The following is a 115343-nucleotide window of genomic DNA, read 5'->3' as shown; positions in this document are numbered from 1 at the left end:
TTTCTTGGTCAAAGATAGATAAGAGTTTTATATTTTTGCAGTAATTTGAAACGTAGCATGGAGATTCCTAAAATAAGTATCATTGTAAGTACATATAATGCCGAAGAGTGGTTGAAGAAGGTACTTTGGGGCTTTGAGCAACAAATTTTCAAAGACTTTGAAGTGGTTATTGCCGATGACGGCTCAAAGGAACCTACTAAAATTCTTCTTGAAGAAATGGCAAAAAAGGTTCATTACCCCATAGTTCATGTTTGGCAAGAAGATGACGGATTTCAAAAATCTAGGATACTTAATAAGGCGGTTACGGCTTGTTCTGCAGATTATATTATTATGACCGATGGTGATTGTATACCGCGAGAAGATTTTGTTCAAGTTCACTATATAAATAAAGAACCTGGTTATTTTATTTCTGGTGGATATTACATGCTACCAATGAATATCTCTAAATTAATTACTTTAGATGATATTGAAAAGCAGCGTTGTTTTAATATTCAGTGGTTAAAAGAAAAAGGAATTCCGCAGACATTCAAGAATAATAAGTTGACGGCTCGGGGGATCATTTCAAAAATCCTTAACTGGGTAACACCTACCAACGCTAGTTGGAACGGTCATAACTCTTCTGGTTGGAAGAAAGATATTGAAAATGTGAACGGTTTTGATGAGCGTATGCAATATGGTGGACAAGACAGGGAATTGGGTGAAAGGTTATTTAATTTTGGTATAAAGTCAAAACAATTACGTTACAGTGCTGTTTGTGTTCATTTGGATCACAAAAGAGGTTACAAAACACCAGAGTCTATCGCAAAAAATGTTGGAATTAGAAATGCCACCAAAAAGGAAAAAAGTGTGTGGACACACTATGGCATTACCAAATAATACGCAAGCTCATTTTTCTGTTCTAACCTTTTAAGCTCTCTATAGCGTTCAAGTACGCCCAAAGCATTTAAATAACAGATAGTAAAACCTTTTTTGCCGTCAAGTATACCAAGTCTTAAAATATAGTGGTTAAAAAATTTCCAGCTAGTTTTTAAGACCATCATTACATAACTGAATTTTTTTTCCTTGTAAAAAGATTCAATAGCTTTTAAACGACCATATTTGAGCATTTTACCTTTGTAGTCTTTGTGACTCTTATAACAGTAATGTGTTAGTTTTTCTTTTAAAATACCAGAATCACCATCCACGTCCAATGTTTCATGGACAATTTTGCAATCGGAAAATACAGCTTTACTTTTTCTAAAAAGGCGGTAGTTTTTATCTGTTTGCCATCCACTGAAATTTAATTTTTCATTTTTGAACATGAACTGTCGATAAAACCAAAAAGCAGCAACTTCGGTACCACTTGATATTGTTTCTTCTATTTCATTTTGCAAAGCATCTGAAACAATCTCATCAGCATCTAAAAATAAAACCCAGTCGTTTTTAGCCTGTTTTAAAGCAAAAGATTTTTGAGCGGTAAAATTTTCGAACGGATTTTGAATGACTTTTACTTTAGGGTGTTCCTTTAAATATTCATAGGTTCCGTCAGTACTAAAAGAGTCAACTACAATAATTTCGTCAGCAAAAGAAACAGATTCTATACATTTTTCAATGAAACCAATTTCATTATACGTAATTACTAATGCGGTAAGTTGTTCTTTTTTTGTAATCATACAATCCAATTTGATAGGTTTGCTCTAATCGGAGCGAACAAAGTTATAACAAAAAAAGAATTAAAAAATTGTGTCAAGAAGTAAAATTCTTACAGGTTTAAAATCCAGTATTATAACTTGGTTCAATTTATAAGAGGGTATATTTTAGAATGGTTGCGTTCAATTATCAAAAAGTTTTTTAGTTTTTGCTAACGCAGCTCCAATAACCTGGTGCATATCATAGTATTTATATTCAGCTAGCCTACCTCCAAAAATGACTAAGTCTTTGGAAGCCTTATTTTTATATTTTAAATACCTACTGTTATTCTTATCGTCGTTAATGGGGTAGTAGGGTTCTAATTCAGTTGATGCCTCTAATGGAAATTCTTTTGTTATGACCGTTTTCTTTTGTTGCCCAAATTCAAAATGTTTGTGTTCTAAAATTCTAGTATATGGTATTTCTACTGCTGTATAATTAATAACTGCATTGCCTTGAAAGTTTTCGATATCTAAAACTTCATGGGCAAAACGTAAACCTCGGTATTCTAGTTTGCCAAATTCATAACCGTAGTACTCATCAATTTTACCTGTAAAGACCGTTTTGTGTGCCATCCCATCTAGGGCAATTTTATCTTTAAAGTAATTGACGCCAAGCTGTACATCTATACCTTCAAGTAACCCTCCAGTAAGTTCGTTATATCCACCTATTGGAATGCCTTGGTAGCTATCATTAAAATAATTGTTGTCGAATGTAAATCTTACCGGTAGACGTTTTATTATAAATGCAGGTAATTCTGTGGCTTTTCTTCCCCATTGCTTTTCTGTATACCCTTTGATCAGTTTGTAATAAATATCTTCACCAACCAATGAGAGCGCTTGCTCTTCTAAGTTTTGAGGTTTTTTTGTTTGGTGTTTTTTGCTTTGCTCTTCTATTATGTTTTTAGCTTCTGAAGGAGTTTTTACTCCCCAAAGCTGATGGAAAGTATTCATGTTAAAAGGCAAATTGAACAATGAACCTTTATAATTGGCAACTGGTGAATTTGTATATCTATTAAAAGGCACAAAGTCGTTTACATAGTCCCAAATTTTTTTGTTGTTGGTATGGAAAATGTGTGCTCCGTAGGCATGCACATTGATATCTTCTATTTTTTTACAAAATGTATTACCTCCTATATGTTCCCTTTTATCTACTACTAAACATGTTTTACCTCTTTTTTTTGCTTCATGGGCAAAAACTGCCCCGTACAGACCTGCGCCTACAATAAGGAAATCATACTTTTTTGTGGATGCCATTTTTTAAAATTTAATGCTCAAAGATACAGTTTGAAATCTAAATTTATTAACATGAAAATATTTACAATTGTTTAAGCTTTAACTTAAAAACTTTATTTTAAAATGGTATAATTGCATGGCAAAAAATGGCTTAATTAATACCTTCATGAATTCAAATAATCTCTTTTTTATTTCTAGGAATTATAAATTTTCAAAGAATGCGGCTTCTAAACCAAAAATGGACTGCGAGATAGTTCTTGAAAAAAACGGATTTAAAAATTTAGGTTTTAAACAAAGTAATTACCCCAGTTCGGCGATAGGCGCGGTTATTAGTTTTTTTGGAATTACAAAAGGGTTAATTCGCTTGCCAAGAAAGTCGGTTTTTTGCATGCAATATCCGTTGAGTAAGTTTTTTGGGTATATCACCAACGTCGTTGCTTTAAAAAAATGTACACTAATTATTATCATTCATGATGTAAAATTTTTAATGGGGAAGTCAAAAGATTTAAATGGTGAAATGGCGAAGTTTAATAAAGCTGATTTTATCATCGTTCATAACGAATCTATGAAAAAGTGGTTTCAGGATAATGGCTGTACTGCACAGTTGGTCAGCTTAGAATTGTTCGATTATATTCATTCCAGTAATAAGCATGCCACGCTCAATACTCCTTACGATGTAGTCTTCGCAGGTGGGTTAGGAAAGGAAAAAAGCGAGTTTCTATATAGTATGGACAACCTTAGCCCTTTAAATTATAAATTGAAATTATATGGTAATGGTTTCAATGCTGCTGATGCTGAGCAAACTAATTCTATTCTGGATTATCAAGGTGTTTTTTCACCGGAACAGGTAATCGATGAAATAAACGGTTCGTTCGGGTTAATTTGGAACGGTAATGCTTTGACCGAATGTTCAGGGGATTTTGGTAAATACTTGTTATATAATAATCCGCACAAGACATCTTTATATCTCTTGTGCGGATTACCTGTAATTGTCTGGAAAAAAGCAGCTATCGCTAAATTCATTGAAAAAGAACAAATAGGTATTACCTTAAATTCTTTAGACGAACTTGATACTGTTTTAGCTAACCTTGATTCTAAAGACTATGCTACTATGGTTTCTAACGTAGAAAAGGTGAAGGTGAAGGTGTCTTCCGGTTATTACCTTTCTCAAGCTATCAACAAATTAGTGGCATTGGTTTAAAATTTAAACCGCTACATCATACTCTCTTAGTGCATCGTTCAATGATGTCTTTTTATTGGTGCTTTCCTTACGCTTACCAATTATTAATGCACATGGTACTTGGAATTCACCAGCCGGGAATTTTTTGGTGTAACTGCCAGGTATAACTACTGAACGAGCAGGGACAACACCTTTGGTCTCTACCGGAGTTTCGCCTGTAACATCAATTATTTTAGTACTCATGGTCAAAACAACATTTGCACCTAAAACGGCTTCTTTTTCAACTCTAACACCTTCTACAACAATACAACGGGAGCCAATAAAGGCACCGTCTTCTATGATGACCGGCGAAGCTTGTAAAGGTTCTAAAACACCACCAATACCAACACCGCCACTTAGGTGTACATTTTTACCTATTTGAGCACAGCTACCTACTGTTGCCCAGGTATCTACCATGGTTCCTTCATCAACATAAGCACCAATATTTACATAGCTAGGCATTAAAATGGTACCTGCTGAAATATATGCTCCATGTCTTGCAACGGCATTTGGTACTACACGAATTCCTTTTTCCTTGTATCCTTTTTTTAATGGCATTTTATCATGGTACTCAAAAATACCAGCTTCTAAAGTTTCCATTTTTTGAATAGGGAAATACATAACTACCGCTTTCTTGACCCATTCATTGATCTGCCATCCATCTTCAGTAGGCTCGGCGCATCTCAATTTTCCTAAATCTAAAAGATTTACAACCTCTCTAATTCTATCTTGGGTAGCAGACTCCTTCAAAAGGTCTCTATTTTCCCATGCTTTTTCTATTTGAGCTCTTAATTCTGTCATTTTCATAAAATTTTCTCAAATATAAGTTGAAGTACAGTAATTACCCATGGTCAAGGGCACATATAACAAATTATCCTTTATTTTTGCCAAAAATTTAGTTTGGGAAAGATCCTTGCAATTGATTACGGAGAAAAACGTATTGGGCTGGCAGTTACCGATGATATGAAAATGATAGCTTTTGGTTTAACTACTATTGCTACACCTGAAATATTTGAATATTTAGCTGACTATATACCTAATGAAAACGTAGATACCATAGTTGTGGGCGAACCTAAACAAATGGATAATACCGCTTCTGAATCTGAAGTACATATTGCTCCTTTTTTAGTGAAGTTGGCAGGGAAATTTCCTAAGGTGGCCATTAAAAGACATGATGAGCGCTTTACCTCTAAAATGGCTTTTCAGACCATGTTGGATAGCGGATTAAAGAAAAAACAAAGAAAGAACAAAGCATTGATAGATGAGATCAGTGCAACCATTATATTACAAGACTTTTTAAAAACAGTTTAAATGATATTACCCATTATTGCCTACGGTGATCCCGTATTAAGAAAAGTTGCGGATGATATAGATAAAGATTATCCAAAACTGAATGAATTGATTGCCAACATGTGGGACACCATGTACAATGCTAGTGGCGTAGGTCTTGCAGCTCCTCAAATTGGGCTTCCAATACGTATATTCTTGGTAGATTCAACACCATTTAGTGGTGATGAGGATTTAACACCGGAAGAACAAAAGCAATTGGACGGATTCAAACGCGTATTCATAAACGCGACTATTGAAGAAGAAACTGGTGAAGAATGGGCTTTTAACGAAGGTTGTTTAAGTATACCGGATGTTCGTGAAGATGTTCGCAGAAAGGAAACTATTAAGATCAGTTATTTAGACGAAAATTTTAAAGAACATGTAGAAACGTATAGTGGTCTTTTGGCACGTGTAATTCAACATGAGTATGATCATATTGAAGGAGTACTGTTTACCGATAAATTGTCTTCTTTAAAGAAAAGAATGATTAAGGGCAGATTGGCCAATATTTCAAAAGGAAAAATCAGTGTTGAATATAGAATGAAATTTCCGTCTTTAAAAAAAGGACGTTAAAATCATATCATAATTAATAGAAAAGTTTAATATTTGTCGACTAAAATTTTAAAAGAGTATATGGGGTTAGAGAAGATTTTATCCGTTGCAGGAAAACCAGGTTTATATAAATTAATTACCCAAACTAGAACAGGGTTTGTGGCGGAATCCTTGTTAGATGGAAAAAGAATTACGGTAAGCTTACGTAGCAGCGTTAGTGTTTTGTCTGAAATTGCCATTTACACACTTGAAGAGGAAGTGCCTTTAAGAGATGTATTCAAAAAAATACAAGAAAAAGAAGATGGTGGTAAAACATCTATTGGGCATAAAGAAGAGAAAATCAAATTAGAAGAATACTTCTTTGAAGTATTACCTAACTACGATGAGGATCGCGTTTATGTTAGTGACATTAAAAAGGTAATCCAATGGTACAATATATTGGTAGATAATAAAATCACCGATTTTTCTAGCGAAGAGGTTGCCAGGGAAGAAGCTTCTGAGGAGGAATAACCTTTATTGTTATAATAAATAAAAAAGCCTTGGTCTCAACGATCAAGGCTTTTTTAATGGACTATTAATCTTTAGTCTTTTTCTATGGTTTCATAGGTATATTCACTCTTTTTCCAGTCAATTAGAGCAGAAGGATAGTACTTAACGTCCATACGATCTAAAAATGGAGCTTGGTCTGCCAGTCTTACTTTATAATTTTCCCAGTTTCTGTTTTCCTTTATACTCCAACTAAGTTCAGAATAGCCAATAATTCTAGGAAATGCTAAATACTCTAGCTCATCAATATTACTAATGGTTTCTGACCAAAGCGGCGCTTCTACACCTAAAATATTTTCTAACGGAATACCATATTCTTCTGGTGTCCAAATGTATGCGGTATCTACCGGTATATATGCTGCCCAGTGCAACCCAAATTTAGAAAGGGTATCATACTCCATATCCAAGTATGCTTTCTTTGCAGGGGACACTATAATTTGCATGCCTTTGTCAACTGCTTTTTTAGCATTTTCCTCACTGGCCCACCATTGTGAAATTGAGGTTGAATCTACATCTGCAATGGCAACTTCATCCCATCCGATCATTCGTTTGCCATGTTTTTGAACTATTTTTTCTACCTTATTTATAAAGTGTATGTAATCTTTCTTTTTAGTTACATGGCTTTCATCCCCACCTACATGAAAGTATGGACCAGGCGTAATGGCAGCAATTTCTTCTACTACATCATCTATAAATGCATACACGGTATCTTTTCTTGTGTCAAACGTGCTAAAACCAACACGCATACCTTCGTACAGTTTAGGTGTTTTTCCGTTTCCGTTTAAAAAAGGATATGAAACCGAAGCGGCATTGGTATGGCCCGGCATATCAATCTCTGGTATAATGGTCATATACCTTTCCGCTGCATAACGCACAATTTCCTTATAATCTTCTTGGGTATAAAATCCTCCTGCTTCGCCACCAACCTCAGTGCTTCCGCCAATTTCTGTAAGCTTGGGCCAAGATTTTATTTCTATACGCCAACCTTGGTCATCACTAAGGTGTAAGTGAAGAACGTTTATCTTGTAGTATGATAATAGGTCTATATATTTCTTTACATCATCTACACTAAAAAAATGTCTTGCAACATCTAACATAGAACCTCGGTAGGCAAAATTTGGGTTATCAAATATTTTACCCGATGGTACTGGCCATATTTTCTGTGGAGCTAAAGTGTCATTACTTTTAAGCGGCACCAATTGTCTTAACGTTTGTATACCTCTAAACGCGCCTTCTGCGGTATTGGAGTTTATGATGATAGAATCTTGGTTAATATATAATTGGTAGGCTTCTGGTGTTTCTAAATCCGTACTGTCACTTTGGTTGATGTAGATTACACGTTCTACCGTGTTAGAACCTTCACTATTTACGGGTATACTCAGGTTAATTTTGTCTTTTAATTTAGTAGCTAAGAACGTACCAACCTCTTCAAAGCCAGTTGCATTTTTAGAAGTGTATATTGCCGTAAATTGATCTAATGCAAATGCAGAATTTGTAGGTATGGTTTTTAAAGGTTTGGGTATTAGACTAACTTTAGATAAATCAGTGCTAGGCATTGCAATTCGTTCTTTCTTCTTCTCTGCACAAGCAAAGCATAATAGCATTAAACTTGTGAAAAATAGACTTCGAATACAAAAGGTTTTCATTTTGTTGAATAATTAAGGTTGGTTTACTAAATCTTTCATGGCTGCATACCAAATATCATAACCTTTTTGGTTCATATGTAAACCGTCTTCAATAAAAATATCGGTTTTTAGTTTTCGCTTGTTCAACATAGGTTTCCATACATCTACATAGAACAAATTTGGATCGTCTTGGGTAAAACGTTCCATTTTTCTATTTAACCTTTTATATTTTCCTCGAATTTTCCAACGGCTAATACTTGGTTTTGCCGATATTAATATAACTTGTGTTGAGGCGTTTTTTGCTTTTATTCGACGGATGATATCTGCGGTAGTATCAAGAACATCAGCAGGTCTTTTTTTAGCCCACAAATCATTATCACCCTCATATATAAATACCTTTTTAGGGTTGTAAGATAATATCAGTTCATCTATAAAGTATAAAAGGTCAGATGCTTGTGATCCTCCAAAACCACTATTGATGATTTGATGATCGGGAAACTCCTCTTGTAATTTTCTCCATAGGCGTACGCTTGAACTACCTGTGAATAAAATGGTCTCTTTACTGGAATCCCAAATACTGTCATACTTGGCGGTGATGTCCTTTACCTCTTTTGTGAATACATTTTCTACTTGCCCAAAACTGGTTAAGGAAACAAAAAAAATAAGAACAGTAAGTGTTCTTATTTTTTTTATGGTTTTAAGGTTGAGTTGTTGTTGAGACATACTTTTTTATTTATTAATGGTTTCTGTGAATTTTTCGGTTAGTGCCCATTGGTAAACCTGTGATATCCAATTATCCGATGCTAAATTTTGGGTTTTCATCCCAAATCCATGTCCGCCTTTAGAATACATGTGCATAGCGGTATTTTTGCCATTTGTTAACCATGCGGAATATAAATCTGCACTGGGTTTTGCCAAACCTAAAGGGTCATCAGATGCACAAATCACCAACATAGGCGGCGCATCTTGCGGTACACTATATTCCCCTAAAACTGTCATCCAAGGATAAACTGGTACTATGAAGTTTGGTCTGTTGTTTTCCGTTGCATTAAATGTAACTCCCATGGTAACGGCCCCGCCAGCGGAAAAACCCATAAAGCCAATTTTATTGGGGTCCAATTTCATATTACTTGCATTGGTTCTTACATATGTAATGGCAGAAAGCCCATCCGCAATAGATAAAGGTAAAACGGGCGTTACCCTTTCACCTATTTTAGCCGGGTTGGTTGCTCCTTCATCGGTAATCTCCTTTATACCATCAATACCGGTAGGTACTAACCTATATTTTAAAACAAAAGCAGTGATACCTTTTTTATTCAACCACTTTGCAACTTGTCTACCTTCGCTTTCGATACTTAAACCGTAAAGTCCGCCACCTGGTGCAACAATGACACTGGTGCCGTTTGGTTGGTCAGCTTCAAATACCTCTAATCGTGGTACGGCAACATTGGTGACAACTTCGTTTTCCCAAATATCAGAATAGTATTCTCTTTCTGCCGTTGACCAGGTTACATCGGCATTTTTTTCAAAGGGCAGATCTACCATCTTTTGTGCAAGTACATTCATGGAGATAAAAATACAGGTAACTAAAATAATTTTCTTCATAATATATTTTTTATTGCAATGTTTCAATAAGCATGAATAGTAATGCGGCTAGTACTCCGCCAATTATAGGACCTACAATAGGTACCCATGCATAGCTCCAATCACTTTTTCCTTTATTTTTAATGGGCAAAATGGAATGTAATAATCTTGGTCCAAAATCACGGGCAGGATTTATAGCATATCCCGTAGGGCCTCCTAATCCAAAACCTATACCCATTACTAATAAGGCTACTGGTAGGGCATCTAATGAACCTAAAGAAACCGGACTATCGCCTACAGTTCCACCGGCAATATAAAATACACCGAAAACTAAGGCGAATGCTCCTATGATTTCTGTAACCATATTCCAAAACGGACTTCTAATGGCGGGCGATGTAGAAAAGGTGGCTAAAATAGCACTTGTATCTTCCGTTGCTTCATATTGTTTTTTATAATTGAGCCATACCAAAAAATTTCCCATCATTGCCCCAAAAATTTGAGCAAGGATATAGCCAGGTGCCAATGACCATGAAAATTTACCGGCTACGGCCAAACCAATGGTAACAGCTGGGTTTAAATGGGCACCGCTGGTATCTGCGGAAACAAAAACACCAATAAAAACGGCTATACCCCAAGCTAGGGATATTCCTGTCCAGCCAGAATCGCTTCCTTTGGTACCTTTTAAAACTAAATTGGCAACAATACCATTTCCTATTAAAATGAGTAATGCGGTTCCAATAAATTCAAAAATATATGTTATCATAGTTTGGTTGGATTTTAAGTCGTTTAAGATAATTAAAATCGAGGAATTATAAATTTTAAATCCTTTTATTGAATATATGATAATATAAGATCATTGTAAATGCGTTTTTTACATGAGACCTTTAATTGCTGATCAATGTGTTTGATTTATTTAATTAGGTTATGGGCAAATAATCAAATGTAATCTCTCCTTTTAGAGTTATTACAGTTTATAGGTTTCAATAGCCGCATTCATCTAGTATCTAACACCTTTCACATTCATTTTTAGAGTGTAAATAGCACCCATTGCCGTAATGAATAGTATGTTTTGGTCCTTACCTCCAAAAGTGATATTGGCCGTCCAGTTTTCGTTTAAAGGAATATGATGTATTTGTTCGCCTTTCTTGTTAAAAACAGTAACACCATCACCTGTAAGGTATATATTGCCTTTATTGTCAATGGTCATGCCATCTGAACCCATATTGGTGAAAAGTTTTTTACCTGTTAGGGTTCCATTAGGTTGTATGGTGTAAGCATATGTTTTTTTATCCCCAATATCAGCAACGTAAAGTGTTTTACCATCTGGAGTACCTATGATACCATTGGGCTGAACAAAACCAGAAGCTATAATAGATACCTCTTTTCCATCTGGAGATATGTAATACACATTCTTTTCTGAAATTTCTGCCTTAGTTCTTGTCCAGTATTCTCTTTGGTAATAGGGGTCGGTAAAATAGATACCACCTTTTAAATCTACCCAAATATCATTAGGACCATTAAGTTTTTTATCTTCAAAAGAAGTTAATAGGGTATCAACATTTCCGTTACTGTCAATTCTCCATAGTTCATTATTTTCGTCTGCAGCAGCCAATAAATTTCCGTCATGGTCAAAATATAGACCGTTGGCCCTGCCCGAAGGTTCTTTGAATATACTTACCGAATTGTCATTTGCATGCCACTTAATTATTTTATCATTTGGTTGATCGGTAAAATAAACATTGCCATCTTTATCTGAGGCCGGACCCTCCGTAAAACTGTATGTACTATCTACTTTAACGAGCAACGCATCGTCTGCTATTATAGATGAATGTTGGGCTTTACAAGAGAATACAAGAATGCCTAAGGCAAGAGAACTGATTATGGTATACTTGGTTTTCATGTGTTAAGCTTATAGATTCTTTAAATAATTCATATTATACTGCATGCTTTCTATAGGTGTGCTACTATATTCTTCTTGTTCAATGTAAATATGTTCAACACCAGATAGTTCTTTTAACTCAAGCATTAAAGGTATGTCAAGCACTCCTTTACCAAATTCAGTACTTACTTTTTCATGCATATTCATATCCTTCAAATGCCATAACGGAAACCTGCCCGGGTATTTTTTAAAATAATGTAAGGGGTCTTTACCGGCAACAACCACCCAACCCAAATCAAGTTCCATGTGCACTAGATCCTTTTGGGTGTTATCCATAAGAACATCATAAAGAATCTCTCCTTTTTCAGATTCAAATTCATATTCATGATTATGATAGCCAAATTTTAAACCTTGCCTTTTACATGCTTCACCAGCGATATTAAACTTTTCAGCAACCCTTTTGTAATTATTTACAGTTTGTCCTTTAGAAGGTAACGACGAACAAATCAAATATTCCTGTCCAGATGCTACTGCATCTGCTATAGTCCGTTCAAATTTATCATCTAAATGTACATGGCCACTGGTAAGTGTCATTCCCAATGCTTTACAGGTTTCTCCCATTTCCACAGGTGATAAGCCATAGTAATAGCCTTTATTTGATCCTGCACTTTCAATTTCCTTAAAACCTAAGCTTGCAATTGTTTCCAAGGCTTTTTTAGGATTTTTCAACATGGCTTCTCTAAATGAATAAAGCTGTACGCCGTATATTGAATTTTTAGGAAATGCTAAATTAAGCTGAGGCGTTAAAAGGGTAGCGGCACTGAACAGACCTGCCCGTTTAAGAAAATTTCTGCGTGTTTTCATAGGTGTGATAATCTATTGTTGTTAGTTGTTGTTTTAACAATTGTAATTTCAGAGGTAATGGTTGCATGAGTAGTGCAAATCATGATAACTACTTATGATTTTAAATGTACGAAAACAAAACAGGATTTTTAGCGAGAGAATCTATGGTTGCTTACTTTTGTGAAAACCGCATTCATGAACAATAGAAAGGAACAATTACAGGCACTTGATCGATTATTGACTATCATGGACGAATTACGGGAGCAATGCCCTTGGGATAAAAAGCAGACCATGCAATCCCTTAGACATTTGACCATAGAGGAAACCTACGAGTTGGGTGATGCCATTTTAGATAATGACCTTAATGAGGTGAAAATGGAATTGGGAGATGTACTGTTGCATATTATATTCTATTCAAAAATTGGGTCTGAAACCAATGATTTTGATATAGCTGATGTAGCTAATGCCATTTGCGATAAATTGGTGAATAGACACCCACACATTTACGGAGACGTTAAGGTGTTAAATGAAGATGACGTTAAAAGAAATTGGGAGCAGATCAAGTTAAAAGAAGGTAAGAAAAGTGTATTGGAAGGGGTTCCAAGGAGTTTGCCGGCTCTAGTGAAAGCAAATAGAATACAAGACAAGGTAGCGGGAGTAGGGTTTGATTGGGAAGAACCACAACAAGTTTTTGAAAAGGTACAGGAAGAATTAGGCGAACTTCAAGAAGAGGTGCAAAAAGGTGAAATTGAAAAGATCGAAGCTGAATTTGGTGACGTACTTTTTTCAATGATCAATTACGCTAGATTTTTGGGGGTTAATCCAGAAAATGCGCTGGAAAGAACCAATAAGAAATTTATTAAGCGTTTTCAATATTTAGAAAATAGCGCAAAGGAAATAGGCAAGGATATGAAAGATATGACCTTAGAGGAAATGGATATCTATTGGAATAAAGCTAAGACCTATGAGTAATTTTTAGTTATTAAGTTCAACGTCCATGATTTTCTCTAGATCTCTATGTTTTATAGGTTTTATGAAATAATTTGAGATTTCAGGAAAGCTCTTTGCTATTTCTACATCTTCTGCGTTTATAGATGAGGTTAACATGACAATTTTAATTTTCTTATTTATTTTGGACGCTACTTGTTGAAAGTCCCTAATAAAATCGAAACCGTTTAAAATAGGCATGTGAAGGTCAAGAAAAATTACATCGGGTAAATCTTCAATGGCATTGACGTTATCCTGTATAAATTTTAAGGGCTGTAAAGAATCTGGAAAGTCAACAATTCTACTTGCGGATAATTGTTTTAAATAACGTTTCATTACATACTTAGATATATCGTCATCGTCTATAATCCAAATTAATGGGTCTTGGGACATAATTAATGGTAATTGGTGTGTTAGGTGTATATAACGAATCGCTAATGCATAATAGTATCTTTTGTGTTGGTTGAATAGCTAATTGGTCAAATTTTAACTTATTTCCCTAGTAGGGTTTTCATTCAATTTTTTAATTTAAATTAATGATTTTGAGTGTTTTATAATATTTTGTTCTAACTTTTGAATGGTTAATTTAATTTTAATTTATTGTAAAATTTATTTGTTATCTACCATCTTGTATGCTGATGAATTAGAGCAACTAGTGCTGTAAAATTCAATGATTTTAACTGGCTGAAAGCAAAAAAATATTGTTCAATTAGCGGTACCTTTGTTAAAAATTAGATTCAGTTTTGTTAAAGAACTACACGAAGGAATTTCGATATAACATTAAGCTTTCTGTTCCGGTAATTTTAGGAATGTTGGGTCACACCTTTGTACAGTTGGCAGACAATATTATGGTTGGTCAATTGGGCACAGCGGAATTGGCTGCGGTATCTTTGGGTAATAGTTTTGTTTTTATTGCCATGTCATTAGGTATTGGTTTTTCAACCGCAATTACACCTTTAGTAGCTGAAGCAGATGGAGCAGGTAATAAAGAAAATGCCAAAAGCGCCCTAAAACATGGTCTTGTTTTATGTACTGTTTTGGGGTTGTCATTGTTTGGTTTAATTCTATTGTCAAAACCAATTATGTATGCCATGAAACAACCATTGGAAGTGGTTGAGTTGGCATTGCCCTATTTAGATTTAGTAGCATTTTCTTTGGTACCCCTTATTGTTTTCCAAGCATTTAAGCAGTTTTCAGAGGGGCTTTCTCAAACTAAATACCCAATGTATGCTACTATTATTGCCAATGTCATAAATATAGTTTTGAACTACCTATTGATTTTTGGCAATTTTGGATTTCCAGAAATGGGAATTGTTGGTGCTGCCGTAGGCACTTTGGTATCAAGATTCTTTATGGTTCTCTACTTATGGTTCATCCTAAAAACAAAAGAAAAGTTCAAGTATTACGTCACTAAATTCAATTTTGCCAATTTGGAGAAGACGGTAATGCAAAAAATTGTAGAATTAGGTTTTCCATCTGCCTTACAAATGTTTTTTGAGGTAGGTATATTTACCTCTGCTATTTGGTTAAGTGGGGTTTTGGGTAAAAATGCCCAAGCGGCAAACCAAATTGCACTTAATTTAAGCAGCATGACCTTTATGTTTGGAATGGGGCTTGGGGTAACTGCAATGATTAGGGTTGGTAATCAAAAGGGTTTGGCTAATTTTAAAGAATTACGACGTATTGCCCAGTCTATTTTCTTATTGACATTTTTGCTGGAAATTGTATTTGCCGCATTGTTCTTGATAGGTAGACACTGGTTTCCATCATTATATTTAGATATTGATGATATGACCAATTTTGCTGATAATACAGAAGTGTTGATCATTGCCGCAGAGTTGTTATTGGTAGCCGCTTTCTTTCAAATTTCAGATGGGGTACAAGTGGTAGTTTTAGGAGCTTTACGTGGTTTGCAAGATGTAAAGGTCCCTACATTGATTACATTTATATCTTATTGGATTATTGGCTTTCCGGTGAGTTATTATCTATGTCTTCATACTGATTTAAGAAGTACGGGAATTTGGGTAGGATTGCTCACAGGGCTTACGGCATCAGCTATTATGTTGTATCTTCGATTTAATTATTTAACTAAAAAACTAATTGCTGCTTAAGAACGTATTTTTAATCTGTAGCAGTTTATATTCAACTTATAGACCAGATTTTTATGGAATTTCCAAAATTTTTATTGGGCGATAATACTGATTATCCAACGGCAATTTTTGTTGTGCATACCGAGTTTCCTCGATTTATAATCAATCTTGAAAATGATGAGGTGGAATGGCTTGAAGAATTCTCCAAGGAAGATGAAAAAGAGTTGGAAGACGAAGCTGAAAATTTAATTGAGGCAGCAACTGCTTTTTACGATCGCGAAGTTTCAAGGTACGAAGATTAACTATTATGCTTGAAGAGCTTTTACAGTTAGATCAAGATTTCTTTTTATACCTCAACGGACTAGGTACTAAGAATTGGGACAATTTTTTTCAGTTTGTTTCCAACAAATTCAGTGCTATACCACTATACCTTTTTTTACTCATTCTTTCCTTTCAGAAATATGGGGCCAAGAAGACGTTGGTGCTTTTGTTTACTGTGGCCCTTTTAATTACGGTTACTGATCAATTGGGTAACTTCTTTAAGTATGGGGTGGCAAGGCTAAGACCTTGCCATGATCCGGAGATAGCTCCTTATATGAGACTGGTAAAGAGTTATTGTGGTGGCAAATTCGGGTATTTTTCGGCTCATGCCTCTAACTCTTTTGCTCTAGCAGTATTTTTTGGTAGTATTCTTAAATCAAGTGTAAGGTATTTGGGTGTGTTTTTGGTGTTGTGGGCTGCTTTGGTCGCGTATAGCCGTGTATACATTGGCGTTCATTTTCCTTTGGATATTTTGACAGGGGCTTTTATAGGCTCTTTGTTCGGCTGGTTGTTTGTAAAGTTATTTATATTTGCACTTCGCAAATTCTCCCTATGATATCTAATCTAAGGTACTGGTTTTTAATTGTTTTAGTTTTTTTGGTATACGTTGCAGGTATGTTTGTAACGTTATTTGAAAATGATTCCGCCCAATTTTCTGTAATGGCCATGAGAATGGTACAGGAAAGTGATTTTTTTAGCCTCTTTAAAGGACCGGAAGAGTATTTGGATAAACCGCACATGCATTACTGGTTGGCAGCTCTTTCCTATAAGATCTTTGGTATACATGAGTGGTCTTACAGAATTCCTGGAATATTGGCCACCTTATTGGCAGCCTATAGTTGTTATGGTTTAGGGAGTTTACTATACAATAAAAATGTAGGTAAACTTTCTGCTTTGATATTTATGACTGCACAGACGATCGTACTTGGGGCAATTGACGTGCGTACCGATGCAGTTTTAACGGGCTTTAGTATTCTAGCTATATGGCAACTAGCCACATATATAGAGAGAGGTAGCGTAAGGGCTATTATTATTGGAGCGTTTGCAGCCGGTATTGCCTTCTCTACCAAAGGTCAAATAGCGTTATTGGTTATTGGTCTGCCCATCTTATGTCATTTGTTTTACACAGGAAAATGGAAGGCTTTTATAAGCTATAAGGTATTGGTGGCGCTATTGGTTTTTGCAGTGACGATAACTCCAATGTTGTATGCTTACTATCTTCAGTTCGATATGCATCCGGAAAAAGTTATTCGTGGTAAGGCTAACCGAAGTGGCATATTCTTTATTTTTTGGGAACAGAGTTTTGAACGGTTAAGCGGTGAAGGCATTGGTAAGAATAGCAGTGATTACTTTTTCTTTTTTCACACATTTTTATGGGTGTTTCTACCATGGACTATTTTGGGTATTGTTGCCTTTTATAGTAAAATAAGAACATTCATCGGTCAAAAATTTAAGTATGCAAATGGGTCGGAATTTTTAACCATAGGTGGTATAACCTTAATATTCATAATCATCAGTTTTGCCCAGTTTAAACTTCCTCATTATTTAAATATTACAATCCCGTTATTCGCCGTAATTACCGCGGCATACATTAATAAACTATATACTGTTAGTAATACAAAGACTGTAAAGTATTTAATGATCGGGCAATATTTTGTTTTAAGTATTGTCTTTATTGCTTCGGCTTTAATTTGCTTCTATGTGTTTAAGTTACGTAGTATGGTGGCTTATTTCTTTTTATTGGTTGCGGTAATTATTATTGTGTACTATGCCCTTAAAAGAGAAGGTGTTTTTATGAAACTGGTTACCATTTCAGTATGCGCTTCGTTATTGCTGAATGCCGTTTTAAACTTGCATTTTTATCCTAATTTATTAGACTATCAAGCAGGTTCATCAATGTCTAAAATTATAGCGGAAAAGGATATTCCTGTAGATCGAATTTTTAAGGTAGGTAAGGATTATACGTGGTCATTAGATTTTTACAATCGTTATCCTGTTCAAATTACGTCTCCAGAAATGTTGAAGAACAAAAAAGACATATGGGTCTACGTAAATGATGAGGAAATGGCCAACTTACAGGAACAAGGTTTTGATTGGGATTCGCAACTTTCTGTAGATCAGTTTAGAATTACTCGTTTGCAAGGTAAATTCTTAAACCCTAATACGCGTAAAAAGGTGACACGTAAAATGCACTTGTTACATATTTACTAAAACTCTTTTGTTTGTTGTTTAGGTGTTTCTATTACCTGCAATTTAATTTTTTTGAAGTGATACCATACTCCAGTTAAAGATACCAAGGCGGTAATTAAAAAGAAAAGCACACTAACACTTACAGATACATTTTGATCAAGCTCTAAGAACTTAGCTCCGTAAAAAAAGGTCACTTCTCTACTGCCAATACCACCTAAGGTTAATGGTACTACCGCTACTATAGACGAAATCAAGAAAATAATGAGATATGATATTTGATCGGTATCAATATGAAGAGCTAAAAGAATACACCAAATACTTATTAATTGTGCAAGTTGTACCAGCGCTGATAATACTGTTGATTTCCAAAATATTGGTAGTACATAATTGAAGAATTTTTTATTTAGAAGCCAAAAAATAACAACAGAAAATGGTATGGCAGTAAAGAATATCCAATGATAACCTGTTAATAGTTTGTTATCCAGAAAACCAAGCAGCAAACATGCATAGATAAATAACAGTAGTAAGCCTCCAAGACGATCTAGTACAAGTACGCTTACGATTCTTTTGGTCTTAACTTCAAATGTTTTTTTGAGGATATACCCTTTGTATGCATCACCACCTATACCACCGGGTAAAAATAGGTTATAGAACATACCCAATAGATACAGCTTAAAGTTGCTCTTATGGGTGAGCACAATTTGCAAGCGATGGAAGTAAAGATTTAATCTTACTGCGGCTACAAGCTTAGAGATGACAAAGAATAATAAGCCCAGTAATAAGTACATTAAATTACTGGTGAACAGAATACTCTTTATTTCACTTACATTGATTTTAGTGAAAATAAAATAGATTAAAACGGTACTGATCAGTACTTTTAATACGGTAGTTGCTTTCTTATTTAACTTGGCCACCTACGCTTACTTTTTTAATGCGGTACGGTCTTTTGTTCTGAGATTCATAATAGGTTCTGATCAATAATTCCATAACAATACCTATTGTAAACAATTGAATACCTGCAAAAATGAACATCATACCTACTGTCAATAAAGGTCTTGTACCGATATCTTCGCCCAAGCCGAACTTAACGATCAATAGATATATATTAATAAAAACACCAATAATAATCATTAATGAACCAGAAATACCGAATAGGTGAATTGGACGTTGAAAGTATTTGCGAATAAATAGTAACAGCATCATATCTGCAACTACTTTAAATACACGTTCCAACCCATATTTAGAAACCCCTGCATTACGTGCATGGTGTTTTACGGGTACTTGCTTTATCTGTCCTCCTTCAAGAAATGCCAATAGGGTTATAAACCTGTGCATTTCTCCATAAAGATTTAAATCTTTGGCAATATCTCTTGTAAAAACCTTCAAGGCACAACCATTGTCCTTGATATCTAGTTTGGTAACACGCCGAACCAAGAAATTGGCAATTTTAGAGGGTATCTTCTTAACTAGAGAGTCTTTTCTCTTTTGACGAATACCGGTAACAACATCATACTCGCCACTTACGGCATAGGTTAGCATTTGGGGAATATCAGAAGGGTCATTTTGCAAATCACCATCCATAGTAATGATATATTCTCCTTCGGCATAATCTATGCCTGCTGCCAACGCCAAACTTTGTCCGTAATTTTTCTTTAGTTCTATAAGATGCACCTTGTCATCTTTTAAATCTTTTACTACTTTCTTGGTTTTGTCTTTTGAAAAATCATCAACGTAAATGATTTGATAGTCATAACCTACCAAACTTTCGTGAATTTTTTGGGTTAAAAGAGTAACATTATCTTCCTCATTATATAAAGGAACAACTACCGAAAGTAGAGAAGTGGTAACAGGCTGCATTGGGTTGTTTTTGAAATCAATGCAAAGTTATGTTTTTTAAACTAAAGAAGGTCTACTGTAACACCAGTAACGCTTTAGGGAATTTAATGGGGTTTTAAAGCCTTTAAGAGCTTTTCTGCAGCTAAGAAGGGTGATGAATTTCCGTTAATGACTTCATTTTTTAATTGCGGCAGTAATTCCATAGTCTTTGGGTGACGATAAAACTCTGATAATAATTCTTGTTCCAAATACTGAATGAGCCAATTTTCATTTTGTCTCTTACGGTTGTTTAGAAAGTGACCAGAAGCTTTCATGGTATTACAATAGGTAACTATTAATTCCCAAATTTCATGTAAGCCTTTAAATTCAATGGCAGAACAGGTCAATACTTCTGGAGACCAGCCATTTTCTTTGGGTGGAAACATATGTAGCGCCCTTGTAAATTCCATTTTTGCCATTTTTGCACGTTGTATGTTGTTTCCGTCGGCTTTTGTAATTACTATGGCATCGGCCATTTCAATAATTCCTCTTTTTATACCCTGTAGTTCATCACCCGCACCAGCTATTTTTAATAATAAAAAGAAATCTACCATGTCATGAACTGCCGTTTCGCTTTGTCCTACCCCAATGGTTTCTATTAAAATACAGTCGTATCCAGCGGCTTCAAGTATTACGATACTTTCCCTGGTCTTTCTTGTGACACCGCCTAATGATGAACCAGATGCAGATGGTCTTATATACGCATTGGGATTTTTAACCAATTCTTGCATACGTGTTTTATCTCCAAGAATGCTTCCTTTGGTTCTTTTGCTTGACGGGTCTATGGTCAATACGGCAACTTTTTTACCCGTGGAGGTAATCAGATCTCCAAATTGCTCAATAAATGTGCTTTTACCGGCGCCAGGTACACCGGTAATACCAATTCTTATGGAATCTTGTTTTTTTGATATACACCCGCTAATTATCGCATTGGCAATTAAACGATGCTGAGGCTTTGTGCTTTCTACAATAGTAATAGCCTTACTAACTATGGCAACATTATTTGCATAGATACCTTCAAGAATTTCAGATGTCGTAAGGTTGGCTAAATTCATGGCAACGGCTTCTATAGTGTAATTGTAACGTAAATGTACTATTTGTAAATGGGAATCATGATTTTGGTAGTATCCCAGGCTAAGTCCAAATAATCTTGCTGCTGTATCCCTTCTTTCAAATGCTCAAAATCAATGGAGAAATTCTCTACGGGATTTTCTAATGTTTTTACCGGGACTTCAACCGTTAAATAATCAAATCGTGGGTCATGTGTGGTTTGGTTACCATCTACCCGGGTTACTCCCCAATCTGGTATTTGAGTATTGAATATAACTTTCCAACTATTCCGGTTAGGTACCGTCCATAATGAATATTTACCCGCAGGTAATATTTTATCAATTATTTTAATGTTTTGGCTAGTAGAAAAGGTGGTAGGTTCATTTGCCCCGGTTCGCCAAACTTTACCAAACGCTACTAGGTCTCCAAAAATAATTCGTCCTTTTTTAGACGGGCTGGAATATTGAACCTCTAAAGAACTGCCTTTTAATTCTAGTTGTGCGGTTTTAGCGGGGCTAAACTTTTTAGCCTCTTGGTGTATGTAAGGTATGATTACCAAATAAACAAGTGCCACGATAAGGGCTATAACAATGAAAATTCTCTTTATTAACTTCATTTATTACCGGTAATTCTATACACGAAATTTAACTTTTCTTACCTAAATCAAACTTAAAGATAGAAATGTTGTTGTATAGATCACCAGGCCTTAAGAGGCTTTTAGGAAAATCTGGTTGATTTGGTGCATCTGGGTAGTTTTGTGTCTCAAAACATATACCAGGGAAATCATCTGGAGTATAGACCACCAAAGCTGGCTGATTGGTGTATACCTTCATGGTAATGCCCGAACTTTTGGAATGTAGTTCTGCTACCTTTTCATTACCAATATCTTTCACATAAATAGTATCAAACCTTTGTAGACCTATTTTTTTAGGTAAAAGAAAATCGTACTCGGTTTTACGAACTGGAACAATATTTCCCGTTGGCAGCAAATTCTCTTGTGTTTCTAATCTATATGGACAGTTGAGCTGTAGTTCGTACTCATCTATGTACGGATTTTTATCTAATTTAAAATAGGAATGATTGGTAAGGTTTATAACCGTACTTCTATCCGTCATTCCCTCATAAATGACTTGCAAGGCGTTATTCATTAGTTTATAGGTAACACTAACGGTTAAATTACCTGGGTAGCCTTCTTCTAAATGCTTGCTGTTATAGGTAAGTTTTACAAATGGTTTATCGCTATGGTCCACTTCATCTATGTTCCAATATTTTTGATGAAACCCTTCTTTACCTCCATGTAAGTGTACACCGTCTTCTTGATACAGGTCATATCTTGCTCGGTCTATTACAAAACCACCATTGGAAATTCTACCTGCGTAACGCCCAACACTGGCACCTAACACATGATCATCTAATCTATATCTGCTTGGATGGTTGTAGCCTAAAACTACATTGGTGAATTCACCATCATCTCCTTTAACAAGTAATTTTTGAATGGTTGCGCCATAATCTAAAACCATTAGGGTCAAATAGGCATTGGAAATTGTAACTTGTTTCAAAGGAAAATTTTAATAGTGTAGTGTAAAAATAAAAATTTTTGCCACATTCTATTTTTTATATCGTCCTTAATATAACAACAACCAAAAACCAATCTAATTAACCGATGTTTCAAGGCAATGTCGTAGAGAAATGTAAAGCGAACGACCGGGCTGCCCAGTTGCAATTATATAGAAAATATTGTGACGGTATGTTTGTGGTAGCAAACCGCTTTGTTAAGAATGCGGATGATGCTGAAGATGTCTTACAGGAATCTTTTATTAAGGCATTTCAAAAAATTCATCAATACAAAGGTGAGGTAACTTTTGGCGCTTGGTTAAAAAGAATAGTGGTAAATAAAAGTATAGACTTTTTAAAATCAAAAAAAGATAAGGTCTCCATTGATGAACAGGATATGCAGGTAGTTGCAGAAGATGATAATTGGAACGTATCTGCTGTAATTAGTATTGATGAGGTAAGGTTGGCTATTGATCAATTACAGGAAAAATATAAATATGTGGTACTCATGTTCTTGGTTGAAGGGTATGATCATCAAGAAATTGCAGAAGTATTGAATATTTCATCCTCTGCTTGCAGAACAAGATTGTCAAGGGGAAAAAATCAATTAAAGGAATTATTAAAAGAAAAGAATTATGGAACAGGATCTTAGGGAAATGTTCAAAAAAGATAGGGAGAAGAAAAAACATGCCATAAAACCAGGTCATGAAGAACGGTTTTTAAAGAAATTGGAAGAATCTATTCCATCAAATAAAACAACAAAATGGGGTTGGTTGCACATTGCGGCATCTGTTGTTGTACTGGTTAGTTTGTCATTGGGCTTCTGGTTTTTAAGCGGAAATGATGAAAATACAGTAACGGTTGTGCAAAATGATAAAGAGGAAAAGCAGAAAACCGAATTCACATTTGGTGATCTATCTCCAGATTTAAAAAAAGTAGAGAATTATTATGTGGCGAACATAAATTTGGAATTGGCTAAGCTAGAGGTTTCTCCAGATACCAAAGGTCTTATTGATAGTTTTATGGAGCAGCTAAATAATTTGAACCTAGAATATAAAACCTTAAATAATGAATTAAAAGAATTGGGTCCTAATGATCAAACCATTACGGCGCTTATAGAGAATTTACAGTTACGCTTACAATTATTACAGAAATTAAAAAGAAAGTTGAACGAATTAAAATTATCAAAAAATGAACAGATCAATGACACTAGTATCTAAGCAACTCATCATTGCATTAGGTCTTTTAACCTCTGCCGGCTCTTTTTCGCAAGCAGAAAGTAAAACTTTTCAGGAAAGATTTATCGTAGCAGAAGATGCTGTGGTAAATATCAATACCAGCTATGCTGATATTGAATTTGAAACTTGGGACAAGGATGAGGTGGCCATCACGGCCACCATTACCTTGGAAGGTGCTTCTACAGAAGAAGCGAAAGACTATTTTGAAAATAGTCCTATTGAAATTTTAGGCAACAGCAAAGAGGTTAAAATTTCCTCAAAGTCCAAAAACAACGATTTTTTTGCAAGTTTTGATTCAAAGACCTTTTTTGACCATAACGATATGCACATAGAGGTGCCCGAAATTGCATCATTTGTAGTTAGTGTGCCACAAATTGCACCTTTTCCAGAAATGCCACCTTTACCACAGACCGAAGCTTTTATATTCGATTATGAAGCATATCAAGAAGATGGTGAAAAGTACATGAAAAAATGGCAAAAGAACTTTGAGAAAAGTTTTGATAAAAAACATCAAAAACGGTTGGAAGAGTGGGCTGAGCGCATGGAGGAGAAAGGTGAGGCAATGGATAAAAGAATGGAGGAATACAATCAAAGGCGTGAGGAATTGATGGAAAAGAGAGAAGAAGTTTTGCAAGAGAGACAAGAAAAAATGGAAGAGAGGCGAGAAAAAATGGAAGAGAGACGAGAAAAAATGCAAGAAGAAAGAGAAGAACGTAGAATGTTGATCAATTCAGGTGAAGGTTCTCCAAATATATTCTATTATTCATCTGAAGGAAAACAAAAGAATTTTAAGATTAAAAAGACTATTAAGATCAGTTTGCCAAAGTCTACCAGAATAAAAATGGATGTACGTCATGGTGAGGTGAAATTAGCTGAGAATACCAAAAACTTGAATGCGAACCTTTCGCATTCAAGCCTTTGGGCAGTAACAATTGATGGTGAAGACACTTCTGTTTCTGCTGCCTATACACCGGTAAATGTAAAAAAATGGAATGTTGGCCAATTGAATACATCCTATTCTGAAGAGATTTCATTGTCAGAGGTTGTACAATTGCAGTTGCAAGCAACATCATCCGAAGTAACGATAGATAAGTTGATGAACAATGCATTTATTAAAAACAATTTTGGAGCAATACATATCCTTGAACTAAGCAATGATTTGGAAGAGCTTGATATTAGTGTGAAAAACGGAGAACTTAACGTTAAGTTACCTAAAGTAGCCACTAACATTTATGTAAAAGGTAATTCGTCAACGCTAAAATTGCCTTCGCATGTAAACGTAGTAGAAACTAAAAATGGATCTACAGTAGTAAATAAGGGATATCACTTAAAAAGCAATAGTGGTCGCTCTATACTAATAACATCTGATTATAGTGAAGTAGTGTTACAGTAGTTATTTTAATAATTCCAATGTGCCAAATACATTGGCATCAATCCAACCTGCATTTTTATTCTCTCCAGGTACAAAGACAGATCCTATTAAATTTTCTCGTTTTTTGCTATTATCGTTATCGGCATAGGCAATAGCAAAACCTATTCTTTTTCCTTCGCTCAAAACAACCGGTTTTACAGTAGGCTTATCATTAAATATGCTAGGGTATACCTTTACGTGCATTTCCCAATATGTGGTATTACCTTCTGTTTGGTGCTTAGAGATTACATGATCATTATATAGCGTTGGTTTTTCATTTACACCTAAGTCTACCACATTACCATCCAAGGCAACGTGATAGGTAAATGCATTATGATTAAATCTATGTTGACCACCTGAATTGTCTTCATCAACATACACAATTACGCAATCATCATTCCACCATAATTTTAAAGGGTCTTCGGTTTGTTCTAATAAGGTATCATCCACTATCTCCAGTAAAATATAAAGTCCGTCTTCGTTCCAGGCCATTTTATATTTACCGTTATAATCATCATGGTCAAAAGGACCGCCGATCCAATTTTGGTCTATAGGTTGCCATTCTAACAAATTCCAATAATTCTCTATAGGTCTGCCGTCTAATGTAGGAGCATCTTTAATATAGGAGACGGGAGTTATTTGAGTGTTTTTTTTGCTTTTGCCATCAGAACACGAAGTAATGCATAGTAGAAGTAAAAAATAAATAGTCCATTTCATAATACTGGTTTGGAATCTATAATTTAAACACACTATTCTCTTAATTATTGTAAGATTAATAGTACTTCAATATCTGGGGCAAGATAAAATAAAATTAAACGAACCTAATTGTTTTCAATGTTAACTCTTACAGTATTAGATTTTTATTGTTTGTTACCAAATAAAAAAGCGCCCCTAATGGAGCGCTAATCTATTCGTGGTGAACATAGTTTTTAATGTGCATTCTTCTTTAGATAATCTCCAAAGTTAGCTTTAAACCTATTTAATCTAGGTATAGAAACATTTCTGATGTAAGAATTGTTAGGATTATTCTTTTCATAATCTTGGTGATACGATTCTGCTTTGTAGAAAACGGTATATGGTGTTACCTCTGTGGTAATAGGATCATTATCATATACTTTATTATCTACTAGGGCCTGAATGTAGCTTTCAATAATTTTCTTTTCGTCTTCATTTTTATAAAAGGCAATAGAGCGGTATTGTCTTCCACGATCTGGTCCCTGTCTGTTCAACTGTGTGGGATCGTGAGATCCAAAGAACACCTGTACCAATTGAGTGAACGAAATTACCTTTGGGTCATAGTATACTTCGACAGCTTCGGCATGGTCCGTTTTGCCATAGCCAACTTCTTCATACGTTGGGTTTTTCTGTTCTCCGCCGGCGTATCCAGATACAACTTCCTTTACACCTTTTACACTTTCAAAAATAGCCTCTACACACCAAAAACAACCACTGGCAAAATAGGCGGTTTCGTATTTACTTAATTGTTGCGGACTCAATTTAACCTCTTCATACATTTCTTCCTGCTGCGTCTCTTTGGCTGGTGTGTTTTCGGAAATTGTATTTTTTTTATTCTTGGACTGGCAACTAGTAGCAATTAAGCTTGCACTGGCCAATAAAACGATTTGTAATAATTTCATATTTCTTTTTCTTTTGCAATTTGTTGCATAATTTACAAAGTACTTACGAGGTAAACGGTTAAAATATGTTAACGAGATACTAAGATGGCATATTTTTGAAAAATGAACGAACTGCAAAAGGTACTTGATTCTTATTCTTTACATAGTATAGGTATATTGGATAGCACAATACCAATGAATAAATATATACCTCTGGATCTATCCAAATCTAACGAAGCGTTGCTAGATGTGGACATTACAAATCCTGTTACCTGTCAATCATATATTGATACTGTGGTAAAGAGTAAGGATGGTATAGTTGCCTATGGGGGTTATTTAGAAGAACGAAATCTTTATGCGGATAAAGATGGGTTCTCTGCAGCTCATAAACCCAAGCGCAATATACATTTGGGAATAGATTTTTGGACCAATGCAGATACTAAGGTCTTAGCTCCCATAGATGGCAAGGTGCATAGTTTTAAGAACAATAATGTAGTCGGTGATTATGGACCTACCATAATATTGGAGCATACCTTACATCACATTACTTTTTATACATTATATGGTCATTTATCTATAGAATCTTTAACCGGTTTGTTTAAAGGAAAAGTATTTAAGGCAGGTGAAACCTTGGCAAAGTTGGGAACACCTGATATTAATGTGAATTATGCACCTCACCTTCATTTTCAAATAATAAAAGATTTAGAAGGTAATGAAGGTGATTACCCTGGCGTTTGCGCAGTGGAAAACTTACAACACTATAAATTCAATTGTCCAAACCCCAATTATTTATTGAAAATAAAAGGTAGTTCTTAAAAGAACTTTTTTTACTGCTATTAATACAAGCTCACATGGTCTTATGTGTAGCATTTTTGTAGTACAAGAATAAAAATCGATTAAAAATTGTAAGAAAAAACCTATTAACTCGATGAACTGCACAAATTTGGCGATTATCAGTTTAAAATTTTGTAGGAAAAAGGACTACAAAAAATGGTGATACATCGAATAAGTGCCCTTTCATCGTAAAAACTGTACCTCTTGTCGAATGGGAAATACGTTTACTTAGTGGTAGTGGGTTATCAATAGACCAAATTTACCTACTTTATTATGCGTACTATTATTTTTTTATTCCTTGTTATCTGTTTGGGAACCCAGTCCCAAGCACAAGAGAAGTCACCAAACTCAAAAGTGCAGACTATTGTTATGCCCATGGCGGATATAACAGTAAAGTCTGATGTAAACACTCAGGGTTTTCAAACAGCTGCAAGGTTTTTTAAAGTGAAGAATGCAAGAGTTAAGCAAGCCTTACTTTTTAAACCAAGAGTAAGAACAATGTCTTTTGCCTAATTTAATTCTTCGACTGCAGCATCTTTGGTTACCTCTGATACACTTGCAGGTAGCACAATGGTTTTTAAAATTTTCCAAACATTATTTGTAACTATTCTTTGACCTTCAGCGGTAGGATGAATTCCGTCCTCTAGATTTAAGCTTGGGTCGCCGGCTACTCCTTCTAACAAAAACGGAATTAAGTAAATATTGTTAGATTCTGCTAATGCCGGATACATAGCTTTAAATTGAGAAGCATAGTCAGTTCCCATATTTGGTGGTATCTGCATGCCCGCCAACACAATCTTGGTATCAGGATTTTTATCTTTTACCATATCGATCATTTCTTGAAGATTGTTCATGGTTTCGGCAATGGGTATTCCGCGCAAACCGTCGTTAGCACCTAGTTCAAGAACAAATATGTCTACAGCCTGGTTCAATACCCAGTCTAACCTGTTTAAACCGCCAGATGTGGTTTCTCCACTTAAGCCAGAGTTAATGACCTTGTAGTCTAAACCCAATGAATCTAATTTTTGCTGTATTCTATTGGGAAATCCCTCCTTTACATCCAAACCATAAGCTGCGGTAAGGCTATTTCCATAAAACAAAATGACTTTGTCATCAGTGGAAACATCTTCCTTTTTATCCGTATTTTCTACCTCTGCTTGCGCTTCAGATGGCTTTTTTTCGGTAGTTTCTCCGCATCCAACGAACAACAGCACCACCAAAAAATAACGAAACTTTAATACTTTCAACATAGTCTTAACTTATTAGATTCCAAATCATTTGTTTATTTTGCTCTCTTGTACCAAAATGATTTATGACAAAGATATTAAACGTACGTAATCTAAAGAAAACGTATAACAGCGGATCAAGAAAATTGACGGTTATTGATGACATTTCCTTTTCAATTGATGAAGGGGATACTTTTGCAATTGTAGGTCCGTCGGGAAGTGGAAAAACAACTTTGTTAGGTTTATGTGCAGGTTTAGATGAAATAAATGAGGGTACAATAGAACTTTGCGGACAAGACCTAAGTGCGTTAAATGAAGATCAGCGAGCTTTGTTGCGCAATGAAAAAGTTGGTTTCATATTTCAAGATTTTCAACTACTGCCCACTTTAACAGCTTTGGAGAACGTGAGCGTTCCTTTAGAATTACAAGGAGAAAAAAACGCAAGTAAAGATGCTATGGATCTGTTGGCTAAAGTTGGTTTGGCAGGTAGGCATGATCATTATCCATCACAGCTTTCTGGTGGTGAGCAACAACGGGTAGCTCTTGCCAGGGCTTTTTCAAATAAACCATCTATTTTATTTGCAGATGAACCTACCGGTAATTTAGATGAAGAAACCGGCGAGAAGGTAATTAAACTATTATTTGACCTGAATAAGGAAATGGGTACCACTCTGGTCATTGTAACCCATGATCTTGAATTAGCTAATTTAAATAAACGTGTCTTACGACTTAAAGGGGGCAAAATAGTCATCAACGAAACTACATCCATATCTTGAGCGAATTTCAAAGAACATCTAAGGCAAAATTTAATTGGTTGTTGAAAATGGCTTGGCGAGATGGCAAGGCAAGCGGTAAAAGGTTGCTTTTGTTTATGGCGTCCATAATATTAGGAATTGCCGCGGTGGTTTCCATACAATCTTTTAGTAATAACCTTAAAAATAATATTGGACTACAGTCTAAGGCCCTAATGGGTGCAGATTTCTTGATTGATAGTAATCAGCCTGCAAATGAAAGGGTAATGGAGTTAATGGATTCTTTGGGCGGCTATAAGGCACGTGAGGTGAAGTTTGCGTCTATGGCAGCCTTTCCTAAAAGTCTATCTACAAAATTGGTTCAGGTAAGGGCCATTGAAGGTAATTACCCTTTTTATGGCGAATTGGAAACGGATCCCAAAACTTCGGCTTTTGATTATCAAGATAAGGGTGGTGCATTAGTTGATGCAACCGTAATGTTGCAGTTTGACCTAAAGCCTGGGGATAGTGTAAAATTGGGCACCACTACCTTTCCTATTCTAGGGGCTTTGATTACTGCGCCGGGCAGTACGGGTATAGGTGCAACTGCCGCACCGCCCATTGTGGTACCTTTTCGTTTTATGGAAGAGAGTGGGTTGCTGCAACGGGGTAGTAGGTTAGGTTATAACTACTATTTTGAGGATGACAAAGTTGATTTAGAATTACTTAATGATAAGGTGGATCCGTTATTAGATGCAGAAAATGCAGATATGGATACGCATACAGATACCAGTGAGCGTTTGGGGCGTAGGTATGAAAATGTAGGTAGGTTTTTAAACTTAGTTGCGTTTATAGCGCTTCTTTTAGGGTGCGTTGGTATAGCAAGTTCTGTTCATATTTATATCAAAGAAAAACTAAAAGCGGTGGCGGTACTAAAGTGTTTAGGTGCAACGCGAAAACAAACATTTTTAATATTTCTACTTCAAATTGCCGGAATGGGCTTGTTGGGCGGTATAATAGGCACTGCAATAGGACTATTGTTGCAACAGACTTTTCCACTCATATTACAAGAGTTTTTACCTTTTACCGTTGAAATATCAACTTCATACCCAGCCATATTCGTTGGTTTGTTATTAGGCGTTTCTATGTCGGTGCTTTTTGCTTTATCTCCTTTGGTACATACTTGGTTCGTTTCTCCGTTACAAGTGTTGCGCGTGCAAGAAGATACAGGTAAAAAATCACGCCCATATCAAATCTGGGTAGTGGTGGTTATAGTATTGTTTGTGCTTTTATTTGCCTTGTGGTTGTTGGGTAGATGGGAGTTTGCCTTGAGCTTTGTGGTTGGTATATTAGTAACGTTCTCTATTTTGGCAGGTGTCTCAATAGGTTTCATGAGACTTATTAAAAAGTACTTTCCAAAATCATGGAGCTTTGCTGCACGCCAAAGTCTTTTAAATTTGTACAGGCCAAATAACCAGACCGTAGTTTTAATTTTAGCTATAGGTATTGGCACATTCTTAATTAGCACTTTGTATTTCACAAAAGATTTTTTACTTGCCAAAACAACTTTTGAAGCAAGTGCTGAAAGTCCAAATCTTATACTTTTTGATGTACAGACAGAACAACGTAATGACGTTGAAAATACGATAACACCAAAAGGTTTACCGGTTATAGATAATATTCCTATAGTTACTATGCGCATGGAGCGTATTAAGGATAGGGATGTGAACGACATTAGGTTAGACACCACCACTAGGGTGAATAAATGGATACTGAATCATGAATTTAGAACTACATATAGAGGTTCTATGATCGGTTCGGAAAAGTTATTGGAAGGGGAGTGGTTGCCGTCTGTTCCTCCTAATACCGAAGTCATTCCTATTTCCCTAGCGGATAATGTTGCCAATGACGCCCTAGTAAAATTAGGAGATACGCTGTTGTTCAATGTACAGGGTAAAATGATGACTACCGTTGTAGGTAATATTAGGCAGGTAGACTGGGCACGTATGCAGCTTAATTTTTCAATTGTTTTCCCAACCGGGGTATTGGAAAAAGCTCCCCAGTTTCATGTGATTACGACCAATGCGCCGGACAAAGCTTCATCTGCCAATTTGCAAAGGGAATTGGTAAAGAAATTCCCGAATATATCTATCATAGATTTACGACAGGTGGTAACATTGGTTGAAAATATATTGGATAAAATTTCATGGGTAATCACCTTTATGGCTTTTTTCAGTATTCTAACTGGTATCATTGTTTTAATAGGATCGGTTCGTAATAGTAAATACCAACGAATTAGAGAAAGTGTATTGTTAAGAACCCTTGGTGCACAGAGTAAACAGATATTGAAAATTAATGCCTTGGAGTACCTGTTTTTAGGTGTTTTAGGAAGTGGTGTGGGAGTGTTACTTTCTTTACTAAGTAGTTTTTTACTGGCTTATTTTATTTTTGATACTCCATTTATTCCGTCGTGGGTACCATTTTTGGTGGTATTGCCGGGTATAACATTGTTGGTCTTAGCCATCGGTTTATTTAATAGTAGGGGAGTGTTAAATAGTCCGCCATTGCAAGTGTTGCGAAAAGAAGGGTGATGCAAAAAGATATTGCCCTTATAATAGTTTTGGCTTAATTATTTGTTGATGTGGGTTTGCCAACATAGAAATATAATAGGTAATCCGTATTCGGGTCTAGAAATCGAAACAGCTGTGTTCGTATTGTTGGTTGTTGATAGTCTTCTTCATCATACACCTCTAATAAAAGTGATGCATAATCTGAACGAGAAAAACCTCCTTTTTTAGCAGTAATTTCAGATACTCGTTGATTAAATAGTATACTTTTTGGTTGAGCTTTATTTCTAAAATGTATTAATGGTACTGTTTTCAAAGTTTTTGCGAGTTCATAATTATGGCGCTTAGCAATTACCTTTAAAGAATCTCCCAAAGCAAAATCACTCACTATTGCATAAGTACTATCCTTGCTTATTTCTTTTAAAAGGTTGGTGTAATTTTTATAGGTACCATCTGTAATTACATTTTTTACAATTAACTCTTGTTCAAAATCATCTAATATCTTTAAAAGTGCTGAGAAGTACTCAGGATACTCTTTTTCAACGGCCATGTTAATAGCTTCATCATATGTCACATTATTTGTTTGGCGGCAGATTCATTAAAAGATAAAAAGAAAACAAATAAGTATAGATACTTGTTTAATTTCATTAAGTAAGGATATTCTGTTCTAGTTGAAATTTAGTACTTTATATGATATTAATTTCTATAACTTTAAGGAATACATAACTTTTATAAATTATACAATTATGAATTTACCGGCAATTTTTTCATTTACATTAGGTATTTGGCAATCTTTAGTAATTGTAGCGCTGTTTGTTTGGGTATTTTGCTTAGTTGATATTTTACGCCATGAATTCAAGAATGACGGTAAAATTACATGGTTACTAATTGTATTTTTTCTTCCAATTTTAGGTTCGCTTCTATATTTATCCACAGGGAAAAGTAGACGTATGCTAAAGGCATAATCTAAAATCCCTTTTTATTATTTTCCGTTTTCCATAGCCGCTTATGACTTAATTACGGATAAATTACTCACTATACGTGAATTGTCAACTAATCAGCATAGCTTTGCACCTGAAATACAAAAGTGATTGTTATGCCGTTATTTACCGAATTAAAAATATCTAGAAACTTAGAAAAAGCACTTGAAGATCTAGGTTTTGAAAATACTACTCCTATTCAAGAGAAAGCTTTTCCCATTATAATGAGTGGTAGTGATGTTGTAGGTATAGCACAAACAGGTACCGGTAAAACGTTCGCCTATTTACTTCCTATTTTAAATACTTTAAAATTTTCAAAGGATATTCATCCAAAAATTATTGTATTGGTGCCTACACGTGAGTTGGTAGTACAAGTAGTGGAAGAGGTAGAAAAATTGGTAAAATATTCAGGAACAAGAGTATTAGGGGTGTTTGGAGGAAAAAGTATGCTAAAGCAAAAAGAGGCATTGGCATTGGGGACAGACATTTTGGTTGCCACACCTGCTCGTCTTTATGATTTGATATTAACCAAGGCTGTTCAATTAAAACAGGTTAAGAAACTGGTTATTGATGAGGTCGATGTTATGTTAGATTTAGGCTTTAGGTTTCAATTGGTCAATATTTTTGAATTATTGCCGCAAAGAAGGCAGAATATTATGTTCTCTGCCACCATGACAGATGATATTGAACTGTTTATTACGGATTTCTTTACAGGTGTTCAAAAAATTGCTGTTGCTGTAAGTGGTACTCCTTTAGAAAATATTACTCAATTTGGGTATGCGACACCAAATTTTTATACCAAGGTGAACCTTTTGGTGAGCTTATTGCAAAATGAAGAAACGTATAATAAAGTTTTGGTGTTTGTTTCCAGCAAGCGAAGCGCAGATTTGCTGTTTAAGGAATTGTCTGAATTTTTTAGCGAAGAGATATGTATTATTCACTCCAATAAAACGCAAAACTATAGACTGCGTTCCATAAATCAGTTCGATGAAGGTAAGAATCGAATTTTGGTTACTACTGATGTTATGGCACGTGGGTTAGACCTGCAAGAGATATCTCATGTTATAAATTTTGATACTCCCACATATCCTGAAAATTACATGCACCGTATTGGTAGAACGGGTAGGGCAGAAAAACAAGGAACATCTATTTTATTATTTACACCACAAGAGGAAGAGGCAAAAAATGCCATTGAAGAATTAATGTCTCACCAAGTTGAGCAATTACCATTGCCCGATGATGTTGAAATTGCAACACAGTTAACTTTTGACGAACAACCAAAACATAGAGAGCGCGATAATCCATTAAATATCAACGAAGATGAACGTGGCGCAAGTTTTCATGAGAAGTCTGAAAAGAACAAGAAGGAAAATCAAGGCGGTTCCTATAAGCGTATTATTAAAAAGAAATACTCTAAACCCAAAACCCGAGGCGACAAAAACTACGGTAAACGTGGAAGAAATAAAAAATAATTTTATGATTTCAAAATTGGTTTTATAGTCCAGTTCGCCCTATTTTTCTGAAAGTAATGATCGATGAAATGCATACCCTATCGGTATGCTGTTTTTAGACCAAAAACCATTCGTCGACACTTTTTGTCTATTCACCTTAAAACTCTTCACTAGCCGAAAATTATTACAGTTTAGCGAGGTCAACCGGCTTGTTCGCTTTGCTGACGGTACTTTTATATTGTTCAATAATACGATATGAAAGCATTTTTCACCTTACTAGTTTTAATTTTCGCCGGAGCATTAGCATTGGCGCAAACACCCCAAGCAGATGATAAAGTTCACACTACTGAAATGGGTATTGTTATGGTTGATAGCCTTAACGATATTAACACTGAGAAAAAGATTGTTGACACTAACGAAACATCTGTAGCTCGCTTGTACAGATATAAGAATGCAAGGGTTAACAAAGAATTGGCATTTATTACCAATAAAACTTATGGTAAGTTGGCATAATATTTGCCCTATATAAAAAGGTGCAATGAAGCACCCTTTTAAAGAATTTAATTATGATGTTATTTGTTTTTTTAATTCCGGCTTTAATAATTGTTGCGGCAATATCATTATCTAACAACAACAAAACGAAATTACGTGCTATTAAGGTTCCCGTGAATAAGCGTAAGTCTTAATTTTTAATACCGGGCTGCTTTATAGTATAGTTACTTTTAGCTTTAGCCTCATCTACTTGGCGTTTTACATCTGCGAGTAGAGCTTTGGAATCGTACACAATTCCATCTTTTACAGTATATTTTACACCACCAACACGAACCACCTCGTTATCTTCAGTAAGTTTTACAGCTCCTGTGCCGTATAAAACTTTAAAATTTTGAAGAGGATTTTCTTCAACAATGATAAAATCTGCCAACTTACCTATGGCTACGGAACCTATTTTGTCATCCATACCCAATGCTTCCGCACCATTTAAGGTAGCAGATTTTATAATTTCCAATGGGTGAAAACCTGCTTCACGCAATAATTCTAATTCTCTTATATAGGCAAATCCATAAAGTTGAAAGATGAAACCGGAATCTGAACCGGTAGTAACTCTACCACCTCTATTCTTGTATTCATTGATAAAGGTCATCCAAAGTTTATAGTTATTTTTCCAAGCTACTTCTTGCTCGGTGCCCCAATCATGCCAATATGAGCCATGTGAGACTTTACTAGGCTGATAAAATTCCCATAAAGAGGGTAGTGTATATTCTTCGTGCCATTCAGCTCTTCTTGCGCGTTGTAAATCTCTGCTTGCTTCATAAATATTGAAAGTAGGATCCATGGTAAAATCAAGCTCCAAGAGTTCATTCATTACATTGTTCCAATGTTCTGAATACGGTTTTGCCGCTTGTGCCCATAGTTTACCGGCATTTTCAAAGCGATCTTGTTCATTTTGATAATTATAATCTAACGGTAAATCTTGTACCGTACGATCATCAAAAAGTGCCTCAGGTAGTCCATACCAATGCTCCATTGAGGTTAATCCTGCTCTTGCAGAATGTAAAACGTTCCAACGGGCTACGCTCATTTGTGCATGATGGCAGGCGGAACCTAATCCTAGTTTTTTATTTTCATCTAATGCAGCGGCCATAATTTCTGGTTCTGCACCAAAAAACTTAATGCCGTCTGCACCTTTTTTTGCATTTGCACGTACCCATTCACGTGCCTGTGCCGGAGTTGATATTGGCACATCGTTTAAAGGATTGAATGCTTTACTGGTCTGTCCAAATGCGGTATAGGAAATAATACGAGGTGCAATGATCTCATTATTTTCACTTTTACGTTTTAAATCTAAAGCAATATCTATTCCTCTACCTGCAACCTCACGAACGGTAGTGACGCCATGTGCCATCCACAGTTTAAAAACATAGTCTGGGTCTGCACCTTGTGCATCGCCGCCAATATGGGTGTGCATGTCAATAAAGCCAGGCATTAGATACATGCCGGTACAATCCAATTCTTTACCACCTGCTTTTAATTTTGGTCTTTTGGCGTCATCAATTGCCACACCAGGGTATCCCACGACCTTTACATTTGTAATCCTGTTGTTCTCTACAACAATATCAATAGGTCCTTGTGGTGGTGCCCCGTTACCGTTAATGAGCATTACGCCTCTAATGATCAATTGATCGTGCGGTCCGTCTCCCTCAAGAGATTGTGCATGCATGGTGAGCAAAACGGATATAAAAATAGCCGTTAGGAGCAGTTGTTTACGTAACATAGGGTGGTTGTTTGTGTTAGTTTCCTTAAATATAGAGAAAGCGGCAGAAAGAACAGTGACCGTATGTCAACTTTACAAATAAAAAATGGAATTGATATTTATACCCTATAAGATTAAGCAACAGGAGATAATTGTTGCTTTATTTCTTGAAATTTAATAATGTAGTTGGTTCCTTTCTTAGACATATCCCTAGTAATAGTACCCTTTAATTGTCGGGTAAGATTATGTATTAATTTTAAACCTAAAGATTTTGTGGTCTTATAATTAATGGTTTCCGGGAAACCAATACCGTTGTCACCAATTTCTAGAATGTAACAATTTTTCTCGTCGGTATCTTGTTGAAGTTTTATACTGATAATACCTTCTTTGTCCCCTTCAATACCATACTTTAATGCATTGGTCAAAGCTTCGTTGATCAATAAGCCTAGTGGTATGGCGGTATCAATTCCTAATTTAATGTCTGGAATATCTATTTTTAAATCTACATGGTTGTCATTGCCTTTAATAGATCTTATAAGGTATTCACCCAATTCCTGAACATAAGATTTATACTCAATATGGCTAATGTCATTACGCATATACAACATTTCATGAACCATGGCCATGGCTATGACCCTATTCTGTGTTCCTTTTAAAAGCCCTTTCATAGGTCCGGTTTCTATGTTTCTTGATTGCAAGCTTAAAAGACTGGAAACGGTTTGTAAATTATTCTTTACCCTATGGTGTACCTCTTTTAATAGATTTTCCTTTTCATGCACCTGTAAATACAATGCTTTTTTAGAACTGTACATGGTATTGTAGGTCTTTAGCAAAGTTTTGCCCAAGGTGTTTCCTAAAATAAAAACAGCAAATAAGATGGATACCAAGCTAAATATAGGTCTAGATGCTTCAGGTACCATATTCTGGGTAATGCTCAGTTCTGGTATGGTCTGTGTAAAAACCAGAAGAATGAGTATAATAATGATATTAAGATAGATTCTACCATATCTTGTACTGTATATAAAACCTCCAAAAGCTATTAAAGGTATCATGAATATAAACGGACTAAAAATTCCGCCGCTATATAAGGTGATGACGACTGCCGCAATTAACCCGATTATAGATGAAAAATTGAATGTAGGTAGAATAACCTTATGAGACCTAAAATATAGTAGATTGATACTATTCAATATTGAAAAGCCAATAAATACAAAAGGAATGATTTGGGTAATATTTAAAAAGAAATAGCATAATACCCCAAATAGAAAGGAGATAATGCTTGTGGTATAATTTACCCTTAAAAATAGTTTGGTTTTATCCTGTAGACGTTCTTTGTCAATGGTAAATCCGGGCATAGATATTATTTATGTACTAGAAAACATACGAATTACGTAATGTAAATCTAATTATGTTTTTATCATTATACTAGTATTTTCGTGTTTAGTATAGTTAAAACGACGAATATTATTCTGAATAACGCATTTTTTTTGTCTAAATAATGGTTAAAAATATGAAATAAACTGTTAATGACTGATTTCATTTTAGAATCGAAAAAATGAATTATAAAGTTGATTGAGGTATATGTAGTTTATTTTAAGTGAGTTAAACCGGGGTATTAAAAAAGGCATCCATAATGGGATGCCTTTTTTAGATATTGATTTCTATTTAAATTAATCTTGGGTTAAAACCCATGATCCATTTTGCAAAAGTGGCTCTGCCTGCTTAAATTTTACCGTTTTACTTTCTCCGCTCATTACATTTTTAATGGTAACACGCTCATTACGGCCAATTTTTGGCTGTTCTCTTGTAATGGTCTCGGTAATTGCTGGGCGTTGACCTTGATTTTGACTAACTGCTCTACTACGTGCCGCTAACTCATCGCTATTCGGTATTTCTTCTTTTGTAGTCTGCAGGTTTTCTTTTTTTCTAATGTTTCTTTCTTCTTGAATAGCATTTGCATTTTCAGAAGGTAATTCACCTTTGAAAAGGAAAGAAACCACTTCTTTGTTCACTTTTTCGATCATAGATTTAAAAAGCTCGAAAGCTTCAAATTTATAGATCAATAAAGGATCTTTTTGCTCATGAACGGCTAATTGTACAGATTGTTTCAACTCATCCATCTTACGAAGGTGTGTTTTCCATGAATCATCTATAATAGCCAGGGAAATGTTCTTTTCAAAATCTGTGATCAACTGCTTACCGTTACTATCATAAGCATCTTGAAGATTGGTGACAACATTTAAGCTTTTGATACCGTCTGTAAATGGAACTACAATTCGCTCAAAATTATTGGCATTATCTTCATGAACTTTTTTGATCACAGGGAAAGCCGCAGCGGCATTACGCTCCATCTTATCATTATAATGGTCGTATGCTGCTTTATAAATTTTTCCGGTTATCTCCTGAGCAGATAATTTTCCAAATTCGGCTTCATCTACAGGAGCTGTCATAGAGAAATATTTGATCAGCTCAAACTCTAAATTTTTATAGTCGTTGGCAGCCTTGTTGCTCTCTACGATCACCTCACAGGTATCATACACCATATTGGCGATATCCAGTTTTAATCGCTCTCCTTGTAGGGCGTGACGGCGTCTCTTATAAACAACTTCACGTTGGGCGTTCATTACATCATCATATTCCAAAAGACGCTTACGTACACCAAAGTTATTTTCCTCAACTTTTTTCTGAGCTCTTTCAATAGACTTGGTCATCATACTATGCTGAATTACTTCACCATCTTCCAAGCCCATTTTATCCATCATTTTAGCAACCCTGTCAGAACCGAACAAACGCATTAGGTTGTCTTCTAAAGAAACATAGAATTGCGAACTACCAGGATCTCCTTGACGACCAGATCTACCACGTAACTGTCTATCTACACGACGAGAATCATGTCTTTCCGTACCAATAATTGCTAGACCACCAGCTTTCTTAACCGCATCTGACAATTTAATATCGGTACCACGACCAGCCATATTCGTTGCTATGGTTACCACACCGGCATTACCTGCTTCGGCGACAACATCAGCTTCTTTTTTATGAAGTTTAGCGTTCAAAACGTTGTGCGGTACTTTACGTACACTCAATAACTTAGATAATAATTCTGATATCTCTACAGAAGTTGTACCGATCAAGACAGGTCTACCTGCTTTACTTATTTTGGTTACTTCTTCTATAATAGCGTTATACTTTTCTCTTTTGGTCTTATAAATAAGATCATTTTTATCTTGTCTGGCAATTGGTCTGTTTGTTGGTATTTCCATAACATCCAACTTATAGATTTCCCAGAATTCGCCAGCTTCTGTTACAGCGGTACCTGTCATACCAGATAATTTGCTGTACATTCTAAAATAGTTCTGTAACGTAACGGTAGCAAAGGTTTGTGTTAGCGCTTCAATCTTTACATTTTCCTTGGCTTCAATTGCTTGGTGTAATCCGTCCGAATATCTACGACCGTCCATAATACGACCAGTCTGTTCATCTACGATCATAACCTTGTTGTCCATTACCACATACTCCGTATCTTTTTCAAATAGGGTATATGCCTTTAATAATTGGCTCATGGTATGTATACGCTCGCTTTTTACGGTGAAATCTTTAAAAAGCTCTTCTTTTAGTTCGGCTTCTTTTTCAATTTCAAGATTTTGATTTTCAATCTTCGCTATTTCTGCACCTATGTCCGGCATTACGAAGAAATCTTTATCCTGCTCGCCAGAAATATAATTAACCCCTTTATCGGTCAATTCTATCTGGTTGTTCTTTTCATCTATAACAAAAAGTAGGTCTTCATCAACAACAGGCATTTCCCTGTTGTTATCTTGCATGTAGTAATTCTCGGTTTTTTGAAGTAATTGTTTTACTCCTTCTTCACTTAAGAATTTTATTAAAGCCTTGTTTTTTGGGAGTCCACGGTATACTCTGAGTAAAAGGAAGCCCCCTTCTTTGGTATCACCTTCGGCAATCAACTTTTTAGCTTCTGCCAAAACACCGGTTAAATGCTGACGTTGTTTTCTTACGATCTCATCCACCTTTGGCTTCAGCTCATTGAATTCATGGCGGTCACCTTCTGGTACTGGACCAGATATAATAAGTGGTGTACGTGCATCATCTACCAAAACTGAATCTACCTCATCTACAATGGCATAATTATGTGGGCGCTGTACCAAATCTTTTGGTGTATGCGCCATGTTATCCCTTAGGTAATCAAATCCAAATTCATTATTTGTTCCATAGGTAATATCTGCATTATAAGCTGCACGTCTACCATCTGAATTTGGTCTGTGGTGATCAATACAGTCTACCGATAACCCGTGAAACTGAAATATAGGCGCCATCCAAGCACTATCCCTTTTTGCCAAATAATCGTTTACGGTAACCAAGTGGGCACCGTTACCGCTTAATGCATTTAAATATAAAGGTAGTGTTGCAACCAAGGTTTTACCTTCACCTGTTTGCATTTCTGCAATTTTTCCTTGGTGCATGGCAATACCGCCAATTAATTGAACATCATAATGAACCATGTCCCAGGTTACCTCTTTTCCGGCGGCATCCCATGAATTTTTCCAAATAGCATCTGTGCCGTCAAGAGTAACGTAATCTTTGGAGCCTGACAGGGTTCTGTCATATTCAGAAGCGGTTACCTTTAAAGTTTCGTTATTGGCAAAACGCTTTGCGGTCTCTTTAACCACGGCAAAGGCTTCTGGTAATATTTTATTGAGTGTTTCTTCTGAAATAGTGTAAGCTTCTTCTTTTAACTTATCTATTTCAGTGTAGATATCTTCATTTTTATCGATATCGGTAGAGTTTTTAACCTCTTCCTCTAAAGTGCTGATTTGATCCGTCTTTTCTTTGATGGCATCTTGAATGGCCCTTTTGAACTCTATGGTTTTTTGCCTTAGCTCATCATGACTAAGATTTTCAAGCTGCGATTCAAATGATTTTATCTTATCTACTAAAGGCTGTAATTCTTTTACGTCTTTCTGTGATTTATCACCTACAAAAGCCTTTAGGATGGAATTAATGAAACTCATATATTTTAAACTATTAGAATTGAAACTTTCTTACTTGTTATTAAGCAAGAATATATTTCAAAATGTTTTAGAGCCGATAAATATTTTCGACACTATAAAAGAACAAAAGGTATTCCAGTCTTGATTTTTGAACGGATTTACCTAAAAACATGTCAAAATTACATAAAAAAAAAGCCTCCAAGGAGACTTTTTAGTAGTAATTATGATATCGAATATTAATATTCGTCCTCGTTCCAGAGGTAGTCTTCTTCCGTAGGATAGTCCGGCCAAATTTCTTCTATAGATTCGTATATCTCGCCACCTTCTTCTTCCATAGACTGTAAATTTTCTACGACTTCTAATGGGGCTCCAGTTCTGATGGAGTAATCTATTAACTCATCTTTACTTGCCGGCCAAGGTGCATCACTTAAATAAGATGCTAATTCTAATGTCCAATACATAGTAATTGTTTGATTTTAATTTTTTGCAAAAGTAATTTTTAAATTGAGACAGCAAAGAAATTACGTGTAAATTTCAAGTAATCGCAATATTTTTTTCGCATTTGTTTATTGATAACGAATAAATTACGGAATTATTAGTCCTTTTTATTTGGGATCCATTTTATTTCATTCGCCTGTAGATTATACGACAATTTTCGTGCCAATACAAATAGATAATCAGAAAGTCTATTTAAAAATGATAGCACATTGATATCAAATGGTTCTGTTTGAAATAATAATGTAGCTATTCTTTCAGCTCTTCTACAAACGGTTCTTGCTATATGACAGTATGACACTGTTGTATGGCCACCAGGAAGAATAAAATGTGTCATTTGTGGAAGTTGCCCATCCATTTCATCAATAGCTTGTTCTAAATAATTGATTTCAGTGTGCCCAACTTTGGTGATTTTTAATCTTTCTTCGCCGTTTTTAAGCAATTCTTTTTCTGGATCTGTGGCCAAAATGGCACCTACGGTGAATAAATGTTCTTGTATGACTATTAGTTGCTGCTGGTGAACTTCATCTATTTGTTGATCTCTAATGAGTCCAAGCCATGAGTTTAGTTCATCTACCGTACCATAACTATCAATTCTAATGTGGTGCTTTGGTACACGAGTGCCACCAAAAAGACCCGTAGTACCGTCATCACCTGTTTTGGTATATACTTTCATTTTGTAGTTTATGGAATTAGGGTATAGATGAGTTAATTTGTAAGCTAAGATTAAGCAAAGGACTTAAGATTAGTTAGCTAATCTTCTTTTTTGGTTTTACGCTCATAATCTCCCATAAATTTTCTTGACTTACGGGTGCTAGATTTGCCTTTGTTAGTTATGCGTATGGCTATATAAATAGCAAATACAACTCCTAAAACTATATATATGGTATTACTTTGCATTGAAATTTACTTTAGTTTAAAATTACTTGTTTAAATCCGTATTTTAAAATGTTCCTTTACTTGTTCCTTTCTAAAGAAAACAATGCCACAATAAAAGAGGTCTAGTGTAATGCGAACATGCTCCATTTCTTTGAATTGTTTCCACTTTTTTAAATTTTGTGGGTTTTTATGAATTCCTTCTAAAAGTAGCATGGTATCATTAGAAAGGTCATTCACTTTAAAATCGGGCTTATTTATATCGGTTATATCGCCAAAGACAACAGCTGCATTGCTATCAACAATAGATATATTTGGACAATTCGTAATTATTTTTTCTTCGGATGATTTACTGGTGTTCAATAAATGAATAGTTCTATAATCAAAATAGTGAACACTTTTAACTAATACTTTTAGTGTGATAGGAAGTTTGGTTTTTGTTTTCTTGTACAGACATTTGGTGACATAATTATATACAAATGGAGAATGCACACCATGCTGATTGGTGGCAGAACAAAGAAACTTTAAATAAGAAATTAAGCGGTACACGTATTACTTTTTCAATTTTGCCAAAAGTAAGAATAGTGATTCAACTTATTATTTATACGGTAAGAATAATATGTGTTGAAAGTAGGTTATGGTAAGAAATGGGGTAAGTATAAGATCGGGGCGAAAAGGAAAATTAATGATGTATTAAGAAAGTTTAGCTCTGTTCAATTTAGTAGTGAATTTTAAAGCCTTGATTACTCTGTTGTTTTTGTTCTTGTACAATCTTGCAACTTCAATCGTGTTTTCAGTGTCAATAGTTGGTACGGTAATATCATTGATTTCAATTGTTTGAACCATCTCTATTTGTGCAGTTTCGATTTCCAAAGAAACATTCTCATTGTTAGCTTGAGCCTGAGCGAAGAAACATGTGAAAAAAAGAGCGGTTAAAAGAATAATTGATTTCATAATATTTGTTTTACACTGCTAAAGTACAGGCAAGCACAAACATATTTTGCCGCTCGTCGTCGGTTACCATTTAACTATAGACGAATGGTAAATTGGCTTCGTTTATTATTTTTGGACAAGATGAAAATTCAATTGGAAATCAGGTGTAGTAATATCCTCAATAGCCGTAGGTATTGGTGTTGATAGCTTTAGTTTTTAAAAAAGCTAGTTATTGATAGAAGGTATGATATACAGTTGAATGTTTATTTGAGTTTGAGTTTGAGTTTGATTTTGAGACTTGAACTTGAGATCGTATTTAAAAAGTAGGTTTTGGTAAGAAATGGGGTAGGTATAAGATTGGGGCGAAAAGGAAAATTAATGATGTATTAAGAAAGTTTAGTTCTGTTCAATTTAGTAGTGAATTTCAAAGCCTTGATTACTCTGTTGTTTTTGTTCTTGTACAATCTTGCAACTTCAATCGTGTTTTCAGTTTCAATAGTTGGTACGGTAATTTCATTGATTTCAATTGTTTGAACCATCTCTACTTGTGCAGTTTCAATTTCCAAAGAAACATTTTCATTGTTAGCTTGAGCCTGAGCGAAGAAACATGTGAAAAAAAGAGCGGTTAAAAGAATAATTGATTTCATAATATTTGTTTTACACTGCTAAAGTACAGGCAAGCACAAACATATTTTGCCGCTCATAGTCGGGCGACATTTAACTATAGACGAATGGTAAAAACCATTCGTCTATTATTTTAATCAATAAAATAAATGTGAGTTTTATTGCTAAAACAAAGGTTAGCCTTCAATTAGTGCAGAAAGCTCAAACCATCTTTCGGTCTTACTGTCTATGGCATCGGTAATGTCGTTCAACTCAATAGATAAGTTCTTAATGTCATCACCACTCAATGATCCATCGGTGAATTTTTCTTGAAGCGCTACTTTAGATTTTTCCAATTTCTGAATCTCTCTTTCTAGCTTTTTAAATTCTTGCTGTTCAGCATATGAGATTTTTGTACCTGTATCGGCTTCTTTCCAATTGGTCTTATTGTTAGGCTGTGATTCTTTCTGCTCTCTTTTTTCTTGTATTTGACTGTCTTCGTATGTACGATAGTCAGAATAGTTGCCAGGGAAATCCTCTATGACAGCATCGCCCCTAAATACAAATAAATGATCTACGATCTTATCCATAAAGTAACGATCGTGCGATACTACCATTAAACAGCCTTGAAAATCCATTAAAAAACTTTCCAGTACGTTCAAGGTAACAATATCCAAATCGTTGGTTGGCTCATCTAAAATTAGAAAATTAGGGTTTTGTATCAATATGGTACATAAGTACAAGCGCTTACGTTCTCCACCACTTAGTTTATCTACAAAATCATATTGCTTTTTCCTGTCGAACAGAAAGCGTTCCAATAACTGCTGTGCAGAAATTTGTTTTCCTTTCATTAAAGGTATGTAGTCACCAAATTCACGAATGACGTCTATAACCTTTTGGCCTTCTTTTATTTTTATCCCTTTTTGGGTGTAGTAACCAAACTTTATAGTGTCACCTACTACTACTTTACCGCTGTCTGGTTGATCGTGCCCACTTAGAATATTTAAAAAGGTAGATTTGCCAGTACCATTTTTACCTATAATACCTATACGCTCACCCTTTTGAAAAACATATTCAAACTTATCTAAAATAGGTTTGTTAGGAAAAGATTTAGAAATCTTATGAAGCTCAAGAATTTTACTTCCCATACGCTCCATGTTCAGTTCTAATTGAATTTGATGGTCTTTTCTTCTTTGACTTGCTTTATCTTTAATTACAGCAAAATCATCTATTCTGGATTTAGATTTTGTTGTACGTGCTTTAGGTTGTCTGCGCATCCATGCAAGTTCCTTTTTAAAAAGGAGTTCTGTTTTGTGATGCTCTACCGCTTCTTGCTCTATACGGGCCTCTTTTTTCTCTAAGTAATAGGAATAGTTTCCTTTGTAGGGATATAACTTTCCATTTTCGAGCTCTATGATTTCATTGCAAACACGTTCTAAAAAGTACCGGTCGTGTGTTACCATGAACAAAGTCATGTTTTCTTTGGCAAAAAACTCTTCTAGCCACTCGATCATTTCTAGATCTAGGTGGTTGGTAGGTTCATCCAAAACCAAAAGATCTGGCTTGTTGATCAAGGCGTTGGCCAAAGCCAATCGTTTTTTTTGTCCACCCGATAATTTATCGACCTTGGCACTTAGGTCATCTAACTTCAGTTTTGATAGAATCTGCTTATACTGAGTTTCAAAATCCCAAGCTTCAAAACGGTCCATTGCTTCAAATGCTTTTTGGTATGCATCTGCATCTTCTGGGTTTTGAAGCGCCTTTTCATAATTTTTAATGACTTCAAGAACTTCGTTGTCAGAAGCAAAAATGGTTTCCTCAATGGTCAAGTTCGGGTCCATATTGGGTTCCTGCGCAAGAAAAGATACACGGGTAGATTTACGATAGTTCACTTGACCACTATCTGGAGTGTCCGCTCCTGAAAGAATATTAAGTATAGATGTTTTTCCTGTACCGTTTTTAGCGATTAGGGCTATTTTTTGGTCTTTGTTGATCCCAAATGAGAGATTGTCAAAAAGCACCAATTCGCCATAGGATTTTGAAATATTTTCAACGGTAAGTAGATTCATATAAGGGTAACTGAATTTTATTTTTTGCGTAATTGCTTGGTCTTAAAATAATAGATCAAATATAGATAGCGAATTGCCAATGTCAATAAAACTATTATTAATAGTATAGAGAATACCTGAATTTTAAATAACCATAAAATACTGGTAATGCCTAAAAGTATAGTTAAGAAAACGGAGTAGGTAAGTACCCACTTGGGAACTGTTTTCCTTAGGAGAATAAATGAGATAAAAAGGTTAGGAGCAAATGCCCAAAGTGAATTAAAATTTGCTTTGGTAGCCAAGTGGTCTGTAGCAAACCAAAGGAACAGTATAAGTACGCCCGCTAAACCTGTGATTGTAAATAATGTAAAGTCTAACCATCTATTTCGGCGTAGGTTTTTATAATCACGGTACGTAAAATAACCTACGATTGCCAAAAGAACGCAAAGCCAAAATAAAGGGGTTGCAATGAATAGCGATTTATCTTCTTGCTCTGGTATGTCTAGTAGTATTGATTCTTTTTTAACTATAGGTTTACCGTTTAAGGTAGTATGCTTCATTTGCTCATACACATATATGGGTAGAAATAAATGCTCGTAAGGTGTCGCTGCTCTGTCAATTACAGAACCTAAAGCTAGGTCAATACCAAAATTTGACCACGAATTAGGGTTCAATTTTAAACGTATCAGTTCCCTAAATGTTAGTTGTTCTTTTAGGTGATTGTAATCAAATTTAAATGTGTTGCCCAAAGTTTTTTCAAACACCATTGGTATTCTGGTGGCACAGTTGTCAAACAAAAAGTCATATTTGTATTTTTTGTTTTCTGGTAACAAGTTATGTTCCAAGAAAGATACAATAGCGTTTCTTTGTTCAAGGTCAACATCTAATACTTGCTCCTTAACCCAACGTTTTTCTTTTTGATAGCTGTATTTAAAATACTTAAAAGGTATTCGTGAAATGGTATAGGATAATTTACCACGAGTGAAATTTAAATAGAAATTTGGGTCCTCAAAATCATAGGTGCCGTAACCATATACCTCATCTATACCCAAAGTAGGATCTTGTAAACGAATGGCACTATGTCCAAATTTAGCGGCTAAATCTTCACCCGTGCCCACTGTTAATAGGCTAATTTTAGATAAAGGCGATAACTGGGCATCTTGAGCTTGACTCCAAAAAGCAACAATACTTAAAAAGAGAAATAAAACGATTTTTTTGAACATAACCCTATTGGTACATAGCGTTTACAAAGATGCGAATAATAACAGACTTCGTAGATATTGCTTTTTTATAATTTTTTGTAAAATTATCTGTAAACAGGTTTTAAGATTGTAATGCATAAAAGCCACCTCAATGGGGTGGCTTTTACTTTAATTATATTCAGTTGGCGATTAAGAAATGGTAACGACCAAATCATCTTGCTTCACCATACTGCCTTCTTTTAAGCTTACTGATTGTACTTTGCCAGATTTAAATGCGGTAACCGTAGTTTCCATTTTCATAGCTTCAATAACGAATAGAGGATCGTTCTCTTTTACTTCTTGACCTTTTTTTACCAATACTTTGTACAAAGAGCCTTGTAACGGTGCACCAATTTGATCATCGTTTGCTGGATCTATCTTTTCGTTTTCTTCAATTTTAAGATTTAAAGAGGTATCTAAAACATCTACAAATCTGTTTTCACCGTTTACTTGAAAGAACACGGTTCTCATTCCTAACTCGTTTGGTATACCTACAGATAATAATCTAATAATTACAGTTTTGCCCGGCTCTAATTCTATCAATGTTTCTTCACGCAATTTCATACCATAGAAGAAATGCTTTGTAGGTACCAATGCTAGGTTGCCATACAGCTTGTAGTTCTCATGTGCTTTTTTAAACACTTTTGGATATAGGGTGTACGATAGAAAATCCTCCATTTCTATGGCTCTTGTAAAACCTTTTTGAAACTTCTTCTTAAAGGCTTTGAATTCTTTATCAAAATCCGTTGGCGCCAAATGGGCATTTGGTCTGTTCGTGTATGGCTTTTTGTTTTTCAGAATAATCTTTTGAAGCTTTTTAGGGAATCCGCCAACGGGCTGACCCAGATCTCCCATAAAGAAACTGATAACAGAATCTGGGAAAGATATTTCTTCGCCCCGCGTCATTACATCTTCAGTAGTAAGCTCATTGGTTACCATAAAAATGGCCATGTCACCCACAACTTTTGAGCTAGGTGTTACTTTGATTAGGTTTCCAAAGAGTTTATTGACATCAGCGTACATTTTCTTTACTTCATCAAATCTGTCACCTAATCCTAATGCTGTTGCTTGCGGACGTAAGTTTGAGTATTGACCCCCTGGAATTTCATGACCGTATACTTCTGCAGTACCAGATTTTAGTCCAGATTCAAACGGGTAATACAACTCTCTTGTATCTTCCCAATAATTAGAAAACTGGTTCAGCTTCGGCATATCGAATTCATGAGCCCTTGGTTGACCCTTCATCATTTCAACTACCGAATTAAAGTTGGGCTGTGATGTCAATCCAGATAAGCCGCCCAAGGCAACATCCACAACATCTACACCTGCCTCAATTGCTTTTAAGTACGTTGTTGTCTGTAATGAAGAAGTATCGTGCGTATGTAAATGAATTGGCACGTTTACAGTGTCTTTTAACGCGGTTACCAATTCTGTAGCGGCATAGGGTTTTAAAAGCCCCGCCATATCCTTGATGGCGATCATATGCGCACCGGCATTTTCTAGGTCTTTTGCCAGCTGTGTGTAATATTTTAGGTTGTACTTGGTTTCGTTGATATCTAAAATATCACCCGTATAACTTAATGCGGCCTCGGCAATACCACCGGTTTTATTACGAACATAATTAATACTTGGCTCCATGGCCTTTACCCAATTGAGCGAATCGAATATTCGGAAAATATCAACTCCATTTTCCCAAGATTTCTCTACGAATTTTTCTATTAAATTATCTGGGTATGCTTTATAACCTACTCCGTTTGATCCTCTAAGAAGCATTTGAAATAAAATATTAGGTACAGCTTTGCGTAGCTCTCTTAATCGTGTCCACGGACTCTCATGTAAAAATCGCATACTTACATCAAAAGTTGCCCCGCCCCAAACTTCCATACTAAAGGTGTTTGGGTGGTTTTTGGCATAACTCTCTGCAACGCGCAACATGTCATAGGTACGCATTCTAGTTGCCAATAGAGATTGATGCGCATCGCGCATAGTGGTATCTGTGTAATGAATTTTCTTTTCATCCATTAACCAAGCACAAAATTTCTCTGGACCCATTTCGGTCAGCATATCTTTTGTTCCCTTTGGATGCGCTTCTAACGGATTGAATTTTGGAACCTTTGCATTTCTAAAGACCTTGTTATCATCAATATACTTTACATCAGAATTACCGTTCACAATAACTTCCGCCAAAAAGTTCACCACCTTTGAGGTTCTATCCTGTGGTAGTTTAATATCAAATAGGGCAGGAGTGTTCTGTATAAAATTAACGGTTACCTTACCTTCTTTGAAAGTAGGATGCTGTATTACATTCTGAAGGAAATGTATGTTGGTCTCTACGCCTCTAATTCTAAATTCTTTTAACGCACGAACCATTTTACGGGTGGCACCGTCAAGTGTTCTGCCGTGCGAGGAAACTTTCACCAGCATGGAATCAAAAAACGGACTCACCTGATATCCTTGATAAATACTACCGGCATCTAAACGAATTCCCATACCAGAGGCACTACGGTACGTGGTTACCGTACCATAATCCGGGGTAAAATTGTTGCCCGGATCTTCGGTGGTCAATCTACACTGTAAGGCAAAGCCATAAGTGGCAATGGTTTCTTGACCGTATATTTTGATTTGCTGACTATCTAATTTATAATTGCCGGCAACGAAAATTTGTGTTTTTACCAAATCTATACCGGTTACCATTTCTGTAACCGTATGTTCTACCTGTATTCTTGGGTTCACCTCAATAAAATAGATATTGTCATTGGGATCCACCAAAAACTCTACGGTTCCAATATTGTTATAGTTAACTTCTTTGGCAATGTCAACGGCATATTTATAAAGGTTTTGTTTTACTTCTTCGCTAACGTTATGGGAAGGTGCGATCTCTACCACTTTTTGGTGACGGCGTTGAACGGAACAATCGCGTTCGTGTAAGTGGCGAATATTTCCATGGTTATCTGCTACGATCTGTACCTCTATATGTTTAGGGTCTTCCACATATTTCTCAAGAAACATGGTGTCGTCTCCAAATGCATTGAGGGCTTCATTTCTAGCAGAATCAAAATTCATTTCTAGATCTTCATCTTTTCTAATAATGCGCATACCACGACCGCCACCACCAGATGCAGCCTTAAGCATAACAGGGTAGCCAATTGTAGCGGCTTCTGACAAGGCAATTTTTAAAGAAGTCAATTTCTTTTTATTGCTTTCAATGATAGGAACGTTACATTTTACGGCTACTTTCTTGGCAGTAATCTTATCGCCCAAGGCATCCATCACTTTTGGGTCAGGACCTATAAAGATGATGTCATTGGCAGCACATTGTCTTGCAAATTCAGAGTTTTCAGAAAGAAATCCGTAGCCTGGGTGTATGGCATCTACATTTTTAGCCTTTGCCAATGCTATAATCTGTGGAATATCCAAATAAGGTTTTAATGGCTGATTGTCCTCACCGATTTGGTAAGATTCATCGGCTTTGTTACGGTGTTGAGAATAGCGGTCTTCATAAGTGTAAATGGCAACCGTTTTAATGTTCAGCTCGGTACAGGCACGTAATACACGTATGGCTATCTCACTTCGGTTAGCTACTAAAACCTTTTTAATTTTCATTTTTTGACAATATTTTTATGGTTAGTGTTATGATGTATTCGTGTTATAAAAATCTATTTTTTGTTGATTATTGTTACATTGGTCATAATTTAAACTTAATATTTTAACTAAACAATACTATGCATGCATAATATTTTTCATATCCCTATTATTTTGTGATATGTTATAGTGGAAGTTAGTTTTTATTCTGATGGGGTGGGTGTAAATAAAAGTAAAACAGTTATTTAGGTGTTGATTTGAACTGGTTTTAGGTTTGGAGAAAATAAAGAATGCTGATGTTGCTATAGTATTTTTATGTTGAAAATCTTTACCACCATTTAATTATATTATTTTAGAGCAAATATTGTTAAAGGGGCATGCCAATCTTGCTCCTTTTTTGACCTTAGGCGAAGTATTATGAAAAGACATATTCCAAATTTTATTACTCTTTTAAACGTTTTCTGCGGTTGTGTGGCATCGGTTTTTGCCGTTTTGAATAAATTGGAAATTGCCGCAATTTTTGTGGCTCTGGGTATATTCTTCGATTTTTTTGACGGATTGGCAGCACGTGTTCTCGATGTAAAAAGTGAATTAGGCCTTCAGTTAGATTCTTTGGCCGATATGATCACAAGTGGTTTGGTACCGGGTATTGTAATGTTTCAGTTGTTGGCAATGTCGCAGACAAGTGGTTGGGGAGATGGTTCTCACTTTTTTCTAGAAAGTGGTACCATTACATTTCAGCATTTATTGCCTTTTTTCGGATTTGTAATTACAATGGCTTCAGGTTATAGATTGGCTAAGTTCAATATTGATGAAAACCAGACCTCTTCCTTTATTGGTTTGCCTACTCCGGCCAATGCTTTGTTAATTCTTTCGTTACCGCTTATATTAATGTATCAAAACAATGAATTGTTAAACGGTATTATTCTCAATCAATGGTTCTTAATAATTTTGACATTGGTAAGCGCCTATTTGTTGAATGCCAATTTGCCCTTGTTCGCATTAAAATTTAAGAATACCAGTTTTAAGGATAATGCCATGCGTTATATCTTTTTAATTATTAGCCTGGTGCTTATTGTAACCATGAAATTTATGGCCATCCCTTTAATTATTATATTCTATGTAGTAAGTTCAGTAGTACAAGAGAGACTTTAATACTGTACATTTAGGAAAGATAACTATGGAGAATGAAGAATATGAGTTTTGGTTAAGTGGACCAATTGAAGGTGTGCCAGATTTGTTACAGCCTGCCGCACATGCACTTTTACAATCAGAACGAGAGTTAAAAAAGTATACTGCTGATTTCCCTAAAGAATTATTATGGGCTAAAACGGAAGGTAGGGCTTCCGTAGGTTTTCATATGAACCATGTGACGGGAGTATTAGATCGCATGTTGACCTACGCTAAAGGTGAATCGTTATCAGATGAACAATTTACTTTTTTGAAACAAGAAGGGACTTTTAATCTTAATACAGAGGTAATCTATTTGCAAGAGCAATTTTCTGCTAAAGTAGAAGAGGCTATTGGGTATTTTAAAACCGTTCCAGAAAATTCACTTACCGAAGAAAGAACTGTTGGTAGAAAAAAATTACCGACAACCGTTATAGGTTTATTGTTTCATGCAGCGGAGCATAGCCAAAGACATATTGGTCAGTTATTGGTTACTGTAAGTGCATTACAAGCCGATATTTCATAAACTTTTAATTTCCATTTTTTATTAGCATGAATACAACGATAGTAATTATCGGCGCAGGATTATCTGGTTTGTTAACTGCGTACCGTCTACAAGAACTTGGTTTTAATGTAAAGGTATTAGAAGCTAGAAGTCGTATTGGAGGAAGAATACATACCGTGGAATCCAATAAAACCAAAGTTGAAATGGGTGCCACTTGGTTTAATGACGGCCATTATCATTTATTGGATGTTATAGAAGAGTTCAATGTTCCCTATTTTGAACAATTCATGACCGGTATATCTTATTTTCAAACATTTTCAAATGTGCCACCTCAAGAAATTGCTGTCCCTAGTGATAGCCCTAGTTATCGTTTTAAGAATGGTACGGTAGATTTAATAAATGCAATTTTCTCTAAACTTGCGCCAGAAACGGTTTTGTTGAACGAAAAAGTAGATAAAGTTATTTTTGAGAAAGATAAAGCCAAAGTGGTTACTAAATCTCATACGTTGGTTACCGATGTCGTTATTTCAACATTGCCCCCTGCAGTTTTAATTGATCAAATTGATTTTTCTCCGTCATTGCCAAATGAGTTGCAAACCATTGCAGAGCACACGCATACATGGATGCAAGATTCCATCAAAGTCGCATTAACCTATAAAAAGCCATTTTGGAGAGCGCAGGGAAAATCGGGCACTATATTTAGTAATGTTGGTCCTTTAACGGAGTTTTATGATCAGTCTAATGTAGAAAACAATTCATTTGCCCTGGTTGGTTTTGCATCGGGTAGTTGTGCCCGTTTTACTAAAGAACAACGTATAGAAAAAATTGAAGCGCAATTAAAAATGGTTTTTGGTGATGATGCTTTACACTATGAGGCGTATCATGAAACGGCTTGGTTTAATGAAGAATTTACAAAATCGGACATGCAGGCAGACCATTTGTTTCCACATCAAAATGGAGGTCATACTGTATTTTCTACACCTCTAAATGGTAATAAATTGTTTATTTCTGGTGCAGAAACTTCAAAACATCACTCAGGTTACATGGAAGGCGCTATTTTTGCAGCTGAATCTGTTGTTGCAAAACTCAAGAAACTGCACAACAAGTAGCCACTTTTAAATGTCAGTCACCTTACTATCTTCACCTTTACAAGGCTTTACCGATTTTAGGTTTCGTAATGCGTTTCATAAATATTTTGGAGGTATAGATACTTTTTATGCGCCATACATTAGACTGAACGGTAAAATGGTCATCAAAAATTCGTATCAGAAAGATTTACAACCTGATAATAACACTACTCTAGAGGTAATACCGCAGGTAATGACGGGCGATGCCGATGAGTTTTTATTTGTGATTAAGTATATTCAAAGTTTAGGTTATAAGGAACTTAACTGGAACTTAGGTTGCCCTTACCCAATGGTAACAAAGCAAGGTATGGGAAGCGGACTCATTTGTAATCCTGAGAAAATTGACCATATTTTGAAACGTGCGCATGAAGAAACAGATGTAGTGGTTTCCATGAAAATGAGAATGGGCTATGAGCACGCAGAAGAGATTTTAGATGTTTTTCCAATTCTAGATAAGTATCCGTTAAAGAATATTGCCATTCATGCGCGTATAGGAAAGCAGCTGTATAAAGGCGGTGTAGATTTAGATGCTTTTCAGAAATGTATAGATGGTACCAAACACAAACTCTACTATAATGGAGATATTACCACTGTAGCTAAGTTTAAAGAAATGAAAGAGCGCTTTCCTAGCATAGACCATTTTATGATGGGCAGGGGTTTGATCGCTGACCCATTTCTGCCTAGTATGATCAAGAACAATACCACCGAATATCCAAAAGACCGTTGGAAGATTTTTTCAGATTTTCACGATACAATCTATCAGCAATATGATGAGGCTTTATCAGGACCAACGCCTATAAAAATGAAAATGAGGGGCTTTTGGGAGTATTTTGCACTGTCTACTTCTAATCCGCATAAAGCTTTTAAAAAAATAAAAAAAGCCAACAATCCTAGGGCTTATCAACAAGCGGTGCGTGAGATATTGAATAAAGAGTGAGATTTTTCTTATATTGTAAGATATTACAAATAACTTATTATGAAAAATAAAACCACCAAATTTTTATTAAAAGTAGTAATGTTTTTTCCAATTTGTTTTGGAGTAATGCTATGGTTTGATAAGTTTGATTTTAATGACTGGGAATTTCAAATTATTGTAGGGTTTGTTGGGGCATTTGGTATAACTTTTTGGCAACTATTTGATTATGAAAAATATAGTGAGATTTCATATGAAGATTTTCTTGAATCTAAGCATAGTTTATGTTTGGAAAATAGCGAAGAAAACTGGCGTCAACTTAATGAATTAATTGAAAATCCTTTAGTAGAATCAGAAATTATAGAAAGAACAGATGTTAAGCTGAAATTTCAATTAGAACGAAGATATTCAGATTCAATTCTAACGGTACAAAGAACGTCAGATGCTATTATAGTTAGTATTGAAAAAAAGTTCTTTTCCTTTTTGCCTGATCGTGCAGATAATTACCGAACTATACAAAAGATTGCAAAAAGTAGCCAGCAAACCCAGAGCATACCAACAAGCGGTGCGTGAGATATTGAATAATGAGTAGCGTAACCATTATCTTTGCTACCTTGTTCTAAAAATCGCTAGTGAAAGACCTTCTTTTAATAACACCGCCCTTTACTCAATTAAACACTCCGTATCCGGCAACGGCATACATAAAGGGTTTTTTGAACACAAAGGATATTTCTTCTTACCAGTCAGATTTAGGGATTGAGGTTATTTTATCACTCTTCAATAAAAATACATTTCAGCAGCTGTTTGCAATGGCTTTTGAGGCAGATGCTATTGTAACTGAGAATACCCAAAGAATATATGCACTTCGTCATGAGTACTTAAAAACCTTAGATGCGGTTATTCTATTTCTACAAGGTAAAAATGATACTTTGGCTAGGCAGTTATGTACCGATAGTTTTTTGCCAAAAGCTTCTAGATTTCAACAATTGGATGATTTGGAATGGGCATTTGGGAATATGGGTATGCAAGATAAAGCCAAGCATTTGGCAACTCTGTATCTGGAGGATCTTTCAGATTTTATAGTAGAATGTATAGATCCCAATTTTGGTTTTAGTAGATATGCAGAACGGCTTGGGCGCAGTGCCAATTCTTTTGATGAGCTATATGGTCATTTGGGTGATGACCCAACTTTCATTGATGAATTAACTCTAAATATTTTAAAAAAGCAATTAGAGGATCACACACCCAAATTGGTTTGTTTTTCGGTACCCTTTCCAGGGAACTTATATAGCGCCTTTCGTTGTGCCCAATTTATAAAGACTAATTATCCTGATGTGAAAATAGCCATGGGTGGCGGATTTCCAAATACAGAATTGCGCAGCCTTACCGATGTTCGGGTGTTTGAATTTTTTGATTTTATAACTTTGGATGATGGTGAACTCCCGTTAGAATTGGTACATCAATATATAGTTCATGGAAAAGGGGAGTTAAAGCGTGCTTTTGTCTTAGAGGATGGTAAAGTCGTTTATAAGAATAATAGTTTAAGGCAAGATTATAAGCAGCAAGATGTGGGTACACCAGATTATGCTGATCTGCAATTAGAGAATTATATTTCGGTCATTGAAATTACCAACCCAATGCATAGTCTGTGGAGCGATGGTCGTTGGAACAAGCTTACCATGGCTCATGGTTGTTATTGGGGTAAATGTACCTTTTGCGATATTTCTTTAGATTATATTAAAATCTACGAGCCGGTTGCCGCAAGTATGCTGGTAGATCGTGTAGAAACTTTAATTGCCCAAACCGGTGAATCAGGTTTTCACTTTGTTGATGAAGCGGCACCACCTTCGTTAATGAAGGCTTTTGCCTTAGAGGTGTTAAAACGAAATTTGACCATTACTTGGTGGACGAATATTCGTTTTGAAAAGAATTTTACCCAAGATTTATGTTATCTATTAAAAGCATCGGGCTGTATTGCGGTCTCTGGTGGTTTGGAAGTGGCTTCTGACCGGCTTTTAAAACTGATAGATAAAGGCGTAACGGTAGCGCAAGTAGCACAGGTTACTAGAAATTTCACCGAAGCGAACATCATGGTGCATTCGTATTTAATGTATGGCTACCCAACGCAGACCGTTCAAGAAACGGTAGATAGTTTAGAAATGGTAAGGCAGTTGTTTGAGCTGGGAATTATACAATCTGGCTTTTGGCACCAATTTGCATTAACGGCGCACAGTCCGGTTGGTTTAGATCCTGAAGAATATGGGGTAATGCCAAATTTAAAAGATATCAGCTTTGCAAACAACGATATAGATTTTAAGGATAAAACCGGTATAGATCACGGTATATTCAGCTTCGGATTAAAGAAATCGCTCTTTAATTTTATGCACGGTATCGGTTTTGATATGAGCTTACAAGAATGGTTCGATTTTGATATTCCGCAATCTACCATATCACCCGATTATATTTATGATTGCCTGCAACAAGAAGTGGTCTTAAAAACAAAACCTACCGCTAAGATTGTTTTTATAGGGCAAATGCCACTAGTGCAAGAACAGGTGAAAAAGAAAAAGGGTAGGTCATGGGAGCAATTACAGTTATATTTTCATTCCACCACGGATGTATACGAAATTACGGTCGATAAAGAACAGGGTGAGTGGCTATTGGATAATTTAGAGAAAATAAGTCCAACCAATAAACCAATTACCTTTGCCCAATTAAAGAAAGATTTTGAAATGCAATTTGAGGATTTTGAATTGTTCTGGTATTCTAAGCCTTTACTAGGCTTACAGGATCACGGGCTTTTGGTATTATAAAAAAAAGCCACAATGAATAACAAAGTGGCTTTTTTATCCATAAAAGTTAAATTACGAATAGCTATAAGTGTACCCTACCTCCGTACTATAGGACGTTGATAAAAGAGTGTCTACAAAAATCCATTCAGAAGTTACTTCAGTAGATGTAAAAGTGGTCATCATAAATCCTCTTCTAGAAGCATCAAAATAATTTAGGTTGTCTATTAAGGTTGTCATTGCTTCTTGAAAACCTGCTATTAATTCTGGGGTGACGGTTGCACCCAGGTAAGTTTCAAAACCAGGTGAGCTAACGGAAGAAGTTGCCAATTCAATGCCTACTTCAGAACCATCTGCAGCAATCAGTGTATTTTGCCAAGCGTTGTGGGTATCGCCGGCAAGTGTAACAATTTTTTTGCCGTTCAACGCTCCGTATATGATTTCACGGTCTACTGGGTAGCCGTCCCAAGCATCTAAGTTATATGGAATAACAGATGTTACCCTTGCTATTTCTTCCGGTGTCAATGTTGGGTCGTTATTAAGATGCCTAAGTTTTATGGTCACTAGTTCTGTAAGGATAGTCGCAAAATTGGGTGAGCCAAAAGCAGTTAGTAATTCTGCCGGCACGTTCATTTTACCCATAAGCACTTGTTGCCCCAGTACCTGCCATTTTGCAGAACTGTTACCGATTTCTGAAATGACCCAATCTCTTTGTTCCGTACCTAAAATAGAACGGTTAGGGTCTGATAATGCTGTTTGGAATGCAACAGCGTCAAAACCGGTTGCAGTAAAATAATCTGTGATGCTTAATTGTTTGTCCCTGCCAATTAAACGAGTATCCATTAACACCAGATTAACTAGGTTTCCAATATTTACAGATCTGTAGATAAGGCTATTATCATCTGCAGAAATTCTTGAGAATGGTAAAAACTCGCTGTATGCTTGTAAGGCATTTTGCTTTCTTACTTCAAATCTACCTTCGGTAGCTTCATCATGGTTTTCAGCACCTTCTTTATAGGTGTCATTGGCAATTTCGTGATCGTCCCAAACACAGATAAAAGGCTTTTTTTGGTGCGCCAATTGTAAGGATGTATCCGATCTATATTGTTTGTATCGGGTGCGGTAGTCATCCAATGAAATAATCTCTCCCTCTGGTTCATGAGAACGATTTAAAAATGCATTTTCTGCTGTTGAGCCATATCCTCCGGCACCATACTCATAAAAGTAGTCTCCTAAATGAACAATGATATCTGCATCGGAATTTGCCATTGCATCGTACGCATTGAACAAACCTGCTTGGTAGTTAGAACATGAACAAACTGCTAACTTGGCTTGCGTAGCATCGGTTGGTAGTGTAATGGTTTCACCAACCACGGAAATGGAATTATCAGAAGTACTTATGAATCTATAATATAATTTTTGATCAGCTTCTAGCTCGGTCAATTCAATGGCCAAAGTATTGTCCCTATAGGTTTCAGTTGTTATTTTTCCGGTTCTTAATATGCTACTAAAATCCGATTGCGTAGAAACTTCCCAGATAATTTCAACATTTGCCGTGGTATAACGTGTCCATATGATTACACCAGAATTACTTGGGTCAAAACTGGCAACCCCATAACTAAAGTTTTGTACAGTTAATTGAGATTCGTCATATTCAACTTGTACATTGTCATCTTCGCTACAGCTTATAATGTTTGGGGCTAAAATTATTCCCCCGGAAGCCATTAAGGTTTTTTGAATAAAATTTCTTCTGGTGTTTTTCGTCTTTTTCATCTGGTAAATTAGTTTCCTCAAAATTGTTTTAATTCCGATCAATCTATGTTAGTTGAACTTTATGTTTGTGTTATTGAAACTATCGGTAACAATAATGACCTAAGGTCAGTTGGTTTTATAACTGTTCTATATGAATTTCTTAAGTTTGGAGAATAGCTGTAGAAATATGATTCCTAAGATTATTACCCTTAAAGAAAAAAAGTTGATAGGATTATCTGTTGAAATGAGTTTGTTAGATAATAAAACCCCTCAACTTTGGAAAACGTTTAGGCAACTTAGTAAGGAAGTGGATCATAGGGCGTCTGAAGATTTTATATCACTGCAACAATATCCTAGCCATTATTTTGAACGATTTAGCGCTGGTAGCGAATTTGTAAAGTGGGCTTGTGTTGAGGTTGATGAAGTGGATCATATTCCCGAAGGCATGAACATGTTGCTATTGGAAACTGGCTTATATGCCGTATTTCATTATACAGGAAGTGCACAAAACGCACCTGCTTTCTTTCAATATATTTATGGGGAATGGATTCCTAACTCAGAATATCAATTAGATGGTCGCCCACATTTTGAAGTGCTTGGAGCAAAATATAAAAACAACGATCCCAACTCAGAAGAAGAAGTTTGGATTCCTATAAAAGTAAAATGAAACAACCTGAAAAAGCACCCTGGTACTATCTCTTATTATTGATATTGGCTGGGGAAAGTGTCTTTATTTTGCCGTTTGTGCTACAACGTGTTTTTAGACCTACTGTTTTAAAGGTTTTTGAACTCGATAATGTTTCTTTGGGTCTGTGCTTTTCGGTGTACGGTTTTGTAGCGTTGGTCTCATATGTGCTTGGTGGTCCGTTAGCAGATAAATATCAACCAAGAAAGTTAATAGCCATTGCACTTTGGATGACTGCAATGGGCGGTTTGGTATTCGCTACTTTTCCTAATTATGCTACATTACAGGTTCTTTACGGATTTTGGGGCTTTACTACCATATTTCTCTTTTGGTCTCCCATGATAAAGGCTACCCGTGTTTGGGGCGGTATAAATTCTCAAGGCAGGGCATTCGGGTTTTTAGATGGTGGTAGGGGCTTGGTAGGAGCCTTGTTCGGTACACTTGGGGTAGTGGTGTTTTCTTATTTTATGACGACGGATTTGGAAGTCGCTAGTTTGGAAGAGAGCCGTTTTGCTTTTAGATATGTTATTTTAACTTCTGCAGGTATTGTTGCCGTAGTGGGTGTTTTGGTATGGTTGTTCATGAAATTACCTGCAGATCAGGAAAAAGAAATTGTCATTGATCGTATTACAGCTTCGCAGATTAAAGAGGTGCTGCGGTTGCCATCGGTTCAATTGTTAATGGTCATTATTCTATGTGCCTATGTTGGCTATAAGATTACGGATATTTTTTCGCTGTATGCTCAAGATGTAATGTTGCTTAATGAAGTTGCCTCAGCGGAAGTTGGTACTGTTTTGTTATTTGCAAGACCGGCAGTAGGGGTGTTGATCGGTATTGTTGCAGATCGATCTAGACCTAGTTTGTTTTTGTTCATAGGTTTTGTAATAGCCTTCTTTGGTTCTTTGATTTTTGCTCTAGGAGTAGTTGAAAATGTTTCTTATGCTATGTTCATATTTTCGATTATGATTGTGGCGCTTGGTGTTTACGCCATACGTTCACTGTATTTCGCGGTTATGCAAAGTGGTAGAATCCCTTTGGTTTTAACGGGTACCGCTGTGGGTATTATCTCATTGGTAGGCTATACTCCAGATATTTTTGCCGGACCCGCAATGGGGTACTTATTAGATGCATCACCGGGTTTAAAAGGGCATCAACATGTATTTTGGATGTTGGCTATATTTTCTTTTGTGGGCGGATTGGCGGCTTTTAGATATTTTCAACTTTATGGTAAACGGTTTTATGGTAATTCCTAAAAATCTTAATCTTTTACTTTCAGCTGTAATCGTCATTATTGCAGGTTTGGTGTATGGCGCCTATCCTACTTTTGTTATGCCAGAACTTTTGGGTTTTCAGGTGGTAGATTTAGAATTGAAGAACATGCTACGTGCCGTAATGGGAATTTATATGGGAGTTGGCCTATATTGGTTATTTGGTGCTTTAAATCCTAAATTTTGGTACGGGGCAACGGTCTGCAATGTCCTTTTTATGGGAGGAATATCATTAGGAAGAATAGTAAGTACATTGTTTGACGGTGTATCCCCTTTGTTTACTCCCGCATTATTATTAGAATTGTTGTTCTTTGGCTGGGGATTACATAACCTTAAAAAGTATAAGGAATAGTTCTTGTTTTTAAAAATCTAGCTTCTTCTTACGTAGCTCAAAATTCTGCCCAAGATATACTTTACGTACCATTTCATCTGCAGCCAGATCTTCTGGAATACCGGATTTTAAAATTCCGCCTTCGAACATTAGGTAAGAACGTTCTGTAATGGCAAGTGTTTCTTGAACATTGTGATCGGTAATGAGTATACCGATGTTTTTGTTCTTTAGTTGCGCTACAATACGTTGTATGTCTTCTACGGCCACGGGGTCTACTCCTGCAAAAGGCTCGTCAAGAAGAATAAACTTTGGATCGGTAGCCAAAGCTCTTGCAATCTCAGTTCTTCTTCGCTCCCCACCAGATAACAAATCGCCACGGTTTTTTCGAATATGCCCCAGACCAAATTCCTCAATGAGCGATTCCATTTTCATGTGCTGCTCTTTCTTGCTTAATTTGGTTAGTTGTAGTACGCTGAGAATGTTCTTTTCTATACTTAGTTTTCTAAATACCGACGCTTCTTGTGCCAAGTACCCAATACCGTTTTGTGCTCTTTTGTACATGGGGAATTTGGTAATCTCCATGTCGTCTAAATAGATACTTCCGCCGTTAGGTTTGATAAGGCCAACAATCATGTAAAAGGATGTAGTTTTACCCGCACCGTTTGGTCCAAGTAGCCCTACAATCTCTCCTTGGTTTACCTCAAGGGAAATTCCTTTAACCACCCTACGGCCTCTGTAGGATTTCATAATATTGTCGGCACGTAACTTCATGTTTTCAAATCTATTGGTTATTGGTCTGCTAGAAAAGTAATTAGGGATTTTTTAACCTTCTTGGTTTTCTAATTCTTCCCAGTATTCATAAGCTCTTCTTAAATGTGGTATAACAATAGTACCGCCTACCAAAGTAGCTATACTTAAAGTTTCCATGACCTCTTCTTTAGATACACCTTCGTTGTATGAACTTTCTAAATGATATTTTACACAATCATCGCATCGTAACACCGTAGACGCCACAAGACCTAATAACTCTTTGGTTTTCACATCTAAGGCACCAGCGGCAAAAGCATTGGTGTCTAAATTGAATATACGTTTTACTATTTTATTATTATCGGCCAATAACTTATCGTTCATCTTAGAACGATACGCGTTAAATTCTTCAATTTGATTTGACATTTCTATTTGCTTTTTTTTCTTTTTCAGCTTTTTTTCTTTCTTTTCTCAATACCATAGCAGAAATATAGATACTTACTTGATATAAGATCAATACCGGTATGGCCACTATAATTTGGCTGGCAACGTCTGGCGGAGTTATTACGGCAGATAAGATCAATACGACCACCAATGCTATTTTCCTGTATTTTCTCATTATTTCTGGGGTTACCAGGCCTATTTTGGTCAAAAAGAAAATAATGATAGGTAGTTCAAATAAAACACCACAGGCAATTACAGATGCTCTAACGGTAGATATGTAAGAGGCAAGGTCAAATTCATTGGTAACCTCTGAACTTACTTGGTAGGTTCCTAAAAAGTTAATGGATAACGGAGATACCACATAATACCCGAACAATACACCTAGAAAAAATAAGAAAGATGCTATGAAAATAAAGCCTCTAGAATTTCTTCGTTCTTTTTCGTAAAGTCCCGGACTAATGAATTTCCACATTTCATAAAGAACATAAGGAAAGCCAATAATGAAACCGGCCCAGATCGATGTCCAAATATGTGCGGAAAATTGCCCGGACATTAATCTACTTTGTATGGTAAATGGTAGTTTATCGGCACAAAAAGCCGAGTCAAATCCAAAATATGTTGCGATATCACAAAATAATTTGTAGGTGGGGAAATCCATTTTTTTAGGTCCGAAAATAACCGTGTCAAAAATGAAATCTTTCATTAAAAAGGCAACACTTCCAATAATGACAACTGCCAAAACTGATCTTATTAAATGCCATCTTAATTCTTCTAAATGGTCTAGAAATGACATCTCGTTAGGAGAGGTAGTAGCTTTGGAACTCATTATAAAATACCTTCGTTTATTAAATTATGTAAATGAATAACACCAATGTAGGTATTATTATCCATGGCCAACAGTTGTGAGATTCCCTTTTTCTGCATTTGCTCTAATGCTTTTATGGCTAAAGTATTGGCAGATATTGTTTTAGGGTTGGTGGTCATGATATCTTTGGCGGTCAATCCTTTTATATTATCATACTTGTTTAGCATTCGTCTTATGTCGCCATCGGTAACAATACCAACAACTTTTTCTCCATCAAGTACGGCAGTGACCCCTAACATTTTTTTAGAAATTTCAACAATAACCTTTTTGACCTCTTCGTCTTGTTGTACAATTGGCACTTGGTTTTTGCTCACAAGGTCAGAAACTCTAAGATAAAGTCTTTTTCCCAATGATCCGCCAGGGTGATATTTGGCAAAGTCAGAACTGGTAAATCCCTTAATTTCCAATAGAACAATTGCCAGAGCATCTCCCATTACCAATTGTGCGGTAGTACTTGTTGTAGGAGCTAAACCATTGGGGCAAGCCTCTTTTTCTACATGGGTATTTAAAATGTAGTCTGCCTGCTTTGCTAAAAAAGAATCGGTATTACCGGTCATTGCAATTAATTTGTTTGTACCTCTTTTTATGAGCGGTACCAACATCTTGATTTCGGGCGTATTTCCACTGTTAGAAATGCAGATGACCACGTCATTATCTTGTACGGTTCCCAAATCTCCATGAATGGCGTCGCCTGCATGCATAAAAATTGCGGGAGTACCTGTAGAATTCAAGGTAGCTACAATTTTAGTGGCAATGATGGCACTCTTGCCAATACCAGAAATTATAACACGGCCTTTTGCCTGGATAATGCAGTTTACGATACTGGCAAAATCGTCGGTCAAAAGAGATGAAAGTTGTGCTATAGCATCACGCTCAGTTTCAATGGTTTTTTTCGCTAAGCCAATAATGGTGTCCGTTGCAATCAATCTATTATTCAAATTATGGATTGTATTCCTAAAAGAATGTATTATCTTTAAGATGACAAAATTAAACAAACTTAATTTTAAATGCCGATTATCGCATAATAATTTAGAAACGCCAAGATTGGCAAAAGATTAATTTTGTTCGCTTATAGATTTTTAAAGTAAGTAGTGTCCCCTTAAATGTAAAATGTGACAGACAGTAAAGAATTTGACAATATCGATTTACATTCCTCATTAAAAAAATATTTTGGGTTTTCTCAGTTTAAAGGACTTCAAGAAGAGGTAATTAAAAATGTTTTAAGACAGAATAATACGTTTGTAATTATGCCTACCGGCGGTGGTAAATCGCTTTGCTACCAATTACCTGCGTTAATGCAAGAAGGTACCGCAATTATTGTATCTCCACTTATTGCTTTAATGAAGAATCAAGTAGATGCCATACGTGGTGTATCTTCTGAGAACGGAATAGCACATGTGCTCAATTCATCATTGAACAAAGGTGAAATAAAACAGGTAAAGCAAGATATTACCAACGGCGTTACTAAACTTTTATATGTTGCTCCAGAGTCATTGACAAAAGAAGAGAATGTAGAGTTTTTGCGCTCGGTTACTATTTCTTTTGTAGCGGTAGACGAAGCGCATTGTATCTCTGAATGGGGGCATGATTTTAGACCTGAGTATAGAAACCTAAAATCTATTGTTGAACGTTTGGGCGATAATATTCCTATTATAGGACTTACCGCTACGGCTACACCTAAAGTGCAGGAAGACATCATAAAGAATTTAGGAATTGGTGGAGCCACTTTGTTCAAGGCATCTTTCAATAGACCCAATTTGTTTTATGAGGTACGTACCAAAACGGAGAATATTGAGGCGGATATCATCCGTTTTGTAAAACAAAATTCAGGTAAATCCGGTATTATATATTGTCTAAGCCGAAAAAAGGTAGAAGAATTGGCCCAGGTTTTACAGGTAAATGGCGTAAGTGCCGTGCCGTATCACGCCGGTTTTGATGCTAAAACTAGATCTAAATACCAAGATATGTTCTTGATGGAAGATGTAGATGTGGTTGTGGCCACTATTGCTTTTGGTATGGGTATAGACAAGCCAGATGTTCGTTTTGTTATACATCATGATATTCCTAAAAGTATAGAGAGTTATTACCAAGAAACGGGTAGGGCAGGCCGTGATGGTGGCGAAGGTCATTGTTTGGCGTATTACTCTTATAAGGATATAGAGAAGCTTGAGAAATTTATGTCCGGTAAACCGGTAGCAGAGCAAGAGATAGGAAATGCGCTGTTGCAAGAAGTTGTAGCCTATGCAGAAACCTCTATGTCTAGACGTAAGTTTATGCTTCATTATTTTGGTGAAGAATTCGACGAGGTTAACGGTGAAGGGGCAGATATGGATGACAACACCAGAAACCCAAAAGAAAAAGAAGAGGCTAAGGATGGTGTAGAAAAGCTATTAAAAGTGGTGACCGGAACTAGTGAAAAGTTTAAATCAAAGGAAATTGTAAATACCTTAAGAGGTAAGACCAATGCAATAATATCATCTCATAAAACCAATGAAAAAGAATTCTTTGGTATTGGTTCTGATAAAGATAAGGGGTATTGGATGGCCTTAATACGCCAAACATTGGTTGCGGGACTTTTGAGAAAAGAAATAGAGCAATACGGTGTACTTCATGTAACTGATAGTGGTAAGGAGTTTTTAAAGAAACCTTCTTCTTTCATGATGACCAAAGATCATGTGTACAATGCCGAAAATGATAATGCTATTGTAGGAGCTGCTAAATCTGGCGGAATTGCAGATGAGAAACTTCTAAAACAATTAAAAGATCTTAGAAAAGGTCAAGCAAAGAAATTGGGAGTACCGCCATTTGTGGTCTTTCAAGATCCCTCTTTAGAAGATATGGCTCTTAAATATCCTATTTCCCATGAAGAGTTGCTTAATGTTCATGGTGTAGGTGAAGGTAAGGCCAAAAAATACGGAAAGCCTTTTATCGCCTTTATAAATACATACGTTTCTGAAAATGAAATTATAAGGCCAGATGATCTTGTGGTAAAGAGTACCGGTGCAAATTCTGCTCTAAAATTGTATGTGATACAGAATGTTGATAGAAAATTGCCTTTATCAGATATAGCATCTGCAAAAGGACTTGAAATACCTGAGTTGATCAAGGAAATGGAACAGATCGTCTATAGTGGAACAAAGTTGAACTTAAACTATTGGATCGATGAGATTTTAGACGAAGATCAACAAGAAGAAATACATGATTATTTCTTAGAGGCCGATAGTGATAATCTTGAAGAAGCCATGACAGAGTTTGATGGCGAGTATGAGGAAGAAGAATTACGTTTGTATAGATTGAAATTTATAAGTGAGGTGGCTAATTAATGTAATTGTCGCTTATAAAATTAAAATTCCCATTGATTTTCTTTATTGAAAAACCAAAGGGAATTTTTTTCAAACCCACTTGAAACAACTTTTAACGGGCGGCAGCCGCGCCGTTGTCTATTTTTCCTCTACGTAATTGTCGTTGTATTTTTCTAATGGCAGACTCAATAGATTTTTCTGGTTCTATTATATTGTATTCGCCCCAAAAGTCTGGATCGGCAAAACCTAGTGCTTCGTCACTTAATATGATAGAAGATTTCATTCTATCCTTTGATCTGGGTATGGCGTTGGTCAAGTTTTGTTCCCAGTCCGTCACGGCCATTTCACAGCTCATACTATACACTGAATTGAATAGTCTTTTATCCCAGTTGACTTTAAATTCAAGAAGAACATTGCTGTAACCATAATACCATTTTCCATTCTTTTCCCTGTAATCTACACGGTAAGATACTTCTGTTGGCCAGACCTCTGCATTTTTTGGTTTCTTACGAACAAACATTTGAGAAGCAAGGCGCTTATCGGTAATATTCAAAGAGTAAATGGCACTGGTTAGAATTTTATTTTCAGCATCTATATATAATTTCCCTTCATATAACGGATCAATAATTTCTGGCTTTTGCTTAAAGTCTATTACATAAATAAGTTGGTCGTTTACTCGCGTAGAAGTATCAAAAGAGAAATCATAATAGTTTAATGTTTCTGGGGTAAATATATATTTAGGGTATTTTACCATGTCCACGAACAAAGTGTTGAACGGTCCGCCTTGTAATTTTAAGGCAACGGTATCAAGTTTTGAATAATCAGTGCTTTTACGAGCCTTGTATAATTCAAGGGCATCTGTTCTATTAGAGGAGTATGGTGTTTTGTAAACGTTTACAACAGCTTCTGAAAGACTTACATTTGTTCTTCTTTTTTTTATGGTTTCCCTGTAGAATGCTGTCATCACCGTATTTTCATCTAAGTAATTGCTCCCTTTTTTATCTAAGGTCTCTTTTACTAAAGCTTCAGCATCGTTAGGGGCATCTATTTGCGCTTCGGATAATGCCATAACAAACTCTTCCATAAAGATTTTGTTCTTCTCCGGTTGTAAATCGGCTATATTCAATTGCTTGGTCTTGTAACCTAAGAAAGCAATAGTTAAGCTGTTTCCTTTAAATTCATTGGGTACTTTTAAAGAAAATTGACCCTCTGAATTTGTAATGGTGGTGACATTGGTATTGTCAACCGTTAGGGTGGCAAATACCAGGGTTTTCTTGCTGTCAGCGTCTAAGACTTCTCCTGTATACTCAGTGAAATTAATGTTTTGGGCGACCATTGCTTGGGTTCCTAATCCCAAGCAGCATAAAAGAATTAAAACATAGTAAACGCTAAGAGGCTTTTTAATATTGAAGTTGTAAGTTGACATGGTGCAAATTTTTTACTTAAAATAATGATTTTTAGTGAATTAAGCTAATTATTTAACCATTATTCATTTTGTTGATGTGGAATTTTTGGAGTTATGGGAACAGACTTTATTTTTTTCCATCAAACGTTTTTGAAGAAGTGCTTACCAATCTATTGATCTCTCTTAATTCCTCTTCGGTTAAATCTCTCCACTTTCCAACGGGTACATCTAGTTGAACATTCATGATCCTAATACGTTTTAGCTTTTTTACCCGATAATCCAAATATTCGCACATTCGCCTAATTTGTCTATTAAGACCTTGGGTCAATATGATCCTGAATTGATAAGTGCTAACTTCATACACCTCACACTCTCTGGTTACTTGGTCAAGAATAGGAATGCCTTTTCGCATTCTGTTCAGAAAATCGATCGTTATCGGTTTGTCTACCGTTACCAAATACTCTTTTTCGTGATTGTTACGGGCACGTAAAATCTTATTTACAATGTCGCCGTCATCGGTTAGAAAAATAAGTCCTTCACTGGGTTTGTCCAATCTGCCTATTGGGAATATACGCTTTGGGTAATTGATAAAATCAATTATGTTGTCCTTTTCTACACCGGTGTCGGTAGTGCAAACAATACCTACAGGTTTGTTGAATGCTAAATAGGTTGACTTGCCTTTGGGTTCCTTGATCAGTTCCCCATCTACTTTTACGATATCTCCAGCAGAAATTTTGGTTCCCATTTCCGGTACTTGACCGTTAATGGTTACCCTACCTTGTTCTATAAGTTTATCTGCAGCCCTTCGTGAACAAAAACCCGCTTCACTTAAGTATTTGTTAATTCTGGTTTTACCGGCATTATCTTGCATAGTCAACTTCTTGTTTCTATTATTTTTTTCTCTGTAGTTCTTGTTGATATATTTCGCGCCCTAATTGTGCTAAAAATGGAATGCCTATTTCATCATACTCATATACATCATCATTGAATATACCATCTTTATTGACCAATATAGTGGCTGTCAATAGAAAATCTATATTATTTTTTGTGTCCTTAATGTAAGCGCAATCAGTTAATGTTCCATAGGCAAACCCAACTTTGTTATATATTTTGATATGTTCTGGTATATCATCTTTAGAGTCGCCAAAAAGAAAAAACTTACAGTAGCTATCGTAATATTCTTTTTTGTCATAACCCATTTCTTTTGGTACTGTGTGCATAGCATTTAACAGGTGATCGCGCTGCTCTTTGTTTAAATGAAATTGTTCATTTAAATTAAAATTCTCTGGAAAAATAATTCGCTTTAATAGGTTATGCTGAGCAGATAAGGGATAATAGTTTTTTTGCTTAAAGCTAAATGGCTTGTTAATATATTCATCATTTTCATAATATCCTTTTCCCTTTTCTATTTCAAACAATGCTAAAGGTTTTGGCGTTTTGTTTAAAATGGGTTGTGTTATACCGGTGGTAGAATCATTAAGGTAAATAATGATGGGTTTTGTTCTTAAATCTTCTGAATGAAAACCAAGTCTATGTGAGAGCCTAACAGGAGCTATGCCTTTATTTTTTAAACTTTGGTTGATGGTTTCAAAACCTAAAAATTCTATTAATCTATTATTGGCTAAATTATCACTGACGGCAAATATCTCATTGACATCATCTGCAACGGTACTTTCAATAGTGTCACCTTCTATGTAATATTTGGTGTGTATGGTAAGGGTGTCGGTCTGGTTTATTTTTTCCATTGCCAAAACTGCGGTTGGAAATTTTACCGTACTGGCCGGATAAAAGTATACACTGTCACTTACCTGAAAATCATAGTCCGTAAATAGCACACTGTCATTTCTTCTATCAATTTGGGTGTACCTAATTTGAACCTGATATTTCTCAATACTGTCCATCACCCTTTTAATACTAATGTCTTTTGAAGCTAAGGCCGTCTCAAGAAAATTTGGATTTTGTTGCTCGGCGGTGCAAGAAACTAATATGAAGCAGCAAATGAAAAGTAAACAATGTTTCATGTAATAGGTGTCAGATTAAGGTGTGTAGACTTCACCTCTGTGCGGTTTTAATAAATCTCTTACCTTGATCATTTCATTTTCTTCAACGACCATGAAGGCTGTGCTGTACATGTCATTGATTTCATTAAAACCGGTAATGTTAAGTGCGGTTTTTTCTAGTGCTATAAATTCATTGAGGTGCTTAACATGGTGCTCTGCGGTCTTAAGTGCCGTAGGACCTCTGAAATCCCAAATTAGTTTTATTTGTCGGTTCAAAAATGTCTTGTATTGGTTTATAAAATAAGTAAGCAAATTTACCGAAAAAACCTTAGCCCGTTTACTATTTAAAGGTTGATTGCAATTTTTAAAAATAGCTGTGCTTATTGATTATTAGGTATTTGTTTATATTGTAACTCCCAAAAAAAGGTGTTAAGTAAATCATTAAGCACTTGCACACGATTTGGTAATTGCTATTTTTGCTCGATGTTTTCTAAGAAATCTAAATTATTGTTCAGCAGGTTTTACCTTTTACTTGGTATAGGTCTTATTGCTATTGTCTATACCTCATGTGAAGGTATGTTTAAAAAAGAGGAAGAAAGAAAGGCTATTGCTAGAGTAGGCGAGTCCTTTTTATATAAAGAAGACCTTGCTCCACTGATTACGGAAAATATGTCAAAGGCAGATAGCGCATCATTCGCTACAAATTATATTAATAATTGGGCGTCTAAACAATTACTGCTGTCCAAGGCCAAAATAAATTTATCCGAAGAAAAACTTGCGGAATACAATGCTCTGGTAGATGATTATAGAACCGAGCTCTATACTAGTGTGTATAAAGAAGCTTTGGTGGCCCAAGCAACGGATTCGCTAATAACATCGGAACAACTTCAAGCTTTTTACGAGCGCGCCAAAGAGAATTTTAAACTAAAGGAACCTATTGCCAGAATTAGATTCGTAGCCTTGCCCAAAGGATTTTTGGACAAAGATGAAGTTGGTAAGCGTTTAAAAAGATTTAAAGAAGATGACCTACGTTATTTAGATTCTATTGGGGTTCAGTTCAGTAAACTGAATTTTAACGATTCAATTTGGGTAAGAAATACAAGAATATTCGAAGAAATACCTCCAATTACCGCAGAGAATGCCAATAGGTACTTAAAAAATTCACAATTTTTTGAATTAGAGGATTCAATCGGGGTATATTTGGGAAAAATAGTAGAGACAAAGGATATTAATGAAATTGCTCCGTTGTCATTTATTAAGCCTACCATAGAACAAGTTTTATTAAGCCGTAGAAAGATGGACTACCTACGCAAACTAGAAACTGAATTATTAGATGAAGCAATCAAGGATAATGAATTTGAAGTTTTCGAAAACAAAAAATAGTATTTACATAGGGGCATTGCTGCTTTCCGGTTTTGCTATCGCGCAAGATTCAATACCAAATGCAGAGGCAGATCAAGCCCAAGCAATGGAAGCTGCTGAGGAAGCCGTTACAGTAAAAAAAGATTCATCTAACAATTTTAAGAGAATTAAATTAGATGGTATTGCCGCTGTTGTGGGTGACTATGTAATATTGGATTCTGATATTGAAAAAACGCTGATCGATCTTAAAAGTCAAGGTGCTTCCACTGAAGATATTACACACTGCGGGCTTTTAGGTAAGTTAATGGAAGATAGGTTGTATGCCAACCAAGCCGTTCAAGATAGTATTCTGGTCTCTGATGATGAGGTAAATGCTACTGGCGACCGCCAATTACAATCGTTGGTACAGCAGATCGGATCTATGGACAAGGTGTTGAAATACTACAAGAAAACAGACGAGGCTAGTTTTAGGGAAGAGCTTTATAAGATCAATAAGTTGCGTATGTTATCTGAGCGTATGCAGCAAGATATCATTAAGGAAATTGAAATTACACCGGAAGAAGTTCGTCAATTCTTTAATAAAATTCCTGAAGATGAACGTCCTGTATTTGGCGCTGAGTTAGAAATTGCACAAATTACCAAAGAGCCAGAGCCTTCTGAGGAAGAGAAGCAAAAGGTGGTTGATAAGCTAAACCAGATTAAGGCAGATGTGGAAGATAATGATGCTAGCTTTAGTGTAAAAGCTATTCTATATTCTCAAGATCCAGGATCTAAATCAAAAGGTGGTTTCTATAGTATTACAAAAGATACCGGTTTTGATAAGAAGTTTAAGGATGTGGCCTTTAGTTTAAAAGAAGGTGAAGTTTCTGAGCCTTTTGAAACTGTTTTTGGCTATCATATTATTTACATAGAAAAAATTAGAGGTCAAGAATTGGATTTGAGACATATATTGATCCAGCCAGAAATATCTCAAAATGTGTTGGATGAAGCTAAGGCTGAATTAGACACTATTCGTCAAAAGATTATGGATGGGGAATTTACATTTGCTGAAGCTGCATTGAATTTTTCTGACGAAAAGGAAACAAAATTTGATGGCGGACTTTTACGTAATCCTGTAAATTTCGATTCTAAGTTTGAGCTTACAAAAATGGATCCTACCCTTTACAATCAGGTTCAAAATTTAAAGGATAATGAAATAACGTATCCGGTATTGGAAGAAGATCCAAGAGGAGGTGCACCTAAATATAAAATCTTAAAGATTACCAATAGGTTTGATGAGCACGTAGCGGATTTCTCAAAGGATTATACAAAGATTCAAGAGCTGGCACTTACAGAGAAAAAGTACAATGCCATTAAAAAATGGATGGACGAGCATATTAAAGATACCTACATCAGCGTTAATGACGAGAACAAAGATTGTGATTTCGCTAATAATTGGGTAAAAAAGTAATATATGTCAGACGTTGCAGCAATTGAACGCCTAGTAGTAAAACATGCTGAGCTTAAAAAAGAAATAGCCAAGGTCATTATTGGTCAAGATGAGGTTATTGAACAAATTCTGCTTTCAATTTACACAGGAGGGCATTCATTGCTGATAGGAGTGCCAGGGCTGGCCAAAACTTTAATGGTGAATACCATTGCCCAAGCATTAGGACTAGACTTTAAAAGAATACAATTTACGCCAGATTTAATGCCAAGTGACATTCTTGGTAGCGAGGTTCTAGATCAGAACAGAAGTTTTAAATTTCTTAAAGGCCCTATTTTTTCCAATATTATTTTGGCGGATGAAATCAACAGAACTCCACCAAAGACCCAAGCAGCACTTTTAGAGGCAATGCAAGAGAGAGCTGTGACCATTGCCGGTCATCAGCATAAATTGGAACTGCCATATTTTGTTTTAGCTACGCAAAACCCAATTGAACAAGAAGGTACTTACCCTTTGCCGGAAGCACAGCTAGACCGTTTTATGTTCGCGATAGAATTAAAATACCCTTCTATAGCAGAGGAAATTAAAGTGGTGAAAAATACTACTTCGAACACTAAGCAGGTGATCAATGCGCTTTTTAACGCTAAAGATATCATTGCTATTCAAGAATTGGTGCGTAGAATTCCTGTTGCGGATAATGTAGTGGAATATGCTGTAAAGTTGGTAAATAGTACAAGGCCTAATCTGGAAACAGCATCAGAATATGTAAAACAATATTTAGATTGGGGTGCAGGGCCAAGAGCCTCTCAAAACCTTATTCTTGGAGCTAAGGCCAATGCGGCCATTCATGGTAAATTCTCACCAGATATAGAAGATGTGCATGCCGTTGTTAAAGGAATTTTACGCCATCGTATCATTAAAAATTATAAAGCAGAGGCAGAAGGTATCACTGAAGAGGATATTATTGATAAGCTGCTTTAAAAAAATTCCACCTTTTTCTGCACTTTTTCAAGGATATAAACATTTTTGATATGAAAAATGTTTGATATCTATCTACTTTTTAAAGGATTTGAGAAAAAGTCCGCAATCATACTTATTTAGTTTTAAATGCGTTCTTTATTACGTAATTTTACGAAATTGCGTTAACTTAAATGAACTAGCAGATGACATTTGATTTTGATACCATTAGAAGACCAAGTAATATTCTAATCGAATAAAACATTCAACAATCAATTAATCTGTCCATTTGTAGTAATAGTGTTCTTATTTTCCACAAATCTTCAGAGAAAATTATGAAGTCGCTATTTCACTATTATATCCAATTAAATATACAAATCACTTATTAATGAGCATTTATAAAGATTACCTTAAGGAGATTGAAGAACGTAAAAGTCAAGGTCTTCATCCAAAGCCGATAGATGGCGCTGATTTACTTAGCAAGATTATTGAACAAATTAAAGATGTAGATAATGAGTATAGAGAAGATTCTCTAAATTTCTTTATTTATAATGTGTTACCTGGTACTACTAGTGCTGCAGGTGTAAAGGCAGAATTTCTTAAAGAGATTGTCGTTGGTGAGTCTGTCGTGAAGGAAATTACGCCGGCTTTTGCATTGGAGCAGTTGTCGCATATGAAAGGCGGTCCGTCTATTAAGGTATTGTTAGATGTTGCTTTAGGTGATAACAAAGAATTGGCGTTGCAAGCCGCAAAGGTTTTAAAGACACAGGTGTTTTTATATGAGGCGGATACAGATCGTCTAGAAGAAGCACTTAAAAACGGAAGTGAAATAGCTAAAGATATTATTGAAAGCTATGCACAAGCCGAGTTTTTTACGAAACTACCGGAGATTGAAGAAGAAATAGAGGTGGTGACCTACATTGCCGGTGTTGGTGATATTTCAACCGATTTACTTTCTCCAGGTGGTGATGCACATTCAAGATCTGATCGAGAATTGCATGGTCAATGTATTTTTGAGCATAACAAAGAAATGCAAAAAGAGGTACTTGAACTAAAAGAAAAGCACCCTGATAAACGTGTAATGCTTATTGCGGAAAAAGGAACAATGGGTGTTGGTTCTTCAAGAATGTCCGGTGTAAACAATGTTGCATTGTGGACCGGTATTTCCTCAAGCCCATATGTACCATTTATCAATATTGCCCCGGTAATTGCGGGAACTAATGGTATTGCTCCAATTTTCTTAACAACCGTTGGTGTAACCGGAGGTATAGGATTGGATCTTAAAAACTGGGTACAGCAAAAAGATGAAAATGGTAACACTATTGTTGATGAAGACGGTGAACCAATTTTAAAACAGATGTATTCTGTTGCCACGGGTACTGTCTTGACCATAAATACAAAAGAGAAAAAATTGTATCATGGTAAAGTTGAGTTGAAGGATGTTTCTGCAGCATTTACACCACAGAAAATGGAGTTCATGAAAGCAGGTGGTTCTTATGCTGTAGTTTTTGGAAAGAAACTACAAACTTTTGCCTGTAAGGTTTTGGGTATAGATGTACCTCAAGTATATGCGCCTTCAAAAGAGGTTTCTATTGAAGGACAAGGATTGACCGCGGTAGAGAAAATATTCAATAAGAATGCAGTGGGTACTTCTGGAGCTACTTTGCATGCGGGATCATATGTTCGTGCAGAAGTAAATATCGTAGGTTCTCAAGATACCACTGGTTTAATGACATCGCAAGAATTGGAAATGATGGCTGCCACGGTAATCTCTCCAATTGTTGATGGTGCATATCAATCAGGTTGCCATACGGCATCTGTTTGGGATGATAAATCAAAAGCCAACATTCCTAGGCTTATGAAGTTTATGAACGACTTTGGTTTAATTACAGGTCGTGATCCAAAAGGGGTGTATTTTCCAATGACGGATGTAATTCATAAAGTATTAAATGATATCACCGTGGGTGATTGGGATATTATTATTGGTGGAGATTCTCACACCCGTATGTCTAAAGGTGTAGCCTTTGGTGCTGATTCTGGTACCGTTGCTTTGGCATTGGCTACAGGTGAGGCTTCTATGCCTATTCCTGAGTCGGTAAAAGTTACCTTTAAAGGGCAAATGAAGTCTTACATGGATTTTCGTGATGTAGTTCATGCGACACAACAACAAATGCTAAAGCAGTTTGGTGGTGAAAACGTATTTCAAGGTCGTGTAATCGAGGTTCATATTGGTACTTTAACAGCTGATCAAGCATTTACCTTTACTGATTGGACAGCAGAGATGAAGGCTAAGGCATCTATCTGCATCTCTGAGGATGAGACATTGATAGAATCTCTTGAAATTGCTAAAGGCCGTATTCAGATAATGATTGATAAAGGCATGGATAACGCCAAGCAAGTTTTAAAGGGACTTGTAGAAAAAGCGGAAACCAGAATTACTGAGCTTAAAACCGGTATTAGACCATCATTACGACCAGATGCTAATGCTAAGTATCATGCAGAAGTTATTATCGATTTAGATGAGATAGCTGAACCAATGATTGCTGATCCAGATGTAAATAACGAAGATGTTTCCAAGCGTTATACGCATGATACTATTAGACCTTTATCTTACTATGGTGGAACCAAAAAGGTGGACCTAGGTTTCGTAGGGTCTTGTATGGTGCATAAAGGCGATATGAAAATTTTGGCTCAAATGTTGAAAAATATTGAGGCACAACAAGGCAAAGTAACCTTCCAGGCGCCATTAGTTGTAGCACCACCAACATATAATATTGTAGACGAGTTAAAAGAAGAAGGTGATTGGGAAGTACTTCAAAAGTATTCAGGATTTGAATTTGATGATAGTGCACCAAAAGGATTGGCACGTACTAAGTATGAAAACATGCTTTATCTAGAAAGACCAGGCTGTAACCTTTGTATGGGTAACCAAGAAAAAGCAGAGCCAGGAGACACGGTTATGGCTACATCAACTCGTTTGTTCCAAGGAAGGGTCGTAAAAGATTCTGGTGAGAAAAAAGGAGAATCTTTATTGTCTTCTACCCCTGTAGTGGTGCTATCTACCATTTTAGGAAGAACGCCAACTATGGCAGAATATGAAGCAGCGGTAGACGGTATTGTTTTAACGAAGTTTAAGCCATCAACAAAACAGTTGGTGAGATAATACATTGTATATAGCATAATGGAAAGCCCGGGCATGTTTGCTCGGGCTTTTTTTCTTCCATTTTTTATAATCATTCTTAATTTCATATGCGCTCTTAAATTCAACGTACATTTCGTATCTTGTACGGATAAGATAGATTAACAATTTTATAAATAAATTTTATGGCTTTTGACATAGATATGATTAAGAAGGTTTATGCTTCCATGGCGGAACGTGTAGACAAAGCAAGAGAGGTAGTGGGCAAACCACTTACTCTTTCAGAAAAGATTTTGTATTCTCATTTATGGGATGGTAGCCCTACTGAAGCATTTACCAGAGGAAAGGACTATGTAGATTTTGCTCCTGATCGTATTGCTTGTCAAGATGCTACGGCACAAATGGCGTTATTGCAATTTATGCAAGCTGGGAAGCCAAAAGTTGCAGTACCTACTACAGTTCATTGTGATCACTTGATCCAGGCTAAAAGTGGGGCAACTGCAGATTTAAAATCTGCCAATTCCACAAGTGCTGAAGTTTTCGACTTTCTTGAGTCTGTTTCAAACAAATATGGAATAGGTTTCTGGAAACCGGGTGCAGGTATTATTCACCAAGTGGTATTGGAAAATTATGCTTTCCCTGGTGGTATGATGATCGGTACCGATTCTCACACCGTGAACGCAGGTGGTTTAGGTATGGTCGCTATTGGTGTAGGTGGAGCAGATGCTGTTGACGTTATGGCGGGTATGGCTTGGGAACTTAAATTCCCAAAATTGATCGGAGTAAAATTGACCGGTAATATTTCTGGTTGGACCGCTCCTAAGGATGTTATTTTGAAAGTTGCCGAAATACTAACCGTAAAAGGTGGTACCGGAGCTATAGTTGAATATTTTGGTGAAGGAGCCAAAAATCTTTCTTGTACCGGTAAAGGTACTATTTGTAATATGGGGGCTGAAATAGGTGCTACGACGTCTACTTTTGGCTATGATGAGTCTATGGAGCGCTATTTAAGGGCTACGGATAGAGCTGATATTGCAGATGCCGCTAATAAGGTTAAAGAACATTTAACTGCAGATGCTGAGGTGTATGCAAATCCAGAACAATATTTTGACGAGGTAATCGAAATTAACCTTTCTGAATTGACTCCGTTATTGAATGGACCATTTACACCCGATCTTTCTACAAAAGTGGGTAGTGATATGACAGAAAAGGCTACATCTAATGAATGGCCGTTGGCTGTGGAATGGGGACTTATTGGTTCTTGTACAAACTCCTCTTATGAAGATTTGTCTAGAGCTTCTTCAATTGCACAACAAGCTATTGATAAAGGATTAAAAATGAAAGCGGAATTAGGGATCAATCCTGGTTCTGAGCAAGTAAGATACACGGCAGATAGAGATGGTATTCTTGGAATTTTCGAGAAATTGGATGCTAAAATTTTCACGAACGCTTGTGGACCATGTATTGGACAGTGGGCGCGTTATAGCGATCCTAAAAATGCACCAAAGAACAGTATTGTACACTCATTTAATAGAAACTTTGCCAAAAGAGCGGATGGTAACCCTAACACGCATGCCTTTGTTGCATCGCCTGAGGTAACTGCTGCAATAGCTATTTCCGGTAGGTTGGATTTTAATCCAATGACCGATAAGTTGATCAACGAAAAAGGTGAAGAGGTGATGTTCGATGAGCCAACTGGTTGGGAGCTTCCTCCAAAAGGTTTTGAGGTTGAGGACGCTGGTTATCTGGCTCCAAAAGAAGATGGATCTAGTGTTACCGTAAAAGTTGCTTCAGATTCAGAAAGATTGCAATTATTGGAACCGTTTACTCCTATTAAGGATGAAAGCTTAATGGGTGCAAAATTATTGATTAAAGCTTTTGGGAAATGTACTACAGACCATATATCTATGGCAGGACCGTGGTTGCGTTTCCGTGGTCATTTGGATAATATCTCTAACAACTGTTTAATTGGTGCCGTTAACGCATTTGGAAAGAAAACCAATATGGTCAAAAATCAATTGACCGGTGAGTATGGAGGTGTTCCAGATACGGCACGTGCATACAAAGCGGCAGGTGTAAGAAGTATTGTAGTTGGTGATCATAACTATGGAGAAGGATCTTCACGTGAACATGCTGCTATGGAGCCTCGCCATTTAGGTGTAGCTGCGGTAATCGTGAAATCATTTGCACGTATTCATGAAACAAACCTTAAAAAACAAGGTATGTTAGGCTTAACATTTGCAAATGAAAATGATTACGACCTAATACAAGAAGACGATACTTTTAATTTTATTGATATTGCGGATTTTGCGCCAGATAAGCCTTTAACGGTAGAAATAGTGCATGCTGATGGTAGTAAAGATGTAATTAAAGTAAACCATACCTATAATGCCGCACAGATTGGTTGGTATAGAGAAGGTTCAGCTTTAAATGTGATTAAGAGAGAAAACGCATCTTAATACAACCTTTTAAAATTTATAAGGAAAACTCCTGATATTATTCAGGAGTTTTTTAGTTTTGACCCCTAGCTTACTTTTATGAAGAGACAAACGGTTTTTACCTTATTGATCATTGCATTCGTGCTTTCTTTTTTTGTGACACCCTTGGGTGATTATAGCAAAATTATGCTCAACAGGTTTTTTGCCACTTCACCAACCATAATTAAACCGGAAAAAAGAGGTAAGATTACTGACTATGACTGGAAGCTTAAAGATGAAAATTGGAAGTTTTTTAATTTTGATGAGGCAAAAGGAAAAGTAGTATTTATTACATTCTGGACATCGTGGCACATGCCTTCTCAAGCACAATTAAAAGATGTGCAATACTTGTATGATACGTATGGCGACAAGATGAAATTCTACGTGATTACGAATGAGGAAAGAGCCCCTGTAGATTTATTTATGGATGAACAAGGTTATACATTTCCGGTAACCTACCAAATTATTGGTGAGCCTAGTCCTATAGGCTTATTAAAGCCACCCGGATCATATCTAATTGATAAAAATGGAGCTATCGTTATACATCAAAACGCAATTGCAGATTGGGATAATGATAAGATAGATAAGCTATTAAATAAGTTAATTGCGGAATAACCAATTACTTTTTAAAGTATTTAAAAGGAACAAATAGCATTCCAAAACATTCACCATCACCTTTGCCTAAGTGTTTATGATGCATTTTATGTGCTCTTCTAACACCTCTACTGTACCAGTTATTGGCATTTCTAAACAACTTAAAACGTTGATGGATAAAAATGTCATGCACTAAAAAGTAAGCAATACCATAGGCCAGAATTCCAAACCCCAACGGGTAGCCATACCAAAAACCTGTAGTGCCTGAATAAAACAATGACATACTTACAATGGCATAGAAAATAAAGAACAGGTCATTTCTCTCGAACCAAGAGTCATGATCTTTTTTATGATGATCTTTGTGTAAACTCCAAAGAAATCCGTGCATTACATATTTGTGGGTAAACCACGCCATGAATTCCATAAATAGAAAAGTGCCTAAAAAAATCAATATCCAAATAACAATATCCATTACACTAAGTTCATTTTAAATTTAACGTATGAACGGGCCAATAGTCCAAATTTCTGGTAATTAGGCACCCTTATACGAGCATTCTTTATTTCTAAAGAGGGAGTGCCCTGTAGTTTTTTGAGTAACTTAAAATAATATTTGTAAGCGGTATAAACACCAAATTTTGCTTCAGCTGGCAGCCCTACAATACCTTGGTATCCTAATTTAAAGTCTTCTTTTATTTCTTCAACAATGCGTTTTTTAGAGGCTTCGTCCAATTCCTTCAAATTGGTATTAGGAAAGTAGGATCTGTTCAATTCTTCGAAGTCGGCTTTTACATCCCTTAAGAAATTCACTTTTTGAAAAGCAGAACCTAAAGCCATGGCAGATTCTTTTAACTTGTTATAAGCTTCTACATCACCTTTAACAAAAACTTGCAGGCACATGAGACCTACAACATCTGCCGACCCATAAATATATTCTTTGTATTCGACATCTGTTCGGTATACATTCTTAAAAAGATCCATACGCATACTTTTCATGAAAGAATCTACAAGGTGCTTGGGAATATTATATGTGTGGTACGTATGTTGAAATGAGTTTAAAATTGGGTTTAGACTAATTCTGTCTTGTAAAGACGCCTCCAATTCTTGCTCAAATTTATTAAATAAGACTTCTTTGTCATAGTCATGAAAAGTGTCTACTATTTCATCTGCAAAACGTACAAAGCCATATATATTATAGATATGACTACGTATAGAAGGGTGTAGCATCTTTGTGGCGAGAGCAAAAGAGGTACTATATCGTTTGGTTACGATTTTACTACATTGGTACGAAACTTGGTCAAAAGTATCTTTCATAAATTACTAATTATCCTTTATAATTAATTCTGACACTAGTTTACCGGAGATTAAGGCTGGGGGTACTCCTGGTCCAGGTACAGTCAGTTGCCCTGTAAAATATAAATCACCTACTTTTTTACTTCTAAGATTAGGTCTTAAAAATGCCGTTTGGGTCAAGGTATTTGCCATGCCGTAGGCATTACCTTTATAAGAATTGTACCGATCAATAAAATCATTGACACAGAAAGTTTCCTTGAATATAATATTATTTCTAATGTCTTGGCCTGTTCTTTTTTCAAAACGATCCATAATTAAATCAAAATACTGATTTCTTAAAGCCTCGGTATCTTCTAGGTCAGTGGCAATGGGCACTAGAAAAAAACCTGTTTCACAACCCTTTGGGGCCATGCTGCCATCTGTTACCGATGGGAAATTTGCATAGAACAAAGGATTTGTAGGCCATTGTGGTTTGTCATATATTTCTTTGGCATGTAGTTCAAAATCGGTATCAAAAAACAGATTGTGATGTTCTACATTTTTCAATTTTGTATTGAACCCTATATAAAATAGTAAAGAAGATGGTGCGAAAACCTTTTTCTCCCAGTACGTCTTACTATACTGCTGATATTTGTCTTCTAGCAAACTTTCAGAGTGTTGATAATCTGCACCGCTCAGTACTTTGTCTGCGTGATGAACTTTGCCGTTACATATAATACCGGTGGCCTTGCCATTAGTAACTTGTATTTGTTCTACCGTTGCATTGGTGTTTATAACGACTCCTAATTCTTCTGCCAAATTTTTCATTGCTTTTATAACTTCGTACATACCACCTTTTGGATGCCAAGTACCTAAGCCAAAATCAGCAAAATTCATAAAATTGTAGAAAGAAGGCGTATTGCTTGGCTTTGCACCAAGAAACAAAACAGGAAATTCTAAAGTAGAAACCAATTTCGGATTTTTAAAAGACTTACGAACTTGTGAGCTAATGGTTTTAAAAAATTGATCAATTTTTAGAATAGTTTCTTTCGTAACCAATTCTAACGGTGAAAGACCTGGTCTTAGAACTACTTTGTTAATGGCAATGTCATAATTTTCCTGTGCTTTATCAATGAATTTTTTTAGTGCTTTTGAGCTTCCCGGCTCTATTCGTTCAAATTCATCACAAATTTTGGACATAGAATCACCAATAGTAATTACATCGTCACTGAAGAAAATTTTATAGGCAGGACTAAGTTTGTCCAGTTGATAATAATCCGAGGTTTGTTTATTGAAATCGGCAAAAAATTTATCAAAAATATCGGGCATCCAATACCAACTTGGACCCATATCAAAAGTAAATCCGTCTTTTACAAACTGTGAAGCCCTACCGCCAACAGATTCATTTTTTTCAAAAATGGAAACATTCCATCCATTTTTTGCTAAATAGCAAGCTGCAGATAAAGATGAAAATCCCGAACCTATTACTACACAACTTTTCTTCATTATTCTACAGATTATAAATTACTGACCAAGCTATCTATAGAGGTAAAAGTTCTACAGTAATTTGGCTTAACAGCGTCGTCAATAAAATTGATCTGTCTGCCCAAAATCCAGAAATTTGGATTTTGATAGTCCGCAACCAACTTGCTGAATTCTTCCAAATATTTATTTACACGATCCTTTTCTGGAAAAATAGTAAAGTATGAGACAAAATAGATGTCATCAAAATACTTAAGTACATCTTCTAAATTTTCTAAAGGTATCGTGGGGCCCAAGTAAATACACTTATAACCTTTCAATATAATTTCATAGTTAATATAGAGCAACCCAATATCATGAATTTCGTTTTCTGGTAAGAAAGCTACAAAAACCTTATCTGTCTTTGTTGGTTCCAAGTGTTGTAATTTTTCAATATTCAGTAGTATCTTTTGTTTGATAAGACTGCTCATAAAATGCTCATGAGCAGGACTGATCGTATCTGTCTGCCATAAAAGACCAAGTTCGTTCAACAGGGGTACAAAGGTTTCCTTGAATATTTCCCTAAAGGAATTTTCACTTAGAAGGGCATTATAAGTATTGAAAAACATGGTTTGGTCAAAATTGACCATGGCTAATTTAAATGCGTTTATCGCTTGGCTTTTGTGACTATGTTTTGCTACAATTTCACGAACAACATATGGTATTTCTTTATCTGAAATTTTAGCAATTTTAGATATTTTGTGACCATTGTTGTAAAGTAACGTCACATTAAGCAATTTCTGTAAGCTAGCTAGACTATACGTTCTAATATTAGTATCTGTGCGTTCAGGAGATAAAAGATTATATCTTTTTTCCCAAATTCTAATGGTGTGTGCCTTAATACCAGAGAGGTTCTCCAAGTCTCTAATACTAAATTGTTTTTTTACATTGTTCATGTTTTTTGAAAAAGGATTAAACAAATCTACAATTTATTAAAACGCCTAGCAGCACCAAAAAGTTAAAATTATCAAAATAAAAAAAGGTTAGACCTTGGTCTAACCTTTTGTGCCCACGACTAGATTCGAACTAGCACGTCCTTGCGAACACTACCCCCTCAAGGTAGCGTGTCTACCAATTTCACCACGTGGGCAAATGTGAAGTTTGTTGGATGGCAAATATAGAAACCTATAGTTCAAATTAAAATATATTAACCATAATTAATATGCTAATAGTTTTAAAATGAAAGAGACTGTTGGTAATGGGTTGGGGTAACACCTTTAATTTTTTTGAATTTTTTATTAAAGTTAGATATGGAATTGAAACCAGAAAGGTCTGCTACCTCATTAATGTTCAATTCTTTGTTTGAACTTAGCAGTTGACAAGCATGTGCTACACGTAACTCGATCAGGTATTGAAAAAATGTTTTGTTGGTACGTTGTTTAAAAAAGCGGCAAAATGCATTTGGTGTCATATAAGCCATTTTAGCAATTTGCTCTAACGAAATAGGCTGATGGAAGTTCTTCAACACAAAATCGAACACAATCTGTAAACGTTCACCTTCATTACTACTTAATGACTTGGAATAAACAAACCGACTCAATGTTTGCGTATTTGCTCGCCCTAGTTCATCTAATAATTCTAAAAATAAAATAAAGCGCTTAAGTTTATTTTGAGAGCTCAATTTTACAAGTTGCTGAGCAATTTTCTTTTGGTTTGTTTCTACTTTAAATCCTGCAGTGGCATTACTAAAAAAGGTTTTAAACTCATTAAAATAGGGGAGTTTAAAAAAATCTGCACCAAAAGACCGGGAAGTAAAGAACACGGTAATCATATGCGCGTCTTGTTCATTGAGAACACTTTTAAATACGTGAGGTAAGTTACCGCCTATTACGAAAATATCTCCTTTTGAAAATTGATGGACACTATCGCCTACCAATAACTTACCACTACCATTTATAATATGACTTATTTGAATTTCTTCATGTTGATGAAGTTTATTATAGAAAATAGGCTCTTTATCGACCTGAACGATTAAATGTTCATTTATAGGTTTTGGTATTTTAAAGGGATACACTTTCATGTGCATCTAAGTTAACACTTTATATTTTATATGGAATAATTACATGGTAATATAGTATCAGGTTTAGGTAATATGAATACACTTGATTGGTAAAGCCCATCTTATTTTTGGGTATTATCAAAAGAATATAAAATGAGTATATCATGGACAGGCGTTATGCCGGCAGCAACAACAAAATTTACCGATAAGGATGACTTGGATCTAGACATGTTTTCGGTCAATATAAAAGCCCAGTTAGAGGCAGGAGTGAGTGGAATAATACTTGGAGGTACTTTGGGAGAAGCAAGCACACTTACGTATGATGAAAAAAAGGTTTTAATGAAAGAAACCGTGCAGTTGGTAGAAGGTAAGGTGCCGGTTATTATCAATATTGCAGAGCAAACTACTAAAGATGCCAAACATGCGGCAGAGGTAGCAGAAGAATGCGGTGCTACTGGATTAATGATGTTGCCACCAATGCGGTATAAAGCTAATGATTATGAAACGGTAACGTATTTTAAGGAAACGGCAAATAGCACAAAATTGCCCATTATGATCTATAACAATCCTGTAGATTACGGTATAATGGTCACATTGGAAATGTTGGACGAGTTAATGGTATGTAGTAACATACAGGCTGTTAAAGAATCAACAAGAGATATATCAAATATTACCCGTATAAAGACAAGATTTGGAGATAGGTTAAATGTACTGACCGGGGTTGATACGCTTGGGCTGGAAAGCACATTAATGGGTGCCGATGGTTGGGTTGCCGGATTGGTTTGTGCATTTCCTGCCGAGACTTGTGCCGTCTTTGAATTGGCAAAGGCAGGTCGTATAAAAGAGGCATTGGATATTTACCGATGGTTTTTGCCATTGTTAGAGTTGGATATTAGTCCGCAATTGGTACAGAACATTAAAATGGCAGAAGTTGCTACGGGTATAGGCACAGAAAATGTTAGGGCACCTAGGTTACCTTTAGTAGGAGCTGAAAGAGAAAGAGTAGCTGCTATAATAAAACAGGGTATAGCTACAAGGCCTACATTACCAGATTATAAGAAATTGGCTTAAATTTTAAAACTCATACTAAAATATGTTGCGCCTGAAACTTTAGTGAAATGTAAACAGAATGTAGAAATTTGTTACGGGTACTTTCTTTACTTTTGGGTAACACGATAAAAATAAAAAATGATCAGCGGTACAAATGCAATAGGGAATAAAGCTTCTAGACAAGGTGAGAAAACGTTCAAGACTTTTGATCCTAAAAATAATGAGAACACGGAATGGACATTCTATGAGGCTACAACTAATGAAATCAATGAAGCAGTTGCTTTGGCAACGGATGCCTATGCAGTTTATAAAGATTATTCAGGAGAAAAAAAAGCTGAGTTTTTAGAAGCTATTGCAGATGAAATAGAAGCTTTAGGGGATGAGCTGATAAACACGTATTGCAGAGAGTCTGGTCTGCCCCAAGGAAGAGCGGTTGGCGAGCGTGGCAGAACTATGGGGCAATTGCGAGCTTTTGCAACCTTGATTAAACAAGGGTCATGGGTAGAAGCCGTTATTGAAAAAGCACAACCAGATAGAGAGCCATTGCCAAAATCTGACATAAGAAAAATGCTATTTCCGTTGGGTCCAGTAGTGGTATTTGGTGCCAGTAATTTTCCTTTGGCGTTTTCTACGGCGGGTGGAGACACGGCAAGTGCTCTAGCCGCAGGATGCCCCGTAATCGTAAAAAGTCACCCTATGCATGCTGGTACAGGTGAACTGGTTTCTTCGGCGATCATTAAAGCGGCGAAGAGGACAGGTATGCCCAATGGTGTATTTTCTAATTTAAATAGCAGTGGTATTGAAGTTGGCCAGCAGTTGATAAAACACCCAAAAGTAAAGGCCGTAGGTTTTACCGGAAGTATACATGGTGGAACCGCACTTTATAAATTGGCTAACGAAAGAGATGAGCCAATACCGGTATTTGCAGAAATGGGAAGTATAAACCCAGTGGTTTTGCTGCCATCGGCATTAGAACAAGAAGGTGATACTTGGGCAACTAAATACGCTTCGTCAATTACTTTAGGTGCTGGTCAATTTTGTACAAATCCGGGATTGATTTTAGGAGTACAAGGAGAACATCTTAATGAATTCATAGATGCTTTGTCTAAGGAGATTCTAAAATTGGAGCCAACAACCATGCTTCATCCTAATATATATGCTAAATATGTGGAAGGTAAAAAGGAACTTTCGGAGCAAGATGGAGTGGTAATTACTGCCGAGTATAAGAAAGATGTCAATGTTAATAGTGGTCAGCCTTTAATTTTAAAAGTAAGTGGTTCGGATTTTTTAGCGAATACAAAATTGCATAAAGAGGTATTTGGACCTTTCTCTATAGTGGTCATGTGTAAAGATGGCGCTGGGATGGAAGATATCATCAACCATTTGGAAGGTCAATTAACGGGAACAATTTTGGGGAGTGAAGAAGAACTGGAATTGAACGCTGGAGTTGTGGATGCATTAAAGGGCAGAGTAGGTCGCATACTGTTCAATGGTGTACCCACAGGTGTAGAGGTAAATTCTTCTATGGTGCATGGCGGACCATACCCAGCTTCTACGGATTCTCGTTTTACTTCTGTAGGTACATCGGCTATAAAAAGATGGGTACGCCCGGTGTCATATCAAGATTGGCCTAATAGACTTTTGCCAGATGCACTGAAAAATGAAAATCCTCTAGGTATAACACGTCTTATTGAAGGTGTTTATACAAATACGGAAATTTAGGTTCAGCTATATGTAGTTTAAGATTTTAGTAATTATGGCCAGTAGTACTTTTGTTTGTATTGATGCCCACACCTGTGGTAATCCCGTTAGGGTGATAAAACATGGCGGACCAAATTTGGTTGGTGCTACAATGAGCGAAAAGCGACAGCACTTTTTAAAAGATTATGATTGGATCAGAAAAGGGCTTATGTATGAACCGCGCGGTCATGATATGATGAGTGGTAGTATATTTTACCCTCCAAGTAATCCCAATAATGATTTTGGTATTTTGTTTATTGAAACCAGTGGTTGTCTACACATGTGCGGGCACGGGACCATCGGGGCAATTACTATAGGTATTGAAGAAGGGCTAATTGTGCCAAAAACACCTGGTATTGTCCGTATGGAGACTCCTGCAGGATTGGTACATATAACATACAAGCAAAATGGTACTAAAGTAGACTGGGTAAAGCTGACCAATGTAAAATCATATTTAGCTGCTACAGATTTGACTATAGAATCTTCATACCTGGGTGAATTGACTTTTGATGTTAGTTATGGGGGTAATTTTTATGCCATTGTGGACCCACAAAAGAATTTTAGTGGAATACAAGATTTTTCCGCAAGCCAGTTAATTCAATATAGTCAAGAACTCAGGGAAAACATAAATGCTAAATATCCCCAAATGTTTATTCACCCAGAAGATGCTACCATAAAGAATGTAACCCATATGTTATGGACGGGAAATACTATCTCTGAAAAGGCTAACGCCAGAAATGCGGTATTTTACGGTGATAAAGCAATAGATAGGTCGCCTTGCGGTACAGGTACTTCTGCTAGAATGGCACAATGGCATGCAAAGGGGAAATTAAATGTGGGTGAAGATTTTGTTCATGAAAGTTATATAGGTTCACAATTTATTGGTAAAGTAGAAGAGGAGACCACCCTAGCCGGCAAGCTTGCGATTATACCCAGCATAAAAGGTTGGGCAAAAATTTACGGAAAGAATACCATTACCATAGATGATGATGATCCCTATGCTCACGGATTTCAGGTCATATAAATTATAGAAAATAGTAGATGAAGAATGTAATAATAATTGGCGGTGGCATTGTTGGTTTAAGTACAGCTTACTATTTGAATAAAGAAGGTTTTGAGGTTACAGTAATAGATAAAGGCAATATTAGCGCTGGTGCTTCATTTGTAAATGCAGGTTACATAACTCCAAGTCATATTATTCCATTAGCATCCCCTGGTATGATCGCAAAAGGAATTAAAATGATGTTCAATTCTGCGAGCCCATTTTATATGAAACCTAGGTTAGATGTTGATTTTTTAAAATGGTCATGGTATTTTCATAAATCTTCTACTGAGGCCAAGGTTGAAAAGGCCATAGGGGTAATTAAGGATATTAATCTATTAAGCAGGGAATTATTTACGGATATTAAAAATTCAGGTGATCTTGGCAATTTTCAGTTAGAGCGAAAAGGGCTATTAATGTTATACAAAACGGAAGAGAGTTATCTTCACGAAAAAAAGGTGGCCTATAGAGTGGCACAAGAAGGTTTAGAGGTTACCGACTTAAACAAAGACGAATTAAGAATTATTGAGCCTCATGTAAATATCGATGCAGAAGGAGCTATACATTATGAGTGTGACGCTCATACCACACCAAATGAGATAATGCCTAAACTATTGGCGTATTTAAAGCAAAGTGGTGTAATCATAAAAACTAAAGAAGAGGTTATTGATCTAAAGACATCAGATAATAGAATAAAAGAAATTATTACCAATAAACAATCTTATACACCCGATGAGGTAGTATTTGCGGCAGGCTCATGGAGCGGTGATCTTGCAAAGCGTTTACATTTAAAGTTATCTTTACAAGGAGGTAAAGGCTACAGTATTAATGTAGCTAGGGAAACGGGTATTTCTGTTCCGGCCATATTAATGGAATCTAAAATGGCGGTAACACCAATGAGGGGTTTTACAAGATTTGCGGGTACTATGGAGTTTTCAGGGATCAACAATATTATAAGGAAAGAAAGGGTTGCGGCAATAGCTAATGGGGCAAGTTCTTTTTACCCTGACCTGAAGATCAATGAGGCCGAAATTAAAAGTGTTAAAACAGGTCTACGACCAGTTTCTCCAGATGGGTTGCCATATATAGGCAGATCGGCAAGTATTAAGAACTTAACAATTGGTACTGGTCATGCCATGATGGGGTGGAGTTTGGGACCTGCTACTGGTAAGTTAATTACAGAGTTACTGTCTGGTAATAAGACTTCTATGGACATTTCTTCCTTCGATATACAACGTAGTTTTACATGATTGCTTAAAAAGTTTAACGTTAGATAAATACCATTCACCGACACTTAAGCGTCATTCACCTACACTGGTCAATTTATTTGTGACTTATCTCTGACATTTGTAGTATCAAAATGAACAACAATGGATATTTTACTAATAGAAGACGATTTAATAGAAGTAATGAAGTTGAAACGAACTGTTTCTAAACTTAATTTAAAGCATTCAATCGTTGAGGCAAAAAATGGAGAATCTGCTCTAACGTATTTAAGATCTGGTGAAAAACTTCCAGATATCATTCTATTGGATTTGAACATGCCAAGAATGAATGGTATAGAGTTCTTATCTATTTTAAAAGAAGATGAGCATCTAAGATACTTACCTACCATAATTTTGACTACTTCAGAAAATAGAGCAGATTTATTAAAATGCTACGAAGTTGGTATAGCCGGTTATGTTATAAAACCATTGAAATATGAGGATTATGAGTATAAACTTAATGCTGTTTTAGAGTACTGGAGTGTTAACCAACTAGTGAAAGGCTAACAAAAAAGCTCATTTCACAACATTTTCCTGCATTTTCGTATTAATTTTCCTACGTTTGAGGAACGTTATTAAAAATAGGAAATGAAGGGAATTGTATTTACCGAGTTTTTAGAAATGGTCGAATCTGAATTTGGATTAGAGACCGTTGATAATATTATAGAAAAAGCAGATTTGCCTTCTCAAGGCATATATACCTCTGTAGCTACCTACGAATTTAATGAGATGGTAGCTTTAGTTACCCAGTTAAGTGAAGAGGTAGATCTACCTGCTGGTGACTTAATATACGCATTTGGACTTTATTTATTCTCAAGTTTAAAAAATGCTCATCCAGAGGTAATACAAAGTTATTTGTCACCCATAGGTCTTTTGTACTCTATAGAAGACCATATACATGTACACGTTAAAAAATTATATCCGGAAGCGGAATTACCTACATTCAAAATTCTTGAAAAAACGGATAATTCCATTTCTATGATCTATAGTTCTTCTAGAGGATTGTATAGGCTGGCTCATGGTTTAATTGAAAAAGCATTTGAACATTTTAATGGTAAGGCAGATATTACTTATGAACTTCTAAAGGATGATGGTACTGAAGTAAAATTTGACGTTGTACAACATGGATAGTAAAGAAGTTGTTCTTTTAAGAAAAGCCCTCGAAAGACAAAAAAGAGCACGACAGCAAGCTGAAAAGATATTGGAGGAAAAATCTCATGAACTTTATGAGGTGGCCAGCCATTTAAGGGAATCTAATGCTAAGCTTGAAAATTTATTGAGCGAAAAAACGTCTGAACTAGATGGCGTATTCATTAACATCATAGATCCTTATGTTGTTATGGACTTATCATTTAACGTGGTAAGTATGAATTTATCTGCAAAAAACTTTTTGGGCTATGATAATAATATCGAAGAGGTAAACCTTTGGAAAATGGTACATAAAGATTATATGGAATATACCATAGAATCTTTTAGTAGTTTAAAAGAGGTAGGAAAGCTTAAAAACTACAGAGCAAAAATATTGGTTAAGGGCGGAGTTGAAAAATGGGTGGAGATTAATGCCAGCTTAGTTTACAATAAAGAAAAACTACCTGTTGCCGCTCAAGGTATAGTAAGGGATATTACCCAAGAAATGGAGGTGAGGGAGTTGTTGTCAGAACAGAAAAGGCAATTAGATGTAATTGTAAATAGCTCACCGCTAGGTATTATTCTTGCAGATTCCAGTAAAATTTTAAAGGTCAATTATACAATGACCTCCTTATTAGGTTATACTCTCAATAGCTTCATGAAAATGAATGTTAAGGATTTTACGGATAAAGAAAGTATAGAATTAGCCAATGAATTCTCCACTAAACTGAACAATGGTGAAATTGATAATTATACCATTCATCAGAAGTTCATAAAGAGCGATGGAGAAAAACTACAAGTTAAATTATCTGTCAATGCGGTAAGAAATATATATAGGGAAATCAGCTATATCGTAATGATGGTTGAAGATATTACCCAACAGTTAGAAGCTGAAGAACGTTTAAAGTCTGAAAGGGAAAAGTATAGTGGAATAATTGCCAATATGAACTTAGGACTTTTAGAGGCAAATAGAGAAGGGGTAATTCAAATGGTCAATCAAAGTTTTTGTGATATGATCGGCTTTGAAGAAAGTGAATTGCTAAATACAGATGCCAAAGATTTTGTAAGCCTAGAAGATAAAAATAAAGTAGCCGATAAGATCAAAACCCGCGCAAACGGAAATTCAGATTCATATGAAGTACATGTTATTACCAAGTCTGGAGAGAAAAGGCATTGGTTAATAAGTGTTGCTCCTCGTTATAGTAAAAACCATGAGGTAATTGGTTCAATCGGTATTACACTTGATATTACCGAGCAAAAAGAACTGGAATTACAGAAAGAGAAATTGGTTAAAGATCTTGAAAATAGTAACCAAGGTTTACAAGAATACGCACATATTGTTTCTCATGACCTTAAATCGCCTCTTAGGAGTATTAGTGCCCTTGCAACTTGGCTAAGCGATGATTATAAAGATGTTTTAGATGAAGGTGGTAAGCAGAATTTAGAACTTATGCAAGAGAAAGTAGCTTCTATGGACAAGTTAATCCATGGCATACTTGAGTATTCTACGGCAAACAGCTCTGCCTTGGATAATTCTAAAGTAGACTTGAACAGTGTCATCGCAGATATTGGTGAAACTATCTATATACCTGATCACGTTCAATTGAAAATACCAAAATCATTGCCTACCATAATGGCAGATCGAATTAAAGTTCATCAGGTTTTTCAAAATATAATTGGTAATGCGGTAGTTCATATTGAAAGAGAAGTTGGTTTAGTAGAAGTACTTTATAATGATACTGGAGATTACTGGCAATTTACCATTAGTGATAATGGGGTAGGAATTCCAGAAGAGTATCACAAGAAAATATTCGACATCTTTCAATCTATTGGTAATAACGAAAGGTCAACGGGTATAGGTTTATCGATCGTTAAAAAAATAATTGATCGTTACCAAGGAAAAGTCTGGGTAGACAGTGTAGTAGGCGAGGGTACCCAGTTTCATTTTACAATAAAGAAAGACCATAACGAATAAGGAAATTATGAAAATAGTTCAAGCGATAAAAAAGGGCGATGAGACTTTTGTTTTTCAAAATTCAAATCAATTAAAGGAACCTTTGGTTTTGGTGTTCGGTAACAGGTATATGTTGGAAAGTGAGCATATATTTAATGAGGTTAGAGCTCTTTTCCCAGAAGGTCATATTGTTTTTGGTACCACCTCAGGCGAAATCATAGATGATAAGGTTTTAGAGGGTACGGTAGTTTTAACGGCCATAGAGTTTGAAAAGAGTAAAATCTTGGTGAAAAGATGTAATGTAAAGGACTATCAACATGATGACAAGAAAATGGGAACGAAATTGGCTGCCCAATTTCCTAAAGAGCATTTAAAGCATTTGTTCGTTATTTCTGAAGGTAGTAGTGTAAACGGTAGTGCTTTAATTGAAGGCATTGAGCATTTAAACAATAATGGTTGTGGTCTTTCTGGAGGCTTATGTGGAGATGATGACCGTTTTGAAAAAACTTTGGCTTCTTATAATGAAAGCCCAAAAGAAGGAGAGATAGTTGCTATTGGTTTTTATGGTGATACTTTAGAGATTTCAAGTGCAAACTATGGAGGGTGGACAACCTTTGGTCCTGAAAGAATCATAACAAAATCTCAAGGTAATATACTTTATGAACTTGATGGTAAACCTGCTTTGGATCTTTATAAAACATATTTAGGTGAAAAAGCCAAAGAATTGCCAAAGTCGGCATTATTATATCCGTTGAGTGTAAAGACCACTGAAAATTCAGAACCTTTGGTACGTACAATTTTAAATATAGATGAGGTTGAAAATACAATGACCCTTGCAGGTGATATTCCAGAAGGTGCCAGGGTACAATTAATGATGTCATCTGTAGATGATATAGCAAATGGGGCTTTTCACGCAGCAGAGTTGGCAATGGAAAATAGAAAAAGTTCTCCTGAGTTGGCTTTATTGATCAGTTGTATTGGAAGAAAACTGGTTATGGACCAACGTACCGAAGAGGAAATTGAAGAGGTGAAAGCGGTAATTGGAGATAATACAGTTATAAGTGGGTTTTACTCTTATGGGGAAATGGCGCCATTTAGTGGTCAAGATAGTTGTAAATTGCACAACCAGACCATGACCCTAACTTTATTTAGTGAATAATGCATTCTCTCTTAAAAAGACAAATACGAAAATATCTACCGGACGAATTAAAAGCGCACCCAGAAATGGAAAGCTTTTTGGAAGCCATTGGCAAGTCATATGAAAATTTTGACGATAAATTTTCTATGCTCCATAGAGCGTCTACTATTAGTTCAGATGAACTTTTTGAGGCAAATAAAAAATTACAGAGAGAGGCATTACAACAAAAGAACATTCTTGTTTCATTGGAAAAGGCCATAGCAAGTTTAAGGGAGAATTTAAATGATGAACAAGAATTTGATTTTGATATTCAGAACGAATTTAACGCGGAACACTTGGCATCATATATAAGTAATTTGGCATCTAAGGTGTCTAACATGACCTTGGAGAAAGATAAATTGGTGGCCCATTTAGAAAACCAGAACGAGTCTTTGAACAATTATGCGCATATGGTTTCTCATGATCTAAGATCACCGATAAGAAATATTAGTGCATTAATGAACTGGATAATGGAAGATGAGAAAGATAATTTCTCACAGACCAGTAAAGATAATTGCTCATTGGTATCTGAGAATCTTATAAAAATGGATAAGCTGGTTACTGGTATTCTAAACCATGCTACAATGGGTGAGACCAAGGAGCATAGAGTTCTCTTTAGCCTAGAAGAAAGTTTAAGGGATATAGAGAAGACTATCTATGTTCCAGAAAACGTTACGTTCAAATATGCAAATGATTTGCCTAAGATGGAGTTTGAAAGAGAGCGGTTAGAACAATTGTTCATGAACCTATTTCTAAACGCGATTACGGCAACGGAACATCTGGAAAATGGGATTATTGAAGTTGGTTATGAGCCAGATGATTTGTTTTGGAAATTTAGTGTTAGTGACAACGGAAAAGGAATTCCAACTAATCACCAAGAAGGAATTTTTCAAATGTTTAAAAAATTAGAAACTACCAATAATGCTACGGGTATAGGACTTGCAATTGTTAAGAAAATTACAGTTCTTTATGAAGGTAGTGTTTGGTTAGAGTCAGAAGAAAATGTGGGTACCACATTTTTTATAACTTTAAAAAAGAATACATGATAGAGCAACCAAACCTAAATTATGTTGATGAACTTGCGGGTGATGATGTTGCCTTTAGAGGTCAGTTCATAGATATTATAAAAACAGAGTTTCCATTAGAGAAAGAAGAGTATTTTGGTCATGTAACCAATACTAGATTTAAGGAAACAGCAGAAATTGTACATAAGTTAAAGCACAAGTTCAATATTTTAGGAATGCAAGATTCATACAAACTTGCAGTAGCCTATGAAATGGAATTGTTAGAAGGAAAAGAAGATAGTAAGTCAAAATTCATAAAAGTTCTCCAAACTATTGATGAATATATTAAAACAATATAAATGAACTGTATTATTATTGATGACGAAGCTATGGCAAGGGCAATTGTTAGACAATTGTGTTCAAAGATTCCAGATTTAGATGTTATTGAAGAGTTTGATAATGCCATATCGGCCATTAAGTTTTTAAACCAACAAACTATAGATGTTATATTTTTAGATATACACATGCCTGGCTTTAGTGGTGTTGACTTTGTACAGACCTTAAAAGATCCACCAAAAATAGTTTTAACTACCTCTGATACCGATTTTGCTATTGCTGCCTACGAATATGAAAGTATTGTTGATTATTTAGTTAAACCAATTACCCAAGAGAGGTTTGAAAAGTGTATTGATAAGATTTCAAGCCTTCCAGCTCATAAACCTATGCAGACAGTAGCACCAGGTAAAGAAAAGGAAGAGGGCGAAGATCTTTATATCAATATAGATAGAAGGCTTATTAAATTAAAGTTAAAGGAGATTTTAGTCATTGAAGCTAAGGGTGATTATATTGACGTTAAAACAGAGAAGGAAGATTACAGGGTTCACACTACATTAAAGAAAATAAAAGAAAAATTACCTGAAAGGCTGTTTTTGCAAATTCACCGTTCCTATATTATAAATTTCACTAAAATTATTGATATTGAGGATAATAGTGTATTGATAGCCAAGAACGTTGTACCTATAAGCCGTTCTAACCGCCCCGAATTAATGCGCAGGTTAAACTTATTATAAGATATGATTTCAGGTCAGTATTTTACCAATTTTCGTGGTAAATCTTTTTGAATATTTCTGCTAATTGTGTTTTGTTAACCGGTTTTACAACATAGCCGGTTAGCTCTTCAAAGTGAGATGCTCTTTTAATATCGCTATCTCGCATAGATGAACTTACCATATAAATATTTATATTATTTATAATTTTTGGTTTAAGTTTTTTAAACTCGTTCAAAAAGCCCCAACCATCTAAAAACGGCATGTTGATATCCAAAAATATCACTTCAGGAAGTTCCATTTTTTGCGCGGTACATTCAGCAATGTATTCCACGGCCTGTTCACCATCAGTAAATGTAGTGACGATCAGTTCTTTTGATAATTGCTGAATTGTCTTTTCCATTAAATATAAGTAGAGCTCATCATCATCTACTAGCAATATATTCGGTTTTGTATCCATAATCTTAAAATTTTATTTTGAACGTTGTTCCTTCTCCTACTTTACTGTCAATTGTTATAGTCGCATTTAAAGCCTCTAATTGAGATTTTATTAAAAAGAGGCCCATACCCTTTCCAGAGATGTTTCTATGAAATCTCTTATATAATTTAAAAACATTTTCACCATGTTTCTCTAGGTTTAGTCCCATACCGTTATCACGTACATATAACACTTTATGTTTATTTTCTATAGCCGATTCAAATTCAATATGTGAAGCAACATTGTCCCTCTTATATTTAATGGCATTAGAAACTAAATTTTGTATTACACTTTGTAAATAGAACTTTGAAAAGGTTATATGGTTCCAAGCATCTAATTTCACCAATACATTAAAATTGCTATCATCTAAAAGTGTTTCGGTAAACTCATGCTTTACTTCTTCAATAAGTTCCGCTAGGTCAATATTTGACTGTTTAATTTCTTTATTATCCAAAATAGACACATATTCGTTAATGTCTTTGGTTAAGTTGGTAATGCTTTTTGCAACTTGATCTAACTTTGGTAGTAATTGATTTAGTATTTCTGGATTTTTTTCTTTCTGTATCATTTCAACAATAACAGACATACTGGTAACAGGAGAACGCAGGTTATGGGAAATTAAATAGTTAAAATCGCTTAGCTGCTTGTTTCTAATTTCTAACCGATTGTTCATTTTGATGACCTTGATATTGTTTTCTTCTAATTTATTTTTATTTCTGGTCAACAATATATTTTTGCTTTCTAGCTCTTTGTAAAAAAGTTCTTTCTCTAATTTCTTTTTTTGAAAAACATAACACAATGTCAATAGACTTACAATTGAAATTGCATTAAACGTTATTAGGCTGTCGTATAAAGGTTTTGTATTTGCAGCTATGAGCCTTGGAGGAATTTCTACAATCATAAACCAATTGGTAGGCGTAACTATTTCAGATGCTATATTGGTTGCTGATCCAAAAGAATTGGACGTTCCATTCAGTATAATGGGCTGTAAGCGCCAAATGTGTTCTTTTTCTATTATAGTACTGTCACGGGTAATACCTACAGCTATGGATATTAGATTTTTAGGTAAAAGATCATCTACTTTACCAGATTCATAGGGTAAGTCTTCTTTGTGTAAGCTACTGCTAATTACACGTTGGCTTTCATCTAAGAGGTATAGTTCGGTATCGGCTATTTTGTTTTTAAGTTGGTCAAGAACCCTTTTCATTTTAAAGTTTATGACTACCAAGCCTATTTTAGTTTCAGTGGTGTCAAATATGGGTGCTACCGCTCTAATGACGGGTTTATGTGGTTTCTCAATTGCACCATTTTCTCTGTTAAGACTAATATGTGAAAGGTATAGTTGATTCTTTTGTAGTGCCAGCCCTTCTTTTACGTATAAATGATTTTCTTTATTCTGTAGATTACCAATGGTAACGGAGTCTGCACCATTTCTTACAGCTCTAAAAAACTCTTTTCCGTTTAAATCAATGAAACGAAATTGGTCATAATCGGTAATTTCTTTTATTAGTTCTATATAACGATCCATGAATGCAGTGTGCTTGTTCATGGGGTCAAAATTAACGGGGTATGCTAAGTTGGACCAATACTTGGTATCGTGAAGTAACGTATTACATTGCTCAAGAAAGTACTCTTTTTTTATTTTAGCATCGCGCTTTTGGTATTCAGATAATCCTGCAATCTGTTTTTCTTTTTGAGCGTAAAAGACATATAGCGTAAGGGCCAACAACGGTAGGTATAATCCTAAAAACATTTTTAAAACTCTCTTCCACATAAAATATCAATTAGAGTTTCATTTTAATTAGTAATTCTTGGCTAGGGAAGTGTATGTATATCTTACGCTAAAGTAAGTAAAATTCTTACATTTATTACTATGTTATTATCGTATTTCAAAAATAATGTTGATTTTTTAATGGATTGGCAATGTATTTTGTAGGAAAAAAGGAAAGTAATTTTAGAACCCTACAATTATGTCTATTTTGCTTTTAAATGAAATGTTCAAATGCGAAATTTATTTGATATATAGGAGAACTAGTCAAAGTTTAGTTTTTTATGGAATAGTGGTTTTTTAAGAAACAACCATTTCGCTTTTAAGCCAATTTCTGTAAACTCAAAACCAGCGGCTGTAGCAGATGCAATATTACTGTATTTGGCATATACACTTAAACTAAATCTTTTTGAAAATTGATGTTTAACAGAGGCTTCTGCTCTAAAGATATTAGTATATGGGTCTTCCTCTACTTTTTGTATCCCTGTTGCGGCACTAACAGCAAAGGTGGTTTTCTCCGAAATCTCTCCTCTAACATCTGCAAATATTTCTACTGCTTGGTATTTTTCTGGACTAAAATAAATAGATGGCACCTGATCTTTAAAGGTGATATATTGATAATTCAATCCCATTTTCAAAGCAGGTTTTCTAAGCACATTGTAATATAATGAGGTAAATAGAAGGTTTCTTACATTTTCATCGCTTTGCTGGGTATGCATTAATTGTGTGTACCATCCAAAATTAACATTGGTACCAAGGTTGTAATTCAACCCATAATGGTTCTGAATAATTTCACGTTCAATAAGTTCGGCATTAAAGTTTTGCACTTCACGTTGATATCCTAAAGTTAGGTTCTGCATTTTAAAAGGCTGTAGGTCTAACTTTAAATCAATTACGGGTTGGGTGTAAGAATCATCTAAAAATCTAGAGTTGTTGATACCTACATTTGCTTTTAAGAGTCCCTTTGGAAACAATTTGTAATGAAGCCCGGCTACTACCACATGAGAGTTTGCCTTATTTACCGTTACAGTATTTTCGGTAGTTCTATAAAGGTATGATAATGTTGTTTTAAACTTGGTTGAAAAAGGGACGTCTACAGTGGTATTGGTAAAGAAAGCGGTATTGTTACCATTATCAAAAGTGTAGGCGGCATGTTCTTCTACGGTTGGGGTGTGCATCAAATTTAGCTTTTCTATAAAGCCTTTAGCATCTTTTTGATTCTTATAAAACTTTAAAGTTTGATTGGCCATTTTGTATGCAGGAATAATTCTGTCAGATGCAAAAAGCGCATTTGCCTTACCTAAATTACCATCAAATGACGCACTGTCATTGGCCAAGATCCTGTCGTAGCTTTTAACGCTAGATTTTGCATCACCGGTATATAAACCTAAGGTTGCCCTCAACGCATGTATCCAATTTCTGTTTTGATAATGCACTTCTAAGCTATCTATTTTTTTCTTTGCCGTCATGAATTTTCTATTCCAGATCAAAGCTTGTACATATCGGTCATAAGTACTTTCTGTTAAGGGAACATCATCAATTTGATCTACCTTAACCGTTGCAGTTTTTGAGATTCTTAAAGCTTCTTTATCGTTCTCATTTATATGTTCTGCCAAAGCAATGCCATTTAAAGCGGTAATAGAATCTTTTTGATTTGTTGCGTAACGTGCGTACATGTTCTTAGCCTTATCTCCTTGTTTTATTATTAAATAGAGATTGGCTAGATTAAGTAATACATCTTTATCATTAGGAAAATCCTCAAAGACTTTTTTAAGCGTTTGTTCTCCCTTTTTGTATTGTTGATTGTTTACAAAACTATTGGCATAGCCCAGTCTCATAAACTTTCTGGAAATTTTGGCACTTTCATTTTCTGGCTGAAGGGCAATAGCTTTTTCTACCCAACTTAAAGCTGATTTGTACTCTTTTAAGTTACTTAACGTATTGGCATAACCCAAAACGGCACCAAATTTTTCAGGAAATTTTTCCACTAAGTCAGCATATAACGGCTTGGCCTGTTCATATTCTTTTGCCCATAGAAAGGACTCATTATAATTGATTAAAATTTCAAAGTCGCCCGGGTATTCTTTTAATAGCTCAGAGAACAAATTTGTGGCTTTTTTAGGCTCACCGCTTAGGCCAACGGCCCTGCCATAACATAGCTTTGCAGTTTTATTGTTAGGATCTTCTTTAAGGTATTCTCCAAAAAATAGTTCGGCCTCTTGAAAGTTACCTTGCTCAAGTAAACCAAAGCCTTTGGTCATATTAGATTGCGCGGTTAGCACAGATGTGGTTACCAGAAATAGGAATATTATTTTTCGGATCATTTAAAAGTCAGATTAATACTACAAATACCTAACGGTAATTATTGTGATTTATTTGTTTAGAAGAATATTGTAAAGTTAAAAGGTCTCCTATTATTCTAGAAGTAAGATAATTGCCATTGGTCTACAGTAATGTGTAAACCACCTAAACTACCACAAAATAAAGGGCAGTTGTTCAGAAATTTGATGTCAAATGAAATTATTTACACAGACACTAAAATGATAATAATGGGAACAAATAAAGTAGTACTTACAGAATTATCTCCAGAACAATTATTAATGACGAGCGTATCTGTCTTTGTCATTGGGGGTAATTATATTGCCAATCAATTTTTAAGTAGGTTTTTAACAGGTACGGCATATGGTATGCCCTTTCTGCTCATAAGCTTAGTACTGATGTTGGTTTTGTTTGGCTTTTCGTATCACCAAATAATATCAAAAGATTCAACTATTGGTGTCAATAACGCTATAGCATTTAATAGATTTAAAAACTTTATAGTGTTGATAGCATGTTATGAGCTCGTACATGTTACAATCAGTTATATACATTTATTTTTAGTTAAGCACTACTTAGGTGTTATAGAAGCAAAGGTGTATGCATCAATGGCTTTGATCGGACATTTTGTTTATTTCGTTTTTTGGGTAGTCGCGGTAATTTTGATTTCCAATGTAACCGATAACGATAGAAAGTTTAAGGTTACCATTTCAAAAGCCTTAAAATATTCTTTGTATGCTGTAATGGTCAGTTCCATTATTGCAATGGTATGCGTTTCATTTTCAGAAACTCTTTTAAATATTGTTGACTTTTTACCATTGTTATTTCAATATGTTTTGGCTACACTATTGTTTGCTATCTCTAGTGTGCTTACCTATTACTATTTATCATTTGGTAAGTATCTTCCGGTAATAATATCGGGTGTGGTAGGTCTTTCACAGATTATATTATTGGCATTTTTTCATAACAGCTTGGTAGTTATAATTCAAGTTTATGTTATAGCCATGGTAGCGCTTCTTGTTGCGCAACTTCTTTATGTAAGCCATAATCTAATACTAAAAAAGGTTAGTTGAAATTTAGCTTTTAGAAGTGGGCAAATAGCTCTTAAGTTCCTGCTTATATGGCTCAGTTAGTTTGTTATAGTGATTGCAGATTGTTTTTAACGGGTTGATTTTGTGTTGTTTGTGTTCTGGGTTTTTGCTTAACCTATAATAGCTCCCGTTCGACTACAGTAAAGCTTCATCCACCTAAAATCCATCTTTAAAGCTTTGCATTTGCCGGATATTTGTATCAGAAATAACCCAATAGATTTTAAAACTTAACCTTATGAAACTTGCTATTGTAACCGCATACCCCCCTAGTAAAGTAACCTTGACCGAGTATGGATATCACTTGGTAAAACACTTTAGATTACAAAAAGAGGTCACAGAAATTATTCTGATTACCGATAAGACCAAAGGTGAAAAAGATTTGAATTTTGAAGAAAAAGGATGTAAAGTCACAGTTAAAGAATGCTGGAATTTTAATGACTACACCAATGTATTTAAGGTTAATAAAGTCATTGCTTCTACCAAACCGGATGCTGTACTTTTTAACCTCCAATTTTTAAAGTTCGGAGATAAAAAAATACCGGCAGCGTTAGGCTTAATGTTACCGTTATTGTGTAAGATGAAAGGTATACCTACCATATCATTAATGCATAATATTATAGAGCAGGTAGATTTAAATAATGTAGGTATTACTTCAAATAAATTTTTTCAAAAAATTTATAGCGGTATATGTAATCTATTAACAAAACTGGTGCTGACTTCAGATGTTGTTGCAGTAACTATGGGTAAATATCAAACTATTCTAGAAAACAAATATCAATCTAGAAACGTGGCCTTAATTCCTCACGGCTCTTTTGAAACGCCAGAAGAGCCAGATTTTACTTTACCTGCAGGACCAAAAAAGATATTGGCTTTTGGAAAATTTGGTACATATAAAAAGGTGGAAATAATGATCGATGCCATAGAGTTGATCAGAAGGCGTACTAATCAAAATTTGGAGATTGTCATAGCTGGTACAGATAGCCCAAACACTCCTGGGTATTTAGAAAGCGTTAAAAAGAAGTATGCACATGTAGATCAATTATGCTTTACCGGTTATGTAGAAGAAGACAATGTGCCTACAATATTTGAAGAAAGTGCAGTTGTGGTATTTCCATATACTTCTACCATAGGTAGCTCCGGTGTACTACATCAGGCAGGTAGTTATGGTAAAGCTGTTGTTTTACCTGAGCTTGGAGATTTAAGTACGTTGATTAAAGAAGAAGGGTATAAGGGTGAATTTTTTAATTCAAATAGTGTATCATCATTGGCAGATGCCATAGAAAATATATTGGCTCATGATTCTTACCGCGAGTATTTGGCCAAAGCTAATTACAGAGCGGCAAGCGCTATACCCATGTCAAAAGTGGTGAAAATGTATATAGAATATTTTAAGGTAATACAAGTGGCCAAATCTAAAGGTTTCACCTTAGATGTTCCACTGGTAGAAAAAAATTTAGTGTTTTAAACTTTTTGGTTAGGTTAAGTGCAAAGAGGAGTAGTGTGGTTAGCTACTCCTTTTTATAAAAAGTGGCTAAAATGGTTGAAATAAAATAATCAAGATAATTTAGATTCTTACTTAAATGACTATTAAGTAAAATACTGCTACTGCTTAAAACCAGAGGTTTAGCTGGTATATGATTTTTTTTAAATACTAAAATTTTCTTAAATACTTACAATTTTTTAAAAATACTGCGTTATATGTAGGTTAAATCTTACTTTTTAAATCATGAAAATACTAACCATAGATGATCAACAGTTGATACTCTTATCTGTTGAAAAAAGACTAACTGAACTTGGCTATGATGTGATGACTGCTGATTCTGGCCAGAAGGGAATTGAGTTGTATGACTCTTTTCAACCAGATTTGGTCCTTGTTGATATAAACATGCCAGATATTTCTGGTTTAGAAGTTGTGAAACATATTAAAGGGGGCGAAAGAAATGCTACGCCTGTTTTAGTAATGTCGGGCAACACGGAAGAAGCTATTATTATGGATGGCTTTACGCTGGGCATAGATGATTATATGAAAAAGCCAGTGAGCTTATCAGAAATGTCTGCACGTATTAAAAGACTAATTGGAGCACCGGTTGTTGAACTAAAAACTGAAATTTCTACTGGCGGTAGAATGCTCCAAAAAAACTGTGTTGGTGTTGTTATTCCTTGTTATAATGAAGAAGAACGTCTTTCTGGCACCGAGTTTAAAGATTTTGCACATAGCAACCTTGGCTATCACCTTTGTTTTGTTAATGACGGTAGTACGGATAATACCTTAAAAGTTTTAGAGGAACTCAGAAAAGGGAACGAGAGTAATATCAGTATCTACGATTGTGAGAAAAATGGCGGTAAGGCAGAAGCGGTACGTTTGGGAATGCTTCATATGGCCAAAGATCCGCAATTAGATTATATAGGCTTTTTAGATGCCGACCTATCTACAGATTTTAGGGATTTTGATGATTTGGTGGAAACCCTGGATAAATCCAATTTCAAAATAGTTAGTGGTTCTAGAATGAGCAGAATGGGTGCAGATATTACTAAGGAATCTGCACGTAAGGTTATTAGTATGACCATCAACCTTATTATCAGAACTATTTTAAGAATGCCCTTTAACGATACCCAATGTGGGGCTAAAGTTATGGATCGCTCTGTAGTGCCATTACTTTTTAATAAACCGTTTATTACCAAATGGTTGTTTGATGTTGAAATGTTCATACGTATGCGTAAGCATTACGGTAAGGTAGAGGCTAAAAAACTTATTTGTGAGCAGCCGTTAAAACGTTGGATCCATGCAGATGGTTCTAAACTTTCTATGAAAGATTCCGTAAAAATTGTTGGCCAATTGGCAAAAATAGCTATCGTTTACAGATAATACCTATATCACAAAACCCTCTTAAACCACCCTATCATTATGTCAACAATAAAGTTAGCACTTAAGCGAATTTCCCCTAAACAATTGTTTATGGTTAGCGCTTTGCTGGTAAATGGCGGTAATTACCTTTATAATTTGCTATTAGGTAGGTTATTAGGTCCAGAAGCTTTTGCCGATGCGGCTTTATTGGTGACATTACTCTTGGTTTTGTCTTTTGTAGGTATGACCTTCCAATTGGCTACCACCAAATTTGCAGTTCTATTTACCGATCAAACGTGGATTGCCTTTAAGAATACCATGTATAGATATGCACTTGTTTTTGGGGTGTTTACCGGTATTCTAGTACTAATTTTCTCAAAACATCTGCAAGCATTGTTCAATACGCAGAACCATTATATGTTCATGATTTTTGCCGTTGCCATACCCTTATACTTTGTTATGAGCGTAAACAGGGGTAGATTTCAAGGTGGTCATGATTTTGGAAAATTGGCGGGTACATATCAAACAGAAATGTGGAGCAGGTTATTACTAACGTTCGCCTTACTATTATTGGTACCCTTGGAACCTGGAATTTTAATTGCAGTTGGTATTTCCCTTTCTTTTGTGTTTGGACTTTTTCCTTCAGATTTTAAAGGAGTTAAGGTTTTCTCAAAAGATAGATTACCTGCAGTGGATTTAAAACAAGTATGGATTTTTATTGGTTTGACCGCTGGTTATGAACTTACTCAAATCATTATTAACAATAGCGACATCTTATTGGTGAAGCATTATTTTGATGATAAACAAGCAGGTCTATATTCATCACTGGCCTTAATTGGTAGGGTAGTATACTTTGTTGCTTGGATGTTTGTAATGCTGTTAATGCCTACGGTAATTCAAAAACAAAAAGATGGTGAACCAACGGCACCCGTACTTTTTAAATATGTATTTTTTATTGGAACATTATCTGCATTCATTGTGGCGGTATGTTATTTGCTGCCCAATTTGATCATCACTTTAATGTTTGGAGATGCCTATTTAAGTATTGCTCCGCTACTTTGGAAATATGCGTTGGCAACTTCGTTGTTTGCCGTCTCCAATATTTTTGCTTATTACTTTTTATCACTTAACCAATACTCGCCGGTAATTTTATCGGGCTTATTGGGCTTTTCACAAGTAGCATTGATCATGCTTTACCATGGTGGACTTGAAACTGTGGTACATATGCAGATAATAGCAATGGTCATATTATTGGTTGCGCAACTATTATTTTTCATCATTAAGAACAAAACTGAAACAAAAATTATAGCGAAATAAAACAGGGTTTTCATATACCTCATATCACTTTATATAACCTAGTCTATTAAATTAACCACAATGAAATTAGCAATTGTAACCGCATATCCGCCCAGTAAAGTAACCTTAACAGAATATGGTTATTATTTAGTGAAACACTTTAGGCTTCAAAAAGAAGTAACCGAGTTGATACTGATTACCGATCGTACAAATGAACCAAAAGACTTGAATTTTGAAGGTGATGGTTGTAAGATTACGGTTAAAGAATGTTGGAGTTTTAATAACTACAACAACATATTTCGCATTAGTAAGACCATATCACAAACAAAGCCAGATGCCGTTCTTTTTAATCTGCAATTTTTAAAGTTCGGGGATAAAAAAATACCTGCTGCACTAGGGTTAATGCTACCCTTCATTTGTAAATCTAAAGGAATACCTACCATATCATTGTTACACAATATTCTTGAGCAAGTAGATTTGGAAAATGCAGGTTTTACTAAAAATAAATTATTACAAAGTATATACAACTTTATTGGCACTACGTTGACCAAATTTGTATTGGCTTCAGATATTCTTGCGGTAACCATAAGTAAATATGTAACAACCTTAGAGCAAAAATACAAGGTTAAGAATGTGGCCTTAATTCCACATGGTGCTTTTGAAACTCCGCCAGAGCCAGATTTTAAACTTCCTGAAGGACCAAAACAGGTTATGGCTTTTGGTAAGTTTGGAACATATAAAAAAGTAGAGATTCTTATAGAGGCCGTTGAAGAAATCCGCGCTAGAAGCAATGCCGATATTGAAATTGTAATTGCAGGAACCGATAGTCCTAATACACCAGGTTATCTTGATGAAATGAAACAGAAATATAGCCATGTGCCGCAGATCAGGTTTACTGGTTATGTAGCGGAAGAAGACGTGCCTAAAATATTTGGGGAAAGTGCGGTTACCGTTTTTCCTTACACATCTACTACAGGGAGTTCAGGTGTTCTACACCAGGCTGGTAGTTATGGTAATGCCGTTGCTTTACCAGATTTAGGAGATTTAAGTGTTTTGGTAAAAGAAGAAGGTTATGTAGGCGAGTTTTTTGATGCGCACGATACATCATCTTTAGCCAATGCAATTGAAAAGATCATTACCGATGATAGTTATAGAATTCAATTGGCAAAACAAAATTATAGAGCGGCATGCTCATTACCGATGTCCGATATTACACAAATGTATGTAGATTACTTTAAGGCGATACAGAAGTCTAAGGAAACCGGATTTAATATTGATATTTCGACTATGGAGAAGAAATTGGTTCATTAGAATCGATATGGTTAGTGTTATAAGGGCTGACTAGTCACCAGCCCTTTTTTTATGTTTTCATTTACCTGAAAATGATTGTGTAGAATGAAATAGAAAATCACTCCTTTTTAATCTGTTCCACCAATTCAAAATACGAAGGTTTTTTATTGCCCAATGTATCTAAACAGCCAAAATAGTGCTGTTTTTTTGTTTTCCAGGGAAAGCTTCCTGCCACGGCACTTGGTACTTTTTCAAAATCATATAATGTCCAAAACATATATGGGACTTCGTTTTCTTTCAATATCTGTTGCATTTGACTATAGTATTCTTTTTGCCCTTCTTGGTCTGCACCTCTATAAAAATTCCACGCACCTTTGTATGATGATATCCCATACTCTTGAAGTAATTTAGGTTTGTTGGGCACAGCTGAATTCAAGGTGTCATAAGCTGTTTTGAAATCTTCGATATCCTTATAATAATGAAAGGATACAAAATCTACTTTATCGGCAAGTTCTATACCGGCTTCTGGGGTAGACCAACCTATAGTGACCGGATGTTTTTTGTCCCATTTTTTGATATTTGCGATCATTTGCTCTAACCAGTTTAGAACCCGTAAACGTCCGCGGGATTCAAAATCCAGGTCTGGTTCGTTTTTAATATCCCAACCTAATACTGCAGGGTGGTCTTTAACGGCATTGACTATTTGCTGGGCGTGCCTGTGTGTTAAAGTCCAGTTAGAAACATCATAATCCCCATAGAAATCGAATAAAGTGATTAGAACGTCTAAATTGTAGGCTTCGGCGCTGTCCAAAAGTGTCTTTAACAGCTGCAGTTTTTTATGATCAACTTTATTTTTGCCAAAGTCTTCATACTGTATGAATATACGAATGGTGTTGAGCCCCATATCTTGAATGATCTTAAAATCTTGCTCTATAATTGTATCATTGAACTTCTTGCCAAACGTATCCCAGGGCGAATCTTTAGGGTAGTAGTTGATTCCTTTGATCTGGTTGATTTTCTTTAATTGGTCATCAATGTTTCTTGGCTCAGTAGGTATTGTATCAACCGGTGAGGGAATTTCCTTTAAATGTCTTATCCGCCAAAAACCATCCTCCAAAAGCATCATTACTTGATAGCTGGTGGTATCTCTTTCGGTCAACAATAAAGTTTCTCCTTCATAGATTTCTTGGTATTCTTCAACGTTAAAGTCTTTAAAAACGACCATGGTACCATCTGCCGTATAAAAGTCTAAAGCAGAGTTGTGGTTTAGGGTAGTGCGTTTGTACCAATGATTGTTTTTTTTGTTGAGGTCTATATTATCATAAAGCCTTACCCTTGCGCTATCGGTATAAAAATCCTCTATTCCATATCGGTCATTTTTCTTATAGGCTATGTTTCTCACGTGCCATGCGTTCATATAGTCATTGGTGATTTCTGCCAGAGCTTGTTTTTCCATAGGTCTACCGGGATTGTCTAAACTGACCCAATCAAGACTTGGTTTGTAGACATCCTCCATGGGAACTTCTAAATGTAACATGGAAGTCTTATCTGCACCCGTATTCATAAATGCCCATGCAGCGCCAATACCATAAAGAACTAGTCCGTTGATAGCTAAAAAAGTAATTATGAGTACTGTTCTGTACAATGTTTTATTCAACTGTATCGCCATCTATATTTTTTATAAATTCTTTGGTTATACCTGCAGCGTTAATTTTAAGTTTGTATTTACCTTCCGCTAAAAAATATTCACCAAGAAAAATGTTACATACACCATTTTTGGTAGTGGTTTTTTTAGAGGAAATAAAAACATCATCCATATCATAGATGTCTAATTGCACTAGCAAACCATCTGGTATTAACTGCTTCATAAAACTTTCAAATGGTCCAATATCTATATTTCTATTTCCTTTTGAAAAGTGAACAGGATAGTCTTTAATGGCAGCGTTAAAGGTAAAGCTGGTGGTGTTACTTTCTGCTGCTCCGGTTACAAATGCTTGTATTTCCCACTCGGCCGCTTTATCCGGGTGTAATGTTTTTGCTTCTGCAATTCCGTTTATGGTTGTGCCTATAGTATACAGGTAGGCATCTTGATCTGTTTTTATTACAAAGGTTACCAATGTACCATTGGTTACTATGTTGCCATATTCGTCTTTAATAATGTCTGATGTAAAAGTGATGATCTGGTTTCCATCTGCATAATTATGCGCGCTAGCACTGCTAATGGAAAAATTTGTTGCATTATTTGGGTAAACTATTGTGGCAAGTTCTTTAGAGGTTGTACCGTTACACTCGGCCGTAACTAATATTCTGCCTGATTTTAAAGTTGACCTAACATTATAAAATGCGAAAAAACTCTCAGTTTCAATTTCAACCGCATCGATATTATCCTGAAACTGGTATTTTACGGTGACCTTAGTGCCATCGTCTAATGGGTTGTCAAAAGCGTCTGTAGGGGCAATGGTCAACATAGAGTAATCATTGTAGCCAGCCGTAACACTGCGAGGACCAAAATACGATTCTATATAAGTGGCTTTTGGGGCGTTCGTGGCAATATCAAATTTTCCCTGTTTTATCATATGTCCGTCCATTAGAAGTTTCCATCTACACGGACCGGCAATTCTGGTATAGTTTTTAGGAATATGGAATACCATGTTTTCTTTTTCGGATATCTCAGGGGACAAAAGCACACTACCAAAGGCATTTTTAATGTGTAGTTTAATATTTTTTGTGTCAATATCCGTTTTGAATACTAATGAAATAGCATCACCCGCAACGCTATGAGTAACATTAGAAACTATTTCAACGGTAGGTTGTGAGAATGCAGTAAGGTATTCTTCTTTTTTACCTGAACAACCAAGTAATATAAGTGCTAATATGTATAAGGCTGTACTGCGCATACTATTTTGGATTACCTATATAACTGTTAATCTCAAATTTCACATAGTCATAACCTTTGCCATTAAAAGGTTGGCTCTGCTGTTTGCCATGAATCAATTTTCTGTCCGGAAAAATTTTATCTGCAATAGCTTTATTGGGCAACCCATTGACAAAACAATTTTCCAAACTGCTACTTATAACTTCTAAACTATCTAATGCCAAGGGTTTGTAATTAAAGAATTGTTTACGTTGAATACGTACCCCTTCTGTTATAAATTTATGATCTACCCAAAGTAACTCGCTATTTTCATCATAATAAGAAATGATCAATTGTGGTATGGTAACTTCTTGTACACCGGAGTTGAACAAAACACCCTCAAAACCCTGATCCGTATATTTTAGATCTTGTAATGCAACGTGTTTATATAAATCGGTATTTGCGGTATTACCAGCAGACTGTAAATTAAACTTGGTCGGTTGTTCTTCAAAACTGACCGGCGTAAATTGGTCTGGATCAAAAGTAGGGGGTAAGGTGTCTTTTGTAGACGACCATGCTATACCCTCAAAGTTTATTTTAAAGGTAGTAGTTTCTTTGGGCATTAGCTTATGCTTAATTTGATGTTTGGCGTTATAATTAGCCAGTTCTTTATCATTATCATTGTATAATGTTGCTTTTATTACTACATCTGCGGGTGTATTATCTACATTTTGTAGCTCTCCAATTACACTGTATTGCCCCTTGTATTTTACCAATTTGGCAGATAAAATTTCTAATACGGGTTGTTTTAGAACATCTTCATGGTAGGTTTCTTGTGTGGTAATCTTTCGTCTACCATGGTTGTAATAGGTTGTGCCGTTAGCTGTAAATAATTGGTCTGGCGGAATATCATTATCCACCTTAACAGATTTAATGTACCATTTGTTCTTACGTTTTACCAATTCATGATAATCATTATTGAAAACATTTTCCAAAGGGGTAATCCATCTTGTAGCTACTTTGGCCTTTGCACTATTTTCTGTCTCATCGTAAATTTCAATGCCTAAGGAATCCAGTTTTGCATAAGAACTTAGTATACCATCGGTAACTGAAACTTCTAGCATATACTGGGCTATATCAATATGGTCTTCTGGGTCAATATAAGAGTGTGCCGTAGAGAATTCTTTAAAGTCCAATGCATCATAATAGGATTCTACTACGTTAGTGGGTGACAACTGAGCAACATTTTTCACGTAGAATATATACATACCATATCCTAAGCAGATAAGTATCAGCAATGCCCACCAATGAGAAAAGGTTAATAATTTAGGAGGAAATCTGTTGTACGGCAATTCTAATTTCATGAAAGAATGTACCGGTGTCTTTCTGGATTTTAAAAGTCTAACCCATATCATTTGGATATTTACAAATATAGCAATGAGCACGGTGGTTAACGGTATTACGCCCCACATGATCTTCATAATGGTAGGTACATCTTGTTTGGGCATAATTTGGGGTATGGGTGCAACATTAAGTTTTTCCCAAACCATGATTCCATTTTCTAATTGTTGTAAGCGCTGCCAACCGCAATAATAGAGTATGGGGTCATAGAACTTATCATTGGAGAATATATACTTTAAGTTGTATTTCTCGGGTACGGTCAAAAACTGTTGTAAAGAACCTATACCTTCTACACCTCTAAATTTAGAGTTCTCAATTCTTTCAATGGCCCTTGTAGTCAATTCGGGCAATCGCCTTGCGGAATGGTAGTTGCCATCTACCGTCATGGCTCCGCTCTGGGCAGATAACCATGCCATTTGATCACCAAAGCCCAGTGGTAGATATCGCCATGAGTCATGCGAATCTGCACCCAAAAAGTTGACAATGGGCAACATTTTAATTTTAGCGGGTTGCGAAGGTCTAAAATACCCCAAGGTCATGGTAAAGAGCACCATGAATAGCATTCCGCCTGCAATGAGACCACCTAAGACCCTATGGTATACACCACCAAATTTAGATTGTATAAGTACCTTAAGGTCACCTTCTACCATACGGTAGGCAAATTCTGCAAATATGGGCAATGCCATAATAGTAGCCCATAATGTAAATCTATCTAGGGTAAGAATATTAAATGCAGTTTCACCTAACATCATTAACGGAATAGGCGTAGTACCGCCGGTTCCCAGAATAGTCAAAAGGGCAAATGACAATCCGAAGAATACATATCTTTTACTAAAATATCTGTAAAAGAAATAAGGGAGTATAAATAGAAATACACCCCAAGGAATAATAAAAAATACCAGTCCAGATGAGGTTACCTCTAAGAAATTATCCCTAGATCCATGTGGTATGGCAACTTGGGTAATGGGGTTTCTTTTAGAGTTGTACCAATAAGGGAAAATACAGAAAACCAGTAAAAAAATTGCGGTACCGCCAAACTTGGCTATACGCCAAAAATGCTGTAAAGTGGTTCCCCAAAAAACTTTAAAGGTAAGCGCTTTATAAGAGTTTACTTTTTCTCTTGCAGCATCCATAACAGCCATACCCATTAATGGAGCTATAAAGAATACCATGCCGAACAAAGGGGTAACATGATGTGAGGTTACCGTAACCGCAAGCATGGTGGCCGAGGTTATAAAATATCTTGTTTTACCCGTTTTTATCCAAAGGTAAATTTCGGTCATTGCATGTAATAATATCGACAATGCAGAAACGCTTGGAAGTTGCCCAAAAATGTGCAAAGTTTCTACAAATGTTGATGAAAATACGGCCATTACGGCACCGTAGCCGGCAATTCTTCTGCTCCCTGTCATAAGAAGGGTATACCTATAGGCACCGGTAATAAAGAGCACAATGGCTATGAGTGCCACAGCATACATGCCAAATTTGAGTCCGCCAATGTATGAGAGAATTCCAATTAATTGATGAACTAACGGTGGGTAAGATTGTACTGTAAAACCGGTATACCACCTATACTCCCAAGGATCAAACCAGCTATTGGCATAATGGTCAGCAAAAAATAGGTGGATCAATGCATCGTAGGTAGACTCTAGAGTAAAAAAAATGGCAGAACCATGAAAAGCTAGCCCTACGATTAAAGCTAATATTAAGAGGGTGTTGGTTTTTTTCTCCAAAGTTTATATAAGCATCAAAGTCAATTAAAAGTACTAAATATAGCAGATGAAGATTACATTAGAAAGCGATAATTCAAAATATTAGTAATATAATACTTACATGATTGTATAATGAGCTTAATCGTTGTGATGATATTTAATATGATTACCAATGTCCAAATGTGTATTTCTTAAAGGTGTTTTTGAAAGAAACTTCTTTTCATAGTCTATCTTTGTACTTGATTTAATAGGTGTTGAGCAAGATTCAAGTTTTTATTTTAGATACATTTAAAAAGCTATTCCAATTTTTGGGTAGCACTCATTTTACCAAGTCGGTATTGACTGTAATTGCCGTAATTACACCACTGGCCATAGGTATTTCTACGGGGTATTCAGAAATAGGTGTGGCTATTTGTTTTGGTGCTTTTTGGTGTAACCCAAGTGATGTTCATGGTAGTTTAAAACACAAGGTATATGGCATATTATTTTCTGCCGCTTTGGTAATGGTCGTTAGTTTTATAGGGGGTTATTTGCATTATTCTCCATGGTTGTCAGTGATAATCTTAGGTGTGGTCAGCTTTGCAATTTCCATGATTTCCGCCTACGGATTTAGGGCTTCTCTTATTAGTTTTTCCGGTCTTTTGGCATTGGTCATCAGTTTTGCGCATACACCAGACCAGTTAAAAATTTATGAATTCTCTTTATTGGTAGGTCTTGGAGGTATGTGGTATTTGGCCCTGTCCCTTTTATGGTATAAGATAAACCCAAAAGGGCAGACCGAGGAAGTTTTATATGAAACCATTGGGAATACCGGTAAGCTATTAAAAAAGAGAGGTAAATTAATAGGTAAAAAAGCCAATAGGAAAAAACTCAAAAAAAGTCTTTTTTTACTACAGAGCGAATTAACTGAACAGCACAACACGTTACGTGAAATACTTATTCTTTCACGTAAGAATTCTGGTATATCGGTATATAACGGAAAACGGGTTTTGGTTTTGGCTCAATTGATAGAAATGTTGGAAAATGCTGGTGCAAACCCTGTTAATTATCTAAAAATGGATGAGCAATTTCAAGGTTATCCTGAGTTTGCAAAACTGTTTCAACATATTATTTCAGAAATGGCGGAACAGTTACAGATGATTGCTGTTATTGGAAATAAGCCAACAAGAATTCCCAAGCACAATAAGCTGAAAACTCTGT

General features: G+C 35.7%; 105 protein-coding genes and 1 tRNA gene (1 of these 106 only partly in view). 54 read left to right on the top strand and 52 right to left on the bottom strand.

The window, feature by feature from the left end:
• Positions 1–57: 57 nt before the first annotated feature.
• Positions 58–876, top strand: a complete 819-nt coding sequence (locus CSC80_RS00740; RefSeq protein ID WP_099189085.1) for a glycosyltransferase family 2 protein — start codon at positions 58–60, stop codon at positions 874–876.
• Here CSC80_RS00740 and CSC80_RS00735 read toward each other — a convergent pair.
• Together CSC80_RS00735 and glf are read right to left on the bottom strand one after the other, a co-directional pair.
• On the bottom strand, positions 858–1652 hold the full coding sequence (locus CSC80_RS00735; protein WP_099189083.1) for a glycosyltransferase family 2 protein: 795 nt from the start codon (positions 1650–1652) through the stop codon (positions 858–860). The two genes, CSC80_RS00740 and CSC80_RS00735, sit on opposite strands and share 19 nt — an antisense overlap.
• 159 nt (positions 1653–1811) lie before the next feature.
• Entirely contained in the window at positions 1812–2924 is a 1113-nt protein-coding gene (gene glf, locus CSC80_RS00730; RefSeq protein WP_099189081.1) for a UDP-galactopyranose mutase, read from the bottom strand.
• 217 nt (positions 2925–3141) lie between these two features.
• Here glf and CSC80_RS00725 point away from each other — a divergent pair, with 217 nt between their 5' ends.
• Positions 3142–4104 (top strand): beta-1,6-galactofuranosyltransferase, encoded by a 963-nt coding sequence (locus tag CSC80_RS00725; protein WP_236973294.1) that lies wholly within the window; start codon positions 3142–3144, stop codon positions 4102–4104.
• A gap of 3 nt (positions 4105–4107) precedes the next feature.
• Here CSC80_RS00725 and CSC80_RS00720 read toward each other — a convergent pair whose 3' ends face one another.
• Positions 4108–4923, bottom strand: a complete 816-nt coding sequence (locus tag CSC80_RS00720; RefSeq protein WP_071341609.1) for a 2,3,4,5-tetrahydropyridine-2,6-dicarboxylate N-succinyltransferase — start codon at positions 4921–4923, stop codon at positions 4108–4110.
• A 99-nt stretch (positions 4924–5022) separates the two neighbouring features.
• Between CSC80_RS00720 and ruvX the strand changes: the two genes are divergently transcribed.
• The 3 genes from ruvX to CSC80_RS00705 are packed head-to-tail and all read left to right on the top strand — an operon-like array spanning position 5023 to position 6513.
• Positions 5023–5433, top strand: coding sequence for a Holliday junction resolvase RuvX (ruvX, locus tag CSC80_RS00715; RefSeq protein WP_099189079.1), 411 nt, complete (start codon positions 5023–5025; stop codon positions 5431–5433).
• Positions 5434–6024 carry a peptide deformylase gene (def, locus tag CSC80_RS00710; protein ID WP_058103515.1) on the top strand — a complete coding sequence of 197 codons (591 nt, stop codon included), beginning with the start codon at positions 5434–5436 and terminating at the stop codon, positions 6022–6024.
• 60 nt (positions 6025–6084) lie between these two features.
• The gene (locus CSC80_RS00705; RefSeq protein WP_099189077.1) at positions 6085–6513 is read left to right on the top strand and encodes a DUF5606 domain-containing protein; all 429 of its coding nucleotides are present in this window, start codon (positions 6085–6087) and stop codon (positions 6511–6513) included.
• A 71-nt stretch (positions 6514–6584) separates the two neighbouring features.
• Here CSC80_RS00705 and CSC80_RS00700 read toward each other — a convergent pair whose 3' ends face one another.
• The 6 genes from CSC80_RS00700 to CSC80_RS00675 form a co-directional block, all read right to left on the bottom strand.
• Complete coding sequence (locus CSC80_RS00700; protein WP_099189075.1) at positions 6585–8195, bottom strand: family 20 glycosylhydrolase; 1611 nt, start codon at positions 8193–8195, stop codon at positions 6585–6587.
• Between the two features lie 12 nt (positions 8196–8207).
• A complete protein-coding gene (locus tag CSC80_RS00695; protein ID WP_099189073.1) occupies positions 8208–8897 on the bottom strand; it encodes a GDSL-type esterase/lipase family protein in 690 nt (229 codons plus the stop codon).
• 6 nt (positions 8898–8903) lie between these two features.
• Positions 8904–9779 (bottom strand): alpha/beta hydrolase, encoded by an 876-nt coding sequence (locus tag CSC80_RS00690; protein ID WP_074672766.1) that lies wholly within the window; start codon positions 9777–9779, stop codon positions 8904–8906.
• 10 nt (positions 9780–9789) lie between these two features.
• The gene (locus CSC80_RS00685; protein WP_262497230.1) at positions 9790–10551 is read right to left on the bottom strand and encodes an MIP/aquaporin family protein; all 762 of its coding nucleotides are present in this window, start codon (positions 10549–10551) and stop codon (positions 9790–9792) included.
• A gap of 204 nt (positions 10552–10755) precedes the next feature.
• Positions 10756–11658, bottom strand: a complete 903-nt coding sequence (locus CSC80_RS00680; protein WP_099189069.1) for an SMP-30/gluconolactonase/LRE family protein — start codon at positions 11656–11658, stop codon at positions 10756–10758.
• 9 nt (positions 11659–11667) lie between these two features.
• Positions 11668–12501 carry a sugar phosphate isomerase/epimerase gene (locus tag CSC80_RS00675; protein ID WP_099189067.1) on the bottom strand — a complete coding sequence of 278 codons (834 nt, stop codon included), beginning with the start codon at positions 12499–12501 and terminating at the stop codon, positions 11668–11670.
• Between the two features lie 174 nt (positions 12502–12675).
• Here CSC80_RS00675 and mazG point away from each other — a divergent pair, with 174 nt between their 5' ends.
• Positions 12676–13452, top strand: coding sequence for a nucleoside triphosphate pyrophosphohydrolase (gene mazG, locus CSC80_RS00670; RefSeq protein WP_099189065.1), 777 nt, complete (start codon positions 12676–12678; stop codon positions 13450–13452).
• 3 nt (positions 13453–13455) lie between these two features.
• On the opposite strand, the gene CSC80_RS00665 is transcribed toward mazG, so the two are convergent.
• The gene (locus CSC80_RS00665; protein WP_083414260.1) at positions 13456–13860 is read right to left on the bottom strand and encodes a response regulator; all 405 of its coding nucleotides are present in this window, start codon (positions 13858–13860) and stop codon (positions 13456–13458) included.
• 350 nt (positions 13861–14210) lie between these two features.
• On the opposite strand from CSC80_RS00665, the gene CSC80_RS00660 reads away from it, so the two are divergent.
• The 4 genes from CSC80_RS00660 to CSC80_RS00645 are packed head-to-tail and all read left to right on the top strand — an operon-like array spanning position 14211 to position 18089.
• Positions 14211–15578 carry an MATE family efflux transporter gene (locus tag CSC80_RS00660; protein WP_074672777.1) on the top strand — a complete coding sequence of 456 codons (1368 nt, stop codon included), beginning with the start codon at positions 14211–14213 and terminating at the stop codon, positions 15576–15578.
• Between the two features lie 53 nt (positions 15579–15631).
• Positions 15632–15859 (top strand): hypothetical protein, encoded by a 228-nt coding sequence (locus tag CSC80_RS00655; protein WP_071341621.1) that lies wholly within the window; start codon positions 15632–15634, stop codon positions 15857–15859.
• 5 nt (positions 15860–15864) lie between these two features.
• Positions 15865–16434 carry a phosphatase PAP2 family protein gene (locus tag CSC80_RS00650; RefSeq protein WP_099189062.1) on the top strand — a complete coding sequence of 190 codons (570 nt, stop codon included), beginning with the start codon at positions 15865–15867 and terminating at the stop codon, positions 16432–16434.
• Positions 16431–18089: a glycosyltransferase family 39 protein gene (locus CSC80_RS00645; protein ID WP_099189060.1), complete on the top strand. Its 1659-nt coding sequence runs from the start codon at positions 16431–16433 to the stop codon at positions 18087–18089. The genes CSC80_RS00650 and CSC80_RS00645 overlap by 4 nt, the downstream gene beginning before the upstream one ends.
• Here CSC80_RS00645 and CSC80_RS00640 read toward each other — a convergent pair.
• The 5 genes from CSC80_RS00640 to CSC80_RS00620 form a co-directional block, all read right to left on the bottom strand.
• Entirely contained in the window at positions 18086–18982 is an 897-nt protein-coding gene (locus CSC80_RS00640) for a lysylphosphatidylglycerol synthase transmembrane domain-containing protein (RefSeq protein ID WP_099189058.1), read from the bottom strand. The genes CSC80_RS00645 and CSC80_RS00640 overlap by 4 nt on opposite strands.
• Positions 18966–19925 carry a glycosyltransferase family 2 protein gene (locus tag CSC80_RS00635; protein ID WP_071341625.1) on the bottom strand — a complete coding sequence of 320 codons (960 nt, stop codon included), beginning with the start codon at positions 19923–19925 and terminating at the stop codon, positions 18966–18968. Before CSC80_RS00635 ends, CSC80_RS00640 begins: the two co-directional genes overlap by 17 nt.
• Positions 19926–20008: 83 nt before the next feature.
• On the bottom strand, positions 20009–20998 hold the full coding sequence (meaB, locus tag CSC80_RS00630; RefSeq protein WP_099189056.1) for a methylmalonyl Co-A mutase-associated GTPase MeaB: 990 nt from the start codon (positions 20996–20998) through the stop codon (positions 20009–20011).
• Between the two features lie 38 nt (positions 20999–21036).
• A complete protein-coding gene (locus tag CSC80_RS00625; protein WP_099189054.1) occupies positions 21037–21609 on the bottom strand; it encodes a DUF2911 domain-containing protein in 573 nt (190 codons plus the stop codon).
• Positions 21610–21637: 28 nt separating this feature from the next.
• Positions 21638–22552 (bottom strand): aldose epimerase family protein, encoded by a 915-nt coding sequence (locus CSC80_RS00620; protein WP_099189052.1) that lies wholly within the window; start codon positions 22550–22552, stop codon positions 21638–21640.
• A gap of 104 nt (positions 22553–22656) precedes the next feature.
• On the opposite strand from CSC80_RS00620, the gene CSC80_RS00615 reads away from it, so the two are divergent.
• From CSC80_RS00615 to CSC80_RS00605, 3 genes are read left to right on the top strand one after another with little or no spacing between them, the layout of a single operon-like run.
• The gene (locus CSC80_RS00615) at positions 22657–23199 is read left to right on the top strand and encodes an RNA polymerase sigma factor (RefSeq protein ID WP_099189050.1); all 543 of its coding nucleotides are present in this window, start codon (positions 22657–22659) and stop codon (positions 23197–23199) included.
• Positions 23183–23767, top strand: a complete 585-nt coding sequence (locus CSC80_RS00610) for a hypothetical protein (RefSeq protein ID WP_058103495.1) — start codon at positions 23183–23185, stop codon at positions 23765–23767. Before CSC80_RS00615 ends, CSC80_RS00610 begins: the two co-directional genes overlap by 17 nt.
• Positions 23739–25178: a hypothetical protein gene (locus CSC80_RS00605; RefSeq protein ID WP_143751706.1), complete on the top strand. Its 1440-nt coding sequence runs from the start codon at positions 23739–23741 to the stop codon at positions 25176–25178. Before CSC80_RS00610 ends, CSC80_RS00605 begins: the two co-directional genes overlap by 29 nt.
• Here CSC80_RS00605 and CSC80_RS00600 read toward each other — a convergent pair whose 3' ends face one another.
• Entirely contained in the window at positions 25179–25913 is a 735-nt protein-coding gene (locus CSC80_RS00600; protein ID WP_099189046.1) for a sugar-binding protein, read from the bottom strand. It lies immediately after the preceding gene.
• 212 nt (positions 25914–26125) lie between these two features.
• The gene (gene msrA / locus CSC80_RS00595; protein ID WP_099189044.1) at positions 26126–26833 is read right to left on the bottom strand and encodes a peptide-methionine (S)-S-oxide reductase MsrA; all 708 of its coding nucleotides are present in this window, start codon (positions 26831–26833) and stop codon (positions 26126–26128) included.
• 102 nt (positions 26834–26935) lie between these two features.
• Here msrA and CSC80_RS00590 point away from each other — a divergent pair, with 102 nt between their 5' ends.
• Positions 26936–27628 carry a peptidoglycan DD-metalloendopeptidase family protein gene (locus tag CSC80_RS00590; RefSeq protein WP_099189042.1) on the top strand — a complete coding sequence of 231 codons (693 nt, stop codon included), beginning with the start codon at positions 26936–26938 and terminating at the stop codon, positions 27626–27628.
• Positions 27629–27919: 291 nt separating this feature from the next.
• Positions 27920–28159 carry a hypothetical protein gene (locus CSC80_RS00585; protein ID WP_099189040.1) on the top strand — a complete coding sequence of 80 codons (240 nt, stop codon included), beginning with the start codon at positions 27920–27922 and terminating at the stop codon, positions 28157–28159.
• On the opposite strand, the gene CSC80_RS00580 is transcribed toward CSC80_RS00585, so the two are convergent.
• A complete protein-coding gene (locus CSC80_RS00580) occupies positions 28156–28896 on the bottom strand; it encodes an arylesterase (protein ID WP_099189038.1) in 741 nt (246 codons plus the stop codon). The two genes, CSC80_RS00585 and CSC80_RS00580, sit on opposite strands and share 4 nt — an antisense overlap.
• 62 nt (positions 28897–28958) lie before the next feature.
• On the opposite strand from CSC80_RS00580, the gene CSC80_RS00575 reads away from it, so the two are divergent.
• Positions 28959–29648 carry an ABC transporter ATP-binding protein gene (locus tag CSC80_RS00575; RefSeq protein WP_099189036.1) on the top strand — a complete coding sequence of 230 codons (690 nt, stop codon included), beginning with the start codon at positions 28959–28961 and terminating at the stop codon, positions 29646–29648.
• 47 nt (positions 29649–29695) lie between these two features.
• Positions 29696–32194 carry an FtsX-like permease family protein gene (locus CSC80_RS00570; RefSeq protein ID WP_099191348.1) on the top strand — a complete coding sequence of 833 codons (2499 nt, stop codon included), beginning with the start codon at positions 29696–29698 and terminating at the stop codon, positions 32192–32194.
• A 34-nt stretch (positions 32195–32228) separates the two neighbouring features.
• Here CSC80_RS00570 and CSC80_RS00565 read toward each other — a convergent pair whose 3' ends face one another.
• Positions 32229–32744, bottom strand: a complete 516-nt coding sequence (locus tag CSC80_RS00565; protein ID WP_099189034.1) for a hypothetical protein — start codon at positions 32742–32744, stop codon at positions 32229–32231.
• A gap of 172 nt (positions 32745–32916) precedes the next feature.
• Between CSC80_RS00565 and CSC80_RS00560 the strand changes: the two genes are divergently transcribed.
• From CSC80_RS00560 to CSC80_RS00550, 3 genes are all read left to right on the top strand, one after another.
• A complete protein-coding gene (locus tag CSC80_RS00560; RefSeq protein WP_099189032.1) occupies positions 32917–33135 on the top strand; it encodes a PLD nuclease N-terminal domain-containing protein in 219 nt (72 codons plus the stop codon).
• A gap of 131 nt (positions 33136–33266) precedes the next feature.
• The gene (locus CSC80_RS00555) at positions 33267–34622 is read left to right on the top strand and encodes a DEAD/DEAH box helicase (protein ID WP_099189030.1); all 1356 of its coding nucleotides are present in this window, start codon (positions 33267–33269) and stop codon (positions 34620–34622) included.
• Positions 34623–34856: 234 nt separating this feature from the next.
• Positions 34857–35114: a hypothetical protein gene (locus CSC80_RS00550; protein ID WP_074672804.1), complete on the top strand. Its 258-nt coding sequence runs from the start codon at positions 34857–34859 to the stop codon at positions 35112–35114.
• Positions 35115–35283: 169 nt separating this feature from the next.
• On the opposite strand, the gene CSC80_RS00545 is transcribed toward CSC80_RS00550, so the two are convergent.
• From CSC80_RS00545 to CSC80_RS19305, 7 genes are all read right to left on the bottom strand, one after another.
• Positions 35284–36819 (bottom strand): amidohydrolase family protein, encoded by a 1536-nt coding sequence (locus tag CSC80_RS00545; protein ID WP_236973357.1) that lies wholly within the window; start codon positions 36817–36819, stop codon positions 35284–35286.
• Between the two features lie 167 nt (positions 36820–36986).
• On the bottom strand, positions 36987–38207 hold the full coding sequence (locus CSC80_RS00540; protein WP_099189026.1) for a sensor histidine kinase: 1221 nt from the start codon (positions 38205–38207) through the stop codon (positions 36987–36989).
• A 315-nt stretch (positions 38208–38522) separates the two neighbouring features.
• Positions 38523–41882, bottom strand: a complete 3360-nt coding sequence (gene secA, locus CSC80_RS00535) for a preprotein translocase subunit SecA (RefSeq protein ID WP_058103481.1) — start codon at positions 41880–41882, stop codon at positions 38523–38525.
• 215 nt (positions 41883–42097) lie between these two features.
• On the bottom strand, positions 42098–42322 hold the full coding sequence (locus CSC80_RS00530; protein ID WP_027064442.1) for a DUF2795 domain-containing protein: 225 nt from the start codon (positions 42320–42322) through the stop codon (positions 42098–42100).
• Positions 42323–42456: 134 nt separating this feature from the next.
• Positions 42457–43032 carry a cob(I)yrinic acid a,c-diamide adenosyltransferase gene (locus CSC80_RS00525; RefSeq protein ID WP_071341645.1) on the bottom strand — a complete coding sequence of 192 codons (576 nt, stop codon included), beginning with the start codon at positions 43030–43032 and terminating at the stop codon, positions 42457–42459.
• A 77-nt stretch (positions 43033–43109) separates the two neighbouring features.
• Positions 43110–43256, bottom strand: a complete 147-nt coding sequence (locus CSC80_RS19380; RefSeq protein ID WP_180268563.1) for a hypothetical protein — start codon at positions 43254–43256, stop codon at positions 43110–43112.
• Positions 43257–43286: 30 nt separating this feature from the next.
• Positions 43287–43595, bottom strand: a complete 309-nt coding sequence (locus tag CSC80_RS19305; protein ID WP_143751705.1) for a hypothetical protein — start codon at positions 43593–43595, stop codon at positions 43287–43289.
• A gap of 116 nt (positions 43596–43711) precedes the next feature.
• On the opposite strand from CSC80_RS19305, the gene CSC80_RS19375 reads away from it, so the two are divergent.
• Positions 43712–43876, top strand: coding sequence for a hypothetical protein (locus CSC80_RS19375; RefSeq protein ID WP_180268562.1), 165 nt, complete (start codon positions 43712–43714; stop codon positions 43874–43876).
• A 49-nt stretch (positions 43877–43925) separates the two neighbouring features.
• Here the strand turns inward: CSC80_RS19375 and CSC80_RS00515 are convergent, their stop codons facing one another.
• From CSC80_RS00515 to CSC80_RS00495, 5 genes are all read right to left on the bottom strand, one after another.
• Complete coding sequence (locus CSC80_RS00515) at positions 43926–44186, bottom strand: hypothetical protein (protein ID WP_099189022.1); 261 nt, start codon at positions 44184–44186, stop codon at positions 43926–43928.
• Between the two features lie 365 nt (positions 44187–44551).
• Entirely contained in the window at positions 44552–44812 is a 261-nt protein-coding gene (locus tag CSC80_RS00510; protein ID WP_099189020.1) for a hypothetical protein, read from the bottom strand.
• A 153-nt stretch (positions 44813–44965) separates the two neighbouring features.
• Positions 44966–46837: an ABC-F family ATP-binding cassette domain-containing protein gene (locus tag CSC80_RS00505; RefSeq protein WP_099189018.1), complete on the bottom strand. Its 1872-nt coding sequence runs from the start codon at positions 46835–46837 to the stop codon at positions 44966–44968.
• Positions 46838–46854: 17 nt separating this feature from the next.
• Positions 46855–48039, bottom strand: coding sequence for a DUF4105 domain-containing protein (locus CSC80_RS00500; RefSeq protein ID WP_099189016.1), 1185 nt, complete (start codon positions 48037–48039; stop codon positions 46855–46857).
• 168 nt (positions 48040–48207) lie between these two features.
• The gene (locus CSC80_RS00495) at positions 48208–51660 is read right to left on the bottom strand and encodes a pyruvate carboxylase (RefSeq protein ID WP_099189014.1); all 3453 of its coding nucleotides are present in this window, start codon (positions 51658–51660) and stop codon (positions 48208–48210) included.
• A 396-nt stretch (positions 51661–52056) separates the two neighbouring features.
• Here CSC80_RS00495 and CSC80_RS00490 point away from each other — a divergent pair, with 396 nt between their 5' ends.
• The 6 genes from CSC80_RS00490 to CSC80_RS00465 are packed head-to-tail and all read left to right on the top strand — an operon-like array spanning position 52057 to position 58167.
• Positions 52057–52794 (top strand): CDP-alcohol phosphatidyltransferase family protein, encoded by a 738-nt coding sequence (locus CSC80_RS00490; RefSeq protein ID WP_099189012.1) that lies wholly within the window; start codon positions 52057–52059, stop codon positions 52792–52794.
• A 25-nt stretch (positions 52795–52819) separates the two neighbouring features.
• Positions 52820–53335 (top strand): DinB family protein, encoded by a 516-nt coding sequence (locus CSC80_RS00485; RefSeq protein ID WP_058103472.1) that lies wholly within the window; start codon positions 52820–52822, stop codon positions 53333–53335.
• Positions 53336–53361: 26 nt separating this feature from the next.
• A complete protein-coding gene (locus tag CSC80_RS00480) occupies positions 53362–54423 on the top strand; it encodes an NAD(P)/FAD-dependent oxidoreductase (protein ID WP_099189010.1) in 1062 nt (353 codons plus the stop codon).
• A 10-nt stretch (positions 54424–54433) separates the two neighbouring features.
• Entirely contained in the window at positions 54434–55378 is a 945-nt protein-coding gene (locus tag CSC80_RS00475) for a tRNA-dihydrouridine synthase family protein (protein WP_099189008.1), read from the top strand.
• Between the two features lie 39 nt (positions 55379–55417).
• Positions 55418–55927 carry a hypothetical protein gene (locus CSC80_RS00470; protein ID WP_099189006.1) on the top strand — a complete coding sequence of 170 codons (510 nt, stop codon included), beginning with the start codon at positions 55418–55420 and terminating at the stop codon, positions 55925–55927.
• A 59-nt stretch (positions 55928–55986) separates the two neighbouring features.
• Positions 55987–58167: a radical SAM protein gene (locus tag CSC80_RS00465; protein ID WP_099189004.1), complete on the top strand. Its 2181-nt coding sequence runs from the start codon at positions 55987–55989 to the stop codon at positions 58165–58167.
• A 51-nt stretch (positions 58168–58218) separates the two neighbouring features.
• Here the strand turns inward: CSC80_RS00465 and CSC80_RS00460 are convergent, their stop codons facing one another.
• Positions 58219–59916 carry an alkaline phosphatase D family protein gene (locus CSC80_RS00460; protein ID WP_099189002.1) on the bottom strand — a complete coding sequence of 566 codons (1698 nt, stop codon included), beginning with the start codon at positions 59914–59916 and terminating at the stop codon, positions 58219–58221.
• Between the two features lie 130 nt (positions 59917–60046).
• Here CSC80_RS00460 and CSC80_RS00455 point away from each other — a divergent pair, with 130 nt between their 5' ends.
• From CSC80_RS00455 to CSC80_RS00445, 3 genes are read left to right on the top strand one after another with little or no spacing between them, the layout of a single operon-like run.
• Positions 60047–60562, top strand: a complete 516-nt coding sequence (locus tag CSC80_RS00455) for a GyrI-like domain-containing protein (protein ID WP_236973293.1) — start codon at positions 60047–60049, stop codon at positions 60560–60562.
• The gene (locus tag CSC80_RS00450; protein WP_099188998.1) at positions 60559–61833 is read left to right on the top strand and encodes an MFS transporter; all 1275 of its coding nucleotides are present in this window, start codon (positions 60559–60561) and stop codon (positions 61831–61833) included. The genes CSC80_RS00455 and CSC80_RS00450 overlap by 4 nt, the downstream gene beginning before the upstream one ends.
• Positions 61820–62200: a DUF4345 domain-containing protein gene (locus CSC80_RS00445; RefSeq protein WP_180268561.1), complete on the top strand. Its 381-nt coding sequence runs from the start codon at positions 61820–61822 to the stop codon at positions 62198–62200. The genes CSC80_RS00450 and CSC80_RS00445 overlap by 14 nt, the downstream gene beginning before the upstream one ends.
• 9 nt (positions 62201–62209) lie before the next feature.
• Here the strand turns inward: CSC80_RS00445 and lptB are convergent, their stop codons facing one another.
• From lptB to CSC80_RS00425, 4 genes are read right to left on the bottom strand one after another with little or no spacing between them, the layout of a single operon-like run.
• Positions 62210–62950 (bottom strand): LPS export ABC transporter ATP-binding protein, encoded by a 741-nt coding sequence (gene lptB / locus CSC80_RS00440; protein WP_058103464.1) that lies wholly within the window; start codon positions 62948–62950, stop codon positions 62210–62212.
• 51 nt (positions 62951–63001) lie between these two features.
• Complete coding sequence (locus CSC80_RS00435) at positions 63002–63352, bottom strand: carboxymuconolactone decarboxylase family protein (RefSeq protein WP_058103463.1); 351 nt, start codon at positions 63350–63352, stop codon at positions 63002–63004.
• A complete protein-coding gene (gene tatC / locus CSC80_RS00430) occupies positions 63336–64196 on the bottom strand; it encodes a twin-arginine translocase subunit TatC (protein WP_074672843.1) in 861 nt (286 codons plus the stop codon). Before tatC ends, CSC80_RS00435 begins: the two co-directional genes overlap by 17 nt.
• Entirely contained in the window at positions 64196–65173 is a 978-nt protein-coding gene (locus CSC80_RS00425; RefSeq protein ID WP_236973292.1) for a KpsF/GutQ family sugar-phosphate isomerase, read from the bottom strand. The genes tatC and CSC80_RS00425 overlap by 1 nt, the downstream gene beginning before the upstream one ends.
• 174 nt (positions 65174–65347) lie before the next feature.
• On the opposite strand from CSC80_RS00425, the gene recQ reads away from it, so the two are divergent.
• Positions 65348–67558, top strand: coding sequence for a DNA helicase RecQ (gene recQ, locus CSC80_RS00420; RefSeq protein WP_236973291.1), 2211 nt, complete (start codon positions 65348–65350; stop codon positions 67556–67558).
• Between the two features lie 91 nt (positions 67559–67649).
• Here the strand turns inward: recQ and CSC80_RS00415 are convergent, their stop codons facing one another.
• From CSC80_RS00415 to CSC80_RS00400, 4 genes are all read right to left on the bottom strand, one after another.
• Positions 67650–68963 carry a carboxypeptidase-like regulatory domain-containing protein gene (locus tag CSC80_RS00415; protein WP_099188992.1) on the bottom strand — a complete coding sequence of 438 codons (1314 nt, stop codon included), beginning with the start codon at positions 68961–68963 and terminating at the stop codon, positions 67650–67652.
• A 106-nt stretch (positions 68964–69069) separates the two neighbouring features.
• Positions 69070–69813: a 23S rRNA pseudouridine(2604) synthase RluF gene (gene rluF, locus CSC80_RS00410; RefSeq protein WP_099188990.1), complete on the bottom strand. Its 744-nt coding sequence runs from the start codon at positions 69811–69813 to the stop codon at positions 69070–69072.
• A 19-nt stretch (positions 69814–69832) separates the two neighbouring features.
• Positions 69833–70963: a serine hydrolase gene (locus tag CSC80_RS00405; RefSeq protein ID WP_099188988.1), complete on the bottom strand. Its 1131-nt coding sequence runs from the start codon at positions 70961–70963 to the stop codon at positions 69833–69835.
• 15 nt (positions 70964–70978) lie between these two features.
• Positions 70979–71218: a hypothetical protein gene (locus CSC80_RS00400; protein ID WP_058104287.1), complete on the bottom strand. Its 240-nt coding sequence runs from the start codon at positions 71216–71218 to the stop codon at positions 70979–70981.
• A 207-nt stretch (positions 71219–71425) separates the two neighbouring features.
• Here CSC80_RS00400 and CSC80_RS00395 point away from each other — a divergent pair, with 207 nt between their 5' ends.
• The 6 genes from CSC80_RS00395 to CSC80_RS00370 all read left to right on the top strand — a co-directional run bounded on the left by CSC80_RS00395 (position 71426) and on the right by CSC80_RS00370 (position 80918).
• The gene (locus CSC80_RS00395; protein WP_099188986.1) at positions 71426–72325 is read left to right on the top strand and encodes a peptidylprolyl isomerase; all 900 of its coding nucleotides are present in this window, start codon (positions 71426–71428) and stop codon (positions 72323–72325) included.
• The gene (locus tag CSC80_RS00390; protein WP_236973290.1) at positions 72294–73754 is read left to right on the top strand and encodes a peptidylprolyl isomerase; all 1461 of its coding nucleotides are present in this window, start codon (positions 72294–72296) and stop codon (positions 73752–73754) included. Before CSC80_RS00395 ends, CSC80_RS00390 begins: the two co-directional genes overlap by 32 nt.
• 3 nt (positions 73755–73757) lie before the next feature.
• Entirely contained in the window at positions 73758–74711 is a 954-nt protein-coding gene (locus CSC80_RS00385) for an AAA family ATPase (RefSeq protein ID WP_058103455.1), read from the top strand.
• A gap of 364 nt (positions 74712–75075) precedes the next feature.
• Positions 75076–77850 (top strand): bifunctional aconitate hydratase 2/2-methylisocitrate dehydratase, encoded by a 2775-nt coding sequence (locus tag CSC80_RS00380; protein WP_099188982.1) that lies wholly within the window; start codon positions 75076–75078, stop codon positions 77848–77850.
• A gap of 161 nt (positions 77851–78011) precedes the next feature.
• Entirely contained in the window at positions 78012–80285 is a 2274-nt protein-coding gene (locus tag CSC80_RS00375) for an aconitate hydratase (RefSeq protein ID WP_074672858.1), read from the top strand.
• Positions 80286–80363: 78 nt separating this feature from the next.
• Positions 80364–80918 (top strand): TlpA disulfide reductase family protein, encoded by a 555-nt coding sequence (locus tag CSC80_RS00370; RefSeq protein ID WP_099188980.1) that lies wholly within the window; start codon positions 80364–80366, stop codon positions 80916–80918.
• Positions 80919–80922: 4 nt separating this feature from the next.
• Here the strand turns inward: CSC80_RS00370 and CSC80_RS00365 are convergent, their stop codons facing one another.
• The 6 genes from CSC80_RS00365 to CSC80_RS00340 form a co-directional block, all read right to left on the bottom strand.
• Positions 80923–81369 (bottom strand): sterol desaturase family protein, encoded by a 447-nt coding sequence (locus tag CSC80_RS00365; RefSeq protein ID WP_058103451.1) that lies wholly within the window; start codon positions 81367–81369, stop codon positions 80923–80925.
• Complete coding sequence (locus tag CSC80_RS00360) at positions 81369–82208, bottom strand: phytoene/squalene synthase family protein (RefSeq protein WP_074672864.1); 840 nt, start codon at positions 82206–82208, stop codon at positions 81369–81371. Before CSC80_RS00360 ends, CSC80_RS00365 begins: the two co-directional genes overlap by 1 nt.
• Before the next feature lie 6 nt (positions 82209–82214).
• Complete coding sequence (gene crtI, locus CSC80_RS00355) at positions 82215–83672, bottom strand: phytoene desaturase family protein (protein WP_099188978.1); 1458 nt, start codon at positions 83670–83672, stop codon at positions 82215–82217.
• Between the two features lie 11 nt (positions 83673–83683).
• Complete coding sequence (locus CSC80_RS00350) at positions 83684–84583, bottom strand: MerR family transcriptional regulator (RefSeq protein ID WP_071341675.1); 900 nt, start codon at positions 84581–84583, stop codon at positions 83684–83686.
• A 110-nt stretch (positions 84584–84693) separates the two neighbouring features.
• A tRNA-Leu gene (locus CSC80_RS00345) sits at positions 84694–84777 on the bottom strand.
• Between the two features lie 84 nt (positions 84778–84861).
• On the bottom strand, positions 84862–85707 hold the full coding sequence (locus tag CSC80_RS00340; RefSeq protein WP_099188976.1) for an AraC family transcriptional regulator: 846 nt from the start codon (positions 85705–85707) through the stop codon (positions 84862–84864).
• Between the two features lie 132 nt (positions 85708–85839).
• Here CSC80_RS00340 and CSC80_RS00335 point away from each other — a divergent pair, with 132 nt between their 5' ends.
• From CSC80_RS00335 to CSC80_RS00285, 11 genes are all read left to right on the top strand, one after another.
• A complete protein-coding gene (locus CSC80_RS00335; RefSeq protein WP_099188974.1) occupies positions 85840–86757 on the top strand; it encodes a dihydrodipicolinate synthase family protein in 918 nt (305 codons plus the stop codon).
• A 117-nt stretch (positions 86758–86874) separates the two neighbouring features.
• Positions 86875–88458, top strand: coding sequence for an aldehyde dehydrogenase (NADP(+)) (locus CSC80_RS00330; RefSeq protein WP_099188972.1), 1584 nt, complete (start codon positions 86875–86877; stop codon positions 88456–88458).
• Positions 88459–88492: 34 nt separating this feature from the next.
• Entirely contained in the window at positions 88493–89500 is a 1008-nt protein-coding gene (locus tag CSC80_RS00325) for a 4-hydroxyproline epimerase (RefSeq protein ID WP_099188970.1), read from the top strand.
• Positions 89501–89517: 17 nt separating this feature from the next.
• On the top strand, positions 89518–90768 hold the full coding sequence (locus CSC80_RS00320; protein WP_099188968.1) for an FAD-dependent oxidoreductase: 1251 nt from the start codon (positions 89518–89520) through the stop codon (positions 90766–90768).
• A gap of 120 nt (positions 90769–90888) precedes the next feature.
• Complete coding sequence (locus CSC80_RS00315; RefSeq protein ID WP_058103442.1) at positions 90889–91290, top strand: response regulator; 402 nt, start codon at positions 90889–90891, stop codon at positions 91288–91290.
• 81 nt (positions 91291–91371) lie between these two features.
• Entirely contained in the window at positions 91372–91914 is a 543-nt protein-coding gene (locus CSC80_RS00310) for a heme NO-binding domain-containing protein (RefSeq protein WP_074672884.1), read from the top strand.
• Positions 91907–93886, top strand: coding sequence for a PAS domain S-box protein (locus CSC80_RS00305; protein ID WP_099188967.1), 1980 nt, complete (start codon positions 91907–91909; stop codon positions 93884–93886). Before CSC80_RS00310 ends, CSC80_RS00305 begins: the two co-directional genes overlap by 8 nt.
• Positions 93887–93893: 7 nt before the next feature.
• Positions 93894–95024: an FIST N-terminal domain-containing protein gene (locus CSC80_RS00300; protein WP_099188965.1), complete on the top strand. Its 1131-nt coding sequence runs from the start codon at positions 93894–93896 to the stop codon at positions 95022–95024.
• Positions 95024–96088 (top strand): HAMP domain-containing sensor histidine kinase, encoded by a 1065-nt coding sequence (locus tag CSC80_RS00295; protein ID WP_099188963.1) that lies wholly within the window; start codon positions 95024–95026, stop codon positions 96086–96088. The genes CSC80_RS00300 and CSC80_RS00295 overlap by 1 nt, the downstream gene beginning before the upstream one ends.
• Positions 96085–96405 (top strand): hypothetical protein, encoded by a 321-nt coding sequence (locus tag CSC80_RS00290; RefSeq protein ID WP_058103437.1) that lies wholly within the window; start codon positions 96085–96087, stop codon positions 96403–96405. Before CSC80_RS00295 ends, CSC80_RS00290 begins: the two co-directional genes overlap by 4 nt.
• Entirely contained in the window at positions 96406–97116 is a 711-nt protein-coding gene (locus tag CSC80_RS00285) for a LytTR family DNA-binding domain-containing protein (protein WP_099188961.1), read from the top strand.
• Between the two features lie 22 nt (positions 97117–97138).
• On the opposite strand, the gene CSC80_RS00280 is transcribed toward CSC80_RS00285, so the two are convergent.
• The 3 genes from CSC80_RS00280 to CSC80_RS00270 all read right to left on the bottom strand — a co-directional run bounded on the left by CSC80_RS00280 (position 97139) and on the right by CSC80_RS00270 (position 101662).
• A complete protein-coding gene (locus CSC80_RS00280; protein WP_071341684.1) occupies positions 97139–97552 on the bottom strand; it encodes a response regulator in 414 nt (137 codons plus the stop codon).
• A 4-nt stretch (positions 97553–97556) separates the two neighbouring features.
• On the bottom strand, positions 97557–99344 hold the full coding sequence (locus tag CSC80_RS00275) for a sensor histidine kinase (RefSeq protein ID WP_099188959.1): 1788 nt from the start codon (positions 99342–99344) through the stop codon (positions 97557–97559).
• Between the two features lie 257 nt (positions 99345–99601).
• The gene (locus CSC80_RS00270) at positions 99602–101662 is read right to left on the bottom strand and encodes a tetratricopeptide repeat protein (RefSeq protein WP_236973289.1); all 2061 of its coding nucleotides are present in this window, start codon (positions 101660–101662) and stop codon (positions 99602–99604) included.
• Positions 101663–101887: 225 nt separating this feature from the next.
• On the opposite strand from CSC80_RS00270, the gene CSC80_RS00265 reads away from it, so the two are divergent.
• From CSC80_RS00265 to CSC80_RS00245, 5 genes are all read left to right on the top strand, one after another.
• Positions 101888–102727 (top strand): hypothetical protein, encoded by an 840-nt coding sequence (locus tag CSC80_RS00265; protein ID WP_143751704.1) that lies wholly within the window; start codon positions 101888–101890, stop codon positions 102725–102727.
• 253 nt (positions 102728–102980) lie between these two features.
• Positions 102981–104210, top strand: coding sequence for a glycosyltransferase (locus CSC80_RS00260; RefSeq protein ID WP_099188955.1), 1230 nt, complete (start codon positions 102981–102983; stop codon positions 104208–104210).
• Between the two features lie 261 nt (positions 104211–104471).
• Positions 104472–105611: a response regulator gene (locus tag CSC80_RS00255; RefSeq protein WP_058103430.1), complete on the top strand. Its 1140-nt coding sequence runs from the start codon at positions 104472–104474 to the stop codon at positions 105609–105611.
• 39 nt (positions 105612–105650) lie between these two features.
• Positions 105651–106907 (top strand): oligosaccharide flippase family protein, encoded by a 1257-nt coding sequence (locus CSC80_RS00250; protein WP_099188952.1) that lies wholly within the window; start codon positions 105651–105653, stop codon positions 106905–106907.
• 60 nt (positions 106908–106967) lie between these two features.
• Positions 106968–108197: a glycosyltransferase gene (locus CSC80_RS00245; protein WP_058103428.1), complete on the top strand. Its 1230-nt coding sequence runs from the start codon at positions 106968–106970 to the stop codon at positions 108195–108197.
• Between the two features lie 97 nt (positions 108198–108294).
• Here the strand turns inward: CSC80_RS00245 and CSC80_RS00240 are convergent, their stop codons facing one another.
• From CSC80_RS00240 to CSC80_RS00230, 3 genes are read right to left on the bottom strand one after another with little or no spacing between them, the layout of a single operon-like run.
• A complete protein-coding gene (locus CSC80_RS00240) occupies positions 108295–109845 on the bottom strand; it encodes a cellulase family glycosylhydrolase (protein ID WP_099188950.1) in 1551 nt (516 codons plus the stop codon).
• The gene (locus CSC80_RS00235) at positions 109826–111073 is read right to left on the bottom strand and encodes a hypothetical protein (RefSeq protein WP_099188948.1); all 1248 of its coding nucleotides are present in this window, start codon (positions 111071–111073) and stop codon (positions 109826–109828) included. Before CSC80_RS00235 ends, CSC80_RS00240 begins: the two co-directional genes overlap by 20 nt.
• Position 111074: 1 nt before the next feature.
• Complete coding sequence (locus tag CSC80_RS00230; protein WP_099188946.1) at positions 111075–114164, bottom strand: hypothetical protein; 3090 nt, start codon at positions 114162–114164, stop codon at positions 111075–111077.
• A gap of 287 nt (positions 114165–114451) precedes the next feature.
• On the opposite strand from CSC80_RS00230, the gene CSC80_RS00225 reads away from it, so the two are divergent.
• Positions 114452–115343, top strand: the start of a protein-coding gene (locus tag CSC80_RS00225) for an FUSC family membrane protein (protein WP_236973288.1). The gene runs 1280 nt beyond the window's last position; the window shows 892 of its 2172 coding nt (coding positions 1–892); its start codon is at positions 114452–114454; its stop codon lies off the right edge, out of view.

The organism is Maribacter sp. 6B07 (assembly GCF_002700155.1).
In the GTDB taxonomy this organism is placed as follows: domain Bacteria; phylum Bacteroidota; class Bacteroidia; order Flavobacteriales; family Flavobacteriaceae; genus Maribacter; species Maribacter dokdonensis.
Note: the sequence above shows the minus strand (reverse complement) of the source record. Positions and strands in the feature narration are given on the sequence as shown.

Coding starts and splice junctions, on each gene's coding strand:
- CSC80_RS00740 (WP_099189085.1), top strand. CDS start 58: ATGGAGATTCCTAAAATAAGTATCATTGTAAGTACATATAATGCCGAA.
- CSC80_RS00735 (WP_099189083.1), bottom strand. CDS start 1,652: ATGATTACAAAAAAAGAACAACTTACCGCATTAGTAATTACGTATAAT.
- glf (WP_099189081.1), bottom strand. CDS start 2,924: ATGGCATCCACAAAAAAGTATGATTTCCTTATTGTAGGCGCAGGTCTG.
- CSC80_RS00725 (WP_236973294.1), top strand. CDS start 3,142: ATGGACTGCGAGATAGTTCTTGAAAAAAACGGATTTAAAAATTTAGGT.
- CSC80_RS00720 (WP_071341609.1), bottom strand. CDS start 4,923: ATGACAGAATTAAGAGCTCAAATAGAAAAAGCATGGGAAAATAGAGAC.
- def (WP_058103515.1), top strand. CDS start 5,434: ATGATATTACCCATTATTGCCTACGGTGATCCCGTATTAAGAAAAGTT.
- CSC80_RS00705 (WP_099189077.1), top strand. CDS start 6,085: ATGGGGTTAGAGAAGATTTTATCCGTTGCAGGAAAACCAGGTTTATAT.
- CSC80_RS00700 (WP_099189075.1), bottom strand. CDS start 8,195: ATGAAAACCTTTTGTATTCGAAGTCTATTTTTCACAAGTTTAATGCTA.
- CSC80_RS00695 (WP_099189073.1), bottom strand. CDS start 8,897: ATGTCTCAACAACAACTCAACCTTAAAACCATAAAAAAAATAAGAACA.
- CSC80_RS00690 (WP_074672766.1), bottom strand. CDS start 9,779: ATGAAGAAAATTATTTTAGTTACCTGTATTTTTATCTCCATGAATGTA.
- CSC80_RS00680 (WP_099189069.1), bottom strand. CDS start 11,658: ATGAAAACCAAGTATACCATAATCAGTTCTCTTGCCTTAGGCATTCTT.
- CSC80_RS00675 (WP_099189067.1), bottom strand. CDS start 12,501: ATGAAAACACGCAGAAATTTTCTTAAACGGGCAGGTCTGTTCAGTGCC.
- mazG (WP_099189065.1), top strand. CDS start 12,676: ATGAACAATAGAAAGGAACAATTACAGGCACTTGATCGATTATTGACT.
- CSC80_RS00665 (WP_083414260.1), bottom strand. CDS start 13,860: ATGTCCCAAGACCCATTAATTTGGATTATAGACGATGACGATATATCT.
- CSC80_RS00655 (WP_071341621.1), top strand. CDS start 15,632: ATGGAATTTCCAAAATTTTTATTGGGCGATAATACTGATTATCCAACG.
- CSC80_RS00650 (WP_099189062.1), top strand. CDS start 15,865: ATGCTTGAAGAGCTTTTACAGTTAGATCAAGATTTCTTTTTATACCTC.
- CSC80_RS00645 (WP_099189060.1), top strand. CDS start 16,431: ATGATATCTAATCTAAGGTACTGGTTTTTAATTGTTTTAGTTTTTTTG.
- CSC80_RS00635 (WP_071341625.1), bottom strand. CDS start 19,925: ATGCAGCCTGTTACCACTTCTCTACTTTCGGTAGTTGTTCCTTTATAT.
- meaB (WP_099189056.1), bottom strand. CDS start 20,998: ATGAATTTAGCCAACCTTACGACATCTGAAATTCTTGAAGGTATCTAT.
- CSC80_RS00625 (WP_099189054.1), bottom strand. CDS start 21,609: ATGAAGTTAATAAAGAGAATTTTCATTGTTATAGCCCTTATCGTGGCA.
- CSC80_RS00615 (WP_099189050.1), top strand. CDS start 22,657: ATGTTTCAAGGCAATGTCGTAGAGAAATGTAAAGCGAACGACCGGGCT.
- CSC80_RS00610 (WP_058103495.1), top strand. CDS start 23,183: ATGGAACAGGATCTTAGGGAAATGTTCAAAAAAGATAGGGAGAAGAAA.
- CSC80_RS00605 (WP_143751706.1), top strand. CDS start 23,739: ATGAACAGATCAATGACACTAGTATCTAAGCAACTCATCATTGCATTA.
- CSC80_RS00600 (WP_099189046.1), bottom strand. CDS start 25,913: ATGAAATGGACTATTTATTTTTTACTTCTACTATGCATTACTTCGTGT.
- msrA (WP_099189044.1), bottom strand. CDS start 26,833: ATGAAATTATTACAAATCGTTTTATTGGCCAGTGCAAGCTTAATTGCT.
- CSC80_RS00590 (WP_099189042.1), top strand. CDS start 26,936: ATGAACGAACTGCAAAAGGTACTTGATTCTTATTCTTTACATAGTATA.
- CSC80_RS00585 (WP_099189040.1), top strand. CDS start 27,920: ATGCGTACTATTATTTTTTTATTCCTTGTTATCTGTTTGGGAACCCAG.
- CSC80_RS00580 (WP_099189038.1), bottom strand. CDS start 28,896: ATGTTGAAAGTATTAAAGTTTCGTTATTTTTTGGTGGTGCTGTTGTTC.
- CSC80_RS00575 (WP_099189036.1), top strand. CDS start 28,959: ATGACAAAGATATTAAACGTACGTAATCTAAAGAAAACGTATAACAGC.
- CSC80_RS00570 (WP_099191348.1), top strand. CDS start 29,696: ATGGCTTGGCGAGATGGCAAGGCAAGCGGTAAAAGGTTGCTTTTGTTT.
- CSC80_RS00560 (WP_099189032.1), top strand. CDS start 32,917: ATGAATTTACCGGCAATTTTTTCATTTACATTAGGTATTTGGCAATCT.
- CSC80_RS00555 (WP_099189030.1), top strand. CDS start 33,267: ATGCCGTTATTTACCGAATTAAAAATATCTAGAAACTTAGAAAAAGCA.
- CSC80_RS00550 (WP_074672804.1), top strand. CDS start 34,857: ATGAAAGCATTTTTCACCTTACTAGTTTTAATTTTCGCCGGAGCATTA.
- CSC80_RS00545 (WP_236973357.1), bottom strand. CDS start 36,819: ATGCATGCACAATCTCTTGAGGGAGACGGACCGCACGATCAATTGATC.
- CSC80_RS00540 (WP_099189026.1), bottom strand. CDS start 38,207: ATGCCCGGATTTACCATTGACAAAGAACGTCTACAGGATAAAACCAAA.
- secA (WP_058103481.1), bottom strand. CDS start 41,882: ATGAGTTTCATTAATTCCATCCTAAAGGCTTTTGTAGGTGATAAATCA.
- CSC80_RS00530 (WP_027064442.1), bottom strand. CDS start 42,322: ATGTATTGGACATTAGAATTAGCATCTTATTTAAGTGATGCACCTTGG.
- CSC80_RS00525 (WP_071341645.1), bottom strand. CDS start 43,032: ATGAAAGTATATACCAAAACAGGTGATGACGGTACTACGGGTCTTTTT.
- CSC80_RS19380 (WP_180268563.1), bottom strand. CDS start 43,256: ATGCAAAGTAATACCATATATATAGTTTTAGGAGTTGTATTTGCTATT.
- CSC80_RS19375 (WP_180268562.1), top strand. CDS start 43,712: ATGGAGAATGCACACCATGCTGATTGGTGGCAGAACAAAGAAACTTTA.
- CSC80_RS00515 (WP_099189022.1), bottom strand. CDS start 44,186: ATGAAATCAATTATTCTTTTAACCGCTCTTTTTTTCACATGTTTCTTC.
- CSC80_RS00510 (WP_099189020.1), bottom strand. CDS start 44,812: ATGAAATCAATTATTCTTTTAACCGCTCTTTTTTTCACATGTTTCTTC.
- CSC80_RS00505 (WP_099189018.1), bottom strand. CDS start 46,837: ATGAATCTACTTACCGTTGAAAATATTTCAAAATCCTATGGCGAATTG.
- CSC80_RS00500 (WP_099189016.1), bottom strand. CDS start 48,039: ATGTTCAAAAAAATCGTTTTATTTCTCTTTTTAAGTATTGTTGCTTTT.
- CSC80_RS00495 (WP_099189014.1), bottom strand. CDS start 51,660: ATGAAAATTAAAAAGGTTTTAGTAGCTAACCGAAGTGAGATAGCCATA.
- CSC80_RS00490 (WP_099189012.1), top strand. CDS start 52,057: ATGAAAAGACATATTCCAAATTTTATTACTCTTTTAAACGTTTTCTGC.
- CSC80_RS00485 (WP_058103472.1), top strand. CDS start 52,820: ATGGAGAATGAAGAATATGAGTTTTGGTTAAGTGGACCAATTGAAGGT.
- CSC80_RS00480 (WP_099189010.1), top strand. CDS start 53,362: ATGAATACAACGATAGTAATTATCGGCGCAGGATTATCTGGTTTGTTA.
- CSC80_RS00475 (WP_099189008.1), top strand. CDS start 54,434: ATGTCAGTCACCTTACTATCTTCACCTTTACAAGGCTTTACCGATTTT.
- CSC80_RS00470 (WP_099189006.1), top strand. CDS start 55,418: ATGAAAAATAAAACCACCAAATTTTTATTAAAAGTAGTAATGTTTTTT.
- CSC80_RS00460 (WP_099189002.1), bottom strand. CDS start 59,916: ATGAAAAAGACGAAAAACACCAGAAGAAATTTTATTCAAAAAACCTTA.
- CSC80_RS00455 (WP_236973293.1), top strand. CDS start 60,047: ATGAATTTCTTAAGTTTGGAGAATAGCTGTAGAAATATGATTCCTAAG.
- CSC80_RS00450 (WP_099188998.1), top strand. CDS start 60,559: ATGAAACAACCTGAAAAAGCACCCTGGTACTATCTCTTATTATTGATA.
- CSC80_RS00445 (WP_180268561.1), top strand. CDS start 61,820: ATGGTAATTCCTAAAAATCTTAATCTTTTACTTTCAGCTGTAATCGTC.
- lptB (WP_058103464.1), bottom strand. CDS start 62,950: ATGAAGTTACGTGCCGACAATATTATGAAATCCTACAGAGGCCGTAGG.
- CSC80_RS00435 (WP_058103463.1), bottom strand. CDS start 63,352: ATGTCAAATCAAATTGAAGAATTTAACGCGTATCGTTCTAAGATGAAC.
- tatC (WP_074672843.1), bottom strand. CDS start 64,196: ATGAGTTCCAAAGCTACTACCTCTCCTAACGAGATGTCATTTCTAGAC.
- CSC80_RS00415 (WP_099188992.1), bottom strand. CDS start 68,963: ATGTCAACTTACAACTTCAATATTAAAAAGCCTCTTAGCGTTTACTAT.
- rluF (WP_099188990.1), bottom strand. CDS start 69,813: ATGCAAGATAATGCCGGTAAAACCAGAATTAACAAATACTTAAGTGAA.
- CSC80_RS00405 (WP_099188988.1), bottom strand. CDS start 70,963: ATGAAACATTGTTTACTTTTCATTTGCTGCTTCATATTAGTTTCTTGC.
- CSC80_RS00395 (WP_099188986.1), top strand. CDS start 71,426: ATGTTTTCTAAGAAATCTAAATTATTGTTCAGCAGGTTTTACCTTTTA.
- CSC80_RS00390 (WP_236973290.1), top strand. CDS start 72,294: ATGAATTTGAAGTTTTCGAAAACAAAAAATAGTATTTACATAGGGGCA.
- CSC80_RS00385 (WP_058103455.1), top strand. CDS start 73,758: ATGTCAGACGTTGCAGCAATTGAACGCCTAGTAGTAAAACATGCTGAG.
- CSC80_RS00380 (WP_099188982.1), top strand. CDS start 75,076: ATGAGCATTTATAAAGATTACCTTAAGGAGATTGAAGAACGTAAAAGT.
- CSC80_RS00375 (WP_074672858.1), top strand. CDS start 78,012: ATGGCTTTTGACATAGATATGATTAAGAAGGTTTATGCTTCCATGGCG.
- CSC80_RS00370 (WP_099188980.1), top strand. CDS start 80,364: ATGAAGAGACAAACGGTTTTTACCTTATTGATCATTGCATTCGTGCTT.
- CSC80_RS00365 (WP_058103451.1), bottom strand. CDS start 81,369: ATGGATATTGTTATTTGGATATTGATTTTTTTAGGCACTTTTCTATTT.
- CSC80_RS00360 (WP_074672864.1), bottom strand. CDS start 82,208: ATGAAAGATACTTTTGACCAAGTTTCGTACCAATGTAGTAAAATCGTA.
- crtI (WP_099188978.1), bottom strand. CDS start 83,672: ATGAAGAAAAGTTGTGTAGTAATAGGTTCGGGATTTTCATCTTTATCT.
- CSC80_RS00350 (WP_071341675.1), bottom strand. CDS start 84,583: ATGAACAATGTAAAAAAACAATTTAGTATTAGAGACTTGGAGAACCTC.
- CSC80_RS00340 (WP_099188976.1), bottom strand. CDS start 85,707: ATGAAAGTGTATCCCTTTAAAATACCAAAACCTATAAATGAACATTTA.
- CSC80_RS00335 (WP_099188974.1), top strand. CDS start 85,840: ATGAGTATATCATGGACAGGCGTTATGCCGGCAGCAACAACAAAATTT.
- CSC80_RS00330 (WP_099188972.1), top strand. CDS start 86,875: ATGATCAGCGGTACAAATGCAATAGGGAATAAAGCTTCTAGACAAGGT.
- CSC80_RS00325 (WP_099188970.1), top strand. CDS start 88,493: ATGGCCAGTAGTACTTTTGTTTGTATTGATGCCCACACCTGTGGTAAT.
- CSC80_RS00320 (WP_099188968.1), top strand. CDS start 89,518: ATGAAGAATGTAATAATAATTGGCGGTGGCATTGTTGGTTTAAGTACA.
- CSC80_RS00315 (WP_058103442.1), top strand. CDS start 90,889: ATGGATATTTTACTAATAGAAGACGATTTAATAGAAGTAATGAAGTTG.
- CSC80_RS00310 (WP_074672884.1), top strand. CDS start 91,372: ATGAAGGGAATTGTATTTACCGAGTTTTTAGAAATGGTCGAATCTGAA.
- CSC80_RS00305 (WP_099188967.1), top strand. CDS start 91,907: ATGGATAGTAAAGAAGTTGTTCTTTTAAGAAAAGCCCTCGAAAGACAA.
- CSC80_RS00300 (WP_099188965.1), top strand. CDS start 93,894: ATGAAAATAGTTCAAGCGATAAAAAAGGGCGATGAGACTTTTGTTTTT.
- CSC80_RS00295 (WP_099188963.1), top strand. CDS start 95,024: ATGCATTCTCTCTTAAAAAGACAAATACGAAAATATCTACCGGACGAA.
- CSC80_RS00290 (WP_058103437.1), top strand. CDS start 96,085: ATGATAGAGCAACCAAACCTAAATTATGTTGATGAACTTGCGGGTGAT.
- CSC80_RS00285 (WP_099188961.1), top strand. CDS start 96,406: ATGAACTGTATTATTATTGATGACGAAGCTATGGCAAGGGCAATTGTT.
- CSC80_RS00280 (WP_071341684.1), bottom strand. CDS start 97,552: ATGGATACAAAACCGAATATATTGCTAGTAGATGATGATGAGCTCTAC.
- CSC80_RS00275 (WP_099188959.1), bottom strand. CDS start 99,344: ATGTGGAAGAGAGTTTTAAAAATGTTTTTAGGATTATACCTACCGTTG.
- CSC80_RS00270 (WP_236973289.1), bottom strand. CDS start 101,662: ATGATCCGAAAAATAATATTCCTATTTCTGGTAACCACATCTGTGCTA.
- CSC80_RS00265 (WP_143751704.1), top strand. CDS start 101,888: ATGGGAACAAATAAAGTAGTACTTACAGAATTATCTCCAGAACAATTA.
- CSC80_RS00260 (WP_099188955.1), top strand. CDS start 102,981: ATGAAACTTGCTATTGTAACCGCATACCCCCCTAGTAAAGTAACCTTG.
- CSC80_RS00255 (WP_058103430.1), top strand. CDS start 104,472: ATGAAAATACTAACCATAGATGATCAACAGTTGATACTCTTATCTGTT.
- CSC80_RS00250 (WP_099188952.1), top strand. CDS start 105,651: ATGTCAACAATAAAGTTAGCACTTAAGCGAATTTCCCCTAAACAATTG.
- CSC80_RS00245 (WP_058103428.1), top strand. CDS start 106,968: ATGAAATTAGCAATTGTAACCGCATATCCGCCCAGTAAAGTAACCTTA.
- CSC80_RS00240 (WP_099188950.1), bottom strand. CDS start 109,845: ATGGCGATACAGTTGAATAAAACATTGTACAGAACAGTACTCATAATT.
- CSC80_RS00235 (WP_099188948.1), bottom strand. CDS start 111,073: ATGCGCAGTACAGCCTTATACATATTAGCACTTATATTACTTGGTTGT.